This is a genomic window from Psychroserpens sp. AS72 (assembly GCF_038900375.1).
In the GTDB taxonomy this organism is placed as follows: Bacteria; Bacteroidota; Bacteroidia; order Flavobacteriales; family Flavobacteriaceae; genus Psychroserpens.
Map to the genome: position 1 here is coordinate 115,343 of NZ_JBBMRC010000006.1, position 94,296 is coordinate 209,638.

General features: G+C 32.3%; 84 protein-coding genes (1 of these 84 running past the window's edge). 57 read left to right on the forward strand and 27 right to left on the reverse strand.

Annotation, left to right across the window (positions count from 1 at the left end):
- The 13 genes from WNY78_RS12585 to rlmN form a co-directional block, all read left to right on the forward strand.
- On the forward strand, positions 1 to 116 hold the final stretch of the coding sequence (locus WNY78_RS12585; RefSeq protein ID WP_342873559.1) for a prephenate dehydrogenase. It extends 736 nt beyond the left edge of the window; the window shows 116 of its 852 coding nt (coding positions 737-852); the start codon falls outside the window, past its left edge; the stop codon is at positions 114 to 116.
- Between the two features lie 84 nt (positions 117 to 200).
- Positions 201 to 1,283: a bifunctional 3-deoxy-7-phosphoheptulonate synthase/chorismate mutase type II gene (locus WNY78_RS12590; RefSeq protein ID WP_342873560.1), complete on the forward strand. Its 1,083-nt coding sequence runs from the start codon at positions 201 to 203 to the stop codon at positions 1,281 to 1,283.
- A 297-nt stretch (positions 1,284 to 1,580) separates the two neighbouring features.
- Entirely contained in the window at positions 1,581 to 3,221 is a 1,641-nt protein-coding gene (locus WNY78_RS12595) for a hypothetical protein (RefSeq protein WP_342873561.1), read from the forward strand.
- An 84-nt stretch (positions 3,222 to 3,305) separates the two neighbouring features.
- Complete coding sequence (gene rsgA / locus WNY78_RS12600; RefSeq protein WP_342873562.1) at positions 3,306 to 4,256, forward strand: ribosome small subunit-dependent GTPase A; 951 nt, start codon at positions 3,306 to 3,308, stop codon at positions 4,254 to 4,256.
- A 44-nt stretch (positions 4,257 to 4,300) separates the two neighbouring features.
- Positions 4,301 to 4,753 carry a D-aminoacyl-tRNA deacylase gene (gene dtd, locus WNY78_RS12605; RefSeq protein ID WP_342873563.1) on the forward strand — a complete coding sequence of 151 codons (453 nt, stop codon included), beginning with the start codon at positions 4,301 to 4,303 and terminating at the stop codon, positions 4,751 to 4,753.
- Positions 4,753 to 5,283, forward strand: a complete 531-nt coding sequence (locus WNY78_RS12610; protein ID WP_342873564.1) for a metal-dependent hydrolase — start codon at positions 4,753 to 4,755, stop codon at positions 5,281 to 5,283. Before dtd ends, WNY78_RS12610 begins: the two co-directional genes overlap by 1 nt.
- A gap of 77 nt (positions 5,284 to 5,360) precedes the next feature.
- Positions 5,361 to 7,265, forward strand: a complete 1,905-nt coding sequence (locus WNY78_RS12615) for a DUF3857 domain-containing protein (RefSeq protein WP_342873565.1) — start codon at positions 5,361 to 5,363, stop codon at positions 7,263 to 7,265.
- 3 nt (positions 7,266 to 7,268) lie between these two features.
- Complete coding sequence (locus WNY78_RS12620) at positions 7,269 to 9,290, forward strand: DUF3858 domain-containing protein (protein WP_342873566.1); 2,022 nt, start codon at positions 7,269 to 7,271, stop codon at positions 9,288 to 9,290.
- Positions 9,291 to 9,326: 36 nt separating this feature from the next.
- Positions 9,327 to 11,336 carry a DUF3857 domain-containing protein gene (locus WNY78_RS12625; protein WP_342873567.1) on the forward strand — a complete coding sequence of 670 codons (2,010 nt, stop codon included), beginning with the start codon at positions 9,327 to 9,329 and terminating at the stop codon, positions 11,334 to 11,336.
- 1 nt (position 11,337) lies between these two features.
- Positions 11,338 to 11,664 carry a nucleotide pyrophosphohydrolase gene (locus WNY78_RS12630; protein WP_194509533.1) on the forward strand — a complete coding sequence of 109 codons (327 nt, stop codon included), beginning with the start codon at positions 11,338 to 11,340 and terminating at the stop codon, positions 11,662 to 11,664.
- A gap of 362 nt (positions 11,665 to 12,026) precedes the next feature.
- On the forward strand, positions 12,027 to 13,253 hold the full coding sequence (locus tag WNY78_RS12635; RefSeq protein WP_342873568.1) for a 3-phosphoshikimate 1-carboxyvinyltransferase: 1,227 nt from the start codon (positions 12,027 to 12,029) through the stop codon (positions 13,251 to 13,253).
- A 122-nt stretch (positions 13,254 to 13,375) separates the two neighbouring features.
- Complete coding sequence (gene queA / locus WNY78_RS12640; protein WP_342873569.1) at positions 13,376 to 14,425, forward strand: tRNA preQ1(34) S-adenosylmethionine ribosyltransferase-isomerase QueA; 1,050 nt, start codon at positions 13,376 to 13,378, stop codon at positions 14,423 to 14,425.
- A gap of 160 nt (positions 14,426 to 14,585) precedes the next feature.
- Positions 14,586 to 15,626, forward strand: coding sequence for a 23S rRNA (adenine(2503)-C(2))-methyltransferase RlmN (gene rlmN / locus WNY78_RS12645; protein WP_342873570.1), 1,041 nt, complete (start codon positions 14,586 to 14,588; stop codon positions 15,624 to 15,626).
- A 67-nt stretch (positions 15,627 to 15,693) separates the two neighbouring features.
- On the opposite strand, the gene WNY78_RS12650 is transcribed toward rlmN, so the two are convergent.
- Positions 15,694 to 16,620, reverse strand: a complete 927-nt coding sequence (locus WNY78_RS12650; RefSeq protein WP_342873571.1) for a T9SS type A sorting domain-containing protein — start codon at positions 16,618 to 16,620, stop codon at positions 15,694 to 15,696.
- A 156-nt stretch (positions 16,621 to 16,776) separates the two neighbouring features.
- On the opposite strand from WNY78_RS12650, the gene WNY78_RS12655 reads away from it, so the two are divergent.
- From WNY78_RS12655 to dnaG, 5 genes are all read left to right on the forward strand, one after another.
- A complete protein-coding gene (locus tag WNY78_RS12655; RefSeq protein WP_342873572.1) occupies positions 16,777 to 17,754 on the forward strand; it encodes a polyprenyl synthetase family protein in 978 nt (325 codons plus the stop codon).
- Between the two features lie 106 nt (positions 17,755 to 17,860).
- The gene (locus WNY78_RS12660; RefSeq protein ID WP_342873573.1) at positions 17,861 to 18,427 is read left to right on the forward strand and encodes an RNA polymerase sigma factor; all 567 of its coding nucleotides are present in this window, start codon (positions 17,861 to 17,863) and stop codon (positions 18,425 to 18,427) included.
- The gene (locus WNY78_RS12665; RefSeq protein ID WP_342873574.1) at positions 18,414 to 19,238 is read left to right on the forward strand and encodes a hypothetical protein; all 825 of its coding nucleotides are present in this window, start codon (positions 18,414 to 18,416) and stop codon (positions 19,236 to 19,238) included. Before WNY78_RS12660 ends, WNY78_RS12665 begins: the two co-directional genes overlap by 14 nt.
- A gap of 26 nt (positions 19,239 to 19,264) precedes the next feature.
- The gene (locus WNY78_RS12670; protein WP_342873575.1) at positions 19,265 to 20,341 is read left to right on the forward strand and encodes a hypothetical protein; all 1,077 of its coding nucleotides are present in this window, start codon (positions 19,265 to 19,267) and stop codon (positions 20,339 to 20,341) included.
- A 101-nt stretch (positions 20,342 to 20,442) separates the two neighbouring features.
- Positions 20,443 to 22,416 carry a DNA primase gene (gene dnaG, locus WNY78_RS12675; RefSeq protein WP_342873576.1) on the forward strand — a complete coding sequence of 658 codons (1,974 nt, stop codon included), beginning with the start codon at positions 20,443 to 20,445 and terminating at the stop codon, positions 22,414 to 22,416.
- Between the two features lie 10 nt (positions 22,417 to 22,426).
- On the opposite strand, the gene WNY78_RS12680 is transcribed toward dnaG, so the two are convergent.
- Both WNY78_RS12680 and nadE read right to left on the reverse strand, forming a co-directional pair.
- Positions 22,427 to 23,056, reverse strand: a complete 630-nt coding sequence (locus WNY78_RS12680; protein ID WP_342873577.1) for a response regulator transcription factor — start codon at positions 23,054 to 23,056, stop codon at positions 22,427 to 22,429.
- A 134-nt stretch (positions 23,057 to 23,190) separates the two neighbouring features.
- Complete coding sequence (gene nadE, locus WNY78_RS12685) at positions 23,191 to 23,979, reverse strand: NAD(+) synthase (protein ID WP_342873578.1); 789 nt, start codon at positions 23,977 to 23,979, stop codon at positions 23,191 to 23,193.
- A gap of 284 nt (positions 23,980 to 24,263) precedes the next feature.
- On the opposite strand from nadE, the gene gldB reads away from it, so the two are divergent.
- The 3 genes from gldB (at position 24,264) to WNY78_RS12700 (ending at position 26,433) form a co-directional block, all read left to right on the forward strand.
- Positions 24,264 to 25,223, forward strand: coding sequence for a gliding motility lipoprotein GldB (gene gldB / locus WNY78_RS12690; protein ID WP_342873579.1), 960 nt, complete (start codon positions 24,264 to 24,266; stop codon positions 25,221 to 25,223).
- Positions 25,223 to 25,558: a gliding motility protein GldC gene (gene gldC, locus WNY78_RS12695; protein ID WP_342873580.1), complete on the forward strand. Its 336-nt coding sequence runs from the start codon at positions 25,223 to 25,225 to the stop codon at positions 25,556 to 25,558. Before gldB ends, gldC begins: the two co-directional genes overlap by 1 nt.
- Positions 25,559 to 25,818: 260 nt before the next feature.
- Positions 25,819 to 26,433, forward strand: coding sequence for a DUF4230 domain-containing protein (locus WNY78_RS12700; protein WP_342873581.1), 615 nt, complete (start codon positions 25,819 to 25,821; stop codon positions 26,431 to 26,433).
- Positions 26,434 to 26,515: 82 nt separating this feature from the next.
- On the opposite strand, the gene WNY78_RS12705 is transcribed toward WNY78_RS12700, so the two are convergent.
- Positions 26,516 to 26,824 (reverse strand): rhodanese-like domain-containing protein, encoded by a 309-nt coding sequence (locus WNY78_RS12705; RefSeq protein ID WP_342873582.1) that lies wholly within the window; start codon positions 26,822 to 26,824, stop codon positions 26,516 to 26,518.
- Between the two features lie 96 nt (positions 26,825 to 26,920).
- The gene (locus WNY78_RS12710) at positions 26,921 to 27,226 is read right to left on the reverse strand and encodes a rhodanese-like domain-containing protein (protein ID WP_342873583.1); all 306 of its coding nucleotides are present in this window, start codon (positions 27,224 to 27,226) and stop codon (positions 26,921 to 26,923) included.
- 88 nt (positions 27,227 to 27,314) lie between these two features.
- Between WNY78_RS12710 and WNY78_RS12715 the strand changes: the two genes are divergently transcribed.
- The 19 genes from WNY78_RS12715 (at position 27,315) to WNY78_RS12805 (ending at position 45,410) form a co-directional block, all read left to right on the forward strand.
- Complete coding sequence (locus WNY78_RS12715; RefSeq protein ID WP_342873584.1) at positions 27,315 to 27,884, forward strand: TetR/AcrR family transcriptional regulator; 570 nt, start codon at positions 27,315 to 27,317, stop codon at positions 27,882 to 27,884.
- A 69-nt stretch (positions 27,885 to 27,953) separates the two neighbouring features.
- Positions 27,954 to 29,027: a 1,2-phenylacetyl-CoA epoxidase subunit PaaE gene (gene paaE, locus WNY78_RS12720; RefSeq protein WP_342873585.1), complete on the forward strand. Its 1,074-nt coding sequence runs from the start codon at positions 27,954 to 27,956 to the stop codon at positions 29,025 to 29,027.
- A gap of 210 nt (positions 29,028 to 29,237) precedes the next feature.
- Positions 29,238 to 30,194: a 1,2-phenylacetyl-CoA epoxidase subunit PaaA gene (paaA, locus tag WNY78_RS12725; RefSeq protein ID WP_342873586.1), complete on the forward strand. Its 957-nt coding sequence runs from the start codon at positions 29,238 to 29,240 to the stop codon at positions 30,192 to 30,194.
- Between the two features lie 105 nt (positions 30,195 to 30,299).
- A complete protein-coding gene (gene paaB, locus WNY78_RS12730; protein ID WP_342873587.1) occupies positions 30,300 to 30,587 on the forward strand; it encodes a 1,2-phenylacetyl-CoA epoxidase subunit PaaB in 288 nt (95 codons plus the stop codon).
- Positions 30,588 to 30,722: 135 nt separating this feature from the next.
- Positions 30,723 to 31,475: a 1,2-phenylacetyl-CoA epoxidase subunit PaaC gene (paaC, locus tag WNY78_RS12735; RefSeq protein WP_342873588.1), complete on the forward strand. Its 753-nt coding sequence runs from the start codon at positions 30,723 to 30,725 to the stop codon at positions 31,473 to 31,475.
- A 68-nt stretch (positions 31,476 to 31,543) separates the two neighbouring features.
- Positions 31,544 to 32,044, forward strand: coding sequence for a 1,2-phenylacetyl-CoA epoxidase subunit PaaD (paaD, locus tag WNY78_RS12740; RefSeq protein WP_342873589.1), 501 nt, complete (start codon positions 31,544 to 31,546; stop codon positions 32,042 to 32,044).
- A 204-nt stretch (positions 32,045 to 32,248) separates the two neighbouring features.
- On the forward strand, positions 32,249 to 33,031 hold the full coding sequence (locus WNY78_RS12745; RefSeq protein WP_342873590.1) for an enoyl-CoA hydratase-related protein: 783 nt from the start codon (positions 32,249 to 32,251) through the stop codon (positions 33,029 to 33,031).
- A gap of 168 nt (positions 33,032 to 33,199) precedes the next feature.
- Complete coding sequence (locus tag WNY78_RS12750; RefSeq protein ID WP_342873591.1) at positions 33,200 to 34,399, forward strand: 3-hydroxyacyl-CoA dehydrogenase NAD-binding domain-containing protein; 1,200 nt, start codon at positions 33,200 to 33,202, stop codon at positions 34,397 to 34,399.
- Between the two features lie 98 nt (positions 34,400 to 34,497).
- Positions 34,498 to 34,905 (forward strand): hotdog fold thioesterase, encoded by a 408-nt coding sequence (locus tag WNY78_RS12755; protein WP_342873592.1) that lies wholly within the window; start codon positions 34,498 to 34,500, stop codon positions 34,903 to 34,905.
- A 98-nt stretch (positions 34,906 to 35,003) separates the two neighbouring features.
- The gene (locus tag WNY78_RS12760) at positions 35,004 to 35,438 is read left to right on the forward strand and encodes a hypothetical protein (protein WP_342873593.1); all 435 of its coding nucleotides are present in this window, start codon (positions 35,004 to 35,006) and stop codon (positions 35,436 to 35,438) included.
- Entirely contained in the window at positions 35,435 to 36,649 is a 1,215-nt protein-coding gene (gene pcaF / locus WNY78_RS12765; RefSeq protein WP_342873594.1) for a 3-oxoadipyl-CoA thiolase, read from the forward strand. The genes WNY78_RS12760 and pcaF overlap by 4 nt, the downstream gene beginning before the upstream one ends.
- A gap of 175 nt (positions 36,650 to 36,824) precedes the next feature.
- Positions 36,825 to 39,326 (forward strand): phenylacetic acid degradation bifunctional protein PaaZ, encoded by a 2,502-nt coding sequence (gene paaZ, locus WNY78_RS12770; RefSeq protein WP_342873640.1) that lies wholly within the window; start codon positions 36,825 to 36,827, stop codon positions 39,324 to 39,326.
- A 59-nt stretch (positions 39,327 to 39,385) separates the two neighbouring features.
- On the forward strand, positions 39,386 to 39,670 hold the full coding sequence (locus WNY78_RS12775; RefSeq protein WP_342873595.1) for a GIY-YIG nuclease family protein: 285 nt from the start codon (positions 39,386 to 39,388) through the stop codon (positions 39,668 to 39,670).
- A 53-nt stretch (positions 39,671 to 39,723) separates the two neighbouring features.
- Entirely contained in the window at positions 39,724 to 40,476 is a 753-nt protein-coding gene (locus WNY78_RS12780; protein ID WP_342873596.1) for an enoyl-CoA hydratase/isomerase family protein, read from the forward strand.
- Positions 40,477 to 40,815 carry a n-acetylglutamate synthase gene (locus tag WNY78_RS12785; protein ID WP_342873597.1) on the forward strand — a complete coding sequence of 113 codons (339 nt, stop codon included), beginning with the start codon at positions 40,477 to 40,479 and terminating at the stop codon, positions 40,813 to 40,815.
- A gap of 1 nt (position 40,816) precedes the next feature.
- Positions 40,817 to 41,413: a transferase hexapeptide repeat family protein gene (locus WNY78_RS12790; RefSeq protein WP_342873598.1), complete on the forward strand. Its 597-nt coding sequence runs from the start codon at positions 40,817 to 40,819 to the stop codon at positions 41,411 to 41,413.
- 80 nt (positions 41,414 to 41,493) lie between these two features.
- The gene (locus tag WNY78_RS12795) at positions 41,494 to 42,807 is read left to right on the forward strand and encodes a dihydrolipoamide acetyltransferase family protein (RefSeq protein WP_342873599.1); all 1,314 of its coding nucleotides are present in this window, start codon (positions 41,494 to 41,496) and stop codon (positions 42,805 to 42,807) included.
- A gap of 113 nt (positions 42,808 to 42,920) precedes the next feature.
- Complete coding sequence (locus WNY78_RS12800; protein ID WP_342873600.1) at positions 42,921 to 44,972, forward strand: thiamine pyrophosphate-dependent enzyme; 2,052 nt, start codon at positions 42,921 to 42,923, stop codon at positions 44,970 to 44,972.
- 69 nt (positions 44,973 to 45,041) lie between these two features.
- Positions 45,042 to 45,410, forward strand: a complete 369-nt coding sequence (locus WNY78_RS12805) for a hypothetical protein (protein ID WP_342873601.1) — start codon at positions 45,042 to 45,044, stop codon at positions 45,408 to 45,410.
- Between the two features lie 71 nt (positions 45,411 to 45,481).
- On the opposite strand, the gene WNY78_RS12810 is transcribed toward WNY78_RS12805, so the two are convergent.
- From WNY78_RS12810 to WNY78_RS12825, 4 genes are all read right to left on the reverse strand, one after another.
- The gene (locus WNY78_RS12810; protein ID WP_342873602.1) at positions 45,482 to 47,158 is read right to left on the reverse strand and encodes a SulP family inorganic anion transporter; all 1,677 of its coding nucleotides are present in this window, start codon (positions 47,156 to 47,158) and stop codon (positions 45,482 to 45,484) included.
- A gap of 124 nt (positions 47,159 to 47,282) precedes the next feature.
- The gene (locus tag WNY78_RS12815; protein WP_342873603.1) at positions 47,283 to 47,834 is read right to left on the reverse strand and encodes a DUF4136 domain-containing protein; all 552 of its coding nucleotides are present in this window, start codon (positions 47,832 to 47,834) and stop codon (positions 47,283 to 47,285) included.
- 16 nt (positions 47,835 to 47,850) lie between these two features.
- On the reverse strand, positions 47,851 to 49,863 hold the full coding sequence (locus tag WNY78_RS12820; RefSeq protein WP_342873604.1) for a urocanate hydratase: 2,013 nt from the start codon (positions 49,861 to 49,863) through the stop codon (positions 47,851 to 47,853).
- Positions 49,863 to 50,024, reverse strand: a complete 162-nt coding sequence (locus WNY78_RS12825) for a DUF5522 domain-containing protein (protein ID WP_342873605.1) — start codon at positions 50,022 to 50,024, stop codon at positions 49,863 to 49,865. Before WNY78_RS12825 ends, WNY78_RS12820 begins: the two co-directional genes overlap by 1 nt.
- 49 nt (positions 50,025 to 50,073) lie before the next feature.
- On the opposite strand from WNY78_RS12825, the gene WNY78_RS12830 reads away from it, so the two are divergent.
- Positions 50,074 to 50,397 (forward strand): hypothetical protein, encoded by a 324-nt coding sequence (locus tag WNY78_RS12830; protein WP_342873606.1) that lies wholly within the window; start codon positions 50,074 to 50,076, stop codon positions 50,395 to 50,397.
- On the opposite strand, the gene WNY78_RS12835 is transcribed toward WNY78_RS12830, so the two are convergent.
- Positions 50,398 to 55,203 (reverse strand): T9SS type A sorting domain-containing protein, encoded by a 4,806-nt coding sequence (locus WNY78_RS12835; RefSeq protein ID WP_342873607.1) that lies wholly within the window; start codon positions 55,201 to 55,203, stop codon positions 50,398 to 50,400. It abuts the gene before it with no gap.
- Between the two features lie 154 nt (positions 55,204 to 55,357).
- Between WNY78_RS12835 and WNY78_RS12840 the strand changes: the two genes are divergently transcribed.
- The 3 genes from WNY78_RS12840 to hemL are packed head-to-tail and all read left to right on the forward strand — an operon-like array spanning position 55,358 to position 58,333.
- The gene (locus WNY78_RS12840) at positions 55,358 to 56,248 is read left to right on the forward strand and encodes a pyridoxal-phosphate dependent enzyme (protein WP_342873608.1); all 891 of its coding nucleotides are present in this window, start codon (positions 55,358 to 55,360) and stop codon (positions 56,246 to 56,248) included.
- A 5-nt stretch (positions 56,249 to 56,253) separates the two neighbouring features.
- Positions 56,254 to 57,045 carry a glucosaminidase domain-containing protein gene (locus WNY78_RS12845; RefSeq protein ID WP_342873609.1) on the forward strand — a complete coding sequence of 264 codons (792 nt, stop codon included), beginning with the start codon at positions 56,254 to 56,256 and terminating at the stop codon, positions 57,043 to 57,045.
- Position 57,046: 1 nt separating this feature from the next.
- Positions 57,047 to 58,333: a glutamate-1-semialdehyde 2,1-aminomutase gene (hemL, locus tag WNY78_RS12850; protein ID WP_342873610.1), complete on the forward strand. Its 1,287-nt coding sequence runs from the start codon at positions 57,047 to 57,049 to the stop codon at positions 58,331 to 58,333.
- Positions 58,334 to 58,414: 81 nt separating this feature from the next.
- Here the strand turns inward: hemL and WNY78_RS12855 are convergent, their stop codons facing one another.
- The 3 genes from WNY78_RS12855 to WNY78_RS12865 form a co-directional block, all read right to left on the reverse strand.
- On the reverse strand, positions 58,415 to 58,744 hold the full coding sequence (locus WNY78_RS12855; protein ID WP_342873611.1) for a hypothetical protein: 330 nt from the start codon (positions 58,742 to 58,744) through the stop codon (positions 58,415 to 58,417).
- Positions 58,745 to 58,872: 128 nt separating this feature from the next.
- Positions 58,873 to 59,325 (reverse strand): hypothetical protein, encoded by a 453-nt coding sequence (locus WNY78_RS12860; protein ID WP_342873612.1) that lies wholly within the window; start codon positions 59,323 to 59,325, stop codon positions 58,873 to 58,875.
- Positions 59,326 to 59,493: 168 nt separating this feature from the next.
- Complete coding sequence (locus tag WNY78_RS12865; protein ID WP_342873613.1) at positions 59,494 to 61,005, reverse strand: hypothetical protein; 1,512 nt, start codon at positions 61,003 to 61,005, stop codon at positions 59,494 to 59,496.
- A gap of 218 nt (positions 61,006 to 61,223) precedes the next feature.
- Between WNY78_RS12865 and WNY78_RS12870 the strand changes: the two genes are divergently transcribed.
- The 5 genes from WNY78_RS12870 to WNY78_RS12890 all read left to right on the forward strand — a co-directional run bounded on the left by WNY78_RS12870 (position 61,224) and on the right by WNY78_RS12890 (position 63,490).
- Entirely contained in the window at positions 61,224 to 61,382 is a 159-nt protein-coding gene (locus WNY78_RS12870) for a hypothetical protein (RefSeq protein WP_342873614.1), read from the forward strand.
- Between the two features lies 1 nt (position 61,383).
- Entirely contained in the window at positions 61,384 to 61,851 is a 468-nt protein-coding gene (locus WNY78_RS12875; RefSeq protein ID WP_342873615.1) for a hypothetical protein, read from the forward strand.
- 112 nt (positions 61,852 to 61,963) lie between these two features.
- A complete protein-coding gene (locus WNY78_RS12880; protein ID WP_342873616.1) occupies positions 61,964 to 62,446 on the forward strand; it encodes a hypothetical protein in 483 nt (160 codons plus the stop codon).
- A 73-nt stretch (positions 62,447 to 62,519) separates the two neighbouring features.
- Entirely contained in the window at positions 62,520 to 62,708 is a 189-nt protein-coding gene (locus WNY78_RS12885) for a hypothetical protein (RefSeq protein ID WP_342873617.1), read from the forward strand.
- An 86-nt stretch (positions 62,709 to 62,794) separates the two neighbouring features.
- Positions 62,795 to 63,490 (forward strand): CPBP family intramembrane glutamic endopeptidase, encoded by a 696-nt coding sequence (locus tag WNY78_RS12890; RefSeq protein ID WP_342873618.1) that lies wholly within the window; start codon positions 62,795 to 62,797, stop codon positions 63,488 to 63,490.
- Between the two features lie 26 nt (positions 63,491 to 63,516).
- On the opposite strand, the gene WNY78_RS12895 is transcribed toward WNY78_RS12890, so the two are convergent.
- From WNY78_RS12895 to WNY78_RS12930, 8 genes are all read right to left on the reverse strand, one after another.
- Positions 63,517 to 64,119, reverse strand: coding sequence for an RDD family protein (locus WNY78_RS12895; protein ID WP_342873619.1), 603 nt, complete (start codon positions 64,117 to 64,119; stop codon positions 63,517 to 63,519).
- Between the two features lie 64 nt (positions 64,120 to 64,183).
- Entirely contained in the window at positions 64,184 to 65,389 is a 1,206-nt protein-coding gene (locus tag WNY78_RS12900; protein WP_342873620.1) for an AbiH family protein, read from the reverse strand.
- Positions 65,390 to 65,517: 128 nt separating this feature from the next.
- A complete protein-coding gene (locus tag WNY78_RS12905; RefSeq protein WP_342873621.1) occupies positions 65,518 to 68,004 on the reverse strand; it encodes a zinc-dependent metalloprotease in 2,487 nt (828 codons plus the stop codon).
- Positions 68,005 to 68,156: 152 nt separating this feature from the next.
- On the reverse strand, positions 68,157 to 69,692 hold the full coding sequence (locus WNY78_RS12910; RefSeq protein WP_342873622.1) for a fibronectin type III domain-containing protein: 1,536 nt from the start codon (positions 69,690 to 69,692) through the stop codon (positions 68,157 to 68,159).
- Positions 69,693 to 69,935: 243 nt separating this feature from the next.
- The gene (lysS, locus tag WNY78_RS12915; RefSeq protein ID WP_342873623.1) at positions 69,936 to 71,627 is read right to left on the reverse strand and encodes a lysine--tRNA ligase; all 1,692 of its coding nucleotides are present in this window, start codon (positions 71,625 to 71,627) and stop codon (positions 69,936 to 69,938) included.
- 192 nt (positions 71,628 to 71,819) lie between these two features.
- Positions 71,820 to 72,710, reverse strand: a complete 891-nt coding sequence (locus WNY78_RS12920; RefSeq protein ID WP_342873624.1) for a thioredoxin family protein — start codon at positions 72,708 to 72,710, stop codon at positions 71,820 to 71,822.
- Positions 72,711 to 72,776: 66 nt separating this feature from the next.
- A complete protein-coding gene (locus WNY78_RS12925; RefSeq protein WP_342873625.1) occupies positions 72,777 to 73,184 on the reverse strand; it encodes a DUF1573 domain-containing protein in 408 nt (135 codons plus the stop codon).
- A gap of 110 nt (positions 73,185 to 73,294) precedes the next feature.
- Positions 73,295 to 74,350 (reverse strand): helix-turn-helix transcriptional regulator, encoded by a 1,056-nt coding sequence (locus WNY78_RS12930; RefSeq protein WP_342873626.1) that lies wholly within the window; start codon positions 74,348 to 74,350, stop codon positions 73,295 to 73,297.
- Positions 74,351 to 74,463: 113 nt separating this feature from the next.
- Here WNY78_RS12930 and WNY78_RS12935 point away from each other — a divergent pair, with 113 nt between their 5' ends.
- From WNY78_RS12935 to lipB, 3 genes are all read left to right on the forward strand, one after another.
- Positions 74,464 to 74,622 (forward strand): YqaE/Pmp3 family membrane protein, encoded by a 159-nt coding sequence (locus WNY78_RS12935; protein ID WP_321247065.1) that lies wholly within the window; start codon positions 74,464 to 74,466, stop codon positions 74,620 to 74,622.
- A gap of 40 nt (positions 74,623 to 74,662) precedes the next feature.
- On the forward strand, positions 74,663 to 75,433 hold the full coding sequence (locus tag WNY78_RS12940) for a hypothetical protein (protein WP_342873627.1): 771 nt from the start codon (positions 74,663 to 74,665) through the stop codon (positions 75,431 to 75,433).
- Positions 75,434 to 75,608: 175 nt separating this feature from the next.
- The gene (gene lipB / locus WNY78_RS12945; RefSeq protein WP_342873628.1) at positions 75,609 to 76,307 is read left to right on the forward strand and encodes a lipoyl(octanoyl) transferase LipB; all 699 of its coding nucleotides are present in this window, start codon (positions 75,609 to 75,611) and stop codon (positions 76,305 to 76,307) included.
- A gap of 9 nt (positions 76,308 to 76,316) precedes the next feature.
- Here the strand turns inward: lipB and WNY78_RS12950 are convergent, their stop codons facing one another.
- The 6 genes from WNY78_RS12950 to WNY78_RS12975 form a co-directional block, all read right to left on the reverse strand.
- Positions 76,317 to 78,119, reverse strand: coding sequence for a T9SS type A sorting domain-containing protein (locus tag WNY78_RS12950; RefSeq protein WP_342873629.1), 1,803 nt, complete (start codon positions 78,117 to 78,119; stop codon positions 76,317 to 76,319).
- A 178-nt stretch (positions 78,120 to 78,297) separates the two neighbouring features.
- Positions 78,298 to 79,533: an outer membrane beta-barrel protein gene (locus WNY78_RS12955; RefSeq protein WP_342873630.1), complete on the reverse strand. Its 1,236-nt coding sequence runs from the start codon at positions 79,531 to 79,533 to the stop codon at positions 78,298 to 78,300.
- Between the two features lie 42 nt (positions 79,534 to 79,575).
- Positions 79,576 to 80,625 carry a nucleoid-associated protein gene (locus tag WNY78_RS12960; RefSeq protein WP_342873641.1) on the reverse strand — a complete coding sequence of 350 codons (1,050 nt, stop codon included), beginning with the start codon at positions 80,623 to 80,625 and terminating at the stop codon, positions 79,576 to 79,578.
- Between the two features lie 273 nt (positions 80,626 to 80,898).
- Positions 80,899 to 82,467 carry an OmpA family protein gene (locus WNY78_RS12965; RefSeq protein WP_342873631.1) on the reverse strand — a complete coding sequence of 523 codons (1,569 nt, stop codon included), beginning with the start codon at positions 82,465 to 82,467 and terminating at the stop codon, positions 80,899 to 80,901.
- A 121-nt stretch (positions 82,468 to 82,588) separates the two neighbouring features.
- On the reverse strand, positions 82,589 to 85,021 hold the full coding sequence (locus WNY78_RS12970) for a ribonuclease HII (RefSeq protein WP_342873632.1): 2,433 nt from the start codon (positions 85,019 to 85,021) through the stop codon (positions 82,589 to 82,591).
- A 27-nt stretch (positions 85,022 to 85,048) separates the two neighbouring features.
- The gene (locus tag WNY78_RS12975; protein ID WP_342873633.1) at positions 85,049 to 85,651 is read right to left on the reverse strand and encodes a ribonuclease HII; all 603 of its coding nucleotides are present in this window, start codon (positions 85,649 to 85,651) and stop codon (positions 85,049 to 85,051) included.
- A gap of 202 nt (positions 85,652 to 85,853) precedes the next feature.
- Between WNY78_RS12975 and WNY78_RS12980 the strand changes: the two genes are divergently transcribed.
- The 5 genes from WNY78_RS12980 to WNY78_RS13000 all read left to right on the forward strand — a co-directional run bounded on the left by WNY78_RS12980 (position 85,854) and on the right by WNY78_RS13000 (position 94,208).
- Entirely contained in the window at positions 85,854 to 88,961 is a 3,108-nt protein-coding gene (locus WNY78_RS12980) for a SusC/RagA family TonB-linked outer membrane protein (protein ID WP_342873634.1), read from the forward strand.
- Positions 88,962 to 88,973: 12 nt separating this feature from the next.
- Entirely contained in the window at positions 88,974 to 90,395 is a 1,422-nt protein-coding gene (locus tag WNY78_RS12985; RefSeq protein ID WP_342873635.1) for a RagB/SusD family nutrient uptake outer membrane protein, read from the forward strand.
- A gap of 17 nt (positions 90,396 to 90,412) precedes the next feature.
- Positions 90,413 to 91,183: a hypothetical protein gene (locus WNY78_RS12990; RefSeq protein WP_342873636.1), complete on the forward strand. Its 771-nt coding sequence runs from the start codon at positions 90,413 to 90,415 to the stop codon at positions 91,181 to 91,183.
- A gap of 19 nt (positions 91,184 to 91,202) precedes the next feature.
- Positions 91,203 to 92,105: a hypothetical protein gene (locus WNY78_RS12995; protein ID WP_342873637.1), complete on the forward strand. Its 903-nt coding sequence runs from the start codon at positions 91,203 to 91,205 to the stop codon at positions 92,103 to 92,105.
- A 123-nt stretch (positions 92,106 to 92,228) separates the two neighbouring features.
- Positions 92,229 to 94,208, forward strand: a complete 1,980-nt coding sequence (locus WNY78_RS13000) for a putative porin (protein WP_342873638.1) — start codon at positions 92,229 to 92,231, stop codon at positions 94,206 to 94,208.
- Positions 94,209 to 94,296: the final 88 nt, after the last annotated feature.

The window sequence follows — 94,296 nt, forward strand, 5'->3', positions numbered from 1 at the left end:
ACATTAATAACCTCAAACAATTTAAAGCTTTGATGGAAGCAGATGATTTTGATGCCATTTACAACGAAATGAAAAACACAAACCATATCAAGGATATATTAAAAGGTTTGAATTAAGAATACAATAACACCAAAATAAAAATTAAGTAAAAAAGAACGGACTTTGTTTTCTTCGGAAAATAAACCAAAAGACCAAAAGCAATGGAAAACAAAAAAGAGATGAGAACATGGTTAGATAAACTTGGGTTAGATCACCCACTAGTTATCGCTGGACCATGCAGTGCAGAAACCGAAGAGCAAGTGTTAAGAATAGCACATGAGCTAAAGGATACAGACGTTAATTATTTTAGAGCTGGGATTTGGAAACCAAGAACGCGTCCAGGAAATTTTGAAGGTGTTGGTGCTTTAGGTTTAAAATGGTTACAAAAAGTAAAAGCCGAAACAGGAATGAAAACCTGTACAGAAGTTGCCAATAGAAACCACGTAGAGTTAGCTCTAGAACATGATGTTGATTTATTATGGATTGGTGCACGTTCTACAGTAAGTCCTTTTATAATGCAAGAAATTGCTGATGCACTTAAAGGAACAGATAAAACGGTTTTAGTTAAGAATCCAGTAAATCCAGATTTAGCGTTATGGTTAGGTGGTATTGAAAGATTATATAGCGCAGGAGTTAAAAACCTAGGAGCAATTCATAGAGGATTTTCAACATATGAGAAAACAAAATATAGAAATATACCTGAATGGCAATTAGCTATTGAGTTTCAAAATAGATTTCCAGATTTGCCTTTAATTAATGATCCATCACATATTACAGGTAAAAGAGATATGATTTTTGATGTATCTCAAACGGCTTTAGATCTTAATTTTGATGGGTTGATGATAGAAACTCATTATGATCCAGATAATGCTTGGAGTGATGCAGCACAGCAAGTTACACCAAAGGCTTTGGTTAAAATTATGGAGGATTTAAAAATTAGAAAAGAATCTGATCCAGAAGCTGAGTACAATTCAGAGCTTAACAATTTAAGAGCTCAAATTGATGTTGTAGATAGCCAACTTATTGATTTATTAGGAAAACGAATGAAAGTTGCCGATGGTATTGGAGGTCTTAAAAAACAAAAAAACGTTGCAGTTTTACAAAGTAAACGTTGGAATGAGATTTTAGGTAAAATGGTTTTAGATGGTAATGAAAAAGGACTGAGTGAAGAATTTATTTTACGCATGTTTAAAGCAATTCACCAAGAATCAATTAATCATCAAGAAAAGATTATCAAAGGATAATCATTAATTTATAAAATAAAAAAGCCTCATTAAGTTGAGGCTTTTTTTATGCGCTTTACTCATTAGAGTTTTTAAGAATTCAATATTTTAAGTAAAACTATTCATGATTTAAAGACCTGTTTTGCTTTTAGTCTCAATGTTAATGGCACGCAAATTGCTTCAAAAAAAGCGATTAGAATATAGATTATTATTGATATAAACTGAAAAGTCAATTAAAAGTCTATTTTTGTTCATGAAAGAATATTCTTTCTCACTCAACAACTAGATGACATACTTATGCTTAAAAAAATGACATTAATGTTACTGTTAGTCGCATCCTTCACTACAGTAAATGCTCAAGGAGAATTAGGGCCAATTACAATTACTCACGGAAAAGAAATTGAAGAAGACAAAGAAAAAATTGTTAGAATAGCTGGTGAAGCTAATGGTAAAATTTACACCTTAGCAACAAAAGGGAAGAATTTTTACATCAAAGTGTTTAGCTCAACAGACATGGATTTAATTTCGGTAAATGAAATTGAAATGGATGATTTTAAAGATAAAGAACCTGTTTTTGAAGAAATTGCTGTTTTAAATAATAAGGTTTACATCATTGGAAGTGTTTACGATAAAAAGAATAAAATCAATAATTTGTTAGCTGTAGAAATTTCCGAAGAAGGAAAACTTACAACGAACACAATTAAATTATTCTCTACAAAAGTGACCAAAAACAGAGAAAGAGGTGCGTTCTATTTTAAACATTCGCCTAACCAAGATAAACTTTTAATTATGCATGCTTCTTTATTTGATAAAGAGGAAATTATGCAATATGAAATTAAGTTGGTTAATGAAAACTTAGATATTGTAACATCTCATCTAGAGCGTGTATCATTTGAAGATAGAAAAGATTTAGAATTTACTATTGCAGATTTTGATCTTACGTTTGAAGACGACATATTTCTTGTTATTAACGAAAGTTATAGAGATAGAAAAGCAAAAAAGAATATAGAAAAATTTGAAGTTCATGCCTTTAAAAAAGCTAACGGTTTTACACAAGAAGTTATAAATATTGACTTTACAGGAAAAGAAGTTATTAATTGTGAGATGTTAATGACAGCAAATAATACGCTTAATTTAGTTGGTTTTTATTCTAGTGTTAATAAACGAGGAAAAGCCAATTGGAAATTAAAAGGGATTTACTCTGCAACGATAAACGCATCTTCAAATGAAGTGACCAATTTAAAATTTAATGTCTTTGATTTTGAAACTAAGGCTAAACTAATTGGTGAACGTAGAGCTAAAAAAGATAAAGATATTCCACCTTATTATTCAACGCATAGTTTAATTGAAAAAGAAGATGGAGGTTTAATTTTTCTTGCAGAATACAGACAATCAATTATTGGTAGATCTTCAGGTATTGGTATTGGAGGACTAGGTGTAACGTTTACACCTATCACATTTATCACCAATGAAATTATTGTAACGTCATTAAATGCAGATGGCTCAGTAGAATGGGCAAATGTTCTAGCAAAAGAACAAACAGCGAGTTTTACAACAATGTCTATTGGAATGTATGGTTTTGCTAGTGGCTCAAATTTTTCGGTAGGTGTTGGTGTTTCAATTCCTGTTGCTGTTTTGGGTAAAGGACCTGAGTATTTAGGAGCAATACCAATTTATACTAATGGTGAACTTACTGTTGTTTTTAATGACAATAAGAAAAACATGGGTATAACAGATATTGAAGAAATTAAAAAATTAGGAAACTATAATAAAGCGATACCTACAGCCTTTACATTCAATAAAGGTAATGGTGATATTACTAGAATTGACCCAGAAGAATTACAAAAAGATCAATTAATCCTGAGACCAGGAGTGTATCATATCATCACAAATAAAGAGTACCTTATTTACTCGTCTAGAAGATCTCAAGATAAGCTTGGTCGTATGACCTTAGACTAATATTTCAAATGACTTATAAAAAGACCATCAATCGATGGTCTTTTTTTATTGGTTTAAACGCTTATTATTAGCATCTTTGTTATAATGACAGGACTCGTTTATAAATCTACAGGAAGCTGGTACACAGTTAAAACCAATTTAGGTAAAGCTTACCAATGCAGAATCAAAGGTAAATTTAGATTAAAAGGCATTAAAAGCACAAATCCAATTGCGGTTGGAGATATTGTGGACTTTGAACTAGAAACTAACAATGATGAGGTTACAGGTGTGATTGATAAGATTCATGATCGTACTAATTATATCGTTCGTAAATCGGTTAATCTGTCCAAACAAACGCATATCATTGCATCCAACGTCGATCAAGTGTTTTTGTTGATTACGATAGATAATCCGCCAACATTCACAAGTTTTATAGATCGTTTTTTGGTCACTGCCGAAGCTTATCAAATAAAAACCGTGTTACTATTCAATAAAGTGGATACATATAATGAAGAAACTTTAGACGAAGTAAGATATTTAGCTCATGTATATAGATCTATTGGTTATGAGTGTATTGGTATTTCTGCGGAAACAGGAAAAAACATAGATAAGGTCAAAGCATTAATGCTCGGTAAGGTAAGCATGTTTGCAGGACATTCTGGTGTTGGTAAATCTACATTAGTAAATGCCATAGAACCTGGATTGGATTTAAAAACAAAAGCTATTTCGTCACAACATAGTCAAGGACAACATACTACAACATTTGCTGAAATGTTTGATTTGAGTTTTGATGCAAAAATAATTGACACTCCAGGAATAAAAGGTTTCGGAATTGTTGATATGGATAAAGAAGAAGTAGCCGATTATTTTCCAGAATTTTTCAAACTCAAACAAGATTGTAAGTTTAATAATTGTCTTCACAAAGAAGAGCCTAAATGTGCTGTTAAAGACGCATTGGATAGAGATGAAATTGCTATTTCAAGATATCGTAGTTATCTTCAAATTTTAGAAGGCGAAAATGAGCATTATAGAACAGATAATTGGGAGGAAAAGTAATTAACAGAATCTCTAAATGTTGAATTTTAAAACCTTAAACAAAATTGAAAGCAGTTATTCAACGTGTTTCAAAAGCTTCAGTCACTATAACTGGAGAAAAAGTAGCCAAAATCAATACTGGATTATTGGTGCTTCTTGGGATTGTTAATGATGATTCACAAGAAGATATTAAATGGCTCTCAAATAAAATTTCTAATCTTCGAATTTTTTCAGATGAAGATGGAGTGATGAATACCTCATTACTTCAAACCCAAGGCGATGCCATTGTTGTGAGTCAGTTTACTCTTCATGCAAGTACTAAAAAAGGAAATCGGCCAAGTTATCTCTTAGCAGCAAAACCAGATGTTGCCATTCCACTTTACGAAGCATTTGTAAAACAATTAGAAACAGATTTAGGAAAACCAGTTCAAACAGGTCAATTTGGAGCAGATATGAAAGTAGAATTGCTCAACGACGGACCAGTAACTATTATCATTGATACTAAAGATAAAACCTAATGGCATCAATTTTTGGTCATGGTTTGGTTGCCTATACAGTAGCAAAAGTTGCAGATTCTACGTCTAGTAAATTATTGATTTTTCTGGCCATTGGATCTTCAATGCTACCAGATTTAGATGTTATAGGATTTTCGTTTGGCATAGAATATTTACACCCTTTAGGCCATCGTGGTTTTACACATTCTATCTTGTTTGCTTTGTTATGGAGTGCGTTACTTACTTTTTTCTTCGGAAATTCTAGAAAACTAGTCTTTGCTGTTGTTTTATTTTTATCAACTGTATCTCACGGAATCTTGGATGCTATGACAAGTGGAGGAAAAGGCGTAGGTTTTTTTATTCCTTTTGATAACACAAGATATTTTTTTCCTTTTAGAGAGATAAAAGTATCTCCAATTGGCGTTGAAGAATTCTTTTCAGAATGGGGAATTAGAGTTATTTTGAGTGAAATTCAATATATCGCTATGCCTTGTGGAATCATTTTATTGATTCATTATTTTCTTTCAAAAAAGCTGACGTCTAAATATTTATGATTTTTTACGATTATTTACATAGGCTGTTTGAGTAAAAATTCTATATTTGAAAACCGACTTAACTAAAACGCTTCACAATGCCCTTAAAATCCTATCTAATTTTGTTCGCAATATTAGTCTCTCCTTTTGTAAATGCGCAAGATGAAGACCTTCTTAAATCTTCTACTGTTCCTTTACAATTAAGAATAAAAGCTAACGCAGTTGTTAGATATGACAATACACTTATAGAAGTAAAAGCTTATAATAATTTTTTATATAGTAATAAACGGATCGTAACTGTCTATAATGAAAATGGGATATCAGATCAAGGTACTGTTGTAGGATATGACGAAAATAGAAAGATTAAAACCTTAGAAGCTAGAATCTATGATAGTAATGGCGAAGAAATAAGGAAGTTTAAAGAAAAAGATTTTGAAGATGTGAGTGCTGTAAGTGATGTATCTCTTTATGAGGATAACCGATTAAAATATCTTAATTATACACCAATAAATTACCCATATACTATAGTTTTTGAAACAGAAGTAGAATTTAGAAGTACTGCTTTTGTGCCATCTTGGAGACCTCTTAGAGGCTTTTATGTAAGTACAGAAAATTCAGAATATAAAATCATTAACAACTCAGATACTCAAGTTAAGATAAAAGCAATACATCTTGAGGATTATGCTATTGAGGTACATAATGATTTTCATTATTCGGCAAAAAATTTAAAGTCTATAAAACCAGAAGCTTACAGTCCGTCATTTAAAAGCTATGCTCCTAAAGTGAGAGCAGCACTTGTTGATTTTGATATGGAAGGTATTAAAGGTTTAAATAATAACTGGCAAGATTTTGGGAAATGGATGCATGATGAGCTTCTCATTGGTACAGAAATCATTCCTGATCAAGTAAAAGAAGAAGTTAAAGCCTTAACAAAAGATGCAACTACAGATACTGAGAAAGCCAAAATTGTCTATAACTATATGCAAGACAAAACACGATACATTAGTGTGCAAGTAGGTATTGGAGGATGGAAACCTATGTTAGCAAGTGATGTAGAACGCTTAGGTTATGCAGATTGTAAAGGGTTATCTAATTACACCAAAGCACTTTTAGATGAAGTAGGTGTAGAATCTTACTATGCTGTTATTTATGGAGGACACGATATTACAAGTTTTGATACCGAATTTTCTGCTACTGAAGGAAATCATGCCGTTTTATGCATTCCAAATGAGACTAAAGATATTTGGTTGGAATGTACCAGTCAAACAAATCCATTTGGTTTTATAGCAGGTTTTACAGATGATAGAGATGCGTTGCTTATTACTCCAGAAGGTGGCAAAATTATTCACACAACAGCGTATGCAACAGAAGATAATTTACAAACCACTAATGCAAGTGTAACTATTACTGATAACGGTTCAATTTCCGCAGATGTCATTATTAAAACGCATGGTTATCAATATGGACTTCATGAAGGTATTCAAAATAAACCGTTGCGTGATCAAGAGTTGTATTTTAAAGACTATTGGGATTATATAAACAATCTTTCCGTAGAAAATATAAAATTCACTAATGATAAAGATGCTGTTGTTTTTACTGAAAATGTAACTATTAAGGCTACTGGTTTTGCTACAAAAAGTGGTAACCGATTATTGTTTCAGCCTAATGTGTTTAATAAAGTAACACGAATTCCTACGCGATATAAAAAGAGAACTTTAGATTTTGAAATAGAAAGAGGATATAAAGATGTAGATGAATTTACTATTGCCATAGATCCAAATTTTGATATTGAAGCGATGCCAAATACCGTTGAGATTTCTAATAAATTTGGAAGCTATTCTTTCTCTATTGAAAAATTATCAGACGATAAATTACTTTACAAACGGACACAAATACTAAACAAAGGCTTCTACTCAAAAGAAGAATACGACGATTTTAGAACTTTTATGTCAACGATGGTAAAACATGATAAATCTAAAATTGTATTGATTTCTAAAACCTAAACAATGAGAATAATAATTACAGTAGCAGTACTACTTATCACATTAAATATACAAGCTCAAAATTTTAAATTTGGAAAAGTTTCAAAAGAAGAGCTAGCAGAGAAAGCACATCCTAAAGATCCAACAGCAAATGCTGCTGTATTATTTAAAAGGGAAAGTGTGCGTTTTGTGTATCAACAAGGAGAAGGCTTTGTGCAAAATAGAACCATTCATGAACGTATAAAAATTTATAATAAAGAAGGTTTTGATTGGGCAACAAAGCAAGTGAGATTATATAATGGGAGTTCTACCAAAGAAGATATTAATAATTTAAAAGCCTATACATATAACTTAATCAATGGTAAAGTAGAAGATGATAAGCTCAAAAAAGATGGTATTTTTGAAGAAGAGGCTAACAAATATTGGGATGTTACTTCTTTCACGATGCCAAATATTAAAGAAGGTTGTATTGTAGAATTCACCTATGTCATTACATCTCCTTTTTTGGCAATTGATGATATGGAACTTCAGTACACCATACCAATTAATGTTTTGGAAGCAGAAGTTAGTACACCAGAATATTTTATTTATAACAAGCTTTTAAACCCTAAAGCAAATTTCCACCCAAAATTTGAGTCATCAAAAGCCAATAGAAGTACTATTATTAGGAGTAAGTCTAAATCTGATGGTATGACAAATGGAGCAGGTGTTGTTAAAACGCAGTTCAGTCAGTCAAATATTGATTTTGTTGATAATGTCTATACTACAAATGAAGTTGATGTTCCTGCTTTAAAAGATGAACCATTTATTGATAATTTAAGTAACTATCAAGCCAAGTTAGAACTAGAATTAACAGCAGTTAAATACCCTAACGAACCTTTTAAAAATTTAGCAAATACTTGGGATGTTGTAACTAAAACTATTTATGAGTCTGATGATTTTGGAAATCAATTGCATAAATCTGGTTATTATGAAGATGATATTGATGCTTTAATAAGTGATTTAGAAAGCAATGCTCAAAAGGCATTTGTTATTTATAATTATGTAAAAGCCAAAGTAAAATGGAATGGCTATTACGGTTATTCTACAGAAGCTGGTGTAAGAAAAGCCTATAAAGAAGGTGTTGGTAACGTTGGAGATATAAACTTGATGCTCGTGTCAATGCTTAGATATGCAGGCATTAATACAAATCCAGTATTAATTAGTACAAAAAGTAATGGTGTGCCATTATTTCCAACACGTAAAGGGTTCAATTATGTGATTTGTTTTATAGAAGACGAGGAGATAATGTCATTATTAGATGCAACAGATAAAAATGCAACTTTTAATACATTACCTGTAAGAGATTTAAATTGGCAAGGTCGAGTGATTAGAGAAAATGGAAGTTCTACATGGATTGATTTAGCATCACGTACAATTTCAAAAGACATTATAGGATTAAATATTAAAATAAATCCTGATTTTTCTGCGGAAGGAAAAGTGCGATCACAAAAGTTTGACTATGTCGCAAAACGATATAGAGACACCTATGCAGATGTAAGTGATGATACGTATATTAAGGATTTAGAAAAAGATAAAGGCGATTTAATTATTTCTAATTTGGAGGTAGAAGGAGAAGATAATCTATTAGAGCCAATCAAAATCACATATGAATACACAATGGATAATGCGGTTGAAGAGATTGGTGATAAATTGTACTTTTCACCTTTACTTTTTTTGAGCACTCAAGAAAATCCATTTAAACAAGACGAACGTACGTTGCCAATTGACTTAATGTACCCAATGTCTGATAAATACATGATCAACATTATGTTACCTGAAGGTTATGATGTTGAAACATTGCCAGAAAATAAAGCGTTAGATTTTTCTGATAAGACAGGAGAATTCAAATATCTAATAAATCAAAACGGACGCTTTTTACAGGTGAATGTGGAGTTAAATATTAATTCTTCTTTTATACTTTCTGAAAATTATGCGTACTTTAAAGAGTTTATTGCTCAAGCACTTGAGAAACAAACAGAAAAAATAGTACTTAAAAAGATTTAAGATCAATCTCTAAAATTTATAATCAAGAATTATTTCATGAAGGTTACCATTCTAGTATTCATACTATTATTTACATTAAACTCAAAAGCTCAAGATTTTAAATTTGGTAAGGTCTCTAAAACAGAACTTACAGAATCTTTTAACCCTAAAGATTCTTCAGCTAATGCAGCAGTACTTTATAAAAAAGTGGATATCAGATTTGAATTTAGCCAAAGTGAAGGGTTTAGACAAATTAGAGAAGTGCACGAGCGCATTAAAATTTATAATAAAGAAGGCTATAAGTGGGCAACTAAAAGAATTAGATTGTACAATGAATCGAATTCAAAAAGTGAGGACTTAAAAAGCTTAAAAGGATATACTTATAATTTAATTGACGGAGAAATTGAAGATTTTAAATTAAAGAAAGATGGAGTTTTTAAAGAAGAAGTCAATAAATATTGGAAGATTAGTTCATTTACAATGCCTAATATAAATGACGGTTCCGTTATTGAATATACTTATGAAATATCGTCGCCTTTTTCAGCGATTGATGACATTGAATATCAGTACACCATTCCAATCAATGTTTTTGATTTAAGTATAAAAACTCCAGAATATTTTTTTTATAATAAGTTAGTTAATCCTAAAGCATCCTATATACCAAGAATTAATCAATCTAAAAGAAATAGAACCGAAAGAACAACCGATAAAAACAGGTCTGGATTATATGTGTCAAAAACGACATACTCACATTCAGAATTCACATTCGTAGAAAATGTAATTACAAGTAATGAAACTAATATTCCTGCACTAAAAGACGAGCCTTTTGTAGATAATCTTGATAATTATAAAACTAAACTCATTTTAGAACTTTCTGAAATCAGGTATCCTAATCAACCAGTTGAATCGTTGTCCTCTAGTTGGGATGCTGTAACTAAGACAATTTATAATAATTCGGAATTTGGAAATCAATTAGATCGCACTAACTACTTTAAAGATGATATAGATGCAATTATAGCTGGTATTGACGATCCAGCGCAAAAAGCGTTTCTGATTTTTAATTTTGTAAAAACAAAAGTAAAATGGAATGAATTCTATGGCTACAGTAGCGATATTGGAGTTAGAAAAGCCTATAAAGAAGGGGTTGGTAATGTAGCAGATATTAATTTAATGCTTATTTCGATGCTACGTTACGTTGGTATTAAAGCAGATCCTGTATTGGTTAGTACTAAAAATAATGGCATACCTTTATTTCCTACTCGACAAGGATTTAACTACATAGTTTGTTTTATGGAAGGTGACGGTTTTAGTGCTTTATTGGATGCAACAGAACCTTTTAGTGAGTTTAATGTCTTGCCTGGAAGGGTGTTAAATTGGCAAGGTAGGTTAATAATGGAAAATGGAAATTCTAAGTGGATAGATTTAACACCTTCACTGCTCTCTGATGAAGCTACGTATATTAACGTAAAAATAAACTCTAACCTTTCTATAGAAGGCAAGGTGAGAAATCTAAAATCTGATTATAAAGCTAAACAATTTAGAAATAGATTTGCAAATGTTAATAGCGATGAATACATCAAATATTTAGAAAAAGATAAGGGAGAGTTATTAGTATCAGATTTGGAAATAGAGAATGCAAAAAACACTAACCAACCAGTTAAAGTAGTTTATAGCTTTGAATTAAGTAATGAAGTTGAGGAGGTTGGGGAGAATGTCTATTTTACACCTTTAATCTTTTTAGCAACAAAAGAAAATCCATTTAAATCTGAAACCAGAAATTATCCTATTGATTTGTCATTTCCTTTTAACGATAAATATGTAGTTAATATTATGATTCCTGAGGGTTATAAAGTAGAATCACTACCAAAAAGTAAAAAGATTGAGTTCAATGTAGATCAAGGTGAGTTTACTTATCTTGTTAATGAAAGTGGAAATTTTATTCGATTAAATGTTAGCTTTTTAATGAATACATCTTTAGTTTATCCTAAGGATTATGAAGAGTTTAAGAAATTTTATTTATCAATGATTGAAACTCAAACAGAAAAAATAGTACTTAAAAAGATTTAAGATGAACATCAAAAATGCACAACTAGAAGTTGACACATGGATTAAAGAACATGGAGTACGTTATTTTAACGAGCTTACAAATATGGCGCAACTTACAGAAGAAGTTGGTGAAGTCGCAAGAATAATTGCAAGACGTTATGGTGAGCAAAGTGAAAAAGAAAGTGATAAAAATAAAGACTTAGGAGAAGAGCTAGCAGATGTGGTTTTTGTAGTTTTGTGTTTGGCAAATCAAACAGGTATAGATTTGCAAAGTGCTTTTGATAAAAAATTAGATTTAAAAACGAAGCGAGATCACGATAGGCATCACAATAATGATAAATTAAAATAGAATTGTCTTCTTTTATACCTGAACTCCATTAATCGTAGTGGATGTAATATAATATTTGTCTTGAATTTTATTTGACCTAAGAGGGTTTTACATAAAAAATGAATTGAAGCGAAGGGTTAAACAAAAATCTTCGCTTTCAATAATTATTTAATAATATAAGTGTTTGAGACTTAACGATAAATCTTTAAATTCGCAAACCTTATTTTTGTGCCGAAGCGAAAGAAATTTTTAGTAAAATCATCTTAAGTCTTGATTTTTTTGATTCGTTTTTTCATCAAGGAAAAAATGAAAGGATATAAATTACCCATTAAATTTTACATAGATTGAAAAACCCTGTCTTGAAAAAAAGCAAGTCACTCTTTATGACAATACAACTTCACAAATCTTCAATAAAAAAACAATCTAGCATAACGATAACTGGTTCAAAAAGTGAATCTAATAGATTGTTGTTGCTCCAAGCATTATATCCAGAACTTGAGGTCGAGAACGTTTCAAACTCTGATGATTCTCAAGTAATGCAAAAGGCATTAGCTTCCGAAGAAAAAATTATAGACATTCATCATGCTGGTACTGCAATGCGTTTTTTAACTGCATATTTTGCAAGTAAAGAAGGTCGAGAGGTTGTGCTTACAGGTTCTAAACGAATGAAAGAACGACCAATAGAAATTTTAGTTGATGCTTTAAATCAATTAGGAGCAGAGATCTCTTATTTAGAGTCTCCTGGTTGTCCACCAATTCGTATAAAAGGCAAAACACTTTCAAAGCATAAAGTGACTTTAAATGCCAATGTGAGTAGTCAGTATATTTCAGCATTATTATTAATTGCATCTCGATTAGAAAACGGACTAGAACTAACCCTTGATGGTAAAATAACATCCATTCCATATATAAATATGACGCTTGATTTATTAAACCAAGTTGGGATACAAACCACATTTGTAGATCAAGTAATCACTGTACAACCAAAAAAAGATGCGCTTAAAACGAATAGTCTTACTGTAGAGTCAGATTGGTCATCAGCATCTTATTTTTATAGTATTGTTGCTTTAAGTCCAGTTGGGACAGAAGTACTATTATCATCCTATAAAGAAAAATCGTTGCAAGGAGATTCTGTTTTGGCAGACATTTATAAATCATTTGGAGTAGAAACAGTATATCAGAATAATTCTATTTTGATAAAAAAGACTAAAGCTGTAGTAAGTGATTTTGTAGAATTTCAGCTTAATAATTCGCCAGATATTGCACAAACAATTGCAGCAACTTGCTTAGGTTTGGGTGTAAAGTGTCATCTCACAGGTTTACATACCCTAAAAATTAAAGAAACAGATCGTTTAGTTGCACTTCAAAATGAATTACAAAAATTAGGAGCTAAAATTGATATTACTGAAGATTCGTTAACGCTACACAAAACAGCAACAATTACCAAAGGCGTCGCTATAGCTACATATAATGACCATAGAATGGCTATGGCATTTGCGCCATTGGCTCTAAAAACCGATTTGTATATTGAAGATTATATGGTGGTTTCAAAATCATATCCTACGTTTTGGGATGACTTAGAAGCACTCGGTTTTAAATTTTCTAAATAAATACTGCGTTTTACTTGACAAGGCCTATGTTGAGATTGTATATTTGCGACTTGTTAAAATGAGCGTAATTTGTAATTATACATCAAATTGCATTCAGCATAAAAATAAATAAAAAATTACTTATGAAATTATCACACTTCCATTTTGATCTTCCAGATGAATTATTAGCCGAACATCCCTCAGAGCATAGAGATGAGTCTAGACTAATGGTCTTGGATAGAAAAAACAAAACTATCGAGCACAAACTATTCAAAGATGTTATCGATTATTTTGAAGAAGATGATGTGATGATTTTAAATAACACGAAAGTGTTTCCTGCACGTTTATTTGGTAACAAAGAAAAAACTGGTGCAAGAATTGAAGTGTTCTTATTAAGAGAATTAAATGAAGAACAACGCCTTTGGGATGTTTTAGTAGATCCAGCACGTAAAATTAGAATTGGTAACAAATTATACTTTGGTGACGATGAAACTTTAGTAGCAGAGGTTATTGATAATACAACTTCTAGAGGTAGAACTTTACGTTTTTTATATGACGGGTCTTACCATGAATTTAGAAAAAAATTAACAGAACTCGGTCAAACACCACTCCCAAAATATATTCAAAGAGAAGTTGAACCAGAAGATGCAGAACGTTATCAAACTATATTTGCTAAAAATGAAGGTGCAGTAGCAGCTCCAACAGCAGGTTTGCACTTTTCTAAGCATTTATTAAAGCGTTTAGAAATTAAAGGTGTTCAGTTGCCAGAAGTAACGCTTCATGTAGGTTTAGGAACTTTTAATCCAGTTGAGGTAGAAGATTTATCTAAGCATAAAATGGATAGCGAAGAGATCTATGTTACAAAACCAGCAACAGATATAATCAATAAAGCTATTGGCGAAAAAAGACGTATTTGCGCTGTAGGTACAACTGCAATGCGTGCTGTAGAAAGTTGTGTATCATCTAGCGGAACATTAAATGAGTTTACAGGATGGACAAATAAATTTATTTTTCCTCCATACGAGTTTAGTATCGCTAACAGTATGATTACTAATTTTCATACACCAAAATCTACTTTGTTAATGATGGTGTCTGCTTTTGCAGGTCATGATTTTATGAAAGAGGCATATGAAGAAGCGGTTAAAGAAAAGTACCGTTTTTACACATATGGTGATGCCATGTTAATTATCTAACAGTATCAATACTTATAATTAGAAGCCTTATGTCACAGTAAGGCTTTTTTTATGCTTCGGAAATTTTAAACTTTTAAGCCATATCATTAACAGAAAAATGGTTTGATTACCTTTGCATTATTATTAAAGTGAATTTTGAGCTTAAATAATTAAGACATCTATGGATATTAAAAAGAAAGACATACGAGCATTAACAAAAGTGCAATTAAGAGACTTTTTTGTTGAAGAAGGCGATAAAGCATTCCGTGGAAATCAAGTGTACGAATGGTTATGGAGCAAAGGTGCGCATACTTTTGAAGATATGACAAATCTCTCCATAGCAACTAGAGAGATGCTAGAGAACAACTTTGTGATAAACCACATCAAAGTAGATCAAATGCAAAAGAGTAGTGATGGTACCATTAAAAATGCTGTACGACTACATGATGGTTTAATTGTAGAATCTGTTTTGATTCCTGTTAAAAACCGTACTACTGCATGTGTGTCTAGTCAAGTTGGATGTAGTTTAGATTGTAGGTTTTGTGCAACGTCTCGATTAAAACGAATGCGTAATCTTAATCCAGATGAAATATATGATCAAGTAGTTGCTATAGATAAAGAAAGTAGATTATACCACAATAGACCATTAAGTAATATTGTGTTTATGGGAATGGGAGAGCCACTCATGAATTATAATAATGTACTAAAAGCTATTGACAAAATCACATCACCAGAGGGTTTAGCGATGTCGCCAAAACGAATTGTGGTGTCAACTTCTGGAGTGCCTAAGATGATCAAAAAAATGGCAGATGATGAGGTCAAGTTTAAATTAGCTGTGTCATTACATTCTGCAATAGATGAGATTAGAACATCTATAATGCCATTTAATGCAACATTTCCTTTAGCAGATTTAAGAGAAGCATTAGTCTATTGGTATGAGAAAACCAAAAATAGAATAACCTATGAATATGTGGTTTGGGATGGTATTAATGATACTAAAAATGATGTTGAGGCCTTGATTAAGTTCTGCAAATTTGCACCAAGTAAAGTTAATTTAATTGAGTATAACCCTATTGATGATGGCGAATTTCAGCAAGCAAAATCAGAAGCAATAGATATGTATGTAAATCTGTTAGAAGCAGAAAACATTACAGTAACCGTAAGACGATCTCGTGGTAAAGATATAGATGCTGCTTGTGGGCAATTGGCTAATAAGACATAAAAAAAGCGACCATTCAATTACTGAGAGTAGTCGAAATCTGGTCGCTTTTTTGTAAAAAAATAACTATTTAACTTTTTATAAATTTGATGGTTTTTGTACCGTTTTCTGTGCTTATTCTTGCAAGATAAACGCCATTTTTAAGTGTTGCTAATTCAACAACATCTTCATTTCCATTCAAAACTTGATTCTTAACTCGCTTTCCTATAACATCATAAATTTCTATAGTATTCAAATTATTTTGAGGAGAGCTTAGTTTTAATTGTTTGATGTTGTCATTATAAAAATGAGTAAATGAATTAAAATCAAATTCATTAACAGAAAGTTCTTCATCATTAGTTCTAAAATTGTCTATGTATGCAAATCCTTCAAAATTATCATGAGAAAATCTCACTTGCTCAACAGCATCAGGAATAATTACTGTTCCAGTACTAATTTGAGTATCATCAACAAAAAAAGTAACAATAGATGCAGCGAATTCTATTCGTACATTATACCAAGTATTCGCAGACCATGCTATACCAGTATCATTTCTAACAACTGTGCCTAAACCATCGTCAACTAAAACAAAGATGTTTCCACCAAAATCAAATTCTAACCAAGTAATAAAAGATCCAGCGGTTAAATTTACCATTCCAAAAATGAAATTTGAGCTATTTGCGTCTTGCTGACTAATATTAATATCTGCAGAAAATATTGAGCCATCTTGTGCTACTGGAGTTCCATAATTATAAAAGGCACCGACAATTGCACTTGTTTGTCCTCCAAAAGCGGTTTCTTGAACTATTTTAAGAGATGCTGTTCCATCAGTTGCTAATTCGTCACTAATAACTTGATTGGTTATAAAACCTCCTGCACCATCGCCAGTTGTTGTCCAGCCATTTTGAGCATAAACATCTCCAAGCGTATATGCTGGAGCTTCAAATGAGATTGTTTCTTGAGCATTACCAAAAGTGAATGCCAGAAACATTAAAAATAAGAGAGTAATTTTTTTCATAAAATTCGGATTTTAAATTAATTAACAATTAAAGATAGAAAAAAATGGACAAAGAAATATCCTACTTATAAGTTTTAACTATTTATTATAACTATTACAAAACGGTAAGTTCATAATTAGTAATTTTGTAATATCAATCCAAAAAAGTATCAATACTTGAAAATTACTGAACAAATAAAACAACCCATAGCCTACGAGATGGAACTCTTCGAACAGAAGTTTCTTTTGTCAATGTCTAGTAAGGTTGCTTTATTAAATCGTATTACGCATTACATCGTAAACCGAAAAGGCAAACAGATGCGACCAATGTTCGTGTTTTTAGTTGCTAAAATGGTAGATAATGGTCAGGTTAGTGAACGTACGTATAGAGGAGCTTCAGTTATTGAGTTAATTCATACAGCAACTCTAGTGCATGATGATGTGGTTGATGATAGTAACAGACGTCGAGGTTTCTTCTCTGTTAATGCACTTTGGAAAAATAAAATTGCGGTTCTCATTGGTGATTTTTTATTATCTAAAGGTTTGTTACTTTCTATAGATAATAATGATTTTGATTTATTAAAGATTATCTCTGTAGCTGTTCGTGAAATGAGCGAAGGAGAATTATTGCAAATAGAAAAAGCAAGACAATTAGATATTACTGAAGACATTTACTACGAAATCATCAGACAAAAAACAGCGACGCTAATCGCAGCATGTTGTAGTTTGGGAGCTGCTTCTGTTAAGCCAAATTCTGAACACGTAGAGTCCATGCGTAAATTTGGAGAACTTATAGGTATGGCGTTTCAAATTAAGGATGATTTATTTGACTACGGAAACGAAGCAATAGGTAAACCAACAGGTATTGATATCAAAGAACAAAAAATGACCTTACCATTAATTCATGTTCTAAATAACTGCACAAAAAAAGAAAAGTCTTGGTTAATTAATTCTATTAAAAATCATAACAAGGATAAAAAAAGAGTAAAAGAAGTTATTGCTTTTGTAAAAGATCACAACGGACTCGATTATGCCATCATTAAAATGAAAGAATTTCAAGCAGAAGCTTTAGAGATTTTAAACACATATCCCGATTCTCAATACAAAACAGCATTAGAATTAATGGTGAATTATGTGATAGATAGAAAAAAATAAATTTTATAGTACTGATAATTAGTGTTTTATAAATTATTTTAAATTTCAGGCAACCATTTGTAAAACTATTGCGTCTTTATAAATAGAAGACCAAACTAAAGTTATTTTGAAAGTAATTCAATTACATCATAAAAATAATACGACGCTCATAAAAAGAGCAGCAAAAGGTAAACGCGATGCACAACACACATTGTTTGAAGTTCACGCACCAAAAATGCTAAGTGTTTGTCGCTATTATATAAAAGACTTGCAAAATGCAGAGTCTGTGATGTTAAAAGGATTTTTCAAAGCGTTCACAAACCTTAAAAATTTTAAAAACGAAGGAAGTTTTGAAGGTTGGTTAAGACGTATCATGGTTAGAGAATCTATTTCTTTTTTAAGACAAGAAAAGCATGTAGAATTTTCGGTTGAAGATGAAATCATTCATCAAGAGCATTACAATAATGTAGATTCACAAATTGAAGTGGCTCAAATTCAACAAATCATTGATGAACTTCCAGAAGGTTATAAGATGGTATTTGTCATGTATGCAATAGAAGGCTACAAACATCAAGAAATAGCAGATATTTTAAATATTTCTTTAGGGACTTCAAAATCGCAATTATTTAAAGCACGACAAATGCTTCAGAAAAAAATTAAGGACATAAATACAACAAGTTATGGCACCAATTAAGTTTGAAGAAAACATAAAAGATAAGTTAGAGAAGAGAACCATACAGCCATCAACTGATGCTTGGGATGCATTATCTGCAGATCTTAATAAGGACAAAAAAAATAAAAAGGGTCTCATATTTTATATAGGTATAGCAGCTAGTGTTATAGGTATTTTATTGGTCGCTAATATGATGTTTAATGCTTCGGAAAATCAACTTGGAGAACCAACGATAGTTGATACTGATACTAAAGAAATCCCAAATAAAGTAGAATCAAAAGACATACATGAAACAGTTGAAAAGGAGGTTGTTGCTAAAATTTCCGAAGAAACAAATAATCAAAAAGAAATAAAACAAGTTAAATCATCAATCAAAAACGAACCAAAATTAGCAACAATTTCTAATCAACCAATCACTAAGAATGTTGAAAATACGAATAAGAAATTAATTAAAGAACAATTAGAAATTGTAAACGAAACAAAACAAGCAGTCGCAACATTAAATTTTGCTAATACTAAAAAAGAACAATCAACAGTAAGTACATTAACCTTTGAAGAAGTAAAAGTAGATGAGGTTATTAATCAAATTAAAAAGCTGAAAATTGAAAATGGTACCGTTTCAGATACCGAAATTGAACACCTGTTAAAACAAGCAGAAAGAGATATTTTAAGAGAACGTATATACAATGAAACTACGAGAACGGTAGATGCAGATGCTTTACTTCAAGACGTTGAAGATGATCTGGAACAATCGTTTAGAACTAGAGTATTTGAAGGCTTAAAATCAGGTTTCGAATCAGTCAAAACTGCAGTGGCTGAGCGCAACAATTAAATAATCATCAATTTAAAACAAACATTATGAACACTATCACAAAAACAGTAGTGCTACTATTCCTATGCTTAATTGTAAGTAATGTGAATGCACAAGAAACGCAACAAGATTCAACAAAAACTAGTATTTCATGGAAAGAAAATAGTTTTGAAATCGAAAAGTTAATTGAACTAAAAAAGTCTATTGAAAACGAAGAACGCGAATTTTTAAAAGAAGAAGTAGAAAACATAAATAAAAGACTAGAATCTGGAATTATAACCGAATCTGAAGCTCAAAAACTAAAAAAAGAAGCGGCAAAAAAACGAGCTCTAAACATTGAAAATCGTATTGCAATTATTGATAATAAAATTGCTTTGTTAGAACGAAATGATGCTGGATATTCTGATGATACAAATCAGTTTGGGATTAGTATAGGTAGATTCACAGGGTTCAATATAAATTCAAAAAATAAAACAAGGGTTTATGATAAGCGAACTAGCAGTGATTTAGTTTTAGCAGCCGGTTTTAACAATGCAATTGGAGAAGGTCAAGATATTGGAGATGATTATTCTTTCATGGGATCTGGATTTATAGAATTAGGTGTTGCCTGGAAAACAAGACTTTTCAAAGAGTCAAATGCAGTTAGATTAAAGTATGGTTTCTCATTTCAATGGAATAAATTGACACCAAAAAATGATCGTTATTTTGTTCAAGACGGAAATGTAACAACTTTAGAAGATTTTCCTAGTGAATTAAAAGAGTCAGAATTTAGAATAACAAATCTAGTATTCCCATTACACTTTGAGTTTGGACCATCAAAAAAGATAGAACGCAAAAATTATTTTAGATATAGTACAGCAAAACATTTCAAAGTAGGTATTGGTGGATATGCTGGTTTTAATATCGGCACACAACAAAAATTGAGATTTGAAGAAAATGGAGATCGTGTGAAGCAAAAAATAAGACGTAATTACAATGCGTCACCATTTGTATACGGTTTGAGTGCATATGTAGGTTATGGAGGATTAGGGATTTACGCAAAATACGACTTAAGCCCAATGTTTAAAGATCAAACGTTTGATCAACATAATTTATCACTCGGATTTAGATTTGATTTGGATTAGTCTATTTTAATATCCAATTAAAAGCTTCATTTACTTTAGTAATGAAGCTTTTTTGTTACCATATAATAGTCTAAATTTGAACTCCATAATTATTTCAAAAATTGATATCAAAATCCTCCATAGAACAAGTATTTGAAACCGCTCGCGTTGAAGAGGTTATTGGCGATTTTGTTCAATTAAAAAAATCAGGAAGTAACTTTAAAGGTTTGAGTCCGTTTAGTGATGAACGTTCGCCAAGCTTTATGGTGTCTCCTGTTAAACAAATTTGGAAAGATTTTTCTAGTGGAAAAGGAGGTAATGCAGTTACTTTTTTGATGGAACATGAGCATTTTACGTATCCTGAAGCCATAAAATATCTCGCTAAAAAGTATAATATTGAAATAGAAGAGACTGAACAAACTGATGAGCAAAAGCAAGACGCTAATGAACGTGAGAGTTTGTACTTGGTTAATGAGTTTGCTAAAGATTATTTTGAACGTATCCTATTTAAAACAGATCAAGGTCAAGCTATTGGTTTAAGTTATTTTAAAGAACGTGGTTTTACAAATGACACTATAAAACAATTTAATTTAGGATATTCACTTGATGAGTGGCAAGGCTTTACAGATGAAGCTTTAAAACAAGGCTATCAAATTGAGTTTCTTGAAAAAACAGGTTTGACAATCGTTAAACCAGATAAGAAATTTGATCGCTTTAAAGGACGTGTCATGTTTCCTATTCACAGTATGAGTGGTCGTATTTTAGGATTTGGTGGACGTATTCTTAAAATAGATAAAAAAGCGGCTAAATACATGAACTCTCCAGAGAGTGAAGTGTATCATAAAAGTAAAATTCTCTACGGAATTTACCATGCAAAACAATCTATAGCCAAAGAAGATAATTGTTACTTAGTTGAAGGGTATACAGATGTCATTCAATTTCATCAAACCGGAATTAAAAACACAGTAGCTTCTTCTGGTACAGCCTTAACTCCTGAGCAAATAAGACTTGTAAATAGATTAACAAATAACATCACAGTGCTTTTTGATGGTGATGCTGCAGGAATTAGAGCATCCATTCGTGGTATAGATTTAATTCTTGAACAAGGTATGAATGTAAAAGTATGTGGTTTCCCAGAAGGTGAAGATCCAGATAGTTTTGCAAAACAAAATACGCTAGAAGAATTAACAGCTTATCTAAACGAAAACTCTAAAGATTTCATTCAATTTAAAGCCTCTTTATTAGTTAAAGAAGCTAATAATGATCCTATAAAAAAAGCAGAAACAATTAGAGAAATAGTAAACAGTATTTCTAAAATTCCAGACCAGATTAAAAAGGAGATTTATATCCAGGAGTGTTCACGTATTATGGATATAAGTGAGGATGTTTTGTTTACAACACTAGCTCAAATAAATAAAAAAGATGTTCAAGAGGCTAATAAAAGCTATCAAAATGAACAAAAACAAAATGCGTTTCAAGTTGTAAAGTCAGAGCCTAAAGCTAAAAAAGTCGATTTACAATATGAATTAGAACGTAAAATTATTGAAATTCTATTGCTCTACGGAACAGAGGTAGAAGACTTTGAAGATTTGGTTTTAAAAGAATCTGATGATGGAGAATTAAAATTAGAACCCGTAATCCATAATGCAAAAGTGTTTGAAAAAATATATTTGGATTTACAAGAAGATGAGATGCAATTTACAAATGCTAATTTTAAGACGTTATATTACTCAATTATAGATACACTGCATCAGGAACCGGAATTCTCAACAAGTAATTTTGTAAATAAACTCGATCAAGAATTAGCAAGTGATGTCACTACTATTCTCATGAATGATGAACGTTACACATTGCATGATTGGGAACGTAATCATATTATTCCGAAGGAAAAACTACATTCAATTGGGCAGTTGGTAACACAAACCATATTAACATTACGATGTTATTTAATCGATAAAAAAGTGTCTGAATATCAAAACGACACTTTACGTGAAAACGCTAATACTAGAAGCATTTTGGAGGATGTTAAAGATTATCTAGGTCTAAAAATGCTACTCTCTAGAAAACTAGGTAAAGTAGTTGGTGGTAAAGTTTAAAATTCAGATTTTAAGTTAAATCCATATGCTTACCTTGATTCACTAAATCTATAAGGTTAGTAACATTAAGCTTTTTAAAAAGTCTGGCTTTATAAGTGCTTACTGTTTTCTCATTGATATCAAGCTCTTTAGCAATTTCTTTATTTTTTTTACCAGAAGACAATAATTTTAGAACTTCTACTTCGCGAGTTGACAATCGCTTGTAAATTCTACTTTTAGATTGTTTAGTGTCATTGTAATTTAAATGCTTAGACATTTTTTCACTCAAATGAATATCACCTTTATGAGCCGTTTTAATAGCTTTTGTGATAACATCTGTCGATTCAAATTTTGATACATAACCAGAGGCTCCAGCCTTTATGGTACTTATAGCATAAATTTCTTCAGGATGATAACTAAACATAATAATGTTAATCTTACTATGTTCTTTTTTAATAGCTCTTAGTGCAGTAATTCCATTGAGTTCAGGTAGTTCAATTTCAGAAACAATAACATCAACATCATTATTTCTAACAAATTCAAATATCTCAACACCACTGCCTACTGTTCCAATAACTCGAATTTCATCGTGATTTTCGAATAATAATTGAAAGCCAGTAGTTACGATAGGATGGTTGTCAACGACTAAAACCTTAATCATAATACATATTTAATTGGTTAATTAGTATAGAGTGCCAGAACTTATTTTAAATAAATTCAAGAGTGTGGAGATTTGCTTTGCAAAACTACGAAAAATTTCAACATACTTAAATTAATTTATGATTTTCTCAGTATTTATTTTAAATTTTTAGGAATTTCACAAATCGGTATTGGGATCATCTTATGAGTGTTAGAACGATTATATCTCATAAATATATGATAAACTTCCTTTTGGCGACCTTCAAAATCATCAACTGTTTTGCCTTCATCTTTCATAGTCATAGCCCATTCTAATTCTGGGTATGATGCTCCTATTTGATCCTCATCACTTCTAGCGTCTCCAAATAAACCGTCGCTTGGTGCAGCGTTCATGATTGATTCTGGCACGTTTAGGTATTTGCCTATCTTATAAACTTCAGATTTCATAAGGTCTGCAATAGGACTCAAATCAACACCACCATCTCCATATTTTGTATAAAAACCTACTCCAAAATCTTCAACTTTATTACCAGTACCAGCTACTAAAAGTCCAAGAAGTCCAGCATGATAATATAACGTAGTCATTCTCAATCTAGCTCTAGTGTTAGCTAATGCCATATCAACTGTAGTTTGTTTGCCTTCTAAAGACACTTCAGTTTTAAATTCTTCAAATACAGGAGTAAGATCAACTCTCGTGTCTTTTACATTAGCAAAGCGTTCTTTAAGTTGTGTTATGTGCTCTTGAGCTCTATTTACATGGCTCTCTGCTTGGTGTATTGGCATTTCAATACATAATAAGTCTAAACCAGTTTTTGCACATAATGTTGAGGTTACTGCAGAATCTATGCCTCCAGATATGCCAATAACAAAACCATTCACACCTGCTTTTGTAGCATAATCTTTTAACCAATTTACGATATGTTCAACAACTTTTTCTGTTTGCATTGTATGGAGTTTTTATTTAAAGAATAGTACCTTTGTCTAACAAAAATAATGAAGTCATTTAAACTTTTAACATTTAAGTGAAAATTAGTGACTTTTTTGATTATTTGAAGACTTTTTTAAATTGCATAGCATCGCTACGGTATTAAAAAAAAAAGACAAAAAATAGACGAAAAAGCTCAATTTTTTAGCAAATGGAAAAAGTGTAAATTACTTTAATAAGATAACTTCAAAAATCACGTTAGTAAAACATATTTACTTATATAAAGTTTTTGAAAACCAAATACATGAAAAAATTAATACTATTTGTTCTCGTTCTATTTGCTTTTTTAAGTTGTAAAAATGAAGATGCTTTAGAAGAAGAAATCGCAAAAATTGACACAAATTTTACTGTCGAGCGTTTTGATCGTGCTTTTGCTGAGGCTAAACCTGCGGATTTAGAGAATCTTAAAAAAACATTTCCGTTTTTCTTTTCTTCTAGAATTCCAGATTCAGTTTTTGTTGAGCAAATGAAAGATTCCTTCCAAATTGAACTTAATAAAGCTACCAAAGAAAAGTTTGGTGATTTCAAAACTGAAACCAGCGAAATTGAAAGCCTATTTCAGCATTTAAAATATTACAATAAAACATTCAAAGAACCACGTGTTATCGTATTTACTAATTATGTTCATTACAGAGAAAAACAAGTGGTTACAGATTCTGTTGTGCTTTTAGCTGTTGATAATTATTTAGGAGAAGATCATGAGTTTTACGGTAATTTCCCTAAATATATTGCTCAAAACCTAAAGCCATCACAATTAGTTGTCGATTTGGCCAAAGAGTATGCTTATAAGCACATCTTTCAGACTCAAAAAAAGACGTTTTTGGACGAGATGATTTTCTTCGGAAAAGAGCTGTATTTTAAAGATAAAGTCATTCCATTTAAAACTGATGCCGAAAAAATTGGGTACACTCCAGAGCAATTAGGGTTCGCTAATAATAATGAAGCTATGGTATGGACTGAATTTGTAGAAAACGAAATGCTCTACAGTACCGATGGTTCTCTAGTATCTCGTTTTATAGCAGATGCACCTTTTTCTAAATTTCAATTAGAATTAGATAATCAAACTCCAGGACGATTAGGACAATTTATAGGTTGGCAAATTGTGAAAGCATACATGAGAAATAATGAAGTATCTCTTCAAGAAATGTTGCAAACAGAAGCAATAGAAATTTTTAATAAATCAAATTACAAACCATCAAAATAATGGCAAAGCATACATCAAAAATAGAACTTAATATAGAACTAGATGAGAATAGAGTTCCAGAAAAATTACATTGGACAGCCGAAGATGGTGGGATTTCAAACGAAGAAGCAAAAGCAATGATGCTCGCTGTTTGGGATGCAAAAGCTAAAGAAACACTTCGTATTGATTTATGGACTAAAGATATGCCAGTAGATGAAATGAAACAATTTTTTCATCAAACACTTGTTGAAATGAGTAACACGTTTCATAGAGCAACACAAGATGAAAAAATGACTGCTACCATGAAAGATTTTTGTGATTATTTTGCTGAAAAATTAGAGTTAAAAAAGAAATAGAGATTTAATGATTAGTTAATACTGAGATAACCAATTTTTTTGTGAATCCTAATATTTTTGGAGTGCTGTCAATTCAATTAAAACGTTAGTTAGGCTTCATATGTCGAAGAAACTAATGTTTTTTTATTTTATAAATTATCTAATTTTTATTTTAAGATTGTAACTACAAATTGAATAAGAAATTGATTCAAACTAAAAACAAATATTAGGTCGTATTCAGGGTTGTAGGTTTTCTTTACAAAACTTAGTAACTTGGTCAAATGAGAAAAATACTTTTTGGCGTCTTAATTACACTGGTAGTTCTTTTCACATTTAAATATTGTGGAGACAAAAATGAGGATAAAATTACGCTTCAAGAAAATACTGCCCTCATTCAAGAGCAAATAAAAAACGTTGGTAAACTTGTTGTTACTGAAGGTCATTTTAGCGAAGTCTTCACTTATAAAAATTCAAAAGCTGTTTTTGCAGATTTTCTAGAAGCCAAAAAGCAGGCCATTGTTATCGTAAATGCAGATGTTACTGTTAGTTATGATTTAAGCCTAATTGAGTATGAAGTTGATGAACTTAATAAAACACTCCGTATTATAAGCATCCCGAAGGAAGAAATAAAAATCAGTCCAGATTTTGAATATTATGACATTCAAGCAGATTTTCTAAACCAGTTTGAAGCTAAAGATTATAATGACATAAAAAAAACAGTGAATACATCATTGATGAAAAAAATTGAAGCTTCAGATTTAAAATCTAATGCACAAAATAGACTCATTAGCGAACTCGCTAAATTTTATATTCTAACGAGTACTATGGGTTGGACTCTAGAATATAATGACAATCCTATAGAATCAACACAAGCATTACAAGGACTTAAATTATAGTAAATAAAACTTTGTAAGTTTTATAAATGTCATGCTGAGCGCAGTCGAAGCAAAACAATAAGGCTAAATTTTATTTTTGCAGTTACTGTTTTTTTCTATTTACACTAACCCAACCACCACCATTAATAGCGTCAATATTATTGAGGTTTAAAAATTTTGCAGCTTTTGCAGAGCGAACACCACTTTCACAACAAACTATAATTGGTTTGTCTATTGCTTTCACTTCACGTACACGATTGTTCAAATCATTTAATGGAATATGAACCGAATTTTCAATATGACCATTATCCCATTCGCGTTGAGTTCTCACATCTAAAATTACCGCTCCATTATTTATATATTGTTCAACTTGTCGTTTTTTGGTGCCAAAAATAAAACTTAATAATCCCATAGTTTCTTTTTGCTTCAATTTACAAATAACCAATTGAACTTAAAAATTTCACAACAATAACAATACCTCTTTTCGAAATAAGATTAAGGATATAAACTATAGTTTTTTACTCAAACTCATCCAGCCACCACCATTAATTGCTTCAACTCCTTGCGATTTTAAAATACTAGCAGCACTACCAGAGCGCATGCCACTTGCGCAACATGTAATTACTGGTTTGTTAAGTTTTTTTATGTCACTTATTTTTGAGTTTATAACTTGTAAAGGAATGTTTTTTGATCCTGGAATTGCACCTTGACTATATTCTCCTTTAGTTCTTACGTCTATAATTACTGCATTTCTTGATTGAAAATCTTTAATTTTATCACCTTTGTTACCAAATAATGTATCTAATAATCCCATAATTTATTTTTTTTTACAAATTACATGCAATTATTTCAAAAGATAAGTAACAATAGTTACAACTTATATTTTTATATTCCATAGCGATATGAAAACTGAAACAAGAAAAGAAGAAATCATAAATACAGCTGCTAAGCTTTTTAAAGAAAAAGGATATAGTGCTGTCACCATGCGTGATTTGGCAACAGCAATGGGAATGAAAGCCGCAAGTCTTTATAATCATATCAATTCTAAACAAGATATCTTAAAAGCGATTATTATTTCAATTGCTGAAGAGTTTACTAACGGAATGACTACAATTATCAATTCCGAAGTTTCCAACATTGATAAACTTAAAAAAATCGTTGCTTTACACGTTAATATAACCTCTCGAAATACCAACGGAATGGCATCCTTAAATAACGATTGGATGCATCTCGAAGATCAATTAGAGTATTATCTCCAGCTTCGTGATGAATACGAAACTAATTTTCTAAACGTTATTAAAAAAGGTATTTCTTCTTCGGAAATTCGCCAAAGCAACCCAGAAATCATCATGTTTTCAATGCTCACTACGCTACGTTCGCTCTATCTATGGATTCCCAAAAAAGAAGATCTCAACGCAAACGATTTAGCTAAGAGTCTAAGTGAAGTCCTCATAGACGGAATTAACATCTAATTAAGAATTATATTTTGTATCTTTGCTTACCAAACTAACAAGTGTTAGTTGAAAATTATTTGTGAATTTATGGCAGATTTTTACAACTTAAAAGTTGCAGATATTTATAAGGAAACTGAAGATACATCAGTTGTGACATTTGAAATTCCATTAGAATTGCAAGATGCATTTAAATTCAGGCAAGGACAACATCTTACATTGAAAACAGATATTGATGGAGAAGATGTGCGTCGATCCTATTCTTTATGTTCAAGTCCAATAGAAAATCAATGGAAGGTAGCAGTAAAGTTAATTCCAGGTGGAAAATTTTCAACATATATCAATGATGTATTAAAAACAGGAGACCAACTTGAAGTAATGTCTCCTAGTGGGAATTTTGGTGTAGAAGTCAATGCAGATAAAGCAAAAAACTATTTATTTTTTGCAGCAGGAAGCGGAATTACACCAGTCTTGTCAATGATTAAAACACATCTTAAAGCTGAACCAAATTCAACTTGTAAGTTGTTTTATGTGAATAAAACAGCAAAATCCATTATCTTTAAAGAAGAGTTGGAGCAGCTAAGAAACACCTACTTTGGGAGATTTGAAATTTACTATTTCTTAACCAAAGAGCGTCGAGATATCGAATTATTTAATGGACGTTTTGATGATGAAAAAATGCAAGTCCTCACCAAAACATTTATTGATATTCCAGACACAAGCGAAGTGTTTCTTTGTGGTCCAGAAAAAATGGTTAACTATGTAAGTGAGTATCTAATACATGCTGGATTACCAAAAGAATTAGTGCATTTTGAATTGTTCGTTACAGGACTTTCCGAAGAAGATATTAAAAGAGCTGAGCGTTTAGCACAACAAAATGTTGAAGGAATAGAAGTCACAATTGTTGATGGTGGAAAAGAATTTGAATTCACCATGACTAAAGATTATGATAATATTTTGGATGCTGCATTAGGAGCAGGAGCCGATTTGCCTTTTGCATGTAAAGGAGGCGTTTGTAGTACTTGCAAATGTAGAGTAGTTGAAGGATCGGTAGAAATGAAAATTAATTATGCTTTAGACGAAAAAGAAGTTTCGCAACAATTAGTTTTAAGTTGTCAAGCTGTGCCAACATCGGAAAAAGTTATTGTCGATTTTGATGTCTAGATTAATGGGTGTTACAACGTCATTCTGAACTTGTTTATTCATAAATATCTAATTTAAATAAAGGTATTCATGAATCTTTGATTTCAGAATCACATTATCAGAAAGAAAAGAAGTTCTACGATTGATGTAGAAACCAAAATATATTGAAAAAGAAAAATTGAAGTTCAACTTGCTAAAGGTTAAAAGCCAACAGCAAAAAAGCTAAGAACGATGAGTGAAGAACAAATTAAAAATCTTGAGAAACAATTCGATGAACGTATTGCAAGAGACGAGAAAATCGAACCTAAAGATTGGATGCCAGAGAAGTATCGTAAAACGCATATTCGTCAAATGTCACAACACGCACATTCCGAAATTGTTGGTATGCTTCCAGAAGGTAATTGGATTACAAGAGCGCCTTCATTACGTCGTAAAGTAGCATTGCTTGCTAAAGTTCAAGATGAAGCTGGTCATGGTTTGTATTTATATTCCGCATGCGAAACATTAGGAATTTCTAGAGACGAATTATACGAACAATTGCATTCAGGAAAAGCTAAGTATTCTTCCATTTTTAATTACCCAACAATAACTTGGGCAGATATGGGAGCAATTGGTTGGCTAGTTGATGGTGCAGCAATTATAAATCAAGTGCCATTGTGTAATACCTCTTATGGTCCTTATGCAAGAGCAATGATTCGTGTGTGTAAAGAAGAGAGTTTTCACCAACGTCAAGGGTATGAAATCATGATAAAATTGGCTAATGGTACGCCTGAACAAAAAGAATTAGCGCAAGATGCACTTAATCGTTGGTGGTGGCCAAGTTTAATGATGTTAGGACCAACTGATGCTGAGTCTGTGCATACTGAGCAATCTATGAAATGGAAATTAAAACGAAAGTCTAACGATGATTTACGTCAGCAATTTATAGATCAAACCGTTCCTCAAGCCGATTTAATCGGATTGACTATTCCAGATCCAGATTTAAAATGGAACGAAGAAAAAGGGAGTTACGATTTTGGTGAAATCAATTGGGACGAATTCTGGCAAGTTGTTAAAGGTCATGGACCTTGTAATAAGGAACGAATGAAAGCTAGAGTTGGTGCATGGGAAGAAGGAGAATGGGTTCGAGATGCAGCAATGGCTCATGCCGAAAAGAAACAAGAAAGAAAACAAAAACAAGCAGTTTAAATTGTTTGTCACCTTGAGCATTGGTTGAGATAAAAATATATTTTTATTGAAAGCACATTGTGTAGCAATTAGAAAGGTCTTCAAACATAGAAAATAATAAATATCATGTCAAAAAAAAACTGGCCTCTTTGGGAAATCTTCGTAAGAAGTAAAAACGGATTAGAACATAGGCACTTTGGTAGTCTTCATGCTGCAGATGCAGAAATGGCTCTAGAAAACGCTCGTGATGTCTATACAAGACGAAACGAAGGTGTAAGTATTTGGGTTGTAGAATCAAAAAATATCACAGCTTCCAATCCAGAACATAATGGTGAAATGTTTGAGCCTGCTCAAGATAAAGTGTATCGTCATCCAACATTTTATGATTTACCAGACGAAGTGAAACACATGTAATGCTAACGTCATTCTGAACTTGTTTCAGAATCTCATAAATATTAACGAAATGTCACCTCGAGCATTGATAGAGATGAAATATAAATTTCATTGAAAGCACGTTGCGAAGCAATACGAGAGGTTTTATAGGAAATTATGAAACAAAATCTATACAATTACATACTAGGCATAGCAGATAACTCCTTAATCTTAGGTCAACGCCTAGGTGAACTCTGTGGTCATGGACCAACTTTAGAAACAGACATCGCTTGTACAAATATCTCTCTAGATTTATTCGGACAAGTAAGAAGCTATTTTCAATATGCAGCAAAAATTGCAGGTGATAATAGAACAGAAGATGATATCGCTATGCTTCGAAAAGAGCGTGAATATAAAAATGTGTTATTAGTTGAGCAACCCAATACAAACTTTGCTTACACTATGGCACGTCAATTTTTGTTTGATGTCTATCATCTAGCTTTTCTTACTGAATTACAAAAAAGTACAGATTTGACACTTTCTGCAATTGCAAATAAATGCATCAAAGAAGTGAGTTATCACGAACGTTTTTCTTCAGATTGGATTAAACGTTTAGGTGATGGTACTGATGAAAGTAATGCTAAAATGCAAGAGGCTATCAATGATTTGTGGACCTACACTGATGAATTATTTCATCAAACGGAAGCTGATAAAGCAATGGTTGCTGAAGGCATAGGTATTGATGTTACCAAACTAAAAGAACATTATTACAAGCAAGTAAATGATCTTTTAGAAGAAGCTAATCTTCAGGTTCCAGAATCTAAATGGTTTCAAAAAGGAGGTAAAGAAGGTATTCATACCGAACATTTAGGATATTTATTAAGCGATTTGCAATATATGCAACGCACCTATCCTAATATGGAATGGTAGTATAATGTCATTCAGAGTGTCACACTGAGCGTAGTCGAAGTGCAAACGAAGAATCTCATTTATAAATTATGAAAACAACAGAACAAAACATAGACGACATTTTAATTCCAATTCTGGAACAAGTTTCAGATCCCGAAATACCAGTATTATCTATCATGGATATGGGAGTTGTGCGTTCAGCTGTTTTCGAAAACAATATAGTAAAAGTGCAAATAACTCCTACCTATAGTGGTTGTCCAGCAATGGATGTAATTGGAGATGATATTAAAGCAGCATTAAAAACAGCAGGATATAATTCTGAAATAGAACTAATCTTAGCTCCAGCTTGGACAACCGATTGGATTACACCAAGAGGAAGAAAAGCATTAGAAGATTATGGTATAGCAGCACCTCTAGATGCAGAAGCAGATAAAGATGTATTGCTAAACGGAAAACGAATCGTTAAATGTCCACAATGTGGATCAACAAACACACGATTGGTAAGTCAATTTGGCTCAACAGCATGCAAAGCACAATTTCAGTGTGATGATTGCCAAGAACCATTTGACTATTTTAAATGTTTAAAATAACAAGGTGTTGTCATCCTGAACTTGTTTCAGGATCTCATCAAGGATAATAAAAATTAGTATAGCGTTACCCAAGGGTCGCGCTTTCACTACTCGCTCTTTTCAAGGAGCTCAAACAAACCGTTCAATCGCTAACGCGAAAATGGTCTGAAATTATTATTTCTTTTTTCATCAATGGAAAAAAGAAAAGAGAGAAAAATATAAGGTATGAGTAATTCAATACAATTAAAAATTGAAAATAAGGTCGCGTACATAACGCTTAACAGACCAGAAGTCTTTAATAGTTTCAATCGTGAAATGGCATTAAGTCTCCAGTCTATTTTGGATGACTGCGAAACCAATACTGATGTAAGAGCTATTGTTCTCACAGGAAACGGAAAAGCATTTTGTGCTGGTCAAGATTTAAAGGAAGTCACAGATCCAGATTTAAATCCTGGATTCAAAAAGATTCTTGAAGAGCATTACAATCCAATTATCACACGAATTAGAAATATTAAAAAACCAGTGATAGCAGCAGTAAATGGAGTTGCAGCAGGAGCAGGAGCAAATATTACCTTGGCTTGTGATATTGTTGTAGCGCACGAAAAAGTAAGTTTCATCCAAGCATTTAGTTTAATAGGTTTAGTTCCTGATAGTGCAGGAACTTTCTTTTTACCAAGACTTATCGGATTTCAAAAAGCATTAGCATTAGCGATGTTAGGTGATAAAATTTCCGCAGGCGAAGCAGAGAAAATGGGTATGATTTACAAATGTGTTTCTACCGAAGAATTTGAAGAAACCATTAACAATCTCGCATTTAAGCTAGCAAATATGCCAACCAAAGCTCTAGGGTTTATTAAAGAACTATTCAATAAATCAATGACAAACGATTTAGATGCTCAATTAGCATTAGAATCTAAATTACAAATAGAAGCAGCACAAAGTGAAGATTATGCCGAAGGTGTTGCAGCATTTATAGAAAAAAGAAAACCAAACTTTAAAGGAAACTAAATATCATTCAGAGCATTCCGAATATATTCGGAGTCGAAGAATCTTATTTAATATAAGTTAATGTTAGTTCTAGTGACATTGCATTTTAGCAATTTTGTATCGAGAACAAGATAATATAGAAATGTCATCCTGAACTTGTTTCAGGATCTCATCACAACAAGTGACAATATGAATATAGGAATAATAGGTTCAGGAACAATGGGAAGTGGTATCGCACAAGTTGCTGCAACTTCTGGTTGTAAAGTAAAATTATACGATACCAATCAAGCTGCTTTAGATAAAGCTAAAGCAAGCCTTGAAAAAATATTATTGCGTTTAATTGAAAAAGGAAGAATTGATACGTCTGAAAAAGATAGAATTCAAGCAAATATCTCTTACGTAAAGAACTTAAAAGATTTAGCAGATTCAAATTTGACTATTGAAGCTATAATTGAAAATCTTGATATTAAGAAAAAAGTATTTTCAGAACTAGAAAGCTATGTCGCAGATGATTGTATTATCGCATCAAACACATCAAGTTTATCAATAGCATCCATTGCAGCATCATTAAAAAAACCCGAACGATGTGTTGGTATTCATTTTTTCAATCCAGCACCTTTGATGAAGTTGGTTGAGGTTATTCCTGCCATTCAAACGTCTAAAGCAGTGTTAGAGAAATCCATACAAACTATTTCCGATTGGAAAAAAGTAGTAGCAGTAGCTAAAGACACACCTGGATTTATAGTAAACAGAGTAGCAAGACCATTTTATGGAGAATCATTAAGAATTTATGAAGAAGGATTAGCAGACCTGCCTGCCGGACAGGCAGGTTTTGCAATAATAGATAATGCAATGAAAACCCTAGGAGGTTTCAGAATGGGACCTTTTGAATTGATGGATTTTATAGGAAACGATGTCAATTACACAGTAACCGAAACTGTTTTTACAGCATTCTATTTCGATCCAAGATATAAACCAGCATTTACACAAAAACGCTTTGCGGAAGCAGGTTACTTAGGACGTAAATCTGGAAAAGGATATTACAATTATGATGCAAATGGAAAGATGGCTTCTCGTCATTCTGAACTTGTTACAGAATCTCATAACAGTGAGTTAAATGAGGAAATATTTAATAGAGTATTAATAATGCTAATCAACGAAGCAGCAGATGCACTGTTTTTAAACATCGCATCTGCTGAAGATATAGATAATGCCATGACCAAAGGTGTTAATTACCCAAAAGGATTATTGGCTTGGGCAGACGAAAAAGGAATCGATTGGTGCGTGAATAAAATGGATGAATTATATAACGAATATCATGAAGATAGATATCGTTGTAGTCCGTTGTTACGTAAAATGAATAGAGAAAACAAAACATTTTTTAATTAGAGTGTCATTCAGAGCGATAGCGAAGAATCTCAAAATTAGATTGCCACGTCCTTCGTCCCTGTCTGCCGACAGGCAGGCTCGCAATGACAAAATAAAATATGAAAGGAGAACAAATTCCATACAAAATGCTTTCTCAAGACGCTTATAGTCAATGGTTGGGGATAGAAATTCTAGAATGTGAAATCGGACGATGTAAAGTCGGAATGACCATTAGAAAAGAAATGCTAAACAGCATGAATAAAGCACATGGTGGAATTAGTTATTCATTAGCAGATACAGCTTTCGGATTTGCAGCAAACACACATGGTAAATATGCAGTGTCTATCGAAACAAGTATTAACCATATTGAAGCATTATGCGAAGGCGATTATATCGTTGCAGAATCTGTTATAGAAACTGTAAAGAATAAATTAGGTTTCAATATTATTGAAGTAAAAAGAGAAGGCGAAATGGTAGCCTTATTTAAAGGAGTAGTTTATAGAACTCAAAAAGATTGGGAAGAATGAATAGGTTGATAATTATCTTATTTATAATAACGAATTCTGTTTTTGGTCAAAAACAAGAAAAGGATTCAAGGAATTTTGAATTGCTAGAATCATATACAATGGAAAACTACCTAGTTCCAGATTCTATATTATTCTATGCTGCTAATCATGTTGAAATGAGTTATCAATATGATTTAATTTTTAAAAGGATTAAGCGTAAAACTAAGAAAGAAAAAATCAAAACCGATTATACTTTTGAAAACCTTTTGGTTTCGAATAATTCGGATATGTTTTATAATTCAGAAACGATAGTTATTGAAAATAAAGGTTACGATATAGTATGCTTTTTTGATATAACTACAACTAGTGAAGAAGAAAAAAAATTCTGTAAAGATAAAGAGTGTGAATTTTTATTTTATGTCAAATTATTTGATACTGCTACTAATACAGTGTTGATGAAAAGAAAATATAAAGTTAGAACAGATACATTTTACTATACTGAAGCAAAAGAATTAGCAGATTTAATTATTAAAGAACTAGAGCTTATAAAATGAAAGAAGCATACATAATAGACGGAATTAGAACACCAATAGGAAACTACAAAGGCACACTATCTGCTGTTCGAACAGACGATTTAGGAGCATTAGTAATTTCCGAAGTCGTAAAAAGAAACCCAAACATTCCAAAAGAAGCCTATGATGATGTCATTATGGGTTGCGCTAACCAAGCAGGAGAAGACAATCGTAATGTTGCGAGAATGTCATCTCTGTTAGCAGGATTACCATTTACGGTTCCTGGAGAAACGGTAAATCGTTTATGTAGCTCAGGATTGTCAGCAATTATACACGCAAATCGCGCTATAAAAGCAGGTGATGGAGACCTATTTATCTCTGGAGGTGTGGAGAACATGACACGTGGACCATACGTGATTGCAAAACCTTCAACCGGATTTGGAGGCGACTCAAAAATGTATGATTCAACTTTTGGTTGGCGTTTTATCAATCCGAAAATGGAAAAACTATATGGCACTGACGGTATGGGAATGACTGCTGAAAATCTAGTTGAGAAATATGGTATCTCAAGAGAAGACCAAGATAAGTTCGCACTTTGGAGCCAGCAAAAGGCAACTAAAGCACAAGAAAACGGTCGCTTAGCGAAAGAGATCGTTACAGTAGAAATTCCACAACGTAAAAAAGACCCTATTCTTTTTTCAAAAGATGAATTTGTAAAACCAACAACCTCTTTAGAAGTTTTAGGGAAACTAAGAGCAGCATTTAAAAAAGATGGCGGAAGCGTAACAGCTGGAAATTCTTCAGGATTAAATGATGGAGCAGCTGCAACAATTATAGCATCAGAAGATGCAGTGAAAAAATATAACCTCAAGCCATTAGCAAGAATAGTAAGTTCTTCAGTTGTAGGCGTAGAACCAAGAATTATGGGAATTGGTCCAGTACAAGCTTCTAATAAAGCATTAGAAAAAGCAGGATTAACCATGGACGATATGGACGTGATTGAACTCAACGAAGCTTTTGCTGCACAAGCTTTAGCATGTACGAGAGCTTGGGGATTAGCAGATAACGATCCAAGATTAAATCCAAATGGAGGAGCTATTGCCATTGGTCATCCACTAGGTGTTACAGGTGCTAGAGTTGCGTATTCGGCAGCTTTAGAGTTGCAGGAGCAGAACAAGAAATATGCCTTGATTACGATGTGTATTGGTGTTGGTCAAGGTTATGCAGCGATTATTGAAAATGTGAATTTATAATATAGTTTGGGCGTTACCACAAGGGTCGCGCTTTCACTACTCGCTCTTTTTGAGAAAAACAAAAAGGAGCTCAAACAAACCGTTCAATCGCTAACGCACTTATTAACTAAGGTTAGTGATTAATTAAAGTTTTGTCATTCCTGCGCAGGCAGGAATCCACTATAAAGTAAAAATGATGAATAAAATACAACATTACGTTCAAGGACAATGGACAACAGGAAAAGAAGAAGGTACACCAATTCTAGATGCAGTTACAGGCGAAGCTTTTACAAGTGTTGCTATTGAAGGTTTAGACGTTCCTGAAATTCTTAACTACGGAAGAACCAAAGGTGGAGAAGTGCTTCGGAAAATGACATTTCAAGAACGTGGAAACATGCTTAAAAGTTTAGCGCTTTATCTTACCAAAAAGAAAAATGCGTTTTATGAACTAAGTTATAGAACAGGAGCAACCAAAGTAGATAGTTGGATTGATATTGAGGGTGGATTCGGAAACTTATTCGCAAATGCGTCATTACGTAAATTATTTCCTAATCAACCGTATCACGTAGAAGGTGACGCTATAGATTTATCTCGTGGTGGACGTTTTATGGCACATCATATTATGGTGCCTAAAAAAGGAGTTGCTGTTCATATTAATGCATTCAATTTTCCGGTTTGGGGAATGTTAGAAAAATGTGCGGTAAACTGGATGGCTGGAGTTCCTGCTGTAGTTTTACCAGCACCTTCGTCTTCTTATTTAGCAGAAGCTGTTGCCAAAGAAATTATAGCTTCAGGTATTTTACCAGAAGGTGCTCTGCAAATCATAAACGGAACCGTAAAAACAATTTTAGATACAGTAGAATCTCAAGACGTCGTCACGTTTACAGGTTCAGCACGAGTAGGACGTTTATTAAAAGCACACCCAAGATTAATTCAAGAATCAGTACCATTTACTATGGAAGCAGATTCTTTAAATGCATCTATCTTAGGAGAAGATGCGGTTCCTGGAACTCCTGAGTTTGATTTATTCATCAAAGAAGTTAGAAAAGAAATGACAGTGAAAGCTGGACAAAAATGTACTGCAATTCGTAGAATTATAGTGCCTGAGAATTTGGTTGAAGAGGTTCAAATTTCCCTCGGAAAAGCGCTAGACAAAGTAACTATTGGAGATCCACGACTTAAAGAAGTGAGAATGGGATCTTTGGTAAGTCATCAACAAGTGCAAGCAGTCAGAGATTCAGTAAATGATTTAGCTAAAGAAGCACAAATTGTCTATGGAAGTTTAGATGAAATAAACACTATAGGCGCAGATGCTAAAAAAGGCGCTTTTATTAGTCCGATTTTATTACGAGCAGATCATCCTTTTGAAAATACTATCGTTCACGAACGTGAAGCTTTTGGTCCAGTAAGTACAATAATGCCTTATAAAAATTTAGACGAAGCCATTACTTTAGCGCAAATGGGTAAAGGTTCATTAGTGTCTTCCATTGCAACAAATGACGATAAGATTGCCAAAGAGTATGTGGTAAATGCTGCAAGTCATCATGGAAGAATCATGGTGATTAATCGAGATATGGCTAAAGAAAGTACAGGTCATGGTTCGCCATTGCCATACTTAGTTCATGGTGGTCCAGGACGTGCTGGAGGAGGTGAAGAAATGGGAGGAATGCGTGGTATCAAACATTATTTGCAGCGCACAGCCATACAAGGTTCACCAACAACATTAACTGAAATTACTGGTATTTATCAACAAAACGCAAAATATAAGGAAGCAGAAATGCATCCATTTAAATACCATTGGGAAGACATTCAGCCAGGAATGTCTATGAAAACCCACAATCGTACATTTACAGATACAGACATCATTAATTTTTCAAACATTACTTGGGACCATTTCTATGCACATACAGATATTACCTCTTTAGATGGAAGTATTTTCGAGAAAAGAACTGCGCATGGGTATTTCATTATTTCTGCAGCAGCAGGACTATTTGTATACCCAAATAAAGGACCAGTGTCTGCGAATTACGGATTAGAAGAATGCAGATTTTTACGTCCATTATATCATAACGATACGATTTATGTAAGATTAACCTGTAAGCAAAAAGTAGATCGCGATGTTGCTTCCGCAGAACATCCTAGCGGAATTGTAAAATGGTATGCAGAAATTTTTGATGCTAACAACGATGAGAAAGTCGCTTTTGCAACGGTCTTAACTATGGTTCAGAAAAAGCAAGAAGTTTTTACTGAGATGACTGAAGATAAAATCAACGAATGTCTTTCAGCATTAAAAGAAGATGCAAAACCTAAATGGGGAATTATGACGCCTCAGCATATGATTGAGCATTTAGAATACACCTATAAAATCGCTTCAGGAGACATTCAGGATTTTGAAATTGCAACACCAGAAAAGATTTTAGAGAAGGTGCATAATAGTTTATGGAACTATGATAAGTTTCCTAAAAACTCTCAATTTCCACAATTGGAAAAAGACACTTTAGATCCATTGAAGCATCCAGATTTAGCTACAGCTATTGAAAAGTTTAAAGCACAAAGAGAAAAATATGTAGCGTTTTTTAAAGAAAATCCTGAGGCTAAATTAAAGAATCTAGTATTCGGTGAATTAAATAAATACGAATCGTATTTATTAGAGAGAAAACATTTGAATCATCACTTTGAACAATTCAATCTTTTATAAAAGATTGAATTGTTCAAAGTTCCCACGGAAGTGGGAATCTGATAAAATAAATTCATAGTATGAAACATTACATCTATATAATAACAAATAAAAAAGATGGCGTTTTATATATTGGAGAAGCAAAAAAATTAAAGAAAAGAATATATCAACATAAAAACAAAGTACATCCAACAACTTTTTCTGCAAGATATAGTTTAGATAAAATCGTTTATTATGAAGAATATCAAACAAAAGATGAAGCTAAATTAAGAGAAAAACGCTTGAAAAAATGGAATAGAGATTGGAAAATAGAATTAATAGAAAATACAAATCCTGATTGGAAGGATCTGTATGAAAATTTATAAAATTAAGACTAACAATAAAGAGATTCCCACTTTCGTGGGAACACATAAATGTGATGACAGAACCATACGTAAAACAAACCATAGAAAACGAAGTAGCTTACATAGAATTCTTCCATCCTGCACATAACTCCTTACCAGGAGATGTATTAGCAAAATTAGCCAATACAATAAAAGAAGCAGGAGAAAATGACGATATCAAAGTTATCGTATTAAAAAGTGGAGGAGATCGAACGTTTTGTGCAGGAGCAAGCTTTAAAGAATTAATCAATATCAATGATGCAGAGACAGGAAAAGTATTCTTTTCAGGATTTGCTAATGTAATCAACGCGATGCGTAAATGTCCGAAGTTTATCATCGGACGCATTCAAGGAAAAACCGTTGGAGGAGGAGTCGGACTTGCAGCTTCAACAGATTATTGTATGGCTTCGAAATTTGCAGCAATCAAATTGAGTGAATTAAATATTGGTATTGGGCCATTCGTCGTTGGGCCAGCAATTGAACGCAAAATGGGATTAAGTGCTATGTCACAAATAGCGATTGATGCTAATACATTTTATCCAGCAGAATGGGCAAAACAAAAAGGCTTATTCACGCAAGTATTCGAAAGTACAGAAGACTTAGATGAAGCTGTAAAAACAACAGCAGAACATTTATGTACATACAATGTTGAGGCGATGTTAGAAATGAAAAAAGTATTCTGGACAGGAACAAACGATTGGGATAACTTATTAGCAGAACGTGCTGCAACAAGTGGTAAACTTGTGTTAAGCGATTTTACAAAAGAAAAATTAAAAGGATTTAAATAGATGTTTAATTATAATGATAAAAAATTTAAGGCTGTAAAGAACACTGCTAATGGTGAGACTTCAGAGGAGACTATTTTTCATTATAAGCAAACAAAAAATATAGTAACTGCCACATATTCTGGAGGTCAAATTATAGAAGGTCATCTCATAGGATTAGTTTCCAAACATGGAGAAATAAATATGAGATATCATCAGGTGAATGTGAATGGAGATTTAATGTCAGGCGTATGCAAATCTACTCCGGAAATAGTTTCTAATGGAAAAATCAGATTACATGAAGAATGGCAATGGACCTCAGGAGACAAAAGTAAAGGCAATTCAATAATAGAAGAATTATAATATGATTTATAGTTTTAAAGGCTATACACCAGTCGTTCACGAATCTAGTTTCGTGCATCCATTGGCTGCTGTAACAGGAAATGTCATCATTGGTAAAAACTGTTACATTGGACCAGGAGCTGCTATTCGTGGAGATTGGGGACAAATTGTCTTAGAAGATGGTGTAAACGTGCAAGAAAACTGTACGGTTCATATGTTTCCAGGAAAATCAATCACGCTTAAAGAAAGCGCTCATATTGGTCATGGAGCCATTATTCATGGTGCAAATTTAGGCAGAAATTGTCTTATTGGTATGAATACTGTAATCATGGATGATGCCGAAATTGGAGACGAATCAATTGTTGGAGCAATGGCATTTGTGAAAGCTGAAACCAAAATACCAAAACGAAGTTTAGTCGTTGGTAATCCAGCCAAAGTGATTAAAGAAGTAAGTGATGAAATGATAGCATGGAAAACAAAAGGCACACAATTGTACCAACAGTTACCAGCAGATTGTCACCAAAGTTTAAAACAAGTAGAACCTTTAAGGACTATTCCAGAAAACATGAAAATTCAAGAAGGAGTCTATGACACTTTAAGAGATTTTATGAAGAAATAAAAATGTCATTCAGAGTGAAGCGATGAATCTCACTAGAGATTGCCACGCGCTTTGTCCTTACAATGATAGAAAATAATAATATGTCGAAATTCGAATTTAAAATGCCCAAATTGGGTGAAAGTATTACAGATGCAGCCATAATTACATGGTTCAAAAATGTTGGTGATTCTATAGAGGAGGATGAAATGCTTTTAGAAGTCGCTACAGATAAAGTAGATTCAGAGGTGCCTTCAACTGTTTCAGGAGTTATAGAAGAGATTTTATATAAAGCTAATGATGTTATCAAAATTGGTGAAACAATTGCTATCATCAAAACCGATGGCGAAGTTTCAGCATCTAAAAAGGCAACTAAAAAAATAGAAGCTAAACCTGAAGAAAAGAAAGTCGAAAAATCTAAAAAAATGCGGACTGTCATTCCGAGCGCAGTTGATGAATCTCAATCAAAGTCGTTTTCAGTTTCAAATAGCAATACTTTCTTTTCACCATTAATCATAAAAATTGCCAAAGAACATCATATCAGCTTTGAAGAATTAGCTAGAATTCCTGCAACAGGACATGAAGGAAGATTACGCAAAAGTGATGTGTTTCAATATATAGAGGAAGGTCGTCCGTATAAGTTTGCACAACCTGTTGCACAACAAGATCCAACAGCGTATCGCATTCCGCAATTAAACTTTGATAAAGGCAAAGGTAAAGTGATTGAAATGGATCGCATGCGTCAAATGATTGCAGATCACATGGTGTATTCTAAACATACTTCACCACACGTTACTGCTTATGTTGAAGCCGATTTGACCAACATGGTCAACTGGAGAAATGCAAACAAAGTCGCTTTCCAAGAAAAACATGGAGAGCGCTTAACGTTCACACCATTATTTGTAGAAGCAGTAGCTAAAGCTGTTAAAGATTTTCCAAATATAAATGCGTCTGTAGATGGAAATAACATCATTGTAAAAGAAGATATTAATATTGGTATGGCCACAGCTTTACCAAGTGGTAACTTAATTGTTCCAGTTGTTAGAAATGCAAATGCAAAAGACTTGAAAACTTTGGCAGCAAATGTTAATGAACTCGCTAATAAAGCAAGAGAAAATAATTTAAAAGCAGACGATATTCAAGGTAGTACATTTACAATTTCAAATGTTGGAACCTTCGGAAGCGTTATGGGAACTCCAATAATCAATCAGCCAGAAGTTGCCATTCTTGCTTTAGGAATCATCAAAAAACGACCAGAAGTTATCTCGACTGAAAAAGGCGATGAAATAGCCATTAGAAGTATGATGTACTTATCCTTATCATTTGACCATCGTGTTGTTGATGGTTTTTTAGGCGGAAGCTTTGTACGTCGTGTTGCAGATTACTTTGAGCAATTTGATGTAAATAGAGACATATAAAAATGTCATTACGAGGAGAGAAACGACATAGCAATCTCATATGAGATTCTTCGCTTTGCTCTGAATGACAAACAGTATAAATAAAAAGATACCTGCTTTCGCAGGCATTTAACATGAACAAAGACATATTAAAAAAAGGATTTTCAAAACTCTGTACAGCAAAAGCTATGACAGAATTATATGAAGCTAATTTTAAACAAGTTTCAAAATACGTGCATGCAACCTCTAGAGGTCATGAAGCGATTCAAATTGCTTTAGGAATGCAGTTATTGCCTCAAGATTATGCGTTTCCGTATTATAGAGATGATGCGATGTTATTGTCATTTGGTTTAGAACCATATGATCTAATGTTGCAATTATTAGCTAAAAAAGACGATCCGTTTTCTGCAGGAAGAACCTATTATTCACATCCTAGTTTAAAGGATGATGATAAGCCTAAAATTCCGCATCAATCCTCTGCAACAGGTATGCAAGCTATTCCTGCAACAGGAGTTGCTATGGGAATGCAGTATAAAGAACTACAAGGTTTAGATGATAAAACATTAAAAGATTTACCTTTTGTAGTTTGTAGTTTAGGAGATGCATCAGTAACCGAAGGTGAAATTGCTGAAGCTTTCCAAATGGCTGGTCTAAAACAAATGCCAATTTTGTATTTAGTTCAAGATAATGGTTGGGATATTAGTGCAAATGCTGCAGAAACAAGAGCACAAAATGCATTTGAGTATGCACAAGGGTTTCATGGTTTAGATGCTATTTCTATTGATGGAGCAAACTTTATAGAAAGTTATGAAGCGGTTGAGAAGGTTATTAATACAATTAGAACAGAACGTCGTCCATTTTTGGTGCATGCAAAAGTACCGTTATTAAATCACCATACATCTGGTGTGCGAATGGAATGGTATCGAGATGACTTAGAAGAAGCACGCTCTCGTGACCCTTATCCAGTTATTAAACAACAATTATTGGATAACGGATTTTCTTCGGAAGATATTGATAACATTGAAAATTCTGCGAAAGCAAAAGTGCAATCTGACTTTGAGAAAGCATTACAAGCAGAAGACCCAAAGCCTGAAGATTTATTTACTAACGATTTTGTACCTACGCCTATTTCCGAAGAAAAAGGAACAAGAGCACCAGAAGGCGCAGAAAAAGTAGTGATGGTAGATTGTGCACTGTTTGCCGTTGAAGAATTGATGAAAAAACACAAAGAATGTTTGCTTTACGGACAAGATGTTGGTGGACGACTTGGAGGTGTTTTTAGAGAAGCTGCAACATTAGCTCAAAAATTTGGAGATGATCGCGTGTTTAATACACCAATACAAGAAGCCTTCATTGTAGGTTCTACCGTTGGTATGAGTGCTGTTGGATTAAAACCAATTGTTGAGGTTCAGTTTGCAGATTATATATGGCCTGGATTAAATCAGTTGTTTACAGAAGTAAGTCGAAGTTGTTATTTATCTAACGGAAAATGGCCAGTAAGTATGATTCTTCGTGTACCAATTGGTGCTTATGGAAGTGGTGGACCATATCATTCGTCTTCCGTAGAAAGTGTCATCACTAATATTCGTGGAATTAAAATTGCGTATCCAAGTAATGGAGCCGATTTAAAAGGGTTGATGAAAGCAGCCTATTATGATCCAAATCCGGTTGTTATTTTAGAACATAAAGGTTTGTATTGGTCTAAAGTTCCAGGTACAAAAGGAGCAACATCTATTGAGCCAAGTGAAGATTATGTGTTGCCTTTTGGAAAAGCATGGGTATTACAAGAAATTTGGAAACAAGAGGACGTTGAAACCATGACTATTGTTACTTACGGAATGGGAGTGCATTGGGCTTATAATGCTTCGGGAGAATTAGGAATGCGAGATCAAATAGAAATTATTGATTTAAGAACTTTGTTTCCTTTAGATGAAGCAACCATAATGACATCTGTTAAGAAAACCGGAAAATGTTTGGTAGTAACCGAAGAGCCTTCAAACAATAGTTTTGCAAGAGCATTGGCTAGTAAAATACAAGAAGAATGTTTTAAATATTTAGATGCTCCAGTGATGACAATTGGTAGTGAGAATATGCCTGCTATACCTTTAAATTCTATTTTAGAAGAAACCATGATTCCTTCTACGGAAAAAGTTAAGGATAAGATTGAGCAGTTATTGAAATATTAAAAAATAATAAATTTTAATTTAATTCTTTGAATTTCGTATATTGAACCTTTAATTTATTAAACTATAACCATGAAAAAACTGTTAATATTAAGCGTCGCTTGTTTCTTGTTTGCTGGTAGTCAATTATCTTTTGCTCAATCAAAAGCAGATTCTCCAGCTTTAACGACTAGTACTACAATTAAAGAATCTGCAAAAGAGAAGACAAATGAAGTTGTAAATATGTTGCTAAGAACTGACAAATTAGATGAAGCGCAACAAAAGAAAATATATGAAATCTTTTCTTCCGTAGAAAAAAAGATGGCAGGAGTTGAGTCTATTACAGATTCTAGCATGAAGAGTGCTAAGAAAGCTAAGTTGCAAAAATATATTAATGAAAAATTGAAAAATGTTTTAACAGATTCACAATATCAGGTGTATCTAAAAAATATGCCTAAATAGTAAATTACTATTTTTAAATTCAATTAAAAAACAACCAGTCGATGACTTAATATAATCGGCTGGTTGTTTTTTTATATATTATATTCTGAAAGTGGTTTTGTAAATTTTTCAGGATCAGCTGCTAAGTGATATCTAGGATCATCAATAGCTTCGATAATAACTTCCTGAAACTTTGGACTAGCCTTAGTCATCAATAATTTGCAATCTTCACTAAGATGTTTCAGTTTTATAGATTTACCTTCTGCTTCATATTTATTTACTAAATTAAAGATGGCTTCTAAAGCAGAATGGTCACTTACACGAGATTCTACAAAATCAATTTCTACATTTTGCGGATCGTTTTTAACATCAAACTTACTATTGAAATTTTGAATAGAACCAAAGAACAAAGGTCCCCAAATTTCATAAGTTTTTGTACCATCTGGTTGCATGCGAGTACGAGCTCTAATCATCTTTGCATTTTTCCATGCAAATACTAAAGCAGAAATAATAACACCTGCAATAACAGCAATTGCTAAATCTTGCCAAACGGTAATTGCAGATACGGCAATAAGTACAATAGCATCAGATAAAGGGATTTTTCTAATAACCCTAAAACTACTCCAAGCAAACGTACCAATAACAACCATAAACATAACACCAATCAATGCAGCAATTGGGATTTGCTCAATTAAAGGAGCACCAAACAATACAAAGCAAAGTAGTGCAACTGCAGCTACAGCTCCAGATAAACGACCACGACCTCCAGAATCTACATTAATAATGGATTGACCAATCATAGCACATCCACCCATTCCTCCAAAGAATCCATTGAGCATATTGGCACTACCTTGTGCTATACATTCTCTGTTTCCGTTTCCTCTGGTTTCTGTCATTTCGTCGATAAGGTTTAATGTCATTAAAGATTCAATTAAACCTACAGCTGCAAGAATAAAAGCAGTTGAGAATATTAAATCCCAATGTCCAGCTATTGTTCCGAAGAGACCAAAAATTTGATCTTGAAATGTAGGTAAGCCTCCTTTTATACCTTCACCACCTTTTTCAACAACAAAAGAACCCACTGTACTTACGTCTATACCTCCAAAAATAGTGATACAAGCAACAACTAAGATAGCAACTAAAGCCGAAGGGACTTTCTTTGTAAGTTTAGGTAAACCAAACATGATTGCCATTGTTAATCCTATAAAAGCCATCATTTTCCAAAAGGTTCCATTTGAGAATAGAGCTGAAAACCATTCAGATGTATTGTCTAAAAATGAAATGTCTTGTGGAACTGCATTAGGAAACATTGTCAGTTGTGAAAGAAAAATAACAATAGCTAATCCATTAACAAATCCCATCATCACTGGATGTGGAATAAGACGTACAAATTTTCCTAATTTAAAAATACCAGCTAATATTTGAATTCCACCAACAAAAAGTAAAGTGATAAATAGCCATTGTAGACCAAGTAGTTCTATTGGAGTTTCTAAATTTACGCCAACTTCGTTTCCTTTTTGAATTAAATGAACCATTACAACAGCCATTGCTCCTGTGGCACCAGAAATCATTCCTGGACGACCTCCAAAAAGAGCTGTAACAATTCCCATCATAAAGGCACCATATAAACCAACTAATGGTGGAATACCTGCAACAAATGCAAATGCAACAGCCTCTGGAACTAGTGCTAATGCTACGGTTAATCCTGAAAGAATATCGTTTTTAGGATTTTGTGTGAAATTTTTTCTGGTAACTTGACCTAGTATCATAATTTACATCTCTTAAAAGTCGGCAAAGATAGTCTTTTAGAAATGAAGCGCAAATGGTAAGAGATAAACATAAAAAAAGCACCAACGTTAATATGTTGATGCTTTTAATTGTTGTCTTAGGAATTTATTTTTCTTCTAAAATTGGAGGATATTTTTCCATAATTTTAGAAACAAATTCATTTATTTTAGCTTCTTTTTTCTCAACGCTTCTGCTACTTAAGAGTCCAGTTCCCATACCTTGCCAAACTAATTCTTTTTTATTAGCATCTATAAGATCGATATATAGGGTTCCTTCTGTTCTTGTAGTTACTGATGTGTTGTTATAGTTGTTCCAATACCAAGGATTCCAGCCCCAACCATAACCGTAAGCGCCATAGCCATTGTTATAAATATTAACACGTTCTCTAGATTTTGTGAAAATACTAACTAGTAAATCTGGGTTTTCAGATTTTGTAAACCCTTGTGCTAAAAGCTCAGTTTCAACAGCACGTAGAATCCTACGTTTATCAAGATCACTAATTTCTGCTTTGTCAATTCCTGTTTTGAAAAAGGCAAAAGTTTTGAAATTATCAAAATTTGCTTCTTTATCATAATCTGCGGCAACTTTTACAGAACTGCATGAAGTGATTAAGAGCGTCATAACCACTATTGGTAATAATTGTATTAATTTTTTCATTCTTTTCTAATTTAAGTTAATGTATCGAGTTCAATAAAGTATCATCAACAATGTTAGGAAGCGTCACTTTTAAATTAGGTTCACTTTCCATAGCACGTTTAATAGCAAAAACCGCTTCTTCATTTCTAGCCCAACTACGTCTTGAAATTCCGTTATTGACATCCCAAAAGAGCATAGATTTTAAACGTTTTTCTGCTTCTATACTACCATCAAGAACCATACCAAAACCACCATTTATAACTTCTCCCCAACCAACGCCTCCGCCATTGTGGATACTTACCCAAGTGGCTCCTCTAAAGCTATCTCCAATGACATTTTGAATGGCCATATCAGCTGTAAATCGAGAACCATCATAGATATTACTAGTTTCTCTATATGGAGAATCTGTCCCAGAAACATCGTGATGATCTCTTCCTAGAATTACAGTTTCTACGTCTCCATTTTTAATTGCGTTGTTAAAAGCTTGGGCAATTTTCATGCGTCCTTCTGCATCTGCATATAGAATTCTTGCTTGAGAACCAACAACTAATTTGTTGTCGCGAGCTCCTTTAATCCATTGGATATTATCTGCCATTTGTTGTTGAATTTCTTCAGGAGAATTCTTTTTAATGGCTTCAAGAACAGTACAAGCAATCGCATCTGTCTTAGCTAAGTCTTCAGGTTTTCCAGAAGCACAAACCCATCTAAATGGACCAAAACCATAATCAAAACACATAGGTCCCATAATATCTTGAACATAGCTTGGGTATTTGAATTCGCGACCTATAGTTGGGTTATCAGACATTACATCTGCTCCAGCACGAGAGGCCTCAAGTAGGAAGGCGTTTCCGTAGTCAAAGAAATAGGTTCCTTTAGCAGTATGCTTATTTATAGCTTTTGCATGACGACGTAACGTTTCTTGAACTTTAGTTTTAAATACCTCAGGTTGATTAGCCATCATGTCATTTGCATCGTCAAAAGACATATCTACTGGGTAGTAACCTCCAGCCCATGGATTATGAAGTGAGGTTTGGTCACTTCCTAAATCAATATGAATATTAGCTTCATCAAATTTTTCCCACACATCTACAATATTTCCTAAATAGGCTATTGATATGGTTTGTTTGTCTGCTTTCGCTTTATTTACTCGTTCTACTAATTGGTTTAAATCAGTGATTTTTTCATCTATCCAACCTTGATCCAATCGTACTTGAGTTATTTTAGGATTTACTTCTGCACAAACTGTAATGCATCCTGCGATGTTACCAGCTTTAGGCTGTGCTCCAGACATTCCTCCAAGTCCAGAAGTAACAAATAAATTACCTTTTGGTTCTTTTTTTATTTTTCTGAAACCATTTAAAACTGTAATTGTTGTTCCATGAACAATACCTTGAGGTCCAATATACATAAAGCTTCCAGCTGTCATTTGACCATATTGTGTGACTCCAAGCGCATTAAATTTTTCCCAATCGTCAGGTTTTGAGTAGTTGGGAATCATCATTCCGTTAGTCACAACCACTCTTGGTGCTCCTTTATGACTTGGGAATAAACCCATAGGATGACCAGAATACATTGCGAGTGTTTGCTCATCATTCATTTCAGAAAGGTATTTCATTGTCAATCTATATTGAGCCCAATTAGAAAACACACCTCCATTGCCACCATAAGTGATCAACTCATGTGGATGTTGTGCTACAGCATAATCCAAATTGTTTTGAATCATTAACATAATTGCAGCTGCTTGTTTCGATTTTGCAGGATAATCATCAATTGGTCTAGCATACATTTTGTAATCTGGACGTAAACGGTACATGTATATCCTTCCGTAGGTGTCTAATTCATTTTTGAACTCAGGGAGTAGTACTTCGTGATGTGACTTGTCAAAATAACGTAATGCATTTTTTAATGCTAATTTTTGTTCTTCCTTAGACAAAATAGCTTTCCGCTTTGGCGCATGATTTATAGTTGGATCATAAGGTTTTGAATCTGGAAGTTGACTTGGGATTCCTTCTTGTATCTGATCTTGAAATGATGTTATAGTTGCTGACATTACTTTTTTTTTAAAGTTTTTTTATCAAATCCATATGGGCAATGTCTACAGCCACTTTCACAGCAATAGCCTCTTTTTAAAAGATATTGCTCTGTAAAACAGCGATAACCTTCAGGTGTTAGGTAATAATCACCATCCTCTAATGGAATAATTTTCTTCATATCTTACAAAGATAATGTAAATTGGAAAGATTTTTGAGTAGTATTAAATATGGTTATAATTTCAAAATATTTAGTTCCTAGAGGGTATATTGGTATCACTATTTTTCCGTTTATTTTTCTGAAATATTACAACTTGAAATCTAGTCCTGTTTTAATGAATCATGAGAAAATTCATATGAGACAACAATTAGAATTATTAGTGATTCCTTTTTATATTTTTTATACTATTGAATTTGTAATACGATTAATTCAGTATAAAAAATGGTATTTAGCTTATCAAAATATTTCTTTTGAACGCGAAGCGTATTATAAAGAAAAAGACCTTAATTATTTAAAATCAAGGCCTTTTTGGTCATTTGTTAGTTATTTATAATTATTGCCTTATGACAACTTTTTGAATTTTTTGTTGACCATTAAACAATGCTGCTTTTACAAAATAAGCACCATCTGATAATCTTGTTTCATTTAAAATAAATTCTGTTTGGTTGATATCTTCAGTTGTAAAAATTATTCGACCTACAATATCATAAATAGTTACAGAATTGATTATTCCTATTTCCGAAGTTACCTTTATGTATTCGCTTTTAGGAGCAATTATTGAGATACCTTCATTACCATCAAATTGGTTGACATCTAAAGTTTCATCTGTATATCTTAAAATAAAACGATCATTATGTATGCCTGCCTCAATAGTGAAACTATAAGGAGCGAGACGTATGTCATGAATAATATTTAACGCTGTGTCTTCAATATAGATATTTTGATTTTCGGTAATGAAAAGACCATCTATAGTATTAATTGCTATGGTATGACTTCCAGTTTCGTTAGCAATAATACCTAAAGGAACAGAGTCTTCTGGTAGAAAGGGCAACGATCTACCTTGTATTGATAAGGTTTCATTGTCTAAAATAGAATAAAAACCACTGTTATCACCACTACTAAAATCATACCCATCAAATAAACGATCAAAACCATTTGTTGCGTTTTGTACGTAACCAACCAGTATAGTATTGGTAATATTATTTGGCGATAATAGGTCTAACCATATTCTGTGTTTCGCAGTGTTTTCTTCACTTTCTTCAGTATTTGTTCTATAGAAATTACTATTGTCATAATTAGGGAGTACCTCTCTCATACTATTATTAAATGTAACATTTGTTCCAGAGGTTGCTCCATGATTCATCATTACAAAAAATGCTTGTCCTGAACCAATGAATAAATCATTTGTACCAGGAGGATTAGAACCTGTGTTATTATGTTCTATATAATCATTACCATCATAGTTATATACGTAATCTTCATAGAATGGGTCTAAAGTTGCTGCAGAGTATGTTGAACTATGAGGCCATACATAAACTGTACCATTAATATTGGTATTTAAGTTCGTAAACGCATTTGCTGAAATTGCAGAAGGGTATGGGTTTCCAATTAAATTCCAGTTATCATCTTCATTTGTAGCAGTATTTCCAACACCTGCATAATTCCCACCGTTCCAGCCACCATGAAAGATAGCTTTTGTTATAATTCCATTATTTGGTACTCCACTAAATAGCGCAGTATTATTTGATATTGCATAAGCTGTTGCAGGAATTGTTGCTGGAGTTCCGCCAAGACCTCTAACAATATAACCTGTACCATTTGTCATAGCGCCAGAAGCACCAAACCACTCACCATAATTACCTGCGCCATTTCCTCCAACAGTTGGAGTCCAGCCATATATTTGACTAGAAGAAGGTGAGATATTAGTTACTTGAAAATTAGCTACTGGAGACGACCAATAGACATATTCTGTACCTAAGACAGCACTTTCATCAAAATTAGGTGAACGTTGCATATGAATGTTACCAGTGTTAACTGCAGAATCTTCAAATTGAACAAGACTTGAGCTACTTTTTAAATTGAAAATCCCAGTATTTTGTACATCAACCCATTCTTGTACTATTATTTCGGTGTCAGTTCCAATCACAAGATATGAATTAGGTAGTAGAGTTAAATTTCTAGCTAAAGCGGGTTGAGGAGGTAGTGGGATTAAGTTAACAATGTCAGCTATTGGAGCATTACCATTAGAAACAGCAGTAGCTGGTATCACAACACAATCGGCACTTGTAGGTACTCCTGTAGGAGTCCAGTTACTAGCGATGTACCAATCGTCATTCACAGATCCATTCCATGTTTTACTACCATTAGTTACCACTACTTCATCAGTTAGGGTAATATCTGGACCACCACATGTAGAATACGTTGCAACAGCAGTATAAGTTCCTGCAGCAGTTGCAGTGTATGTATTGGTTGTTGCATCAGGAGCACCTGAAGTATCAGTTCCTACGTACCATTCTACACCAGTAAGTCTAGATGCACCATTTGGGACAAAACGCCAAGCTTCATTGGTTACTTCCCAATTGGTATCAAGACCATTTCTACATGGAGCAGTAATATATTGATTGTTAGGTCCTAATGGCGTTATGTCTCCTTGAAGACCTACAATAGCATTACCATCATTCCATGGAAATATATTATTATCATCTATTCGTTTCTCTTCAATATAAACTTCAATAACGTTTGTTGTTTCATATAATACCATTAGACCAGAATATAGTATGGAGTTATCACTATACATTGGTACGTCATTCCATTCTGCAATAAATTTCCTACAACCTACAGAGCCTTGAGTTCTTGTGGTAATAGCATTTGCTGGAAGCCCTCTAGGATCTATATCATGATATACACCATATATTGTCTTTTCAAATAAATCACCAACTGTACTTGGTAAGCTGTTATCAAATTCATAACCACAACTTGTTCCGGGAGTTATAGTACCTGTCATAAAATAAGGAGCTCCAGGTGCATTAACATCAAAAGTAAGCATGCTATTTGCTCCTGCTAATGTATATTCATATTCATTGTCATAGAAGCAAAATGGGAACCCAAGTGCTGTAGGTGTATCTGCCCATTGATCATCGTCAGAAATAGAAGAATTGCTAACAGTTGCTCCTATATTTGTTATGATTGAATATGGTATCTTAATAACATCATAAGACGTCGTTTCATATAATTGTGCATTGGTAGCTAGATTTACGGAAGCTGTATTACAATCTAATGCAAAACTAGGATTAGGGTTGTATGGAGTTACGGCAAAAGGATCTGTACCAGCTTCATCAATAACCATTTCACAAGTATTAGGTATAATTTCTATAGCTGGTGTTGAACAAGGTTCTGTTATACATATACTAAAAGATCCTGAATCGGAACTAACACTATCCCAACTATAAACTCTTATAAAATAGACATTACCTATAGTTAAGCCTGTTAAATTAATTATTTCTTCATCTGGATCCCAAGCGCCTGGAGCATTAATGTCTTCACAGTCTAAACTTGTTAAGGTACCACACGTACCAGAAAATACTTGTAAGACCAAATCATAAATAGTTCCTGATTCTACTGTTACTGTATGGTCAGTTGCTGTTGCTGTAAAGGAGTACCATACGTCATCATCTGCAGTACCTGTACAACCAGCTTGTGATTGTGTTGCATATTCTGTAGTGCCTGTAGTGCTAATACACGTTGTGTTAGAAGTTAATACTATGGCTCCAGCGCAATCATCATTAGGAGGAGGAGCAGGTGTACCAACACAAACGTCAAAAGTACCTTGATTACCATTTCCTCCATAAGAATATACTCTTAAGAAATATGTGCTTCCAATTGTAAGGCCATTTGCAAAAATAGTCTCATCACCTCCTCCATCTGAACAATCAATATTTACACCATTACAAGCGCCAGACCTTAAATCAATAACTAAATCGCCAATTGAGCCTTGAGTTACTTCAATAACATGAGAAGTAGAAGTAGCTACAAAACTAAACCAAACATCGTCATCGGCATTACCAGTAAAAAAACCGCAGGTTATAGCAGCTATACTTTGGGATGCGCCAATAGTGGATCCTGATGTAGTTACGCCACAATTGAGATCGGGATTTACAGTTAGAGCTACTGCTCCAGAACACTCATTGTTAGTAATTGGTGTTAATGTAGTTTCATTACCATTTAAAGAATTACTATAAATAGGACCACCAGAGCATCCAGAGTTATTGTAAGCAAACACATAAAAATAATAGGTTGTAGTATCATTTAAACCCGTAGCATTAAAGTTAGTGTTTCCATCATTATCAATAACAGTAGCACCTAAGGCTGTATTGCCAATATTATAAGTAGTTCCGTCAACTGGAGCTGTTGGAGCAATCCCAGTTGTATTCATTAGAACCATGTAATTGTCTGCTCCTGAACCAGTAAAAGTACCTGCAATAGAATTCAGATTAACAGTTCCAAATGTTAGTGCTGTAGGTGTTGTTGGTGCAGTACATGGTGGAGGTATGCCGCAAATAGTTGCTTCCCAACCAGAACGAATAGCGCTTACATCACTAGTGAAAACAAATGTTAGAGCTTGTGTGGCATGTGTAGATGTGAAAGGTCCTATTGTACCTAAGTTGCCTGAAAATGGTGAACCTGCGACTTGAGGCGATCCAGCATCTGGTCCATCATAAACGTAAAAAAAATCATAGCCAGCTTCTGTATTAAAAGCAGTAAATGTAGCGGTAACAGGACCACCATCCGGATAAAACGTCCATGTTTCATTTTCATTGTTAGAATAATTACCACCTGCACCACCTGTATCGTAAAAACTGGTCATTGTGCCTGGGCAACTTGAAACTACGTTTGTATTATAGACACAAATTGTACCATTCATGTTATTATTACTATTCCAATCTTGGATTCTTATTTTGTAAGTTGTGCCAATAGTTGTAAGGTAAACAATTGTCTCATCTACACCATCACCTCCTCCATCTGAACAGTCAATACTTACCATGTCAGGATCGCATCCAGCATCAAAAAGAGTAAGGACGGGATCTCTATTATTAGCAGATGGAGAATAAGTTATTGTTGTTGATGTACTGGTTGCTACAAACCAACCCCAAGCATCATCTGTATCAGATGCATTGCACGTAAAATTAGAATCCCAATAATCAGAGTTGTTATTGCTATCCCAAGCAATTGGGTTGCAAGAAGAATCAACAGTGATTTCCGAACCAGCACCCGTATTACAGTTGTTGGAAGGGGTTTGCCCAAACCCATTAATATTTATAAAAAAAGTAAATATTAAAAGCAGAAGTAATTTTTTAATCATAATCTATATCTTTAAACACATTAATTATTGTGTTGTTAGTGTTTTTGTAATAGTAGGCGCTATTAAGTATAGATTTGGGAACTAAAACGTTAAAGTATTAAAAATAATAACAATTTTAACATTTTTTTAGATAATTATTAAAGATTTAGTTAACATGTTAGAAATTATCGACTATAGGAACTTTGAAATTGATAATCAGGTGTTTATAAAACCAGATTTTATGAACCATAACACCGTGTCTGGTAATAAATTAAGAAAGTTAAAGTATAACCTTATTGAGGCCAAGAATGATGGTTTAAACACCCTTTTAACTTTTGGTGGTGCCTTTTCAAATCACATATCGGCTGTCGCTTCTGCAGGACAATTACTAGGTTTTAAAACTATTGGTATCATTAGAGGTGAAGAATTGGCGTCAAAAATAGAATCTAACGCTACATTAAGCTATGCTCAGTCGTGTGGAATGTCTCTTAAGTTCATTTCAAGAGAACACTATAGAGATAAAGCAAATAGTGATTTCATATCTGGATTACATGAGGAGTTTGGTGAATTTTACTTGCTTCCAGAAGGTGGAACTAATGCTTTAGCTATAAAAGGGTGTGAAGAAATTTTGACTGAAGCAGATAAAGACTTCGATTATATTTGTTGTTCGGTTGGGACAGGAGGTACTATTTCTGGTTTGATTAATTCGGCTTTGCCACATCAAAAAATAATCGGATTTCCTGCTTTAAAAGGTGATTTTTTAACTGAAGAAATTACTAAATTTGTGACCAGTACAAATTGGGAGTTAATAACCACGTATCATTTTGGTGGCTACGGAAAAGTGAACAATACTTTAATTGAGTTTATCAATAATTTTAAGGCAACCAACACTATTCAGTTAGATCCTATTTATACAGGAAAAATGATGTTTGGAATTTACGATTTAATTGAAAAAGGCTATTTTCCGAAGGGATCAAAAATATTAGCAATCCATACAGGTGGATTGCAAGGCATAGAAGGAATGAATCAAAGATTGAAACAACAAAATAAGCCTTTAATCGTTTGAAGTTTATGAAGAAAATAATTGTGTTTATAGTAATAGGTTTTTTGGCTTTTAGTTGTGCCTCAAAGAAAAAAGTGATTACTAAAAAAGATAAAAGAACTACAAAAACTGAGCAGGTTGTAGTGAACCCAAAAACAACTGAAACATCTACAAAAACGCCTGATATCCCAGAAAATTCAAATCTTAGTGCTGTTGAGATTTATATCTTAAAATATAATGCCATCGCTATGGATGAAATGCGTTCCTATAAAATTCCTGCAAGTATCACACTAGCTCAAGGAATTCTAGAATCTGGTTCTGGTAAAGGTCGATTATCGGTTGAGGCAAATAATCACTTCGGTATTAAATGTCATGGCTGGACAGGTAAAAAAATCTATCATGATGATGATGCCTCTCAAGAATGTTTTAGAAAATACGATCATGCAGAATCCTCCTTTGAAGACCACTCTAAGTTTTTAACTGGTAGAAGTAGATATGCAAAATTATTTAAACTGAAACCTGATGACTACAAAGGTTGGGCAAGAGGTTTAAGAGCTGCTGGTTATGCAACAGATAGAAAATATCCTGATAAATTAATCAGTCTCATCGAGCGTTATAATCTTGATAAATATGATGATATTATATTAGGAAATACTGCTGCAATTGCTGCTGTTGAAGTCAATCATATTGTTATAAAAGGTGATACGTTATACTCATTATCAAAAAAATACAACACAACTGTTGATGAGCTTAAACGTCTTAATCGACTAAATTCTAATGAAATCTCATTAGGTCAACGACTCATAATAAAATCAAAGTAACATGTTATATAAACGTAGTAGTGCGTTATTTAAAAACGCAGAAAACGTTATTCCAGGAGGTGTAAATTCTCCAGTGCGTGCTTTTAAAGCTGTTGGAGGAACACCAATTTTTGCAAAATCTGCTAAAGGTGCTTATGTCTATGATGAAGATGATAATCGCTACATAGATTACATAAATTCTTGGGGACCAATGTTGTTAGGTCATGCTTTTGAGCCTGTAGTAAATGCAGTAATTGAAAAAGCAAAAAACGGAACATCCTTTGGAATGCCTACAGAAATTGAAACTAAAATTGCAGAATTAGCAGTTTCAATGGTTCCAAATGTGGATAAAATACGATTTGTAAATTCTGGTACAGAAGCTTGTATGAGTGCAGTACGACTAGCAAGAGGGTTTACAGGAAAAGAGAAAATTATAAAATTTGCAGGCTGTTATCATGGTCATAGTGATGCTTTTTTAATCCAAGCAGGAAGTGGTGCAGTTACATTTGGTAGTCCTAATAGTCCTGGTGTTACCAAAGGAACTGCAAAGGATACATTGTTGGCGAGATTCAACGATATTGATAATGTGAAGGCATTAATGGAAGCCAATACAAATGAGATTGCTTGTGTAATTATTGAGCCAGTTGCAGGTAATATGGGTTGTATTCCGCCAAAGGATAATTTTTTACAAAAACTTAGAACATTGTGTGATGAGCATAATGTACTTCTTATTTTTGATGAGGTTATGACTGGTTTTAGACTGACTAAAGGTGGTGTTCAAGAACTTTACGGTATTGATGCAGATATTATGTGCTTCGGAAAAGTCATAGGTGGAGGATTGCCTGTTGGAGCATTTGCTGCTCGTAATGAAATTATGAATCATTTGGCACCTTTAGGTAATGTCTATCAAGCTGGAACGCTAAGTGGTAATCCGTTGGCAATGGCAGCAGGTTTAGCAATGCTTACAGCAATTGAAAATGATAAGGACTTATTTAAAAGATTAGCAGACAAAACAGAATATCTTCACAAAGGATGTGCAGCAGCTTTACATAAATTCAATGTAACGCATACCATTAATAGGAGAGGGTCAATGATTTCTATTCACTTTTCCGAAGATGAAGTTATTGATTTTGAAAGTGCAGTAAAAGGAAATAATGAAACGTTTAAAACGTTTTTCCATGGGATGTTAAATGAAGGAATTTATATTGCGCCAAGTGCTTTTGAAACTTGGTTCATAACAGATGCTTTAACTTATGAAGATTTGGATGAAACCATAAGAGCTGTTGAGAAAGTAGCTCAGACTTTATAAATAAAGAAGATTAATTTATACCAAAAAGAAAAGCGACAATCTTTATGATTGTCGCTTTTTTTATGATGTCTACTAGAATAATTAGAGTCCTCTAATTAATTCTAGGTAGTTGTGATATTCGTATTCTGAAAGCACCTTTTTTAAATCTTCATCTAAAACTGCTTCTATCTTTTTTAAACGTTCTGTATTAGCTTCTAAATTGTTACTTATCTTTTTATACGCAATACCATAAGATTGATATGCTCTATAAACATCATCCATTTTTGTCTGGTCAAATTTGATGACTTTTCTAAGCTCTTTAGTTTTAGTATTTGCTTCTGCATTAATTTCTAAAGTATTTTGTGCAGTCATATTTTGAGTGCTGAACAATAATGTAACAGCAAATACGCAAAGTGTAATTATTTTTTTCATTGTCTTGGAATGTAAATTGTTCTACAAGATATAAAATTAGTGATTTTTTGACATAAAAATAAGCATCAATTAAAAAAATCGATGCTTATTAACTAAAACTAATCTAAACCAATCAAAATCTATTGTTTTTATCTGTTTGCTTTACGTTCTTTTTTATTTTTAGATTTATGCATACGCTTTCCTTGCATCTTAGTCCATTTCTCATATTGCTCAGCAGTTAAAATAGATTTCATTTTTTGCTTCATTGCAATTTGACTGTCTAATTTTGCATTCCTCATTTTTAAAACCTCTTCTTTTGTAGGTTTTTTAGCATCATCATCCTTTTTTGCTTTTTCACGCTCAGCCATGTTTTCTTTTCGTTCTGTTGCTTGAGCTAAAAGCACTGTTTTTACTTGAGCTTGTTGAGCAGTAGATAGATCTAATTCTAAAGTCATTTTTTTAGAACCTAAGGTTGCAATTTCTTCAGCAGAAAGATTTTTCATCATTTTTCTTTCGCCTCTTTCTCCACCTTTTCTTTTGTCTTGTGCAACCGCTTGTAGTGTTACGAACGCAATTGCAATTAAAATTATTTTTTTACTCACGCCATTCTTATTGATTAAGTATTCGTGAAAATTTTTCAAATTTTTCATAATATGTATTAATTTAATTATTATTACTGAAACCGGTTCAGTATGAATTTGTTTTTTAATCGATTGCTCTTTGGACTCAAAAAATTCAAATAGGTTTAATTTTATATGTTATTTTAACCTCTAATTAACATCTTGCGCTTTTTTTACTAGCGCTAATGTTGTTTCATAAAGAGGCATGTTTTCCATTTTACTTTTTAGCCAAGCATAGAAACTCATTACAAAAATGTCTTCTTGCTTTTCATTGATCCATGTGAAAGCATGCTCTACTTTGTCTTTAAATTTTTGTGTAGTGACTTGTTCCGGGTTTTTGTAAAAAGACTCTACAATTTTTATGAATGTCACGACACGTTCTTGCTTAATTTGTTTTAAGTAATCAAAATAGGAACGTTTAAAACTCTTAAGACGAGACTCGGTTAAATCTAATTCTCCAAGTTCTATGAAGAGGATGATTTCGGCTAAATTCTTTTTAATAACCCATTCTTTTCCTGCTTTTTCAATGTAATAATTATCTGTGTGGTAGAACTTTGAAAAAATGGTTTTGGCTTCTTTAAAATCTGCTTTTTGCATATAAAACATGACTAAACCTAAATGAATGTCGAGCACAGATTCTAAATCGCTATGCTTGGTTTGTTTTACAGATTCTAAAAGCGAAATAGCTTTGTCTTGTTGGTTGTTGTAATTAAGATTGAGTGCTGTTAGTAAATGATATTTCAGCTTAAAAGTAGCATCATATTTTTTTCTTTGTGCCTGCATTAACGATTTCATAAGTTCTAAATACGTTAAAGAGTCGTGAAATTTCTTATTTCTGAATAGCGTATTCGCAATCATATAAACCACTTGAATATGATATACCAACTGCTTATCTTTTGCCTTATGATTTTTGATTTTCTCGTATGTAGCGATTAAAAAAGGTTCAACTTTTAAATGGTCATTGGTTACAAAAGCCGACAGACTTACAATGGTCATTAATTGATAAAGCGATTTAAAAGACAGCGTTTCACTAATTTCAATATTGTGTTCTTTTAACGTATTATTTAAAATGGTTTCAAAATCTAACACTTTTCCTTTATAGGTTATATCACTCAGGGTTTGCCTAATTTTTGCATACACTATATTTAATTCTTCTTCAATAAAATGATGTTTTTGGTTGCTTCGGAAATTGGAGATCAACACGTCTATCTCTACGGAAGGATTCATATAGGCATACTGGATTTTTGTATGATAGATCTCATTTAAAATAGGGAACAACTGATGTTCTTGCGCTAAGCCTTCAGCTTTGTCTAAAATTTTATAAGCTATTTTTGGCTTTTTATGAATGAGAAATGTTCGTGAAGCCAATATGTATTTAATGATTTGCATGTCTACAGAATTCTCTTCCTCTAGATTTAAGTTTGCAATAAAATCAATGAGTGATTGATACAATCTTTTTCTCAGTGCATGGTAGGCAACTTTGTTATCTGCTTTGTAAATGGTTTTACAAATCTCCTTTGAGGTCAGTTCGTTTTCCGCTAAAAGCCTAAAAAGTTCTATGTTTTTGGTGTCGTTTCGTTTGTTCTTTTTCTCGAGGTAATTGATAAAGCGTTGCTCATCTTCCGAAGAAAACGTTGAAACTATGGCGTTTAAGTCTGTCATGTTCACTTTCCGTGAAAACGGAAATCTTTTTACATATGCCCATGAAAACGGGATTATGTTTAGTTAATTAATCGTCAGTTAAAATATGATATATCAAGTAAATATAATATTAAATGATGTATTTGTAAATATGTAATCGTCAGTTTATTGTAAAAATTGTATTTCTTAACATTGTAAACCATCGCATATTTGTCCTGTAATCAACTAAACAAAACAGTATGCGACAGTATATTAAAATTACCAGCTTTATAATTGCGATATGTACACTCGTTATTTTTTCAAAACAAATTCAAGATGAAATAGTAGAACGTTACACGAATAGCGTTGAGAAACTAGCAAGTTTGACGCTATCGAGTTCAAACCCAATTGGTTTTTAAGATGCAACTCAAAAAATTAAATACTGCATTTATTGTCACGACAGGAGTTTCAGTAATTGTGTTTGTCTATTTGGTGTTTTTGGGATATGACGAAATCAAAACCTTGAAAGATGTTGTAAAAATTATAGCATCAATTTTGTTCCCATTGCCAATGTTGTTTTTTGTGCGTTTTCTTTTAATAGAACATTTTTTGCCACAAAATACAGACGAATACAAGCTGAAACATCAAAAACCTGCAACCATTTTACTCATTGTGAGTGTGGTGATAGGCGTAGTGAGTATGCAAGCCATAGAGTGGATGACTGGTCAAAAATTAGAAGATCATCTCGTTTTTGCACACCTAATTAACTCCACAACAATAAGTAGCTATGTCCTCAATTATATTTTGTACAACAATTTGAGAGTCAACGGAATTTTAAGTGGTGTCCTGCTCTCATTAGCTATTCATGTGTTTTTTCTAACCGCTTAATTGCTACAAATTTTTATGAAAAATGTCATTCAGAGCATAGCGAAGAATCTAAAATAAAAAATTAATAAATCAACATGTACTGAACTAGTTTCAGTATCAAAAATTTAAAATTATGAATCCAATTATTCAACCTCCAAAACCGAGAAGTAATTCAAACAAAAGGGAATTGTTATTTATGTTTCAATCTATAATTGTAACCGGTTTATTAGCTTTTACAGCTATTGCGTTTTTCTTTTATTATGATTTAACTATTGTAAAAGGTATCAAAGTCATTTTTGCCCCATTTTTATCTGTTGTGCCATTGCTATTTATTTTATCTATTCTTAGAGATTTGAGAAAAGGCTTTAAAGAAGGCAATTATTCTAAAGATGAGATTATTAAATTCTGTTTGATTACTGTTGGAATTACTGCCGCTTTTACAGGAATCACGTATTTACTTTCAGAAATTAAAGCATTAGAAATTCTATTAGCAGCAATTATGGCCATCTTAAGTGCAGTTTTCTTTTTAAGAAGTAAAATCAAAGATATTTTAGGTATGAGCATCATCACAGGAATTGCCGAAGGTATTATCGTCTATATGATCTTTTTGTTTTGATGATTGGTTAGTTAGTAACCCAAAACCTTTCGGGTGCAAAAGCCTGAGAGGTTTTAAAATTAAAATTAGTGCTATGAATGATTCTTATAAAGTTTGGACTTTAGTGTTTTCCGGTTTTTTGACATTGATTATGACTTCTTTTTTTCCAGATTCTGGAGGTGGAGCAGCAATGTTGCTTTTTATTACGGTACCTTTTTTTATTGTTTTAGGAATTATACTCGCACTTTTTTATCGGTTTATTTCTAAAAAAGTAAAAGATTAAGATGTTAAAGGAATTGTGTTTAGCCTTCTGTTATTTTTTATGGTTGCTCTAAATATTATGGCTTTTCCATTTTAAAAATGACTATCATGAAACAAAAACTCACCAAATACCTCACAGATTTCTCAAACTTCAATTTAACAAGACCAGCAAGTGATACAGTGAGAATTCTAGAAATTCTAGCTGTTGTTATTACAGGAGTAGGGAAGTTTGTCTTTATGGATTATCTTAATTGTCGATTACCATTTGTAATTGTCGCAATTGTATCTTGGTTATTATATGTGCGATATCGTTATAAAAAAGATCAACAAGTCTTGAGAGATTGGGGATTTAGAAAAGATAATTTCAAACCCGTTTTAAAGTTGGTGCTACCATTTGCTATCGTTTCGTTAGTGTCCTTTTTTGTGATTGGTTTTATCCAGGGAACACTAAATCCAACGTGGCATATCATACCATTACTCATCACATATCCAATTTGGGGAACGGTTCAACAGTTTTTAACCATTGGTTTGGTCGCTGGGAATTTGAGTACGCTAAAATCTATAAAACTAAAAAAAGGAATAGTCATTTTAATTACTGCAACTTTATTTTCATTAGTGCATTATCCATCTTTATGGCTACTGATTGGCACATTTATATTGGCTTTATTTTATGGGTATATTTATCTGAAATCTAAAAACTTGTACGTCTTAGGCTTATGTCATGGTTGGCTCGGAGCTTTGTTTTATTATACAGTTGTTAACCAAGATCCATTTGCAGATGTGTTTTTAAAATATGTACACTAGCACTTTTTAATCTGTGTTTTAGAGATCTACTTTTTGCCTATTCTTTTAAACATCACTGTTAAAGCATAAACAGTTGCTAAGATTAAAGCAGTAAGCAGCGCAAATTTTGCAGATGATTTAAAAGTTGTTTCGATGAAATAATACATCCAGCCTATGGCAATTAATATATTAAACAGCACGATCATGTATTGTCTAGATTCTACTCTTTTAAGGTTACTATCTTGTATTACAAACGTGTTTGAAATTTGATCATGAACAGCTCTTTCATCATCACTAATTCCAGATAAAACGCTTAAAAACCGACTGAGATTTCTTATAAGTAATTGAAATATGCTTGGCTTATTTCCATTTTTATCAACGACTTTACTTTGCGTTTGAAACTTTCCAGGTGTTCTACTATAAATAGCTTCAAAGCTAAAATAATATAGAAATCTGATTCCGAAATAAATCCCGAAACCATTGAGATACGTTGTGAAACCTAACACAATTGATGGATGTATAAAGTAGATGAGGACTAGAACTAAGAGTCCTAAAACAGATGATAGAATAAAATCAATCCCTAGATTTTCACCACGTTCCGTTTCATTGGCTAGGTTGTGGTTTGGGTATTTTTGGTTTGTTATTTTCATGATTTAAATAAGAATGTAATGTATGTGTCCATAGAACTAGTAATTATCTATTTTCATTTTATGTTTAAAATACTCCAATACTCATTGGAGTATCTTTAATATTTTTATTTAAAAGTTTTTTAAATTCAGGGGAATCTATTAATTCAAATAACAAAATTTCATCTTTCATAAGTCTTTCAATATCTTTTTTACCTCTTATTATAAGTAGATTAATTAGGAGTTGCGATCTAGACTTTTCTGTATGATATGCTATAACAATGTTTTTCGACTTAGCATGAGATTGATTAACGAAATCAAATACTTCATTTATGTAATCCTCATCAGATTTATTTAATGAGTGACCTACAAAGAAAAACATGTGATTATATTTTTGTCTGTCTTCAATTTCTTTTAAAAATAAATAATCAGATTTATTGTTAAGTTTTTGAAAGTATTTAGTGAAAGGTAAAAAATATCTCTTCTCTAAGGTAGTGTTCGGGATTTCATTAATTCCTAAAACAATTTTGTTTAATTCTGAATTAATATTTCCATGAAGAAAACTTGTTGTCAAGTTACTGTTAAAAAACCTCTCAAAACTTGGAGTGTAATTAAATGTGTAGTGTTTATCAATTGAAAAGAATTGATTTTTGTCTAATTCAACTTTTAAATTGTCATACATGGGATAAACAAAAATTTCAAAATAATAATTAAAAATTTTTTTAAAAATAACAAGTTCATTTAGTAAGAACTTTGTGATTTTGTCAATGTCAATGTTTATAAAGAAACCATATTTCTTAATTAGATATTTTTCATTTAGAAAAATATTACCATTTTCCTTTAATGAAATGATATCAAATTTATTGAGAACATATATGATTTCTGCATTATTATTGAATAAATCTGGATAATACTCTATTATACTTTCTATTGATCCATTAGCGAAAATATTAGTTTTTAGATATTCTGCTGAACTAAAAAGTATTTTTAAAACATATTCAATCTTATTTTCAAAATCTATCCAGCTTTCAATATGAAATTCACTTTTAAAGAAATCATACCATTGACTATCTTTCATATTACTTTCTAAAAGTTTAATCTTTTGAGCATCAAGCTCAAATGGCTTAAAATTTTTAGCTAATAATTTGTTCTCAGCAAATTGAGAAAAAATCAAATTATAATCTTGTTTTTGGTTTGATTCAATTTTATTTAGAATATTAATAAAATCACTATAAGAGGTTGGTAGTCCGTAATTTAAATCAAATCCATTTCCAGTAATTAATATTTTTGACATTTTTTATAGGCTTATTAAACTATTCTTTAAAGATATAAACTAAAAAAAGAAAAAGCTCCAGATTTCTCTGAAGCTTTTCTAATATCTAATCTCGTTTAAACATCTAAGATGTCTAAAACGTTAGTCTATTATCCATTTGGATTTAATATCGCATCAATACGTTCAAGAGCATCTGCAATATGCATTCTGCTTAACGTATCTGCGCCACGTGCTGATCTTAATTGGCTACGTAACGATTTTAGTTCTGCTCTAACAACAGCTCTAATATCAGATTGGCTAGTAGTAACAGCAGTCATTTTAACATAAGGACTACGTGATCTACCACTTTGATTTTCCGCAGTCATCATTTCAGCTAATCTATCAATATGAGCACGTTGTAAATTACGTCTATAGGTGTCAATTTTTTTACCTGTACGTAATTCACTCCAAATACCACTACGAAGATCACTCATCATATCTGGTAATGAATAAGCTTTGCTATCGTAGGTGTTTGCTTCTGTTAAACGTTGCATTTTACCTAAGCTAATAATATTTTTTAATGTACGCTCTTGCAATCCACGAACTCTTTCTATAGAACCCGAAAATTCAATACGATCAAAGATGTCTTTATTAATTAACCAATCTGGTGTTGTAAATAAATTATCTTGGATAAATTGCATCGCTTCTTTTTGAATCTCTTTTGGTACAGCTGTATACACTGCTCCTTCTTGACCTGCAGTTTTGTAATGCTCGTAAACTCCTCCAATATTATTAGAAACGTGTCCCATATAACGATTAAATTGAGATACCACATGACCATACATTTCTTGTAAATCGTCATAATCTTCTCCAGTTTCTGTAGTCCATTCAATTAAGTTTGGTACAATACGCTTTAGGTTTTTAATTCCGTAGCTACTTGCTAACATTGCATCGTCACCTAAATCTTCAGTTTGAGAACTTGGGTCTACAACATCACCAGCTTGTTGGTGTCCAAATCTGTACATTGGATCTCCAGCATGTTCCATTATCCAACTGTTAAGGATTGGTTTTTCTTCTTCAGCAGTTTTTCCGAAGATAGGTCTGTAACCCCAAGAAATCGCATACTTATCATACGTACCAATATCTGGCATTAGAGCCACACCTTCATCTCCTGGTTGAGCAACGTAGTTAAAACGTGCGTAATCCATAATTGAAGGTGCAGTACCATATTTTTGAGTAAATGCTGCATCACGTAATTTTTCTACAGGATAAGCAACACTAGATCCCATATTATGAGGTAATCCTAAAGTGTGTCCAACTTCATGAGATGATACAAAACGAATTAAACGTCCCATAACTTCATCTTTAAATTGCGGACTCTGAGCATCTGGATTGATTGCAGCAGTTTGCACAAAGAACCAACCACGTAATAAAGACATGACGTTGTGGTACCAATTGATATCACTCTCTAAAATTTCTCCAGTTCTAGGATCACTTACGTGAGGTCCATTTGCATTTGGGATTGGAGACGCTAAGTAACGCACAACTGAGTAACGTGCATCTTCTGGACTCCATTCTGGATCTTCTTCAACTGTTGGTGGATCTTTAGCAATAATGGCTTCCTTAAATCCTGCAGCTTCAAAAGCTACTTGCCAATCTTCAATACCTTGTTTGATATATTTTCTCCACTTTACAGGAGTTGCTCTATCAATATAATACACAATTTGTTTCTTAGGAACTACTAACTCACCACGATTAAATGCAGCTCTGTCTTCATCTCTAACTTCTAATCTCCAACGATCTAAAAACTCTAATTGCTTACTTTTTTGATCTTCTTGTCCGTAATCTGTTTGACTACTTGTAAACCAACCAACACGTTCATCAAAATAACGACGCTTCATAGGGTTGTCTGGTAATAAGATCATTGAGTTGTTAATTTCAATAGAAATACTTCCAGTACTTGAGTTAGAAGGTGGGCGTCCAGCAGCATACGTTTTTACGTGTCTTGCTTCAATATTTCTAGGGTAACTTTTTATGTTTTCAATAAAAGATTTGTCACTCTCTAAACGTGTTACTCTGTAAGGTGTTCTTCGGAAAGAAGGTAAACCCAAAGACTTCACATCTTTTTCAAATAAAGGTGTCGCATCAATTACAGTACTTGTAGAATCTTTGCTAAATGCTTTAATAGGAAATGTATATAAAACAGGTTCAAAATTAGAATTCACAACCGCTTCATTAACAGGTAGAGAGTCTGCAGCAACAACGTTATATGAAACAACGCGTACAATTACTTTTTTACCTTTACGTTCCCAACGTAATACTTGTTCGTTTTGTTTTCCACCACCAAAACCTAATCCGCTAGCAGTTTTAGAAATACGAGTCACCATTAACATTTCTCTATTAAAAAGAGAATCTGGAATTTCGTAGTAATATTTATCGTCTAATGAGTGAACTGTAAATAGTCCAGCATCACTTTTTGCATCTTTTGTGATGACTTTGTTATAAGGTTTTGGGTCATCTTTACCAGGCTTCTTTGCTGGAGGTTTAGCAGCAGCAGTAGCTGCATCTTTTTTACTTGCTTTTTTTGCTGTAGAACATGACAAAGCAACAAAACATACGGAAACTACAAGGAGTAGTTTGATAGAAAAGTGTTTCAAAGTGGTTGATTTTTTTAAATTAGTCTTCTAAAATATGAAAACCCTTTTTGGTAAGAAAAGGATAGGCAGTTTTTAACTTAATATTTAGAAAAGTTAGAGCATTAAAAAAGCCACGATTTCGTGGCTTTTTTAACTATATAAAATGATGTTGTCTAATCTAATGAGTCTATATATTCAATAAGTAAGTCTACACCTTCTTCATGAATAATTGTTGTACCAATTAATGGCATACCATATTGAGGTATTGTATTTTGTATTCTCGCTAGTATACTGCTACTACTTTCAGATATTGAAGATTCAATAAATGCTGTTTCATAACTTAATCTCAAATTTGATTGCTCCTCACAAAAACCACCTTGAGTATGACAATGTGCACAATTGATATCCATGTAAGCTCTTGCTCGTCTATCTAAAGATACCGTAGTATCATCCCATCTAGGTAAAAGACTTACACTTGTAGGATCTGTAAGGCCATCAAGCATATCATTATCAATTAATTGTTGTATTTGATTTGAACCATTAAAGTCAAAATTAATAGTTCGCATTTTAGGACCTATTGGTACTGTTTCTCCACCATTTTGGTGACACGTAAAGCAATCTGTACTTGATGGAATTTCATAATTAATACTATTAGATTCGCTATTAGCATCAATCCAACTTACAGGAACAATACTACCATTTGAGTCTAAAGAAGCTTCCGTTTGAGTGTCATTCCATTTGTAATTTCCAGACTCCCAAGATCCATCAATCTTAATAAGAACTCTTGTTTCTATGATGTGTTTTCCTTGAGATAAATCGGTTTCGTTATTGTTATAGTAAAATGTTTTAGCTATGATTGAATTGTTAGGAAAAATAGGTAAACCTTCTCCATCATACGTTAGTTTTTCACCTGTAGGTAAAACAAAAAATCGTTGTTTTGAAGCGTAATCGGTATACAATGTTGAATGTAAATCATATTCAAAACCATAAGGCGTAATCTCAATGTTTTCTAAATCACCAACATATAAGTTTAACTCTGAAAGTGTTGGTCTAAATTCTGGTATTACAGGAATTGCTAATGTTGTAAATGTTATCACTTGAGAGTTTGAACTCATGTTACTTTCAGAACAAACAGCTTTAACATACAAGTCGTAATCTGTGTTTGGTAATAGACCTGTTAATTCTAAAGATGTATTGTTTGAAGTGATTGTTGCTCCAGAACCTATCCCAAATCCAGATGCGCCATATTCTAATTTATAATTGTTACCTGTGTTAGTGTTGTCTTCCCAAGTAATAAGAGCAGAAGTATCTGTAATCATACTTAAATTAACATTAGTAACAGCTACACATGGTGTCACAGATGTTGTAAAACTGTAAACATCTGTTAGCATACTTACATTGTTTTCAGAACAAATAGTTTGAACGTACACATCATACGTTGTATTGCCTAATAATCCTGAAATAGAAACTGATGTATCTGTAACTGAAATTGAAGTTCCTCCACCTAGAGGGAAACCAGTAATGCCATATTCTACAATATAAGATCCAACGTTACTAGCGTCGTTCCATGATATATTCGCCGAATTGTCTGTTACAGTATTTGAAGACACATTAGCAACTTCATTACAAGCAGCAATCGTGTCATCATCATTATTACAGGCAATTAATAAACCTGCAACAAAAAGGAGTAAGCTAATTTTTTTTAACATTTGGGTTATTTTTTTCTGATTAATAGCTGAGCGAAAGTAATAAAAAAGTTTTTTAATTGACCTATTAAATCGTTATTAGGTAGGATTTTAACCATAAAATTAGTGCATTACTTTGAAATTGGTTCATTTTTTATTCTTCGGAAAGTTGATCACAAAAAAAGCATATCCTTTTAAAGATATGCTTTGTACTATTTTTTGATTAAAGAATATGCTATTATTAAAATTTCCGATGAAAAGTTTATTTTAAACCATTTCCACAAATAATCCATCATCATTTTTAACAACTTTAGCAACACCTTTTGCTGTTAATCCTTTTATAGATTTGTCCCATTTTTTATTGCTTAAACCAGATTGTGCTTTAAGATTATTAAGGTCTATTGGCGAATTTGATTTAAGAATAACAAAAATTGATTTTTCTTCTTCATTCATTTCAATTGTCTTCTTTTCTGGACGCATTTGAGGAAAGAATAAAACTTCTTGTATAGATTGATTATTGGTTAAAAACATGATTAATCGATCCATTCCAATTCCCATTCCAGATGTTGGAGGCATTCCATACTCTAGTGCACGTAAGAAATCATAATCTATAAATTCTGTAGCCTCATCATCACCTTTTGCAGCAAGTTTCAGTTGGTGCTCAAATCGTTCTCGTTGATCTATTGGGTCATTTAACTCACTATATGCATTGGCGATCTCTTTTCCGCAGACCATCAATTCAAAACGCTCTGTCAATTCTGGATTATCGCGATGTTCTTTACATAAAGGGCTCATTTCCTTTGGGTAATCTGTAATAAAGGTTGGTTGAATGTAATTACCTTCACACTTTTCACCAAAAATCTCGTCTATCAATTTTCCTTTACCCATCGTTTCGTCAACCTCAATATGCATGTCTTTTGCAGCTTGACGTATTTCAGCTTCAGATTTACCAGTAATATCAAAACCAGTAAAGTGTTTTATAGAATCTGCCATCGTAACACGAGCGTAAGGTGCTTTGAAGTTAATTTTGTGTTTTCCAAAAGTAGCTTCGGTAGTACCATTTACAGCAATTGCACAGTGTTCTAAAAGGCGTTCGCAAAAATCCATCATCCAATTGTAATCTTTGTAAGATACATAGATTTCCATAGCTGTAAACTCAGGATTGTGAGTTCTATCCATACCTTCATTTCTGAAGTTTTTAGAAAACTCATAAACACCATCAAAACCACCAACAATTAATCGTTTTAAATACAACTCATTGGCAATTCTCATATACAACGGAATATCTAAACTGTTGTGATGTGTTGTAAATGGTCTTGCAGCTGCACCTCCAGGAATTGGTTGAAGGATTGGTGTTTCTACCTCAAAATATCCAGCATCATTAAAAAATGAACGCATAGAATTAAATAGTTTTGTACGCTTTACAAATACTTCTTTCACATGCGGATTAACTACTAAATCTGCATAGCGTTGTCTATAACGTTGCTCAGCATCTGTGAAAGCATCATGTACTTTTCCTTCCGCATCAACACGTGGTTGAGGTAATGGTTTAAGCGCTTTACTTAAAAGCGTAAAGTCTTTAACCATGACTGTCTTTTCACCAACTTTGGTTGTGAACAATTCACCTTCAATCCCAATAAAATCTCCAATATCTAATAGCTTTTTATAAACATCGTTGTATTTGCTTTTATCATCTCCAGTACAAATTTCGTCTCTATTAAAATACACTTGTATTCTTCCAGCACTATCTTGTAGCTCTGCAAAACTCGCATTTCCTTGAATACGACGAGACATTAATCGTCCAGCAATAATAACCTTTTTACCATCTTCAAAGTTGTTTTTAATCTGTTTTGAAGTATGATCTACAGGAAATAAATCTGCAGGATAAGGGTTGATGCCTAAGGCTCTTAATTTGGCGAGTTTCTCGCGTCTTACTAATTCTTGTTCTGAAAGCTGCATGCTAAATATATTTTTGATAACTTATCTTCACGATAAGCAGGTGCAAAATTACATTATTTACAAGAATTAACGTAGAACTCATCTTGACTTTTTCTATTTCCTAAAAAATGACTAAAATTAGCTCATATTTTATGTGTAATTTTATACATATTAGGTTTTATATACCTAATAGTCTCAACATATTCTATTGATTTAATTCGTTTTTACAACCTCAAGATTTTGTACAAGATCTTTGTTTTCTGGAAATAATTTGATTGCTTTTTCTAGAATAGCAATGGCTTTATCTCGTTCTCCACCAATTCCCAAAGTATTTGCTAGACTCATAAAAGTTCTTGGTTGATCTGGAAATAATTTGGTGTTTAAATCAAATACGGTAATTGCTTCATCTTTACGATTAGTTGAATATAGAATACGACCATAAGTGTTTAATTCAAACATGCTAGTAGCGATGTCTTTGTATGTTTTTATAAGATTGTCGCTTTGTCTTTTTAATCCATTTAAACCATCATTTTTTAAGATCTCGTTGACTTTAGCTACAATTTGATAATTTGATTTGTAATCATTTGTTGTGACGATATTGAGCATGTCTTTTTCAAAACTTTCTACAGGATGCTCAACAATACGGTTAATTTCTTTGCCATTTTTAATAAAAATGAAAGTAGGCACACGATGAATATTTAATCCTGCTTCTCTATGATCAGGACTTTGTTTGTACATATTAGACTTTCCGCTTAACGCAATAACCGTTAATTGATCTTCAGGAAATTCACAAGCCTCCAAAATTTTATAAAACTTAGGGACTTCTTGTTTACTATCACCACACCAAGTTCCCATAAATAGTAAAATCTGGTACTCTTGTAATTTTGATGTTAATGTTGATATCGTATCATCATCAGGTTCATAATCTTCATAATTTTTTGAAAACCAAGTTGTATAATTCTCGCTTTCTAAACCGTTTTTGTTGATTTCTCCCAGTAAATATGGTGTGTCTCCATCTTTTATGATTTCTTGATTTAGGTTTTGTGCCTTTGATTGAAAGGTAAATATTAGAGCAAATATGATGGTTGTAATGTTCGTTTTCATGATGATTTTAAAATTATAAAGCCTAGCACAAATTAATAGTTTATGCTAGGCTTTGGTAGATTTAGATTATTTAGCAGCAATAATGTTTCCTTTAATTTTTAGGATTTTGTTACCACCTTCAGCATTTGAAGTTACCGTTACAGTTTTAGTGAAATTACCAAGTCTTTTAGTATCGTATTTAATGTTTAATTCACCAGATTCTCCTGGAAGTATTGGAGCTTTAGAATACGTTGGTACTGTGCAGCCACAACTTGCTTTTACATTTGTAATCAATAATGGTGCATCGCCAGTATTGGTGAACGTAAATACTCTAGTTCCATCAGAGTTTTGTGTGATTGTACCGTAATCAACGACTTCAGTTTTAAATTTGATTGTAGCGACTTTTATGTCGAAATTTTCAAATTTAGCAGGTGCTGCACTAAAAAAACTAAGTGTTAACACTAATAAGATTGCAATGTTTAATGTACGTTTCATAAAATAAATTTTTAAATGATTAATATGAAAGCAAACATCAAGATTATTGAAGTGAAATTTGTAAAAATAAGGGTGGAAATGAGGACTAGTACCTAGGTTGAATTTTTTAATTACTTGGAAAACAGGGACTTTAATTCGTCTCTAGAATTTACGTTTAGTTTTTTATAAACGTTATTTACATGAGTTTTTACTGTACTCACGCTTACAAAAAGTGCTTCTGCGATGTCTTTATTGGTATTATCACCTAATAATAAGTCTAAAACATTTTGTTCTTGTTTGGTGAGTTGCTCTTTTGCTTCATCTTGTTTTTTTGATTTCTTTCTTTTAGCCGAAATGAGAAACCACAAGTTTAATAGCGATGAAATGATAAGTAATCCAAGCCATAAATAGTTCCATTTAAAACCTGATTCTTTTTCCGAAGGAAACACGATAAATTTATCTGAAGTTAATTCTGCCTCATATTGTTTTGAGTAGCTCGAATTTGGATATGAGCTTTTTAAACGTTCTAACAACTCATCATAATAGGTATTTGTTTTTAAATCTTCTAAGTAATAACTATGAAATTGATTACCACGATCAGACAAGAATGCGTAGATATATAATTCTGCAAGCGGTTCATTCATGTCTTTACCATAATCCTGTAAAGTTTTAAACCATTTTTTATTGTTTAATTCTCGGTTTGCTTTGCTTCTAAATTCAGAATAGGCAAATTTCATTTCCTCTTTAAGAGAATCAATCTGAATAAAAGCACTTGTTTTTGGATTGTTAGATTCTATATCACAAAACATTTGAGCATCAAAAGACAATGGGAATGTTATGGAGTCTGTACGTTTGGCAATGAATAAAATATCCTTGTAATCTGTACAATGTCCATCAAAATGATTTCCACCTTGATTAAAAGAAGAGCAATTATCAACATGCAATTTGTAAATTTTTTGCTGAACATCCAGTTGGTTTTGGTCAAATTTAAAGAAACCACTATCGTCACTTTCTACTTTAGTAATAATCTGTTCATCGTTGATACCATCTAAGGTTCGGTAGTCTTCAATAACCGAAAGATAAATCTCGCTTTGCCAACGTTCTTTATCGATGTGACCTTGAAAATGGTGTTGTGCAACTGCTACATTTCCGAAGAAAAAAAGAATTATGTATACTAAATATCTCACAGCACTAAACTACTATATTTTATTGAAATGTAACAAATAAACTAAAATGACGTCCTATAATTACATCAATCAAATCTAGTCGAGCGTGTTTCGACATCATTAAAATTAATCATATGAGTTTTTGGAGAGTCATTCTCGCTATTGTTTTCCCACCTTTATCTGTTATAGGAAAAGGGTGTGGTTCTATCCTAATTGTCTTTATTCTTTGGATTTTTGGATGGGTTCCTGGTGTTATTGCAGCACTAGTAATTCTTAATAATCCTGAAAGATAAAACCGTATCTTTGTAGTATTAAACCATTAAATTTTTTAAAATGAATAAGTTTTTTACACTCATTGCTTGCGCTTTAATATTGACTCTAACGAGTTGCCAATTTTCTGAAAACATCTACATTAATGAAGATGGAAGTGGTACTATGGAATTTTCTATGGATGCCTCAGAAATGATGGAAATGGTTGCTCAAATGGGAGATGGAGAGCCTTCAAAAGGAATGGATAAAGCGATGGATTCTACTGTGGTTTTTAAAGATTTTATTAAAGAAAACAGAGATAGTATTGCTACATTATCGCCAGAAGAGCAACAAAAAATAATGGCTTTAGAGGATTTTAAAATGCATATGGTAATGAATCCTGAGGACAAAAAAATGGTCTTTGATTTATCTACAGAGTTCAAAGATGCTAATGAGCTTCAAGATATGTTTAAGGCTATGAATAGTTTTAGCAATTTGCAAGGTAAAGGTGGTGCTGAACAAAACACACCTTCAAGTCCTTTTTCTGGTATTGGAGAAGGTGGATCTACAGATGTTCAATATTCTTTTGATGGTACTGTGTTTAAACGATCGTCTAAAATTATAAATAAAGAATTGCATCAGCAATCAATAGACAGTTTAGGGCAATCTGCTATGATGCTTGGGTCTTCTAAATACAAGATTAATTATCATTTCCCTAGAGCTGTTAAATCTTTCTCTAAAGAAGGTGCAATATATAGCGAAGATAGAAAAACAGTTACTTTTGAAGTTGGGTTTATAGACATGCTTAAAGATCCAGATTTACTAGATTTTGAAGTTGTTTTAGAGGATAAATAATGAAATTAGTTGTGTGAATTCATCTTCACTTTTTCTTTTACCTGCAAAATTTCGATTTTGCACTTTAATTTCGCTCTTTTTTATTAACGTAGCTATGCTATGTTTAGGAAAAACACCTTCATTATAGCACAAATACTAAGCTTTTCGGTTTAAAACAAAAAGTCAAGATAATTCAATGAATAAAGTTATAAAACTCCAAGATTTAGGCACTAAAGATTTTAAAGACACTTGGGATTACCAAGAGGATATCTTTAAGGGTATTTTAGATACAAAAATTAAGAATAGACGTGAAGATGCTGGATTAGAAACAGATAACTATTTTTTGTTTGTAGAGCATCCTCACGTTTATACCTTGGGTAAAAGTGGTGATATGTCTAATTTATTGCTTTCTGAAGAGCAATTAACTCAAAAAGGAGCAACGTTCTATAAAATTAATAGAGGAGGAGATATTACGTATCATGGACCAGGACAAATTGTAGGTTATCCCATATTGGATTTAGATAACTTCTTTACAGATATTCATAAATACCTCAGGTTTCTTGAAGAAATGATTATTCTCACTTTGGAAGAATACGGGTTAAAAGCAGAACGCAGTCCAGGTGAAACAGGTGTTTGGTTAGATGTTGGGACGCCTTTTGCTAGAAAAATTTGTGCTTTGGGAGTACGAGCAAGTCGATGGGTAACAATGCATGGTTTTGCGCTTAATGTCAATGCAGACTTAGGTTATTTTGATAATATTATCCCTTGTGGAATTCGTGGCAAAGCAGTGACTTCTCTAAATGTTGAGCTTGGTGTTAAAAAAGTAGATGAAGCTGAAGTAAAAGAAAAACTCCTAAAGCATTTTAAGGTGCTTTTTGAAGCTGAGTTTGTTTAGCGTATTTTATTACTCTTTTATAAATTTGACACCTTCGTAGTTGGCTAATTTCAGTATATAAATGCCATTGCTTAAAGTATTTATGTCAATCGTTTTGCTATTGATAGTTATCATCCCTTTTTTTACTTCTTGCCCTAGGTTATTATAGATAACATATGCACTATTGTTAATTAGATTTCTAATGGTAATACTTTCTTCGGAAGGATTTGGAAATAGGATTAGATTATCATTTGAATTATAATGTTCAACCGAAAGTGAAGATTGAAAATCAAACATACTTAGTTTTGTAGTTTCTAAGAGGTATAAAACATTGTCTTTAAAATTCATGCCTTGCACTTCAGATGCTTCATAGATTACAGTTTCAATTGTTGGCGAAGTTGAATCAAGGTCTAATTTAAAAATTTTTGACTCTACAGTATCAGCAAAATAAAGATCATTGTCTTTTATAGTTACTGCAAATGGTGAGTTGATTCCAATTGCAACATCAATTGCTACAGGTGTTGCTTCAGTAAGATTTATTTTTGAGATTTTGTCACCAATAAATTCAGCAATAAATAATTCGTCATCTTTTATAGCTAGTTGCGATGGTCCACTCAAGCCAGTTATAACTAACGAGGTCGTATTTGTAAGTAAGTCAATTTTACGAATTCTGCCATTACTAAAATCACTAAAATAGAGATCGTTGTTATGGATTGCAACGCCATATGGTTGGCTTAAGTTTGTTAATAAAACTGGTGTGATTGGTAAAGAAGTTTCTGTTAAATCTGCTTTTAAAATACCGTGAAATTCAGAAGCAAAATAAAGTTGATCATCTTTAATAACCATCTGACGTACATTTTCGTCTTGTATAAGATCAATGGTAGATGTGACTCCATCTGTAATTGTAAGTTTTGAGATACGAGATTGACCAAATTCTGATAGATAAAAATGATCGTCATATGAAACTATTCCTTGCGGATAATTAAATAATTGAACATCTGTTGGTGTAGGCCTTAAATTTGTTAAATCAGTTTTGTAAATAGCACCTAAAAGACTATTACAATTGTAAAGCTCATCACCAAATACGACAAGGTCATTTGCAAAGGTTTCAGGGCCAGATACAATGTCTCGAGAACTAATTGGATTTGTACTAAGGTCTAATTTTATAATATTATCATAAATAGATGCTCCAATGGAAAGTGTAACATAAAGATCGTCTCCATTTGAAGCTAATGCCGTTTGTGTAAAGCTAATTTGGTCTGCATTTGTAAGCGTTTCATATGTAGACTCTTCCTCATTGATTTTTATAAGTTCTATATCTGACACCGCATAAAGTTCGTTATTAAGAAAGCCAATTCTAAAAGGTGCAGTAACTGCTATAACTGTAGTTACTGCAGGTGTACTTTGAGTCATATCTATTTTAGAAATTCTATTTCCGTCAACCTCTGAGATGTATAGCATATTGTCTTTAATCTCAATATCTGTGGGTCTTGTAACATCTGTAGTAAATGTTGTTAATGTTGGATTAGGTAAAGAAATATCAATTTTAGTGATTTTGTTACTATTAGTTTCAGCAATGTATAAATCGGTACCATAAATTGCCATAGCTGTTGGATCTGATAAACCACTAACAATAGTAGTTGGAGTAGGGTTTTCTTGTGTAAGATCTATTTTAATTATGGTGTCATCATTTCTATCAGAAATATACATGAAGTTTCCGTCTACAACCATTCCTGAAGGATTTGTAAGTCCAGAAATGACTTCAGTTACTTGTGCGTTTACAGTTCGTAGAATGCATAAAAAAGATATAACGAATGTGTATTTTTTTAACATAAGATTTTTTTAAAAATGGATTACCATAAATATAGATATAAAAACCAAATGCTAAATATACATAGTTTGAGATTCTTGGTTTTCTCATTAAATATACCTTGCAAAATGAGATTACCTTTCACCAACAAATTAGTTATGGTTTAAAACGAAATAGAAAATGTCTCTATTTAATCAATTTTTAAAATATAGTATAGCCAAAAATTAGAGATACACTCTTATATTTTCCACTTGTTGTAACGTACTTGTCTAATAGCTCCCTTTCTACAGATAGTCTAGCTTCAAAGCTAAATTTATTTTTATAGCTGTAACCTAATCCAAATGCTAGATTAAGAACATTATCTATGTCATAAACATTATTACTGAAATCAATTTTAGAATTAAATGGAATATTAAAAACTGCTGAACCATTAATAAATATGCGAGAATTAGTATTAAGGTAGCTGTAATGCCTAATTCCTAATGGAAAATTAATATAAGAATAATCTACATTAGCTGTTTCTGGACGTACGATAATTGAATTTGGAGTGCTATTATATGTTTTCTCAGTCTTATAATACTCATAAGTAGGTTCTAAAATTAAGGACCATTTACCATTATTAAATGGGAAAATATATTCAAGTTCTACTCCAAATCTGATTGATGTTTCTTTATCAAAACTTAAATCATTAATAATACTAGAATTTCCACCTGGAGTGTCGATACTTGCCTCAGAAAAGCTTATTCCTGGTCGTATAGCTATATTAAAAACATTTTCACGCTTTTTGTTAATAAATGTATACGTTAAATCGTTCATACAAGTATTGTAATTGACAATAAAATCTTTAATATCAGACTCAGTGTAATGAAGATTTTTTATTAAATTCATATCTATTGAGTTGCATTTTAAATTATTCCATAACTCACTTTTATATTCTTGGTTTTTAGCGATTTGATTGTTTTTATTAATGTATTCTTTGTATTTTAAAATCTTAATATCGTTATCTTCTAATTTATAATAATAGCTTTTGGAGTTTGCGTCTTTATACATGTATAAGTTAGATTTACCTTCAACTAATATTTTTAAAAAAACTTGTTGTGTTTTTAATTCTAACTTATCATTATAATCTAATTTATTAACAGTAGTAGTATTTACTTCTATTTCTACATTAGCTCTAATATAGATACACTGATTATATATTTCAAATTTGCTAACTTGTTCTATTGATGCTGCCTCTGTTGAGCTATTTTCGTTGATTTTATATGAGAATTCTGTTGGAGTATTTTTCCAATCAATATTTTTAATCAAACATTCTGTTCTTGATCCGTTATTACTTATGAAATACCCTTTTTCATATTGTATTTGAGCAGTTGCAAATAATGAGAAAAAGAGAATTAATGTAATAGATGAGATTATTGTTTTAAGGGCTTTTAGCATGGTTGTATTAGTTTTTTATAATTTATTATTATAATTCAGTTTTTACGCTTCTTCGTTAAAAAACACTTTATAAAAGTGCATTTTCTTCTCGTCATCATAACCGCGTTCTAGATATTCTGCAGACGCATCAGGTGCATCAACATCAAGCTTAATTTGGATGTTAGTATCGAGTTTAATTTCGGTTTTAATCTTTTGTTTTTGTTTTTTTAAAACCACTTCAGAAACATCAAATTGGTTTCTGAGAACTATATTATGATCACTTTCATATGTTTTTTTGTAATCCTCAAAAAGCTGAATTGTATCTTCCTCATCAAAAACTTCTTCCTTAAATGTTTCTACGTTTACGATTTCATTTTCTTTAAAAAAATCGACAGTTTTGGCTAAGAAGTTGCTTTGTTGTTGTCCGCCAAATTGAGGTTGCATAATCTCTTTTGAGAATTCTCGGCACATTTCGATATAATTCTTAGTATGCTGATTAGAATCGTCAGGATATTTAATATTTAAGAAGCTTTTGATCCAATATTGTGCATCATAATTATTGTTGTCTACGCTTAGTACAATTTTACCTTCAGTATCTGCTGCATTAAGAATTAAAACGCCTTTATCTACTTTTTTAGTAGCGATTCCTTTTTGTGTAATGATATCATAACTCCCATTTTCTAAATAGGTTTGAAAAAAATGAGACTTGTTTTCGATTTTAAAAATTCCAATGGCATCTGTTTGGTAATCCTCATATTGTATATCATGAAACATACAAACAATAACATCTCCCGTTTTTATTTGTGACGAATTTGATTGCTCAAATAAATGTGTCACAATATGTTTTGAAATATCAACAAAATCAGTATCATCTTGCAATAATTGAGATGCATAACTATTAATTTCATTTAAATCTACATTTGAGTGATGATTAAATCTATAAGATTCTGCAAGACTTGTAAAAGGTCTTAATAAATAAGGCAACATTAAGTCGTAGCTGATCTCTTCAAAATCAATAGGTTGTTCAGAAAAAGCATTTTTAGTACTATTAAATTTGTTTCCTACTTTATGAAGTATGCATTTAGAAATCGAGGCTTTATTGCGTTTAATCATCATTAATATTTAGAGTCACAATACTACTAAAATTTAAAGTATAAAAACCTGAGTTCGTCATAATATTTGTTTTCAGTTTGAACAAATTTTTATTCAATTTGCAGTTATAATTTTGAAAAACTAACCAGTTAATTAGAAAAAATAAATCACTCTTTTCTTAGGGTTCTGAAAATTAAATCTTAGATAGAACTTAGGTTTGAAATGAAAAACGCCAAAGAAAATTCTTTGGCGCGTTCATTGAAAATGAGGCATCGATTTGGTTACTGTAAATGGCTATAGTTTTATGAATTCTACACGCCTATTTTGTGCTTTCCCTTCAGAAGATGTATTATCAGCTAGAGGTTCGTTTTCACCTTTGCCTTCGGAAATGAGCCTGCTTCCATCAATTTTATATACATCAATAAGGGCTTGTTTAACAGCTTCTGCACGCGATTTTGATAGTTTCAAATTTGTATCATCATTCCCATCTGAATCTGTATGACCAACGATTTTTAGTTGTAAAGAATTGTCTTGTTTTAAAACCTGATAAATTTGACGAATGATGCCATAAGACTGCAATTTTATGGTTGATGAACCAGAATCGAAGAGAATACCGTTAGTTGAAATCTTACCATCTGTCAATAGTTTTCTTCTTAAATCTTCACCACCTTCAGCAACTCTTAAGTTTTTAATAAAAATACGTTCTTTATCTGCTTTAAATCCGATAGTTCTAAATTTTAGATAGTTTAAAACATTTAGTTCTGTAATAAGTCTAGGTATATCTGTTAATTTTTTGTCGTTTACCCAAACTCTAAAACGTTGTTTATTTACACTTATAGCAACATGAGGATATTTTTTTAAAGCTTCTCTAATGTCTATAGGTATACTATTACTAATGCCGCCTCCACCATTGTTAAAGTAATTTCTAATATGTATGTTGTCTCCATGCTTTTGATGTACTGGCATATTAAATACGATATGATGTTTTTTACCAAATCCAAAGGATTCATCATCACTTATAATAAGTTCTAAACTTAATGTAGATGTTGATTTGTTTGTTACATTTTCTAAACGTAAATCAAATTCTATGGTATAATCTTCGGGTAAGTTCTTGATGTCTGGTATATATTTACTGCTACCTCCAGGTTTTAATTCAAACCATTTTTCTGGGTCATCGTTAAAAGTTACAACTTCTCCAGTTCCATTAGTATTCCATCTTGCTGGGAAATCTCCAACAAAATCGTTATTAAAATCATCAAAGAATAACACTTTATTTCCTGGAACAAAATCAAATTTATTATTTATAACGACTTTGTCAATTTCTTCATTTTCATTTGAAGCGTTTTCGTCAATAGGTTCTTCTTCGCTCTCATGAGATGAATCATCATTATTACTATCAACAACATCACTATCGTTATCGTTATCTAGATCTTCAGAATCATTATCTTTTTTGTTCCGTTCTCCCATAAGCAATTCTTTAGCAGTTTTAATACTATAAGTTAAAGCTTTTTTAGCCTTGTTAATTTGTAGAGTTGCCTTGCCTTGTTTGAGTATGCCGACACCATCTAAATCTGAAGCAATATCTACTGCACTGTCACTTAATGCAGTCATTTCGGTAAGTGCATCTTCTAAAACATCGATATCTTCATCATCTAAAGGTGTGCCTGATTGTGCATAACCATCATATTTGTAAACTTTTTCATAGAGATCAAATGATTCTCGTACAAATGTGTCTACACTCGAGATTCCAACTCTGCTTTTTGGACGTTTCAACTTTTTGGTTTGCGAGTAAGATTGCGGAATAAAAAATACAATAACTAAAAGTGTTAATACAAATTTAGAATATGATAGTTTGTAAAACATGAAGATTGTAAGATATTGATTAATAGCTGGTTTAAAGGTAAATAATCAAAATCAGTAATCAAAGAATGATTTGTAAATTATTTCTTATAAAGTGTGTATCATAAAGTTTTAGCTTTATTTTCTACCTAATTTCGTAAACAATAATCGCATTAGTATCACCTTTAGTAACCACTTCTAACGAATTGTCTTTGTCTATATTGCCGAGTTCTAATTGTGAATTAGCGTAAACTGGGAAGTTTGCTATTGGTTTAGCTTGGCTATCAAATAGAAATCCTTTTTTAGATTGTAAATCTGTAACAGTTACATATATTTTATCATTTATATAGAAGATTTTTGGAGGTGTATAATCTCCAAAATCTAACTCAATAATATTAGATTTTATCATCAGTTTATTGTCACTTAATGACACAAAAGTTTTGCTTGTGGTTGCTATTTTATGATTGCTATTTAAATTAAGGTTTTTATGACTCACTTTTCCTCTAGAATTTACCTGTATAAGTTCACCGTTTGAATTTGAAATAGTGAAGTTGTTATTGTGTAAATAGATGTCGTTTTTAGAGAAATCAATATCTTCTTTTATTTTAAATCTTGGGTTGCCTACACGATCTAAAACTTCCATTTTATTACCATGTGTAAATACAATAAAATCTTTTCTCCCTATTCTAAAATGCTTAGGTTGAGACGTAATAGTGTTTGCTGCATTTTTGTACTTAAAACCTTTTACTATATCTCCATTTTTATCATACATCAATACAGAATTTCCTTGCGTAATCATTAATCTGTAATTTTTCTTATTATCGTAATCAAATACCGATACAGCTTGGGTTATATCGTCATTAAACTTAAGCGGGAAGTTATTCACGTTTTTACCATTTCTATCTAAAACATAGAGGCGTTTTGAGGTATTGAAAACTAATTGTAATCTTCCATTTTTATAAGTGTCAATTTGTTCAATTTTACCTAAAATTTTTCCTTCTAGCTGTTTTTTCCAATAGACTTTCCCTTGATTTGAAATGAGATATAAATTGTTGTTTATGTCTTGTACAACGATATCTTTTTGGTTATTGGTGTGGTTAGTAACAAATTGTGGATTAGTTAGTAACTCGGCATCAATAGACATATTAAATTCTTCTGAAATTGTATGTCGATTTCCTTTGTTTTTATGAGTTAAAAAGACTGCTGTGATATGAGCGAAATTAGTATCATATGTGTATTGAATAGCATTAGATTTGTATTTTGAAATGTCTAGGTTTTTATCGTCAGTAAAATTAGTATTTAATATAACGTTTAATTCTGAATCATCACCATAAATCAATAGCGAGGACTCATCACTAAGGCTTTGTTTTAAATTCTTGTATGATTCTGTATTTGATAAAACTGAATCGCTTTGATAATTAGAGATAATAGATTTTAAAAAGTCTATATCATCAGAGAACATAAAAAAGTCATCGATTACTATAAAATACTTTGATTCATCTGAATTGAAAATGAATTTAAAATCTGTTAAAATGTCTGGCACTTTTTCCGAAGAAAAAATAGTAACATCTCTATAGGTGTCAAAACTCGACTTTGCAGCAAAATTATCGAGTGTAGTTGCTGGGTCAATAGATCTAATTATGATTGTATTTTGAGAATTAGTCTTTGCTTGGCTAACTTCTACTATGTTTTGAAAATCTAAATTTTCATTTTGTAGAGTATCAAGAAGTTGATGTCTTTGAAGATTAGTTCTTATTGTTTCAATACTATCAAAAGTTAAACTTGTGAAACTTGTAATATTGACAGGTAAAACAGATGCTACTTTATTTTCATGAGCAATTGTATTTTTAAAGATATTAATTAAACTCTTTGTTGAATCATTAGCTTTTGTAATCCCGTTAAATACAATCGAATTATTAGAAATATCACCATCTAGCAAGGTGTAGTTTGAAAATTTTAGGGTATTAAGTGTTGAGTCTTTAAATATCTTAGGAGAAAAAAATGAAGAATTGTGGTTTATTAATATCGAGACCATTTTATCGTCACTTGACGTGTTAAAAATAGTTTCTATCTCAGAATTAATTATGTTTTGTTTTTGTGAATTTTCAGTAATCTCTAAATTATTAGAAGCAAATAAGATGCTGTCTCTTATAGCGCAGTAAAATATTTTTTTGTTAAACAGTAATTTTTTGATTCCGTCCTTATTATTATATGCAGAATCTATTTTAACACCCTTAATAGAGTCTAGAGTAGTGCCTTCTTTTGAAAAAGGAATAATGTAGCTAATGTTTAAACTGTCCATGCTGTCTTTAGAGAGTGCAATTAAGCTATGGTTTTTATTTAAGTCATACAAAGGCACTAGTAAAGACTTGAAATCTTTAATTTTAGAGTAGTTTTCTAATGCATTTGCTAATGGATTGTTTTTTAACCCATATTCTAAACCTTCCGAAGAATTTATTTTAATTAAAATTTCAGTTTTATTTGGAACTAATGATAGTGTGCTAATTGATTTAGATTTAGAATTCTCGCAATTAAAAAGCAGCAAAAAGCTAATACAGATAAACCAGATTTTTTTCATTTAAAAGATTTTTACAAATATAAAAAGTTACAAGTCCAAATGATATTGTTCTGGTAATAATCTAAAAGATTTTCTATGGTATCTAGTAATTCCATATTTTCTTATAGCTTCTCTATGTTCTTTAGTAGGATACCCTTTGTTTTGTTTCCAATTGTACATTGGGAATTCTCTGTCAATTTCTTCCATATATGCATCTCTATAAGTTTTTGCTAGTACTGATGCTGCCGCAATAGAAGTGTATTTACTGTCACCTTTAATTATAGTTTCATAAGGAATGTCATTAAATGGTTTAAACTTATTGCCGTCAACAATTATAAACTCTGGAGAAATATTGAGTTGCTCAATTGATTTGTGCATGGCTAAAATAGAGGCGTTTAATATATTAATGGTGTCAATTTTGGAAGGGAAAATGTGAGCGTATGAGAAAGTTACTGCATCATTTTCAATTATAGGTTTTAAAATATTTCTTTTTTTTTCTGAAAGTTGCTTGGAGTCATTAAGGGTAACGTTTTTAAAACCTTTAGGTAAAATAACTGCAGCGGCTGTTACAGGGCCAGCCAGACAGCCACGTCCAGCTTCATCTGTGCCACATTCTAAATAAAGTTTAGAAAAGGATGATTTAAGTCTCAAAATGTTAAAGTTTGAACAAAGTTAAAATTTTAACGCAACCTATTTACAATTTATGTATCTAATTACTAGTAATCCCAAGGTTTAACTAAGAAAAATTGCTTTGTGACAATTAAATGCTTGTTAACATTTTTTTAGTATAAATACTTGTTTATTTAATATATTATTAAGATGTTTGCGCTAGACTAACTCAAATAATTGTTTTATGAAATTAAAGTTAACATGGTTAATGACGCTATTTATGGCGTTTGTGATGCAACTCTCTTTCGCACAAGAGAAAACGGTCACAGGGACAGTTACATCGGCTACAGACGGACTTCCGTTGCCAGGTGTAAGTGTAATAGTAAAAGGGACTTCTCGAGGAGTTCAAACAGATTTTGATGGTAATTACTCTATCAAAGCAAGTACTGGTGAAACATTGGTATTTAGTTTTGTTGGAATGAAAACATCAGAAAAGAAGGTTGGACAGAGTTCAACATTGAATCTTGCAATGGCTGAAGATTTGGCCGAGCTTGAAACAGTTGTTATAACAGGTTATGCTGGAGCTACTAACAGTTCTAAGATAACATCTGCTTTAGCAACCGTTGATGCAGAATCAATTGAGCAAGTGCCAATTAGTTCTGTCGATCAGATGTTACAAGGTCAAGCTGCAGGTGTAAATGTAAGTACAGGTTCTGGTCAACCAGGACAAAGTGCTACAATTATTATACGTGGTAGAAATTCACTTAACGGTGATACTGAGCCTTTATTCATTATTGATGGTGTGCCAGTTGATCAGGATAACTTCCGTAGTTTAAACCAAAATGATATTGCTTCAATGTCTGTATTGAAAGATGCTGCAGCAACTGCAATTTATGGTAACAGAGGTGCTGGTGGTGTAATTCTTATTACTACAAAAACTGGTAAAAAAGGATCTGGTATTAAAGTTCAGTATAGATCATTATATGGTGTGTCTGAAGTGCCAAGCCCTAGATTTGATGTGATGAATGCTTCTCAGTTTTTAACATTTCAAAGAGATATGTTACCTGGTACTCAATTAGGTGATAGTTTATCTGACGAAACAATAGCAGCGATTGCTGCACAGTCAAATACTAAATGGGCTGATATTCTTTTACGTCAAGGTAAAACCACATCTCATGAATTTTCTGTAACTACTGGTGGTGAAAATAGTTCATCATTTTCTTCTATAAATTATTTCAAGCAAGAAGGTACAACTCTAGGTAGTGATTTAAAGCGTTTCTCTTTTAGAAATAACTTTAATGCAAATTCTGCAGATAATAAATTGAATTTCTCTACAACATTAACAGCTAACTACTCTGTGAGTGATTTCGTTGTTGATGCGATTAGAGGTAATAATACAGGTGGTCAATTAGATAACCCTTTTATTGTTCCTTATATTGGAATGCCTTTCTTGTCTCCATATAACCCAGACGGTTCAATAAATATTTGGGGAACAGGTCCTACAAATACTGGTGGTTCAGGAGCTTACCTTGCAAACGGTCAAATTAATTATGATGACGTTGATGGTTTTCTTAACACACCATTTATTGCATTAAATACTGCTGCTCTTGGTACAGATCAAGAATCAGAAGTAAAGATTGTTGGTAGAATTGCTGCAGATTATAACTTTGCAAAGAATTTAACAGTAGGAACATCATTTGGTATTGATTACACTAACAGAGAGCGTTTATTTATAAACCCTCCAGGTTCTATTAGAAGTTTTAGAACTCCAACAGATGCTTCTGAATTTAAAGGAACTCAGTTTGAAAGTTTCTACAGAGATGCTAACTTTATTACAAACGTATTTGTACGTTATGATAATAACATAACTGAGAAATTGAATTTAAACGCTGCAGTATTTGCAGAGTATAATTATGCTAACACACAAATTGCTAGTTTACAAGCTTACGGTTTAAATCCTGCATTACCAGGTTCTGGAGCTGGATTTACTGATGGTAATACTACAGAAGGTGCAAATGGTGATGAATATAACTATGTGCCAGCTGTTGGTTCTAGTGAAAGTGAATTAGCATTAGCATCTATTTTTGCAACTATGGATTTAGATTATGATAATCGTTTTGGTTTATCTGCTTCTATAAGAAATGATGCAACATCTCGTTTTGTTGAAAATAGAGATGGTATATTCTGGTCTGTTTCTGGACGTTGGAATTTAGATAACGAAGCATTTATGGAAAATGTGGATTGGTTGTCTACTTTAAAACTTCGTGCTAGTTACGGTGTTGTAGGTAATCAAGGTGTTGGTACACGTTACCAAGGTTCTCAAACAGTAGCTGCTGGTTCTGGATACCAATTAGGAAATTCATACCAATTAGGTACTTTAATTGATCCAGCTATTCAGTGGGAAACATCTAACCAATTTAACGTTGGTTTAAGTTTCGGTTTCTGGCAAAATAGATTATCTGGTGAGTTAGATTTTTATGATTATTTAACTACAGATTTATTTGCTGGTAAATTATTGTCTACTGCAGGTACTGGTTCTTCAGCTGTTACAACTAACGTAGCGGATATGAGTAATAAAGGTATTGATTTACAAATCTCTTATGATTTATTAAGAAAGTCTGATACTAATGACTGGTCTATAACATTAAATGCAAACGGTAACTATAACAAAAACCTTGTTGAATCTTTACCTGGTGAATTTACTGGAACTACGTTAAGAATTGCTGAAGGTTATTCTGCTAACACATGGTACAGAGTAAGATGGGCTGGAGTTAATCCTGCAAATGGAGAACCTTTGTATTTAGATGCAGATGGTAATCTTACTAACTTATACGATCCAAACAATAGAGTGTATTTAGATAAAAACTTTGATCCAACATACACTGGTGGATTTGGAGCAGATATTAGTTATAAAGGATTTGCATTAAATGCATTATTCTCATTCCAAGCAGATCGTTGGAAAAATAACAGTTCTTTAGCACTTATTGAAGATTCTTCTTTAGGTTCTATCTTAAACTTATCTACATCTATGTTAAATGCTTGGACTACTCCAGGACAAATTACAGATGTTCCTTCTTTATCTTATGGAGGATTACGTGCAGCAGCAGGTGATAGATATTTAGAAGATGCTTCTTTCTTAAGATTAAGAAATATTTCTTTATCTTATAATGTAGATAAAAAAGTTCTTGAGCAAACTAATGTGTTCACTGGAATCCGTGTATTTGTTCAAGGTACAAACTTAATGACTTGGACTAAATTTAGAGGATTTGATCCAGAAGGTACTGTAGCTTCAACATTCTTTGAATATCCAGTAGCTAGAACTATAAGTTTAGGATTTGATTTAACTTTTTAAAAAAAAATAGAAATGAAAAAATATTTAGTAATATTAACCTTATCAGTCACGACACTCTTTGTAGGTTGTAGTGATCAACTTGATAGGTTTCCGGTAGATCAACTAGTTGAAGCTACCGCATATAATACAGTTGAAGATTTACAATTTGGCCTTAATGGTGTAATTGGTAATTATGATTCTGGTTATATTATAGGAATGAGTTCAATTTTTACAGATAATACTCATTTAGGACAAGATAATGGTGGACAGGATAGAGGTCTTCATGAGCAGATTTTAAACGCTGATACAGGTGGTTTTACATTTGCTGGACGTTTATGGGAAAGCCGTTATAGTTTAATAAACCAAATGAATAGATTATTTGCAGCTGCAAGTACTATTACACCAGCAAGTGGTGAAGAAGATACTTACAACAATATTCTTGCACAAAACTATGCGTTTAGAGCTTTAGCTCATTATGACTTGTTGTTGTATTATGGTTTAGATTTTACTAATGATGCTGCGCTAGGAGTGCCTTACGTTGATTATGTTTCTGCAGATGCAACACCAGGAAGAAATACTGTTGGTGAAGTATTAGCGGGAATTCAAAATGATTTAGATCAAGCCTTAGCTTTGTTTCCAGCGGGAACATCAGATATCAATTTTGCGACTCCTGATTTTGTGACTTTCTTAAGAGCTAGAATAGCTTTAGAATCTGGTGATAATATTGGAGCTGTAGGGTTTTGTACTTCATTAATAGCTGATTATCCTTTAGCTAATACATCTCAATATTTTGATATGTTTAATGAAGATGCTAACAAAACTGAAGTTGTTTTTAATTATGATAATGTTCAAGGTGCTGATTACGGTATCAATTTTTATTGGAACTTCTCAGGACAAGGTCCTAAGTTTGAAATCTCAAGAGAATTATATGATTTATATGAAGATGATGATATTAGAAAAACAGTAATTCTTGATCCAGCAAGTGATGAACCTGCAAATAGGTTAGTCATTGGGAAATACCCAATAAATGCTGATACACAAGCGATTAATGACTTCAAAGCAATGAGAATCTCTGAAATGTATTTAACAAGAGCTGAAGCTTATGCTAAACAAAGTCAGTTTGGTTTAGCGGCTGCTGATGTGTTAGCAGTACAAACTGCTAGACGTGCATCTACTCCTCCTCCTGTAGAATTTAATTCTGTATTAGGAGCTGTTGAAGCTATTATAGCTGAAAGACGTTTAGAGTTAGCTTTTGAAGGACATAGATACACTGATATCAAACGTGTTAGAGCTATTACTGGTGAAGGTATTGAAAGATTTGAAGATTTGGGTGATTGTGGTGGATCTATTCCATGTAGTTTACCAAGTTCATCTCCTAAGTTTATTTTACCTATTCCAACAGGAGAACTTAACGGTAATCCAGTTATTAGAGAGCAACAAGCTCCAGGTTATTAATACAAAAAAAATTAATTATGAAAAATATATTTAAATTATTAATTCTTTGCTTGGTTTTTACATCATGTGAAGATACTGAGTCACTACTTTTTGATGGAACAACAGGAGTTGGTTTCGGAGAAGATTTTGTTGACATATCAGTTCCTGTTGAGGGAATCACAAGAACAGTAGGTGTAGTTTCAACTACATTGTCATCAGAGTCTAGGACTTTTGATGCTGTTGTTGTTGCTTTGGATGAGACAGAAGAGGCTTTGCCTTTAGCTTCTAGTGATTATACACTTGGTAGTGTTGTAATTCCAGCTAATTCTTATGAAGGTACTTTTGATGTTACTTTTAATTATTCAGGTTTGACAGATTTTCAACCTTACAAATTAAAGGTTATGTTAGTAGTTCCAGGTGGAGGAAGTGCTTTTCCACCAGTTACATTTGATGTGTTAAAAGAATTTGATATTACTACATTTGTTTGTTCAGATCTTACGATGCAAATTGTTACTGATAATTATGCTTCAGAAACAACTTGGGAAATAGTTGACGCTAATAGCGCAGTAGTTGCTTCTGGTGGTCCTTATGATGATGGTACTGCAGGAGACGCTGTTGGTGCTAATGTTAGTTTAGCAGCTGGCTGCTATACATTCACTATTTATGATTCGTATGGTGACGGACTTTTTGATGGTACTAATGAAGGGACTTATAATTTATTCTGTACGGCTCAAACGGTTGTTTCTTATGCTTCTGGTAGTGGTAATTTTGGTGATTCAGAATCAACAGATTTTTGCATAGTAGAATAATAATTTTAAAACTAATCTTATGAAAAAAATATTAAAAACAATTTCAATCTTACTTTTAGTTATTACATTTAGTTGTGGTGATGACGATAATGGAAGATTTTCAAGTGATCCTTCTTCAGGTTGGATAGAGTTTTTTACTAGCTCTACAACTACAGGACAAACAGTTTCTTCTGTAACAATACCTGTGTCTGTAAGAGTACCTGAATATCTAAATGGATTGAATATTACTTATACAATTGAAGCAGTTGAAGGAGATTATACTCAATTTGTTTCATCAAATGGAGGTACATTATTTGCAGATCCTGCTTTAGTAGGTGGAGAAGATATATATGCTAGAGCTTTAAATGTAGACTTAGAGTTAATGAACATGGAAGTAGGTAGAGATTTCGTTACATCTTTTGATGTGATCTTAACTGCTGTTGATGCGAGCAATGTTACTATTGGTGTACCAGGGAGTAGTCATATTACTTCTCATAGAGTTACTATACCTTGTTCTAATCCAGATGTATTACCAGCAGATTACTTTGTTGGTGATTATGCAATATCTGATGTAGCTGCATCAATTGGACCAGGAAATGGTACTGAAAATTTTGGAGCTGGTACAGTCACTTTAACTGTAGATCCTTTTAATCCAAATGTTAGATTATTTGAAGCAACTATTCTTCCTGCTTTTACAGGTGGAGCACCTTTTCCAACATCAATAGAGTTTTCTGTTGATGATTATGTGACTTTAGGAGGTTATGTTGGAGCAGGTATATCTTGTAATGGTGTAGATGAATATGGTTTCACATCGGCTGCAGCAGCTGATAGTGTTCCATGGGATGTTTGTAATGATTTATCTATAACAATAAATTATGTTGAAGATCCTAACATAGCATGTGGTGGACCTTATGCATCATCGTTTAGTTTGACAAAACTATAGAAACTAATTATTAGTTTATTATAATATTAAAGCCTGTGTTTTTCACAGGCTTTTTTTTGTTTTAACAAAACATAATAACTATTTTCTTTTTTAATATTTATTTTTGATTCATATTTATATTTTATGATTAGACAGATTATTAGTTTTTTGATATTTATGCTCTTATGCTTATCATTAAATGGGCAAGAACAAAAACGCACAAAGTTAAAGGCATTAAATAATAATAGTCAAAAATCAACTATTAGTACTGATAGTCTAAAGTCAGGAAAAAAGTCTACTTCTAAAACAACACAAAAAGAAGCTACTATTGATCAATATAAAATAATTGATATTTCTGATAACGTTACTTTTGTAGATACTTCGCTAACAATTCAAAAAGAATATAAATTTAATTATTTAAGAAAAGATAATTTTGGACTTATCCAGTTTGCAAACTTAGGACAAACTTATAATAGTTTAACTAAAGACTTTGAAGGTAATAATCTAGTCCCATTGTTTGGTGCACGAGCTAGACATTTTAATTATTACGAAAAAGAAGATATAAATTACTATGAAGTTCCTACACCACTAACAGAATTATTTTATAAAACAGCATTTCAACAAGGTCAATTATTAGATGCCTTTTTTACAGTTAATACATCAAAACAATTTAATTTTTCTATCGCTTATAAAGGTATGCGTTCTTTAGGTAATTACCAGCAAGCACTGACAAGTACTGGTAATTTACGTTTTACTTCTAATTTTAAGTCTAAAAATGGACGTTATCTAGCTAAAGCACATATTGTAACGCAAGATTTATATAATGAAGAAAATGGTGGTCTCACGGATGAAGGTGTTATTGTTTTCTCTTCAGGTGACGAAGATTTCTTGGATAGGTCAGTTTTTGATCCTAACATTAATGACGCAGAAAGTATTTTGGTTGGTAAAAGATTTTATTTAAATCAGAAATATACCATCATACAACAAAAAGATTCTACAGGTAAATCTTTATCAATAAAAAACATTATCAATTTCGAAGATAAATATTTTCAATTTGATCAAACCAATGATAATTCTTTCTTTGGTGAATCATTTAATGAAAATAATATTCGAGATAGAGTTACTTTAGAAAATTTTGAAACTAAATTATTAATCAATTATGAAGCACCCATTGTAGGTGATATTAATTTTGGTATTGGTTATAATGATGTCAACTATGGATATGATAAAGTTACTATTTTAGATGGCCAACAAATACCTAATAGAATTAAAGACCAGATTATTAGTTTAAGAGGCCAATATTCAAATCAATTTAAAGGCTTAAGCTTAAATTCTGAAATTGGAATTAATATCACAGGTCAATTTGATAGTAATTATTTTTTAGCTGAAACTGCTTATAAAGTAAAAGATGATATCATAGTTAAAGGTAGTATTGGTTATAATTCAATTTCACCAAATTATAATCTTCTACTTAATCAAAGTGATTATGTGAATTATAATTGGAATAATATTCAGAATTTTAAAAACCAAAATAGTTCCAATTTAAAGTTAGAATTAAATTCTAAGAAACTATTTGATATTTCGTTTCAATATGTTTCAATTGATGATTTTTCATTTTTTTCTTCGGAAAACATTTTTAACTCTACAAGACCTGAACAATTACAGGAATCTATTAATCTATATAAACTAAGAATAGATAAAGAAATCAAATTAGGTAAGTTTGCTTTAGATAATTCAATACTATATCAAAAAGTCAATGACGATAGTGAATCACTTAATTTACCAGAATTAGTAGTTAGAAACACAATTTATTATTCAAATCATTTTTTTGAAAATAAAGCATTGTTTTTACAAACAGGAATTACATTTAATTATTTTACAAAATACTATATGGATGGTTATGATCCATTAATAGCAGAATTTTACACGCAAAATCAAACTAAACTAGGTGGATTTCCTAGATTAGACTTTTTTGTTAATGCTAAAATTAGACAAACAAGAATATTTTTAAAGGCAGAGCACTTCAACTCTTCGTTTACAGGATATGATTACTTCTCAGCACCCAACAACCCTTATAGGGATTTTACTATTCGATTTGGGATAGTTTGGAATTTCTTTCTTTAATAATTTCCACTATAACACATTCATTAATAGGTGTTAGAGTTTTAGTTTAAAATTTTTCAGAAATAAATTAAAAAAAGGTTAGGATATA

Bases quoted from the DNA above. Each gene is read 5' to 3' on its own strand.
- WNY78_RS12795 (WP_342873599.1), top strand. From the start codon at position 41,494: ATGTCGAAATTCGAATTTAAAATGCCCAAATTGGGTGAAAGTATTACA.
- WNY78_RS12815 (WP_342873603.1), bottom strand. From the start codon at position 47,834: ATGAAAAAATTAATACAATTATTACCAATAGTGGTTATGACGCTCTTA.
- WNY78_RS12665 (WP_342873574.1), top strand. From the start codon at position 18,414: ATGGCACCAATTAAGTTTGAAGAAAACATAAAAGATAAGTTAGAGAAG.
- WNY78_RS12910 (WP_342873622.1), bottom strand. From the start codon at position 69,692: ATGTTAAAAAAAATTAGCTTACTCCTTTTTGTTGCAGGTTTATTAATT.
- lipB (WP_342873628.1), top strand. From the start codon at position 75,609: ATGAATAAAGTTATAAAACTCCAAGATTTAGGCACTAAAGATTTTAAA.
- WNY78_RS12650 (WP_342873571.1), bottom strand. From the start codon at position 16,620: ATGAAAAAAATTACTCTCTTATTTTTAATGTTTCTGGCATTCACTTTT.
- WNY78_RS12955 (WP_342873630.1), bottom strand. From the start codon at position 79,533: ATGCTAAAAGCCCTTAAAACAATAATCTCATCTATTACATTAATTCTC.
- paaB (WP_342873587.1), top strand. From the start codon at position 30,300: ATGTCAAAAAAAAACTGGCCTCTTTGGGAAATCTTCGTAAGAAGTAAA.
- paaZ (WP_342873640.1), top strand. From the start codon at position 36,825: ATGAATAAAATACAACATTACGTTCAAGGACAATGGACAACAGGAAAA.
- WNY78_RS12835 (WP_342873607.1), bottom strand. From the start codon at position 55,203: ATGATTAAAAAATTACTTCTGCTTTTAATATTTACTTTTTTTATAAAT.
- nadE (WP_342873578.1), bottom strand. From the start codon at position 23,979: ATGCAAACAGAAAAAGTTGTTGAACATATCGTAAATTGGTTAAAAGAT.
- WNY78_RS12670 (WP_342873575.1), top strand. From the start codon at position 19,265: ATGAACACTATCACAAAAACAGTAGTGCTACTATTCCTATGCTTAATT.
- WNY78_RS12775 (WP_342873595.1), top strand. From the start codon at position 39,386: ATGAAACATTACATCTATATAATAACAAATAAAAAAGATGGCGTTTTA.
- WNY78_RS12980 (WP_342873634.1), top strand. From the start codon at position 85,854: ATGAAATTAAAGTTAACATGGTTAATGACGCTATTTATGGCGTTTGTG.
- WNY78_RS12780 (WP_342873596.1), top strand. From the start codon at position 39,724: ATGACAGAACCATACGTAAAACAAACCATAGAAAACGAAGTAGCTTAC.
- lysS (WP_342873623.1), bottom strand. From the start codon at position 71,627: ATGCAGCTTTCAGAACAAGAATTAGTAAGACGCGAGAAACTCGCCAAA.
- WNY78_RS12960 (WP_342873641.1), bottom strand. From the start codon at position 80,625: ATGATTAAACGCAATAAAGCCTCGATTTCTAAATGCATACTTCATAAA.
- WNY78_RS12700 (WP_342873581.1), top strand. From the start codon at position 25,819: ATGAGAAAAATACTTTTTGGCGTCTTAATTACACTGGTAGTTCTTTTC.
- WNY78_RS12845 (WP_342873609.1), top strand. From the start codon at position 56,254: ATGAAGAAAATAATTGTGTTTATAGTAATAGGTTTTTTGGCTTTTAGT.
- WNY78_RS12800 (WP_342873600.1), top strand. From the start codon at position 42,921: ATGAACAAAGACATATTAAAAAAAGGATTTTCAAAACTCTGTACAGCA.
- WNY78_RS12985 (WP_342873635.1), top strand. From the start codon at position 88,974: ATGAAAAAATATTTAGTAATATTAACCTTATCAGTCACGACACTCTTT.
- paaE (WP_342873585.1), top strand. From the start codon at position 27,954: ATGGCAGATTTTTACAACTTAAAAGTTGCAGATATTTATAAGGAAACT.
- WNY78_RS12935 (WP_321247065.1), top strand. From the start codon at position 74,464: ATGAGTTTTTGGAGAGTCATTCTCGCTATTGTTTTCCCACCTTTATCT.
- WNY78_RS13000 (WP_342873638.1), top strand. From the start codon at position 92,229: ATGATTAGACAGATTATTAGTTTTTTGATATTTATGCTCTTATGCTTA.
- WNY78_RS12855 (WP_342873611.1), bottom strand. From the start codon at position 58,744: ATGAAAAAAATAATTACACTTTGCGTATTTGCTGTTACATTATTGTTC.
- WNY78_RS12705 (WP_342873582.1), bottom strand. From the start codon at position 26,824: ATGGGATTATTAAGTTTTATTTTTGGCACCAAAAAACGACAAGTTGAA.
- WNY78_RS12785 (WP_342873597.1), top strand. From the start codon at position 40,477: ATGTTTAATTATAATGATAAAAAATTTAAGGCTGTAAAGAACACTGCT.
- WNY78_RS12880 (WP_342873616.1), top strand. From the start codon at position 61,964: ATGAATCCAATTATTCAACCTCCAAAACCGAGAAGTAATTCAAACAAA.
- WNY78_RS12925 (WP_342873625.1), bottom strand. From the start codon at position 73,184: ATGAAACGTACATTAAACATTGCAATCTTATTAGTGTTAACACTTAGT.
- WNY78_RS12885 (WP_342873617.1), top strand. From the start codon at position 62,520: ATGAATGATTCTTATAAAGTTTGGACTTTAGTGTTTTCCGGTTTTTTG.
- WNY78_RS12760 (WP_342873593.1), top strand. From the start codon at position 35,004: ATGGAAAACTACCTAGTTCCAGATTCTATATTATTCTATGCTGCTAAT.
- WNY78_RS12820 (WP_342873604.1), bottom strand. From the start codon at position 49,863: ATGTCAGCAACTATAACATCATTTCAAGATCAGATACAAGAAGGAATC.
- WNY78_RS12890 (WP_342873618.1), top strand. From the start codon at position 62,795: ATGAAACAAAAACTCACCAAATACCTCACAGATTTCTCAAACTTCAAT.
- WNY78_RS12830 (WP_342873606.1), top strand. From the start codon at position 50,074: ATGGTTATAATTTCAAAATATTTAGTTCCTAGAGGGTATATTGGTATC.
- WNY78_RS12895 (WP_342873619.1), bottom strand. From the start codon at position 64,119: ATGAAAATAACAAACCAAAAATACCCAAACCACAACCTAGCCAATGAA.
- paaC (WP_342873588.1), top strand. From the start codon at position 30,723: ATGAAACAAAATCTATACAATTACATACTAGGCATAGCAGATAACTCC.
- WNY78_RS12920 (WP_342873624.1), bottom strand. From the start codon at position 72,710: ATGAAAACGAACATTACAACCATCATATTTGCTCTAATATTTACCTTT.
- WNY78_RS12620 (WP_342873566.1), top strand. From the start codon at position 7,269: ATGAGAATAATAATTACAGTAGCAGTACTACTTATCACATTAAATATA.
- paaA (WP_342873586.1), top strand. From the start codon at position 29,238: ATGAGTGAAGAACAAATTAAAAATCTTGAGAAACAATTCGATGAACGT.
- WNY78_RS12745 (WP_342873590.1), top strand. From the start codon at position 32,249: ATGAGTAATTCAATACAATTAAAAATTGAAAATAAGGTCGCGTACATA.
- WNY78_RS12900 (WP_342873620.1), bottom strand. From the start codon at position 65,389: ATGTCAAAAATATTAATTACTGGAAATGGATTTGATTTAAATTACGGA.
- WNY78_RS12755 (WP_342873592.1), top strand. From the start codon at position 34,498: ATGAAAGGAGAACAAATTCCATACAAAATGCTTTCTCAAGACGCTTAT.
- WNY78_RS12680 (WP_342873577.1), bottom strand. From the start codon at position 23,056: ATGATTAAGGTTTTAGTCGTTGACAACCATCCTATCGTAACTACTGGC.
- WNY78_RS12590 (WP_342873560.1), top strand. From the start codon at position 201: ATGGAAAACAAAAAAGAGATGAGAACATGGTTAGATAAACTTGGGTTA.
- WNY78_RS12715 (WP_342873584.1), top strand. From the start codon at position 27,315: ATGAAAACTGAAACAAGAAAAGAAGAAATCATAAATACAGCTGCTAAG.
- WNY78_RS12610 (WP_342873564.1), top strand. From the start codon at position 4,753: ATGGCATCAATTTTTGGTCATGGTTTGGTTGCCTATACAGTAGCAAAA.
- WNY78_RS12625 (WP_342873567.1), top strand. From the start codon at position 9,327: ATGAAGGTTACCATTCTAGTATTCATACTATTATTTACATTAAACTCA.
- WNY78_RS12790 (WP_342873598.1), top strand. From the start codon at position 40,817: ATGATTTATAGTTTTAAAGGCTATACACCAGTCGTTCACGAATCTAGT.
- rlmN (WP_342873570.1), top strand. From the start codon at position 14,586: ATGGATATTAAAAAGAAAGACATACGAGCATTAACAAAAGTGCAATTA.
- WNY78_RS12630 (WP_194509533.1), top strand. From the start codon at position 11,338: ATGAACATCAAAAATGCACAACTAGAAGTTGACACATGGATTAAAGAA.
- hemL (WP_342873610.1), top strand. From the start codon at position 57,047: ATGTTATATAAACGTAGTAGTGCGTTATTTAAAAACGCAGAAAACGTT.
- WNY78_RS12750 (WP_342873591.1), top strand. From the start codon at position 33,200: ATGAATATAGGAATAATAGGTTCAGGAACAATGGGAAGTGGTATCGCA.
- WNY78_RS12615 (WP_342873565.1), top strand. From the start codon at position 5,361: ATGCCCTTAAAATCCTATCTAATTTTGTTCGCAATATTAGTCTCTCCT.
- gldB (WP_342873579.1), top strand. From the start codon at position 24,264: ATGAAAAAATTAATACTATTTGTTCTCGTTCTATTTGCTTTTTTAAGT.
- WNY78_RS12595 (WP_342873561.1), top strand. From the start codon at position 1,581: ATGTTACTGTTAGTCGCATCCTTCACTACAGTAAATGCTCAAGGAGAA.
- WNY78_RS12950 (WP_342873629.1), bottom strand. From the start codon at position 78,119: ATGTTAAAAAAATACACATTCGTTATATCTTTTTTATGCATTCTACGA.
- WNY78_RS12865 (WP_342873613.1), bottom strand. From the start codon at position 61,005: ATGACAGACTTAAACGCCATAGTTTCAACGTTTTCTTCGGAAGATGAG.
- WNY78_RS12970 (WP_342873632.1), bottom strand. From the start codon at position 85,021: ATGAAAAAAATCTGGTTTATCTGTATTAGCTTTTTGCTGCTTTTTAAT.
- WNY78_RS12805 (WP_342873601.1), top strand. From the start codon at position 45,042: ATGAAAAAACTGTTAATATTAAGCGTCGCTTGTTTCTTGTTTGCTGGT.
- WNY78_RS12870 (WP_342873614.1), top strand. From the start codon at position 61,224: ATGCGACAGTATATTAAAATTACCAGCTTTATAATTGCGATATGTACA.
- WNY78_RS12995 (WP_342873637.1), top strand. From the start codon at position 91,203: ATGAAAAAAATATTAAAAACAATTTCAATCTTACTTTTAGTTATTACA.
- WNY78_RS12840 (WP_342873608.1), top strand. From the start codon at position 55,358: ATGTTAGAAATTATCGACTATAGGAACTTTGAAATTGATAATCAGGTG.
- WNY78_RS12710 (WP_342873583.1), bottom strand. From the start codon at position 27,226: ATGGGATTATTAGATACATTATTTGGTAACAAAGGTGATAAAATTAAA.
- WNY78_RS12990 (WP_342873636.1), top strand. From the start codon at position 90,413: ATGAAAAATATATTTAAATTATTAATTCTTTGCTTGGTTTTTACATCA.
- WNY78_RS12875 (WP_342873615.1), top strand. From the start codon at position 61,384: ATGCAACTCAAAAAATTAAATACTGCATTTATTGTCACGACAGGAGTT.
- paaD (WP_342873589.1), top strand. From the start codon at position 31,544: ATGAAAACAACAGAACAAAACATAGACGACATTTTAATTCCAATTCTG.
- WNY78_RS12810 (WP_342873602.1), bottom strand. From the start codon at position 47,158: ATGATACTAGGTCAAGTTACCAGAAAAAATTTCACACAAAATCCTAAA.
- WNY78_RS12825 (WP_342873605.1), bottom strand. From the start codon at position 50,024: ATGAAGAAAATTATTCCATTAGAGGATGGTGATTATTACCTAACACCT.
- WNY78_RS12940 (WP_342873627.1), top strand. From the start codon at position 74,663: ATGAATAAGTTTTTTACACTCATTGCTTGCGCTTTAATATTGACTCTA.
- WNY78_RS12635 (WP_342873568.1), top strand. From the start codon at position 12,027: ATGACAATACAACTTCACAAATCTTCAATAAAAAAACAATCTAGCATA.
- gldC (WP_342873580.1), top strand. From the start codon at position 25,223: ATGGCAAAGCATACATCAAAAATAGAACTTAATATAGAACTAGATGAG.
- WNY78_RS12965 (WP_342873631.1), bottom strand. From the start codon at position 82,467: ATGTTTTACAAACTATCATATTCTAAATTTGTATTAACACTTTTAGTT.
- rsgA (WP_342873562.1), top strand. From the start codon at position 3,306: ATGACAGGACTCGTTTATAAATCTACAGGAAGCTGGTACACAGTTAAA.
- pcaF (WP_342873594.1), top strand. From the start codon at position 35,435: ATGAAAGAAGCATACATAATAGACGGAATTAGAACACCAATAGGAAAC.
- queA (WP_342873569.1), top strand. From the start codon at position 13,376: ATGAAATTATCACACTTCCATTTTGATCTTCCAGATGAATTATTAGCC.